This window comes from Pantoea sp. K16, from assembly GCF_048452805.1.
Classification (GTDB): domain Bacteria; phylum Pseudomonadota; class Gammaproteobacteria; order Enterobacterales; family Enterobacteriaceae; genus Pantoea; species Pantoea agglomerans.
This window is the reverse complement of the sequence record NZ_JBLWNV010000005.1, coordinates 172,590-287,932: the sequence shown is the minus strand read 5'-3', so window position 1 is coordinate 287,932 and position 115,343 is coordinate 172,590. Positions and strand designations below refer to the sequence as shown.

At 56.1% G+C, this 115,343-nt stretch carries 103 protein-coding genes, 1 tRNA gene, 1 other RNA gene and 2 pseudogenes (2 of these 107 cut by a window edge); 33 read left to right on the top strand and 74 right to left on the bottom strand.

Translation table 11 applies throughout. The features are described 5' to 3' along the window. Positions 1-614, bottom strand: the 5' portion of a protein-coding gene (dsbC, locus tag ACK13D_RS09020) for a bifunctional protein-disulfide isomerase/oxidoreductase DsbC (protein WP_010671049.1). 100 nt of this gene lie to the left of the window's left edge; only the first 614 of its 714 coding nucleotides appear in the window; its start codon is at positions 612-614; its stop codon lies off the left edge, out of view. Between the two features lie 21 nt (positions 615-635). After that, entirely contained in the window at positions 636-1,529 is an 894-nt protein-coding gene (xerD, locus tag ACK13D_RS09015; RefSeq protein ID WP_010248689.1) for a site-specific tyrosine recombinase XerD, read from the bottom strand. A gap of 102 nt (positions 1,530-1,631) precedes the next feature. Here xerD and fldB point away from each other — a divergent pair, with 102 nt between their 5' ends. Beyond that, positions 1,632-2,150 carry a flavodoxin FldB gene (fldB, locus tag ACK13D_RS09010; protein WP_010248777.1) on the top strand — a complete coding sequence of 173 codons (519 nt, stop codon included), beginning with the start codon at positions 1,632-1,634 and terminating at the stop codon, positions 2,148-2,150. A gap of 128 nt (positions 2,151-2,278) precedes the next feature. Here fldB and ACK13D_RS09005 read toward each other — a convergent pair whose 3' ends face one another. Both ACK13D_RS09005 and sdhE read right to left on the bottom strand, forming a co-directional pair. Continuing rightward, on the bottom strand, positions 2,279-2,689 hold the full coding sequence (locus tag ACK13D_RS09005; RefSeq protein ID WP_418796199.1) for a protein YgfX: 411 nt from the start codon (positions 2,687-2,689) through the stop codon (positions 2,279-2,281). Then, entirely contained in the window at positions 2,664-2,930 is a 267-nt protein-coding gene (gene sdhE, locus ACK13D_RS09000) for an FAD assembly factor SdhE (RefSeq protein ID WP_010248781.1), read from the bottom strand. The genes ACK13D_RS09005 and sdhE overlap by 26 nt, the downstream gene beginning before the upstream one ends. 226 nt (positions 2,931-3,156) lie before the next feature. On the opposite strand from sdhE, the gene ygfZ reads away from it, so the two are divergent. Continuing rightward, entirely contained in the window at positions 3,157-4,143 is a 987-nt protein-coding gene (gene ygfZ, locus ACK13D_RS08995; RefSeq protein ID WP_010248786.1) for a tRNA-modifying protein YgfZ, read from the top strand. A gap of 61 nt (positions 4,144-4,204) precedes the next feature. Here the strand turns inward: ygfZ and trhA are convergent, their stop codons facing one another. Beyond that, a complete protein-coding gene (trhA, locus tag ACK13D_RS08990; protein ID WP_033785639.1) occupies positions 4,205-4,870 on the bottom strand; it encodes a PAQR family membrane homeostasis protein TrhA in 666 nt (221 codons plus the stop codon). A gap of 169 nt (positions 4,871-5,039) precedes the next feature. Here trhA and ACK13D_RS08985 point away from each other — a divergent pair, with 169 nt between their 5' ends. Further along, a complete protein-coding gene (locus ACK13D_RS08985; RefSeq protein WP_010248792.1) occupies positions 5,040-5,759 on the top strand; it encodes a MurR/RpiR family transcriptional regulator in 720 nt (239 codons plus the stop codon). A 115-nt stretch (positions 5,760-5,874) separates the two neighbouring features. Then, on the top strand, positions 5,875-7,314 hold the full coding sequence (locus tag ACK13D_RS08980) for a 6-phospho-beta-glucosidase (protein ID WP_346449891.1): 1,440 nt from the start codon (positions 5,875-5,877) through the stop codon (positions 7,312-7,314). Between the two features lie 30 nt (positions 7,315-7,344). On the opposite strand, the gene ACK13D_RS08975 is transcribed toward ACK13D_RS08980, so the two are convergent. The 8 genes from ACK13D_RS08975 to ACK13D_RS08940 all read right to left on the bottom strand — a co-directional run bounded on the left by ACK13D_RS08975 (position 7,345) and on the right by ACK13D_RS08940 (position 17,387). Beyond that, positions 7,345-8,088 carry an SDR family oxidoreductase gene (locus tag ACK13D_RS08975; RefSeq protein WP_010248798.1) on the bottom strand — a complete coding sequence of 248 codons (744 nt, stop codon included), beginning with the start codon at positions 8,086-8,088 and terminating at the stop codon, positions 7,345-7,347. A 66-nt stretch (positions 8,089-8,154) separates the two neighbouring features. Further along, a complete protein-coding gene (gene gcvP, locus ACK13D_RS08970; protein ID WP_022623832.1) occupies positions 8,155-11,028 on the bottom strand; it encodes an aminomethyl-transferring glycine dehydrogenase in 2,874 nt (957 codons plus the stop codon). 80 nt (positions 11,029-11,108) lie between these two features. Further along, positions 11,109-11,495, bottom strand: coding sequence for a glycine cleavage system protein GcvH (gcvH, locus tag ACK13D_RS08965; RefSeq protein WP_010248802.1), 387 nt, complete (start codon positions 11,493-11,495; stop codon positions 11,109-11,111). Positions 11,496-11,518: 23 nt separating this feature from the next. Beyond that, positions 11,519-12,616, bottom strand: coding sequence for a glycine cleavage system aminomethyltransferase GcvT (gene gcvT, locus ACK13D_RS08960; protein WP_052271514.1), 1,098 nt, complete (start codon positions 12,614-12,616; stop codon positions 11,519-11,521). Positions 12,617-13,048: 432 nt separating this feature from the next. Continuing rightward, positions 13,049-14,251 carry an FAD-dependent 2-octaprenylphenol hydroxylase gene (gene ubiI, locus ACK13D_RS08955; protein WP_346449890.1) on the bottom strand — a complete coding sequence of 401 codons (1,203 nt, stop codon included), beginning with the start codon at positions 14,249-14,251 and terminating at the stop codon, positions 13,049-13,051. Between the two features lie 13 nt (positions 14,252-14,264). After that, complete coding sequence (gene ubiH / locus ACK13D_RS08950; RefSeq protein WP_124890312.1) at positions 14,265-15,443, bottom strand: 2-octaprenyl-6-methoxyphenyl hydroxylase; 1,179 nt, start codon at positions 15,441-15,443, stop codon at positions 14,265-14,267. After that, the gene (pepP, locus tag ACK13D_RS08945; RefSeq protein WP_080694246.1) at positions 15,440-16,762 is read right to left on the bottom strand and encodes a Xaa-Pro aminopeptidase; all 1,323 of its coding nucleotides are present in this window, start codon (positions 16,760-16,762) and stop codon (positions 15,440-15,442) included. Before pepP ends, ubiH begins: the two co-directional genes overlap by 4 nt. 46 nt (positions 16,763-16,808) lie before the next feature. After that, the gene (locus tag ACK13D_RS08940; protein WP_022623836.1) at positions 16,809-17,387 is read right to left on the bottom strand and encodes a YecA/YgfB family protein; all 579 of its coding nucleotides are present in this window, start codon (positions 17,385-17,387) and stop codon (positions 16,809-16,811) included. Between the two features lie 170 nt (positions 17,388-17,557). Between ACK13D_RS08940 and zapA the strand changes: the two genes are divergently transcribed. The 3 genes from zapA to ACK13D_RS08925 all read left to right on the top strand — a co-directional run bounded on the left by zapA (position 17,558) and on the right by ACK13D_RS08925 (position 18,794). Beyond that, entirely contained in the window at positions 17,558-17,887 is a 330-nt protein-coding gene (gene zapA / locus ACK13D_RS08935) for a cell division protein ZapA (RefSeq protein WP_008925677.1), read from the top strand. A gap of 39 nt (positions 17,888-17,926) precedes the next feature. Continuing rightward, positions 17,927-18,109, top strand: a non-coding RNA gene (gene ssrS, locus ACK13D_RS08930) — 6S RNA. 91 nt (positions 18,110-18,200) lie between these two features. Then, positions 18,201-18,794, top strand: a complete 594-nt coding sequence (locus ACK13D_RS08925; protein WP_010671060.1) for a 5-formyltetrahydrofolate cyclo-ligase — start codon at positions 18,201-18,203, stop codon at positions 18,792-18,794. Between the two features lie 344 nt (positions 18,795-19,138). On the opposite strand, the gene serA is transcribed toward ACK13D_RS08925, so the two are convergent. Continuing rightward, the gene (gene serA, locus ACK13D_RS08920) at positions 19,139-20,377 is read right to left on the bottom strand and encodes a phosphoglycerate dehydrogenase (protein ID WP_010248817.1); all 1,239 of its coding nucleotides are present in this window, start codon (positions 20,375-20,377) and stop codon (positions 19,139-19,141) included. A gap of 279 nt (positions 20,378-20,656) precedes the next feature. Next, complete coding sequence (gene rpiA / locus ACK13D_RS08915) at positions 20,657-21,316, bottom strand: ribose-5-phosphate isomerase RpiA (RefSeq protein ID WP_010248819.1); 660 nt, start codon at positions 21,314-21,316, stop codon at positions 20,657-20,659. 182 nt (positions 21,317-21,498) lie between these two features. Between rpiA and ACK13D_RS08910 the strand changes: the two genes are divergently transcribed. Continuing rightward, positions 21,499-22,404 carry a LysR family transcriptional regulator ArgP gene (locus ACK13D_RS08910; protein WP_010248822.1) on the top strand — a complete coding sequence of 302 codons (906 nt, stop codon included), beginning with the start codon at positions 21,499-21,501 and terminating at the stop codon, positions 22,402-22,404. 256 nt (positions 22,405-22,660) lie between these two features. Here the strand turns inward: ACK13D_RS08910 and ACK13D_RS08905 are convergent, their stop codons facing one another. The 7 genes from ACK13D_RS08905 to tkt form a co-directional block, all read right to left on the bottom strand. Continuing rightward, positions 22,661-23,383 carry an oxidative stress defense protein gene (locus tag ACK13D_RS08905; protein ID WP_064690347.1) on the bottom strand — a complete coding sequence of 241 codons (723 nt, stop codon included), beginning with the start codon at positions 23,381-23,383 and terminating at the stop codon, positions 22,661-22,663. Positions 23,384-23,526: 143 nt separating this feature from the next. Then, on the bottom strand, positions 23,527-24,150 hold the full coding sequence (gene argO / locus ACK13D_RS08900; protein WP_010671062.1) for an arginine exporter ArgO: 624 nt from the start codon (positions 24,148-24,150) through the stop codon (positions 23,527-23,529). A gap of 124 nt (positions 24,151-24,274) precedes the next feature. Further along, entirely contained in the window at positions 24,275-25,156 is an 882-nt protein-coding gene (gene mscS / locus ACK13D_RS08895; RefSeq protein WP_010248833.1) for a small-conductance mechanosensitive channel MscS, read from the bottom strand. A gap of 190 nt (positions 25,157-25,346) precedes the next feature. Continuing rightward, the gene (fbaA, locus tag ACK13D_RS08890) at positions 25,347-26,426 is read right to left on the bottom strand and encodes a class II fructose-bisphosphate aldolase (protein ID WP_010248835.1); all 1,080 of its coding nucleotides are present in this window, start codon (positions 26,424-26,426) and stop codon (positions 25,347-25,349) included. A 105-nt stretch (positions 26,427-26,531) separates the two neighbouring features. Then, entirely contained in the window at positions 26,532-27,695 is a 1,164-nt protein-coding gene (gene pgk / locus ACK13D_RS08885; RefSeq protein WP_010248837.1) for a phosphoglycerate kinase, read from the bottom strand. A gap of 51 nt (positions 27,696-27,746) precedes the next feature. Then, positions 27,747-28,766, bottom strand: a complete 1,020-nt coding sequence (gene epd / locus ACK13D_RS08880; RefSeq protein WP_010248839.1) for an erythrose-4-phosphate dehydrogenase — start codon at positions 28,764-28,766, stop codon at positions 27,747-27,749. A 314-nt stretch (positions 28,767-29,080) separates the two neighbouring features. Further along, positions 29,081-31,075: a transketolase gene (tkt, locus tag ACK13D_RS08875; protein WP_182500789.1), complete on the bottom strand. Its 1,995-nt coding sequence runs from the start codon at positions 31,073-31,075 to the stop codon at positions 29,081-29,083. A gap of 271 nt (positions 31,076-31,346) precedes the next feature. Here tkt and ACK13D_RS08870 point away from each other — a divergent pair, with 271 nt between their 5' ends. Then, positions 31,347-32,102: a M48 family metallopeptidase gene (locus ACK13D_RS08870; RefSeq protein WP_311974872.1), complete on the top strand. Its 756-nt coding sequence runs from the start codon at positions 31,347-31,349 to the stop codon at positions 32,100-32,102. A 55-nt stretch (positions 32,103-32,157) separates the two neighbouring features. Here the strand turns inward: ACK13D_RS08870 and ACK13D_RS08865 are convergent, their stop codons facing one another. The 3 genes from ACK13D_RS08865 to speA all read right to left on the bottom strand — a co-directional run bounded on the left by ACK13D_RS08865 (position 32,158) and on the right by speA (position 35,831). Continuing rightward, positions 32,158-32,568, bottom strand: a complete 411-nt coding sequence (locus tag ACK13D_RS08865) for a YidB family protein (protein ID WP_010248845.1) — start codon at positions 32,566-32,568, stop codon at positions 32,158-32,160. A gap of 196 nt (positions 32,569-32,764) precedes the next feature. Further along, complete coding sequence (gene speB / locus ACK13D_RS08860) at positions 32,765-33,685, bottom strand: agmatinase (RefSeq protein WP_010248847.1); 921 nt, start codon at positions 33,683-33,685, stop codon at positions 32,765-32,767. A gap of 169 nt (positions 33,686-33,854) precedes the next feature. Then, a complete protein-coding gene (speA, locus tag ACK13D_RS08855; RefSeq protein ID WP_010248849.1) occupies positions 33,855-35,831 on the bottom strand; it encodes a biosynthetic arginine decarboxylase in 1,977 nt (658 codons plus the stop codon). 843 nt (positions 35,832-36,674) lie between these two features. Between speA and metK the strand changes: the two genes are divergently transcribed. After that, entirely contained in the window at positions 36,675-37,826 is a 1,152-nt protein-coding gene (gene metK, locus ACK13D_RS08850) for a methionine adenosyltransferase (protein WP_010248851.1), read from the top strand. Positions 37,827-38,360: 534 nt separating this feature from the next. Beyond that, entirely contained in the window at positions 38,361-39,758 is a 1,398-nt protein-coding gene (locus ACK13D_RS08845; RefSeq protein ID WP_010248855.1) for a sugar porter family MFS transporter, read from the top strand. Between the two features lie 81 nt (positions 39,759-39,839). Here the strand turns inward: ACK13D_RS08845 and ACK13D_RS08840 are convergent, their stop codons facing one another. Both ACK13D_RS08840 and ACK13D_RS08835 read right to left on the bottom strand, forming a co-directional pair. Further along, positions 39,840-41,072, bottom strand: coding sequence for an O-antigen ligase family protein (locus ACK13D_RS08840; RefSeq protein WP_223564516.1), 1,233 nt, complete (start codon positions 41,070-41,072; stop codon positions 39,840-39,842). 25 nt (positions 41,073-41,097) lie between these two features. Next, entirely contained in the window at positions 41,098-42,246 is a 1,149-nt protein-coding gene (locus ACK13D_RS08835; protein WP_060681024.1) for a glycosyltransferase, read from the bottom strand. A 141-nt stretch (positions 42,247-42,387) separates the two neighbouring features. On the opposite strand from ACK13D_RS08835, the gene ACK13D_RS08830 reads away from it, so the two are divergent. The 6 genes from ACK13D_RS08830 to ruvX all read left to right on the top strand — a co-directional run bounded on the left by ACK13D_RS08830 (position 42,388) and on the right by ruvX (position 46,604). After that, positions 42,388-42,900 carry a SprT family zinc-dependent metalloprotease gene (locus ACK13D_RS08830; RefSeq protein WP_010671067.1) on the top strand — a complete coding sequence of 171 codons (513 nt, stop codon included), beginning with the start codon at positions 42,388-42,390 and terminating at the stop codon, positions 42,898-42,900. Positions 42,901-42,976: 76 nt separating this feature from the next. Beyond that, a complete protein-coding gene (gene endA / locus ACK13D_RS08825; RefSeq protein WP_418796190.1) occupies positions 42,977-43,681 on the top strand; it encodes a deoxyribonuclease I in 705 nt (234 codons plus the stop codon). A gap of 70 nt (positions 43,682-43,751) precedes the next feature. Next, the gene (gene rsmE, locus ACK13D_RS08820) at positions 43,752-44,483 is read left to right on the top strand and encodes a 16S rRNA (uracil(1498)-N(3))-methyltransferase (RefSeq protein WP_010248866.1); all 732 of its coding nucleotides are present in this window, start codon (positions 43,752-43,754) and stop codon (positions 44,481-44,483) included. A gap of 106 nt (positions 44,484-44,589) precedes the next feature. Then, the gene (gene gshB, locus ACK13D_RS08815; RefSeq protein ID WP_010248868.1) at positions 44,590-45,534 is read left to right on the top strand and encodes a glutathione synthase; all 945 of its coding nucleotides are present in this window, start codon (positions 44,590-44,592) and stop codon (positions 45,532-45,534) included. Positions 45,535-45,621: 87 nt separating this feature from the next. Then, the gene (locus ACK13D_RS08810) at positions 45,622-46,185 is read left to right on the top strand and encodes a YqgE/AlgH family protein (protein WP_010248870.1); all 564 of its coding nucleotides are present in this window, start codon (positions 45,622-45,624) and stop codon (positions 46,183-46,185) included. Continuing rightward, complete coding sequence (ruvX, locus tag ACK13D_RS08805) at positions 46,185-46,604, top strand: Holliday junction resolvase RuvX (protein ID WP_003853387.1); 420 nt, start codon at positions 46,185-46,187, stop codon at positions 46,602-46,604. The genes ACK13D_RS08810 and ruvX overlap by 1 nt, the downstream gene beginning before the upstream one ends. 5 nt (positions 46,605-46,609) lie before the next feature. Here ruvX and ACK13D_RS08800 read toward each other — a convergent pair whose 3' ends face one another. Further along, positions 46,610-47,605, bottom strand: a complete 996-nt coding sequence (locus tag ACK13D_RS08800; protein ID WP_418796188.1) for a type IV pilus twitching motility protein PilT — start codon at positions 47,603-47,605, stop codon at positions 46,610-46,612. Between the two features lie 14 nt (positions 47,606-47,619). Between ACK13D_RS08800 and ACK13D_RS08795 the strand changes: the two genes are divergently transcribed. The 4 genes from ACK13D_RS08795 to hemW are packed head-to-tail and all read left to right on the top strand — an operon-like array spanning position 47,620 to position 50,641. After that, entirely contained in the window at positions 47,620-48,327 is a 708-nt protein-coding gene (locus ACK13D_RS08795; RefSeq protein WP_010671071.1) for a YggS family pyridoxal phosphate-dependent enzyme, read from the top strand. Positions 48,328-48,339: 12 nt separating this feature from the next. Continuing rightward, positions 48,340-48,894: a YggT family protein gene (locus ACK13D_RS08790; protein ID WP_010248879.1), complete on the top strand. Its 555-nt coding sequence runs from the start codon at positions 48,340-48,342 to the stop codon at positions 48,892-48,894. A 21-nt stretch (positions 48,895-48,915) separates the two neighbouring features. Next, the gene (locus ACK13D_RS08785) at positions 48,916-49,509 is read left to right on the top strand and encodes an XTP/dITP diphosphatase (RefSeq protein WP_010671072.1); all 594 of its coding nucleotides are present in this window, start codon (positions 48,916-48,918) and stop codon (positions 49,507-49,509) included. Further along, positions 49,502-50,641, top strand: a complete 1,140-nt coding sequence (gene hemW, locus ACK13D_RS08780; RefSeq protein WP_191918859.1) for a radical SAM family heme chaperone HemW — start codon at positions 49,502-49,504, stop codon at positions 50,639-50,641. The genes ACK13D_RS08785 and hemW overlap by 8 nt, the downstream gene beginning before the upstream one ends. Before the next feature lie 36 nt (positions 50,642-50,677). Here the strand turns inward: hemW and ACK13D_RS08775 are convergent, their stop codons facing one another. The 3 genes from ACK13D_RS08775 to trmB all read right to left on the bottom strand — a co-directional run bounded on the left by ACK13D_RS08775 (position 50,678) and on the right by trmB (position 52,505). Next, positions 50,678-51,394 (bottom strand): YggN family protein, encoded by a 717-nt coding sequence (locus ACK13D_RS08775; RefSeq protein ID WP_418796185.1) that lies wholly within the window; start codon positions 51,392-51,394, stop codon positions 50,678-50,680. Between the two features lie 65 nt (positions 51,395-51,459). Further along, positions 51,460-51,786, bottom strand: a complete 327-nt coding sequence (locus tag ACK13D_RS08770; RefSeq protein WP_003853403.1) for a YggL family protein — start codon at positions 51,784-51,786, stop codon at positions 51,460-51,462. Then, the gene (trmB, locus tag ACK13D_RS08765; protein WP_010248887.1) at positions 51,786-52,505 is read right to left on the bottom strand and encodes a tRNA (guanosine(46)-N7)-methyltransferase TrmB; all 720 of its coding nucleotides are present in this window, start codon (positions 52,503-52,505) and stop codon (positions 51,786-51,788) included. Before trmB ends, ACK13D_RS08770 begins: the two co-directional genes overlap by 1 nt. Positions 52,506-52,659: 154 nt before the next feature. On the opposite strand from trmB, the gene mutY reads away from it, so the two are divergent. The 3 genes from mutY to mltC are packed head-to-tail and all read left to right on the top strand — an operon-like array spanning position 52,660 to position 55,151. Continuing rightward, on the top strand, positions 52,660-53,745 hold the full coding sequence (mutY, locus tag ACK13D_RS08760; RefSeq protein WP_418796183.1) for an A/G-specific adenine glycosylase: 1,086 nt from the start codon (positions 52,660-52,662) through the stop codon (positions 53,743-53,745). Next, positions 53,745-54,017 (top strand): oxidative damage protection protein, encoded by a 273-nt coding sequence (locus ACK13D_RS08755; protein WP_003853409.1) that lies wholly within the window; start codon positions 53,745-53,747, stop codon positions 54,015-54,017. Before mutY ends, ACK13D_RS08755 begins: the two co-directional genes overlap by 1 nt. 54 nt (positions 54,018-54,071) lie before the next feature. Continuing rightward, positions 54,072-55,151 carry a membrane-bound lytic murein transglycosylase MltC gene (gene mltC, locus ACK13D_RS08750; RefSeq protein WP_010248892.1) on the top strand — a complete coding sequence of 360 codons (1,080 nt, stop codon included), beginning with the start codon at positions 54,072-54,074 and terminating at the stop codon, positions 55,149-55,151. 1,464 nt (positions 55,152-56,615) lie between these two features. On the opposite strand, the gene ACK13D_RS08745 is transcribed toward mltC, so the two are convergent. After that, on the bottom strand, positions 56,616-58,769 hold the full coding sequence (locus tag ACK13D_RS08745) for an ornithine decarboxylase (RefSeq protein WP_022623848.1): 2,154 nt from the start codon (positions 58,767-58,769) through the stop codon (positions 56,616-56,618). 565 nt (positions 58,770-59,334) lie between these two features. On the opposite strand from ACK13D_RS08745, the gene acuI reads away from it, so the two are divergent. Continuing rightward, positions 59,335-60,318 carry an acrylyl-CoA reductase (NADPH) gene (gene acuI, locus ACK13D_RS08740; RefSeq protein WP_064689971.1) on the top strand — a complete coding sequence of 328 codons (984 nt, stop codon included), beginning with the start codon at positions 59,335-59,337 and terminating at the stop codon, positions 60,316-60,318. Between the two features lie 27 nt (positions 60,319-60,345). On the opposite strand, the gene ACK13D_RS08735 is transcribed toward acuI, so the two are convergent. The 6 genes from ACK13D_RS08735 to ACK13D_RS08710 all read right to left on the bottom strand — a co-directional run bounded on the left by ACK13D_RS08735 (position 60,346) and on the right by ACK13D_RS08710 (position 66,973). Beyond that, the gene (locus tag ACK13D_RS08735; protein ID WP_010671076.1) at positions 60,346-60,843 is read right to left on the bottom strand and encodes a CinA family protein; all 498 of its coding nucleotides are present in this window, start codon (positions 60,841-60,843) and stop codon (positions 60,346-60,348) included. A gap of 91 nt (positions 60,844-60,934) precedes the next feature. After that, positions 60,935-61,711 carry a heme ABC transporter ATP-binding protein gene (locus ACK13D_RS08730; RefSeq protein WP_418796180.1) on the bottom strand — a complete coding sequence of 259 codons (777 nt, stop codon included), beginning with the start codon at positions 61,709-61,711 and terminating at the stop codon, positions 60,935-60,937. Next, a complete protein-coding gene (locus ACK13D_RS08725; protein WP_418796178.1) occupies positions 61,711-62,709 on the bottom strand; it encodes a FecCD family ABC transporter permease in 999 nt (332 codons plus the stop codon). Before ACK13D_RS08725 ends, ACK13D_RS08730 begins: the two co-directional genes overlap by 1 nt. Next, positions 62,702-63,523, bottom strand: coding sequence for a heme/hemin ABC transporter substrate-binding protein (locus tag ACK13D_RS08720; RefSeq protein WP_418796177.1), 822 nt, complete (start codon positions 63,521-63,523; stop codon positions 62,702-62,704). The genes ACK13D_RS08725 and ACK13D_RS08720 overlap by 8 nt, the downstream gene beginning before the upstream one ends. Further along, complete coding sequence (locus ACK13D_RS08715) at positions 63,520-64,551, bottom strand: hemin-degrading factor (protein WP_418796175.1); 1,032 nt, start codon at positions 64,549-64,551, stop codon at positions 63,520-63,522. The genes ACK13D_RS08720 and ACK13D_RS08715 overlap by 4 nt, the downstream gene beginning before the upstream one ends. Before the next feature lie 49 nt (positions 64,552-64,600). Further along, positions 64,601-66,973 carry a TonB-dependent receptor domain-containing protein gene (locus ACK13D_RS08710; protein ID WP_418796173.1) on the bottom strand — a complete coding sequence of 791 codons (2,373 nt, stop codon included), beginning with the start codon at positions 66,971-66,973 and terminating at the stop codon, positions 64,601-64,603. Positions 66,974-67,212: 239 nt separating this feature from the next. Between ACK13D_RS08710 and ACK13D_RS08705 the strand changes: the two genes are divergently transcribed. After that, complete coding sequence (locus ACK13D_RS08705; RefSeq protein WP_010248912.1) at positions 67,213-67,509, top strand: SelT/SelW/SelH family protein; 297 nt, start codon at positions 67,213-67,215, stop codon at positions 67,507-67,509. A gap of 8 nt (positions 67,510-67,517) precedes the next feature. Here the strand turns inward: ACK13D_RS08705 and ACK13D_RS08700 are convergent, their stop codons facing one another. From ACK13D_RS08700 to ACK13D_RS08665, 8 genes are all read right to left on the bottom strand, one after another. Further along, positions 67,518-68,057, bottom strand: coding sequence for a PadR family transcriptional regulator (locus ACK13D_RS08700; protein ID WP_191917522.1), 540 nt, complete (start codon positions 68,055-68,057; stop codon positions 67,518-67,520). Positions 68,058-68,129: 72 nt separating this feature from the next. Next, positions 68,130-68,912 (bottom strand): siderophore-interacting protein, encoded by a 783-nt coding sequence (locus ACK13D_RS08695; RefSeq protein ID WP_045139633.1) that lies wholly within the window; start codon positions 68,910-68,912, stop codon positions 68,130-68,132. Between the two features lie 331 nt (positions 68,913-69,243). Then, the gene (locus ACK13D_RS08690) at positions 69,244-69,438 is read right to left on the bottom strand and encodes a hypothetical protein (protein ID WP_010671084.1); all 195 of its coding nucleotides are present in this window, start codon (positions 69,436-69,438) and stop codon (positions 69,244-69,246) included. Between the two features lie 218 nt (positions 69,439-69,656). Beyond that, positions 69,657-70,526: a helix-turn-helix domain-containing protein gene (locus ACK13D_RS08685; RefSeq protein WP_418796170.1), complete on the bottom strand. Its 870-nt coding sequence runs from the start codon at positions 70,524-70,526 to the stop codon at positions 69,657-69,659. Positions 70,527-70,744: 218 nt separating this feature from the next. Further along, the gene (locus ACK13D_RS08680; RefSeq protein WP_064689978.1) at positions 70,745-70,918 is read right to left on the bottom strand and encodes a DUF2474 domain-containing protein; all 174 of its coding nucleotides are present in this window, start codon (positions 70,916-70,918) and stop codon (positions 70,745-70,747) included. Between the two features lies 1 nt (position 70,919). Then, the gene (cydB, locus tag ACK13D_RS08675) at positions 70,920-71,924 is read right to left on the bottom strand and encodes a cytochrome d ubiquinol oxidase subunit II (RefSeq protein WP_010248926.1); all 1,005 of its coding nucleotides are present in this window, start codon (positions 71,922-71,924) and stop codon (positions 70,920-70,922) included. Position 71,925: 1 nt separating this feature from the next. Then, complete coding sequence (locus ACK13D_RS08670; RefSeq protein WP_010671087.1) at positions 71,926-73,338, bottom strand: cytochrome ubiquinol oxidase subunit I; 1,413 nt, start codon at positions 73,336-73,338, stop codon at positions 71,926-71,928. A gap of 781 nt (positions 73,339-74,119) precedes the next feature. Beyond that, positions 74,120-74,500: a winged helix-turn-helix transcriptional regulator gene (locus ACK13D_RS08665; protein WP_010248931.1), complete on the bottom strand. Its 381-nt coding sequence runs from the start codon at positions 74,498-74,500 to the stop codon at positions 74,120-74,122. 98 nt (positions 74,501-74,598) lie between these two features. Here ACK13D_RS08665 and ACK13D_RS08660 point away from each other — a divergent pair, with 98 nt between their 5' ends. After that, positions 74,599-75,456 carry an SDR family oxidoreductase gene (locus ACK13D_RS08660; protein WP_010671088.1) on the top strand — a complete coding sequence of 286 codons (858 nt, stop codon included), beginning with the start codon at positions 74,599-74,601 and terminating at the stop codon, positions 75,454-75,456. Between the two features lie 351 nt (positions 75,457-75,807). Beyond that, positions 75,808-77,466, top strand: coding sequence for an alpha,alpha-trehalase TreF (gene treF, locus ACK13D_RS08655; protein WP_045139632.1), 1,659 nt, complete (start codon positions 75,808-75,810; stop codon positions 77,464-77,466). An 80-nt stretch (positions 77,467-77,546) separates the two neighbouring features. Here treF and ACK13D_RS08650 read toward each other — a convergent pair whose 3' ends face one another. From ACK13D_RS08650 to ACK13D_RS08630, 5 genes are all read right to left on the bottom strand, one after another. Further along, positions 77,547-78,053, bottom strand: a complete 507-nt coding sequence (locus ACK13D_RS08650; protein WP_418796167.1) for a ferritin-like domain-containing protein — start codon at positions 78,051-78,053, stop codon at positions 77,547-77,549. Positions 78,054-78,063: 10 nt separating this feature from the next. Continuing rightward, positions 78,064-78,546 carry a YciE/YciF ferroxidase family protein gene (locus ACK13D_RS08645; protein ID WP_010248940.1) on the bottom strand — a complete coding sequence of 161 codons (483 nt, stop codon included), beginning with the start codon at positions 78,544-78,546 and terminating at the stop codon, positions 78,064-78,066. Positions 78,547-79,048: 502 nt separating this feature from the next. Further along, positions 79,049-79,213 (bottom strand): con-10 family general stress protein, encoded by a 165-nt coding sequence (locus ACK13D_RS08640; protein WP_004571242.1) that lies wholly within the window; start codon positions 79,211-79,213, stop codon positions 79,049-79,051. Positions 79,214-79,955: 742 nt separating this feature from the next. Then, positions 79,956-80,921, bottom strand: a complete 966-nt coding sequence (locus ACK13D_RS08635) for a sensor domain-containing diguanylate cyclase (protein ID WP_010671090.1) — start codon at positions 80,919-80,921, stop codon at positions 79,956-79,958. Between the two features lie 322 nt (positions 80,922-81,243). Next, positions 81,244-81,319 (bottom strand) — tRNA-Phe (locus ACK13D_RS08630). Between the two features lie 223 nt (positions 81,320-81,542). On the opposite strand from ACK13D_RS08630, the gene ACK13D_RS08625 reads away from it, so the two are divergent. Then, positions 81,543-82,862, top strand: a complete 1,320-nt coding sequence (locus ACK13D_RS08625) for a methyl-accepting chemotaxis protein (protein ID WP_010248946.1) — start codon at positions 81,543-81,545, stop codon at positions 82,860-82,862. Between the two features lie 26 nt (positions 82,863-82,888). Here ACK13D_RS08625 and mrdA read toward each other — a convergent pair whose 3' ends face one another. From mrdA to ACK13D_RS08560, 13 genes are all read right to left on the bottom strand, one after another. After that, a complete protein-coding gene (mrdA, locus tag ACK13D_RS08620; protein ID WP_010248949.1) occupies positions 82,889-84,760 on the bottom strand; it encodes a penicillin-binding protein 2 in 1,872 nt (623 codons plus the stop codon). Between the two features lie 219 nt (positions 84,761-84,979). Continuing rightward, positions 84,980-85,693 (bottom strand): purine-nucleoside phosphorylase, encoded by a 714-nt coding sequence (gene deoD / locus ACK13D_RS08615; RefSeq protein ID WP_010248951.1) that lies wholly within the window; start codon positions 85,691-85,693, stop codon positions 84,980-84,982. 26 nt (positions 85,694-85,719) lie between these two features. Then, positions 85,720-86,943: a phosphopentomutase gene (gene deoB / locus ACK13D_RS08610; RefSeq protein ID WP_010671093.1), complete on the bottom strand. Its 1,224-nt coding sequence runs from the start codon at positions 86,941-86,943 to the stop codon at positions 85,720-85,722. A gap of 95 nt (positions 86,944-87,038) precedes the next feature. Further along, positions 87,039-88,367 (bottom strand): thymidine phosphorylase, encoded by a 1,329-nt coding sequence (deoA, locus tag ACK13D_RS08605; RefSeq protein ID WP_060681058.1) that lies wholly within the window; start codon positions 88,365-88,367, stop codon positions 87,039-87,041. A 62-nt stretch (positions 88,368-88,429) separates the two neighbouring features. After that, the gene (deoC, locus tag ACK13D_RS08600) at positions 88,430-89,209 is read right to left on the bottom strand and encodes a deoxyribose-phosphate aldolase (protein ID WP_010248957.1); all 780 of its coding nucleotides are present in this window, start codon (positions 89,207-89,209) and stop codon (positions 88,430-88,432) included. A gap of 248 nt (positions 89,210-89,457) precedes the next feature. Continuing rightward, a complete protein-coding gene (locus ACK13D_RS08595; RefSeq protein WP_052271484.1) occupies positions 89,458-90,255 on the bottom strand; it encodes a TatD family hydrolase in 798 nt (265 codons plus the stop codon). Further along, complete coding sequence (locus ACK13D_RS08590; protein ID WP_010248962.1) at positions 90,252-91,304, bottom strand: patatin-like phospholipase family protein; 1,053 nt, start codon at positions 91,302-91,304, stop codon at positions 90,252-90,254. The genes ACK13D_RS08595 and ACK13D_RS08590 overlap by 4 nt, the downstream gene beginning before the upstream one ends. 220 nt (positions 91,305-91,524) lie before the next feature. Then, positions 91,525-91,686, bottom strand: coding sequence for a DUF1328 domain-containing protein (locus ACK13D_RS08585; RefSeq protein ID WP_003848537.1), 162 nt, complete (start codon positions 91,684-91,686; stop codon positions 91,525-91,527). A 112-nt stretch (positions 91,687-91,798) separates the two neighbouring features. Then, positions 91,799-92,413 (bottom strand): molecular chaperone OsmY, encoded by a 615-nt coding sequence (gene osmY / locus ACK13D_RS08580; RefSeq protein ID WP_010671097.1) that lies wholly within the window; start codon positions 92,411-92,413, stop codon positions 91,799-91,801. Between the two features lie 258 nt (positions 92,414-92,671). Beyond that, on the bottom strand, positions 92,672-94,258 hold the full coding sequence (prfC, locus tag ACK13D_RS08575; protein WP_010671098.1) for a peptide chain release factor 3: 1,587 nt from the start codon (positions 94,256-94,258) through the stop codon (positions 92,672-92,674). A gap of 293 nt (positions 94,259-94,551) precedes the next feature. Beyond that, entirely contained in the window at positions 94,552-95,655 is a 1,104-nt protein-coding gene (locus ACK13D_RS08570) for a M20 peptidase aminoacylase family protein (protein ID WP_124890328.1), read from the bottom strand. 4 nt (positions 95,656-95,659) lie between these two features. Beyond that, positions 95,660-96,133 carry a YjiG family protein gene (locus ACK13D_RS08565; protein WP_010248980.1) on the bottom strand — a complete coding sequence of 158 codons (474 nt, stop codon included), beginning with the start codon at positions 96,131-96,133 and terminating at the stop codon, positions 95,660-95,662. Further along, entirely contained in the window at positions 96,123-96,791 is a 669-nt protein-coding gene (locus ACK13D_RS08560; protein WP_010671100.1) for a nucleoside recognition domain-containing protein, read from the bottom strand. Before ACK13D_RS08560 ends, ACK13D_RS08565 begins: the two co-directional genes overlap by 11 nt. Before the next feature lie 489 nt (positions 96,792-97,280). On the opposite strand from ACK13D_RS08560, the gene ftnA reads away from it, so the two are divergent. After that, complete coding sequence (gene ftnA / locus ACK13D_RS08555; protein WP_010248984.1) at positions 97,281-97,787, top strand: non-heme ferritin; 507 nt, start codon at positions 97,281-97,283, stop codon at positions 97,785-97,787. 60 nt (positions 97,788-97,847) lie between these two features. Here ftnA and ACK13D_RS08550 read toward each other — a convergent pair whose 3' ends face one another. Continuing rightward, positions 97,848-100,211 carry a glycoside hydrolase family 31 protein gene (locus ACK13D_RS08550; protein WP_010671101.1) on the bottom strand — a complete coding sequence of 788 codons (2,364 nt, stop codon included), beginning with the start codon at positions 100,209-100,211 and terminating at the stop codon, positions 97,848-97,850. Positions 100,212-100,221: 10 nt separating this feature from the next. Continuing rightward, positions 100,222-101,532 carry an MFS transporter gene (locus ACK13D_RS08545; RefSeq protein ID WP_010248988.1) on the bottom strand — a complete coding sequence of 437 codons (1,311 nt, stop codon included), beginning with the start codon at positions 101,530-101,532 and terminating at the stop codon, positions 100,222-100,224. Here ACK13D_RS08545 and ACK13D_RS08540 point away from each other — a divergent pair. Further along, positions 101,504-101,758, top strand: a complete 255-nt coding sequence (locus ACK13D_RS08540) for a hypothetical protein (protein WP_010671102.1) — start codon at positions 101,504-101,506, stop codon at positions 101,756-101,758. The two genes, ACK13D_RS08545 and ACK13D_RS08540, sit on opposite strands and share 29 nt — an antisense overlap. Further along, positions 101,755-102,819 (top strand): LacI family DNA-binding transcriptional regulator, encoded by a 1,065-nt coding sequence (locus tag ACK13D_RS08535; protein WP_033769866.1) that lies wholly within the window; start codon positions 101,755-101,757, stop codon positions 102,817-102,819. Before ACK13D_RS08540 ends, ACK13D_RS08535 begins: the two co-directional genes overlap by 4 nt. A 26-nt stretch (positions 102,820-102,845) precedes the next feature. Here ACK13D_RS08535 and ACK13D_RS08530 read toward each other — a convergent pair whose 3' ends face one another. From ACK13D_RS08530 to ACK13D_RS08510, 5 genes and pseudogenes are all read right to left on the bottom strand, one after another. Continuing rightward, positions 102,846-105,695, bottom strand: a complete 2,850-nt coding sequence (locus ACK13D_RS08530) for a sensor domain-containing protein (protein WP_010671103.1) — start codon at positions 105,693-105,695, stop codon at positions 102,846-102,848. Between the two features lie 178 nt (positions 105,696-105,873). Next, complete coding sequence (locus ACK13D_RS08525) at positions 105,874-106,962, bottom strand: MBL fold metallo-hydrolase (protein ID WP_418796160.1); 1,089 nt, start codon at positions 106,960-106,962, stop codon at positions 105,874-105,876. Further along, positions 106,950-107,447, bottom strand: a pseudogene (locus ACK13D_RS08520) (ABC transporter permease); the annotation flags it as partial. The pseudogene ACK13D_RS08520 and the gene ACK13D_RS08525, both read right to left, overlap by 13 nt. Continuing rightward, positions 107,429-107,896, bottom strand: a pseudogene (locus tag ACK13D_RS08515) (ABC transporter ATP-binding protein); the annotation flags it as partial. The pseudogenes ACK13D_RS08520 and ACK13D_RS08515, both read right to left, overlap by 19 nt. 133 nt (positions 107,897-108,029) lie before the next feature. After that, complete coding sequence (locus tag ACK13D_RS08510) at positions 108,030-108,629, bottom strand: cupin domain-containing protein (protein WP_010671108.1); 600 nt, start codon at positions 108,627-108,629, stop codon at positions 108,030-108,032. Positions 108,630-108,959: 330 nt separating this feature from the next. On the opposite strand from ACK13D_RS08510, the gene ACK13D_RS08505 reads away from it, so the two are divergent. Next, positions 108,960-109,442, top strand: coding sequence for a YlaC family protein (locus ACK13D_RS08505; protein ID WP_010249002.1), 483 nt, complete (start codon positions 108,960-108,962; stop codon positions 109,440-109,442). Here ACK13D_RS08505 and ACK13D_RS08500 read toward each other — a convergent pair. The 3 genes from ACK13D_RS08500 to ACK13D_RS08490 all read right to left on the bottom strand — a co-directional run. Continuing rightward, positions 109,439-110,842 (bottom strand): aminotransferase-like domain-containing protein, encoded by a 1,404-nt coding sequence (locus ACK13D_RS08500; protein WP_010249003.1) that lies wholly within the window; start codon positions 110,840-110,842, stop codon positions 109,439-109,441. The two genes, ACK13D_RS08505 and ACK13D_RS08500, sit on opposite strands and share 4 nt — an antisense overlap. 125 nt (positions 110,843-110,967) lie before the next feature. After that, complete coding sequence (locus ACK13D_RS08495) at positions 110,968-113,130, bottom strand: bifunctional diguanylate cyclase/phosphodiesterase (RefSeq protein WP_418796157.1); 2,163 nt, start codon at positions 113,128-113,130, stop codon at positions 110,968-110,970. A 153-nt stretch (positions 113,131-113,283) separates the two neighbouring features. Further along, positions 113,284-115,343, bottom strand: the 3' portion of a protein-coding gene (locus ACK13D_RS08490) for a putative bifunctional diguanylate cyclase/phosphodiesterase (RefSeq protein ID WP_418796155.1). 22 nt of this gene lie beyond the right edge of the window; 2,060 of the gene's 2,082 nt are visible here — the last part of the coding sequence; the start codon falls outside the window, past its right edge; the stop codon is at positions 113,284-113,286.

Here is a 115,343-nt window from a genome sequence, read left to right as displayed (position 1 = left end):
CCCTGAATGCCGAACAGCACGCCAAGTTTATAGTGCTGGGCGATATCGATTTTGCAGCTGTCTGGTGCGGCCATCTTCGGCGCATTGCCTTTCATCGCCTCATCAAACGCTTTATTGCGGTCAGCGCTGCACCAAATCGCTTTCATCGCCGGTTCAATCTGACCATTCAGCCCTTCACGCGGAAACGCCAGATAGCGCACGGTGATGCCCAGCGCATTGTAGTCCGCCATCTGCTCGTGCAGCTTGTGACAGTAGCCACAGGTGATGTCGGTGAAGACCGTGATCACGTGCTGCTCTTTAGGCGCTTTGTAGACGATCATCTCCGGCACCAGCGCTTCGACTTTTTTGTCCAGTAGCTGGTTGGTGACGTTGACCGGCTGTTTGCCGCTGACGTCATAGAGCGGACCCTGGATCATGTGTTTGCCGTCGTCGGTCACGTAGAGCACGCCGCTTTCTGACAGCACGGTTTTAAAACCCGGCAGCGGTGACGGGCTGATCTCCGTCTGGTTCAGACCGAGCTTTTTAAGTGATTGCTGAATGGCGCTGTCATCGGCCTGTGCGAGACCGGAAAAGGCGCTGGCTAAAAGAGCCAGCATGGCAAAATGCTTGTTCATTTTTGTCCTTATCGCCGCGGTTCAGGCCCGCGGATGGTGTTGTTGATGCAACTGACGCAGGCGCTCAGTGGCGACGTGCGTATAAATTTGGGTGGTGGAGAGATCGCTGTGTCCCAGCAGCATCTGTACGACACGCAGATCGGCACCGTGGTTCAGCAGATGGGTCGCAAAGGCATGGCGCATGACATGCGGTGATAACTTTTCGCTGTCGATCCCCGCCAGCGTGGCGTAATGCTTGATGCGATGCCAGAAGGTCTGGCGCGTCATCTGCTGCGCCCGATTACTGGGAAACATCACGTCCAGCGTCTGACCGTTGAGCAGCCACGGACGACCATGTTCCATATATTGCTCCAGCCAGTAAACCGCTTCTTCACCTAAAGGCACCAGCCGCTCTTTATCCCCTTTACCGATAACCCGGACAACGCCCTGGCGCAGGCTGATGTCGCTGAGCGTCAGGCCAATCAGTTCGGAGACGCGCAGGCCCGTGGCGTAGAGCAGCTCCAGCATCGCTTTGTCGCGCAGCTCCAGCGGGATATCGATATTCGGCGCCTGCAACAGCCGCTCGACCTGCGCCTCACTGAGATCTTTCGGTAAACGCTGCGGCAGTTTTGGTGCTGACAACAGCGCGCTGGGATCGTCCGGGCGCAGCTTTTCGCGGTAAAGATACTGGAACAGGCGACGCATGGCGCTGAGCAGCCGCGCTGAGCTGGTCGCCTTGTAGCCTCCCTCCAGCCGTTCAGCCAGAAACTGCTGCAGATCCAGCGGCGCCACGCTAAGCAGCGTCAACTGATGATGCGCCAGCCATCCGGTCAGCGTCTGGAGGTCCTGGCGATAAGAGGAGAGAGTGTTCTGCGCCAGATTGCGTTCAATCCAGAGCGCATCAAGAAACTGTTCTGTCAGATCGCTGTCCTGCACGTTATCTCCGCCGTCTGGTGTAAAATCATGCTCATTATGCCTGATTCAGCAGCGCTTCTGGTACAATTGCGCCAAAGTCAGTATTTACAGAGTGTTATCTGCATGAAAATCGGTCTTTTTTACGGTTCCAGTACCTGTTACACCGAAATCGTAGCGGAGAAAATTCGCGATTTTATTGGCGAAGAGTTAGTGACGCTGCATAACGTGAAAGATGACGACCCACGCCTGATGGAGCAGTACGACTTGCTGATCATGGGCATCCCGACCTGGGATTTCGGTGAGTTGCAAGAGGACTGGGAGGCGATCTGGCCGCAGTTGCCCGCGCTGAATCTGCAAAACAAGATTGTCGCACTGTATGGCATGGGCGATCAGATTGGCTATGGCGAGTGGTTTTTAGATGCGCTCGGCATGCTGCACGATTTGTTGCAGCCGATGGGAGTACGTTTTGTTGGCTACTGGCCGCTTGAAGGCTATGAGTTCACCAGCCCGAAACCGCTGAGTGCCGATGGCTCACAGTTTGTGGGTCTGGCGCTTGATGATGTGAATCAGTTTGAGGTCACCGATGAGCGCGTTGAGCAGTGGTGCGAGCAGGTGTTAACCGAAACCGCCGGACTGCTCTGACGGCCCTTCTGCCGGTGTCGAACCCTGGCATGAACAGGTGAGCGGCTTTAATCGCTCTTGCCTGTCATTATCGAACCGCAGTGCAGGCAGATGAACGGCTTCAGACGCTCTTGCCTGCACTGCTGCCATTAATGCCGCGCCGGGCTGAAGCAGCAGGCGCGTAACGCCCGCCATTCGCCAGGCTGCATATTGTCCTGCATCAGCCACCAGCGCAGCGTGGCACCCTGTTCGCTCTTCGCCACCAGCAGCACGCCAACGGGTAACCAGCGTAATGGCTGAGTTGGCCGCCAGCGTTTTCCCTGCCAGATCCAGCAATGGACGCTTTCCCGCTGTAACGTACCGTGCCGTTGAATCAATCGCCAAACGCTGCGCCAGCCCTCGGCCTGCAACAGCAGAATAATCGGCGCTTTAACCAGCCAGCCGCCTGCAGGCAGCGTCATCAGCACCACGCCAGTCACGGCTGCTATCAGCCAGGCGCAGACTAACCCGCACGCCAGACGAGAGGGCCGCAGCTTACATTGCCACCGGGCCGCGAGCATGGTTACGCTGCTGGATCAGGTTCACCATCCGCTTAAGCTCCGGATCCTTTGGCTCACCGTGATTCATCAGCCAGTTAAACAGATCGGGATCGTCACTCTTTAGCAAATCCACAAAGACCTGCTTATCGGTGTCGCTCAGCGTCTCATACTCAAATTTGAAGAACGGCATAATAGCCACATCCAGTTCCAGCATGCCGCGACGGCAGGCCCACTGAATGCGTGATTTATCATTAATATCCATGCATCAATTTCCACAATTCACAACGTGGCGCCTAGTGTAACCTGGTTTAATGCGGCTCGCAGGCGCAGCGTCGCATGCTGTGCAACCTGCCACATTTCAGGCTGGATCTTTTCAGGGTTATCACGCCTTTTGTGCGCCGTTTTCCGTAAACAGGTTGCATTGCCAGTCGGCTCTTTTAACATTGAAGATATTATTCCGGATGAACCTTCTTATACAGGATATCTCCATGCCCACATTTACTTTACCGCCGCGCCAGCCTGCCGCGTCGTCTCGTCTGCCGTTAACCCTGATGTCACTGGATAGCTGGGCGCTGGTTTCCATTACTGGTGCCGACAGCACCTCTTACCTGCAGGGTCAGTTAACGCTGGATGTCGCCGCGCTGGATGCCGACCACCATTCGCTCGCCGCACACTGCGATGCTAAAGGCAAAATGTGGAGCAATATGCGCCTGTTCCATCGCGGTGAAGGCTATGCTTATCTGATCCGTCGTGAGCTGCGCGACACCCAGTTGCCCGAGTTAAAGAAATACGCCGTGTTTTCGAAAGTGTCGATGGTGGCTGATGATGAGTCAGTATTGCTGGGCGTGGCCGGTTTTCAGGCGCGCGCCGCGCTGGCAAATCTGTTTGATAGCCTGCCCGACAGCGAAAAACCGGTGGTGCAGCAGGGAGAAACCACGCTGCTGTGGTTTGCCCATCCGGCCGAACGTTTTCTGATTGTCACTTCGCTGGCCCAGGCAGAAGCGCTGAAGCAGAAGCTCAATGACGATGCACAGTTTAATGACAGTCAGCAGTGGCTGGCGCTGGATATTGAAGCGGGCATTCCGGTGATTGATCCCGCCACCAGCGTGCAGTTTATTCCGCAGGCCACCAACCTGCAGGCGCTGGATGCTATCAGTTTTAAAAAAGGGTGTTATGCCGGTCAGGAGATGGTGGCACGGGCGAAATATCGCGGCGCCAATAAACGCGCGCTCTACTGGCTGGCGGGTCAGGCAAGTCATCTGCCCGAAGCCAATGCCCCGCTGGAGTTGCAGATGGGTGAACGCTGGCGTCGAACCGGCAGCGTGCTGGCTGCGGTGCAGTTAGATGACGGGATTAGCTGGATTCAGGTCGTGATGAATAACGATCTGGAGCCGGACAGCGTGCTGCGGGTGGAAGGCGATGAAGGCGGACATCTGACCATTCAGCCACTGCCCTACTCGCTGGATGAAAGCTGATTGAGCGTATGGCCCTTGCGCTAAGGGAAGGGCCAGTGCCACAATTCAGAGCAGGCTCAATTCAGCGCACATAAAAGTAGATAGCGCAGAAGTGACAGAGACTGCCGCCCAGCACGAACAAATGCCAGATGGCGTGATTAAACGGAATGCGGCGCGCCACATAGAAAATCACCCCCAGCGAATAGATAATCCCGCCTGCGGCAAGCAGCCAGATGCAGCCCGGCGGCAGGATCATCGCCAGCTGATAAACCACAATCAGCGACAGCCACCCCATACAGAGATAGGTCACCAGCGACAGCGCTTTAAAGCGATGCGCAATCGTGAGCTTGAACAGGATACCGGCCAGCGCCAGCCCCCAGATCACCGCCATTAATCCATACGCCAGCGGCGTCCTCAGCGCGACCAGCAGAAACGGCGTATAGGTGCCGGCAATCAGCAGATAGATGGCGCAGTGATCAAACTTTTTCAGCCAGGGTCTGGCCGGGCCAGCCGGAATAGCGTGATAGAGCGTCGAGGCCAGAAACAGCAGGATCATGCTGCCACCATAGAGGCTGTAACTGATAAAAGTGAGGGTGTCGGCCTGCCTCTCCGTTGCCTGATTGAGCATCAGCACCAGTCCGACGATACCGAACAGGCAGCCAAGACCGTGACTGATACTGTTGGCAATTTCCTCGGCGAACGAATAGCCCGCAGCGTGTTGATGTTTGTGAGAGAGTGTGGGGGTCATAACAGGTTCCTGATCAGCTCCATAGCAGTGATATCGTTATCCAGCGTAGCCAACACTTTTTTCAGTGTACACTTGTACGCTAAAATTATCCTGGTGAAATTCACTATCCCTTAAACCGGGTGATGAATCTGGTAAACTGGCCGCCAGTCAACTGTTCAATGAGTCATTCATGTTTTCGCATAGCGATCTCGCCCGCCTTAACGATCTGGAAATGCAGGTCTATCAGTTCATCATTAAGCACCGCGAAGGCGTCAGCTACATGACGATCCGCGAGCTGGCTGAGCAGGCTGGTGTCTCCACCACCACCGTGCTGCGTTTCTGTCGCAAGATGGGCTGTGAAGGCTGGTCGGAATTCCGCATCCGCCTGCGTTTAAACGAACAGCAGAGTGCGCCAATGCTCAACACGGCGGGCGTCAGTGAAATGCTGAGCTTTTTTAAGAGCATCAATAATCCGGAGTTTGAACAGCTCATCGCTGAGGCCGCGCAGAAGATTAATCAGGCTGAGCGGGTCTTCTTTATTGGCGTCGGCACCTCCGGCAGCCTGGCAAAATATGGCGCACGCTTTTTCTCTAACCTCGGTAAATTCAGCCACGCGATTGACGATCCCTATTATCCGGTTAGTCCCGATCTCTATGAAAACGCCATTGCCATTATTTTATCGGTCTCCGGTGAAACGGAAGAGATCCTGCGCATTGCCAGCCAGTTCAGCCTGAATAAGTGTAAAATCATTGCGATAACCAACACGGAGAGCTGCTCACTGGCGAAGATCGGTGATTTCAACCTCTGCTACCATGTGCCCATCATCCGTATGGCGGACAATTCCGACATTACGACTCAGGTGCCAGTGACCTATATTATTGAAGCAATCGGCCGCCAGCTGGGGAAATAAAACAGCCTGTTTTTTGGATGTAACAAACGCAATTATTGCCGCGCTGTTATATCGTGACTTTCATTATTGCCTTGCTACACTCAGCTCAATTTCAATATCCGTAATGGGGTGAAGCATGAGTGCAGAATTGCAGTTACCAAAAGGCTTTCTTTGGGGCGGAGCGGTGGCAGCGCATCAGGTTGAAGGCGGCTGGGATCAGGGCGGCAAAGGCGTCAGCATTGCTGACGTGATGACCGGCGGTTCACACGGCGTTGACCGGGTGATCACCGACGGCGTGCAGCCGGGTCATTTCTACCCGAACCACAAGGGTGTGGAGTTTTACTCCCACTACAAACAGGATGTCGCGCTGTTTGCCGAGATGGGCTTCAAATGTTTCCGCACCTCGATTGCCTGGACCCGTATCTTCCCTAACGGTGACGAGCAACAGCCCAACGAATCAGGCCTGCAATTCTATGACGACCTGTTTGATGAACTGCTGAAGTATGGCATTGAACCGGTCATCACCCTTTCGCACTTCGAAATGCCTTATCACCTGGTCAAAGAGTATGGCGGCTGGCACAACCGCAAAGTGGTCGACTTCTTTGTGCGCTTCAGCGAAGTGGTGCTGAACCGTTATAAAAGCAAAGTGAAATACTGGATGACCTTCAATGAGATCAACAACCAGCGTAACTGGCAGTATCCGCTGTTTGGTTACTGCTGTTCAGGCGTGATCTTTACCGAACATGAGAAACCTGAACAGGCGATGTATCAGGTGATGCACCACCAGTTTGTTGCCAGTGCAAAAGTGGTGAAACTCGGCCACGACATCAATCCTGAATTTCAGATTGGCTGCATGATCGCCATGGTGCCGGTCTATCCCTTCTCCTGCCACCCGGACGATGTGGTGCTGGCGCAGGAATCGATGCATCAGCGCTATGTGTTCAGTGACGTGCAGATGCGCGGCTACTATCCGGCCTACACCCTGAAAGAGTGGGCGCGCAAGGGTTACGACATTCGGATGGAAGCGGATGATGCCGAGACGCTGCGCCAGGGCTGTGCAGACTATGTCGGTTTCAGCTACTACATGAGCAACGCGGTGAAAACCGATGCCAGCGGCGTTGACGATCCGATCACCGGCTTTGAAGGTGTGGTGAAAAACCCGCATGTGAAAGCGTCCGACTGGGGCTGGCAGATCGATCCGGTTGGCCTGCGCTATGCGATGAACGAGCTGTATGAGCGTTACCAGAAGCCGCTGTTTATTGTTGAAAACGGCTTTGGTGCTATCGATAAGCCAAACGCCAATGGCGTGATTGAAGATGATTACCGCATCGACTATCTGCGTGCGCATATCGAAGAGATGAAGAAAGCCGTGGCGTACGATGGTGTTGAATTAATGGGCTATACGCCGTGGGGCTGCCTCGATTGCGTCTCGTTTACCACCGGCCAGTACGACAAACGTTACGGCTTTATTCATGTGAATAAAAATGATGATGGCAGCGGCGATTTTTCTCGTGGGAAGAAAAAGAGTTTCAGCTGGTATCAGCAGGTTATCGCCAGTAACGGCGAAAACCTGTAAGTCATCACGCCGCATCAGCGGCGAAGTGAGTTAACGCCCACCGGCAGCGTCAATGATGCTGCCGGTGACGTAAGAGGCCGCGTCGCTGGCCAGCCAGACGATCGCTTCCGCCACCTCTTCTGCTTCACCGCCGCGTCCCATCGGGATCACACTGGCAAGCCTGTCTACTCTGCCTGGCTCTCCGCCATCGGCATGCATCTCTGTATAGATAAATCCCGGACGTACGCCGTTGACCCGAATCCCCTGCTGCGCCACTTCCAGCGACAATCCTCTGGTCAGCGTGTCCATCGCCCCTTTTGAAGCGGCGTAATCGACATATTCGCCAGGCGCACCGGTACGCGACGCTGCTGATGAGACGTTGACGATGGAGCCGCCCTGACCGCCGTGATGTGTGCCCATCCGCTTAACCGCCTCACGACAGCAGAGAAAAGACCCAATCACGTTGGTGGCAAAGACCTTATGCAGGCGTGCCGCATCCAGCTGCTCGGTGCGACACTGCTGAAACAAAATCCCGGCGTTGTTCACCAGCAACGCCAGCGGTTCGGACTGCTGGTCGAGCTGCGCAAACATCGCCATCACCTGGGCTTCATCACTGATATCTGCCTGAACAGCAAAGGCTTCACCGCCCTGCTGCCGGATCTGCGCCACCACCTGTTGAGCTTCCGCTTCGCGCTGACGGTAGTTCACCGCAACCCGATAACCCCGGACGGCCAGTAACAGCGCCGTGGCCCGCCCGATACCGCGGCTGCCCCCCGTAACCAGTGCCAGTTTCATGCTGATTCTCCAGTACAAAGGGCCGACGAATCGACCCTTTGTGGTTAACGTTTGCCTGCGGGGAAATTACTGATAGTCGCTCATCGGCACGCAGGAGCAGAAGAGATTACGGTCGCCAAACACATCATCCAGACGTTTTACCGTCGGCCAGTATTTGTTGTGGCTGCCCGCCGGGAAGACTGCCAGTTCACGGCTGTAAGGATGTGACCACTCACTGACGATTTCCAGCTGAGTATGCGGCGCATTAACCAGTGGGTTGTCATCCAGCGGCCATTCACCTGACGTCACCCGATCAATCTCCATGCGGATCGCCAGCATCGCGTCGATAAAGCGATCCAGTTCGATTTTGCTCTCCGATTCAGTCGGCTCCACCATCAGGGTGCCCGCCACCGGGAAGGACATCGTTGGTGCGTGGAATCCATAATCGATCAGGCGCTTAGCAATATCCAGCTCACTGATGCCGGTCTGCTCTTTCAGCGGACGGATGTCGAGAATACATTCGTGCGCCACCCGACCGTCACGGCCGGTGTAGAGCACCGGATAGGCCGACTGCAGGCGGCGGGCAATGTAGTTGGCATTCAGAATCGCAACCGAGCTGGCCTGTTTCAGCCCTTCCGCGCCCATCATGCGAATGTACATCCAGCTGATTGGCAGAATGGATGCACTGCCAAACGGCGCTGCGGATACGGCGCCCTGCTGCGTCAGCACACCGTCAATCTGCACCACGCTGTGTCCTGGCACAAACGGGGCCAGGTGCGCTTTGACGCCAATCGGTCCCATACCCGGACCACCGCCGCCGTGCGGAATGCAGAAGGTTTTATGCAGATTCAGGTGCGAGACATCCGCGCCGATATAGCCAGGCGTGGTGATGCCGACCTGCGCATTCATGTTCGCGCCATCCAGATAAACCTGACCGCCATACTGATGCACGATCTGGCACACTTCGCGAATGGTCTCTTCATAAACGCCGTGGGTTGACGGGTAAGTCACCATGATGCAGGAGAGTTTGTCGCCCGCCTGAGCCGCTTTTTCACGCAGGTCGCCAAGGTCGATGTTGCCCTGTTTATCGCAGGCCACCACCACCACGTCCATGCCCGCCATCTGGGCTGAGGCCGGGTTAGTCCCGTGCGCCGAGCTTGGGATCAGGCAGAGATGACGATCGCCCTCTCCACGGCTTTCGTGATAACGACGGATCGCCAGCAGTCCGGCATATTCACCCTGCGCGCCGGAGTTTGGCTGCATACAGAGCGCATCATAGCCGGTGAGCTGCACCAGCCACTGCGAAAGCTGGCCGATCATCTGCAGATAGCCGGTAGCCTGTTCAGCCGGGCAGAATGGATGCAGCTCCGCAAATTCCGGCCAGGTGATCGGGATCATCTCTGCCGCGGCATTGAGCTTCATGGTGCAGGAGCCCAGCGGGATCATCGCCTGATTCAGCGCCAGATCCTTTTTCTCCAGGCTGTGCATGTAGCGCATCATCTCGGTTTCGCTGTGATGACGGTTGAACACCGGATGGGTCAGGATCTCGCTGTGGCGTTGCAGGCCAGCAGGAATCGCGTGGCTCTCGCTGGCCACTTCGCTGTCGAGCTTTTCCAGGTCCTGACCGTGTTCATCACCCAGCAGAATGGCAAACAGCGCCAGAATATCTTCGCGGCAGGTGGTTTCATCCAGCGTGATGCCCACGGCGTTATGGATGTCGCTACGCAGGTTAACGCCAAAGCTCAGGGCGCGATTCAGCACAGCGGCTTTATCCGCCACTTCCACCGTCAGCGTATCGAACCAGTGCTGATGGCGCAGCTTCAGGCCGCCCTGTTGCAGCCCAGCCGCCAGAATGTTGGTGAAGCGATGAATGCGTGAGGCAATGCGTTTCAGGCCCGCCGGGCCGTGGAACACCGCATAGAGACCGGCGATGTTTGCCAGCAGCACCTGCGACGTACAGATGTTGGAGTTGGCCTTTTCACGGCGGATATGTTGTTCACGGGTCTGCATCGCCATACGCAGCGCCGTGTTGCCCGCCGCATCACGTGAAACACCAATGATACGGCCTGGCATAGAGCGCTTATGCTCGTCGCGGCTGGCGAAAAAGGCCGCGTGAGGGCCGCCGTAGCCCATTGGCACGCCGAAGCGCTGAGCTGAACCAAAGACAATGTCTGCACCCTGCTTGCCTGGCGCTTCCAGTAACACCAGCGACATAAAGTCCGCCGCCACGCTGACCACCACTTTGCGGGCTTTCAGTCCGGCAATCAGTGCGCTGTAATCGTGCGCTTCGCCGGTAGTGCCCACCTGTTGCAGCAGCACACCAAACAGGTCGTCATGATCGGGCGCTTTGTCCGCGCTATCAATAATCAGTTCGAAGCCGAACGTCTCCGCACGGGTGCGGACCACATCCAGCGTCTGCGGATGGATATCATCGGCAATGAAGAATTTATTGGCATTTTTGAGCTTACTGACGCGTTTTGCCATCGCCATCGCTTCAGCGGCAGCGGTTGCTTCGTCCAGCAGTGAGGCGGACGCGATATCCATGCCGGTGAGATCCAGCGTCAGCTGCTGGAAGTTCAGCAGCGCTTCCAGACGGCCCTGGGAGACCTCAGGCTGATACGGGGTATAGGCGGTGTACCAGCCCGGATTCTCCAGCATATTACGCAGGATAACCGGCGGGGTGATCACCGCGCTGTATCCCATACCGATCCAGGATTTGTAACGCAGATTCTGGCTGGCAATCGCTTTCAGTTCGGCCAGAGCCTGCTGTTCAGTAGCGGCTTCGCCAACCGCTGGCGGGCCAGGCAGCTGAATATCTGCCGGCACAATCGTGCTGATTAACGCTTCCAGCGAACGGGCACCAATAGCGTCAAGCATCTGCGCCTGCTGCTCAGGTGAAGGACCGATATGGCGCTCAATGAATGCACCGTTGTGTTCAAGCTGGCTGAGAGTCTGAGTCATTAGCAGTAAATCCTGAATCGGGCTGGGGGAACCGGAGAGCAAACATAAATCTGCGGCCTCAGTGTGAGGCCGCCTGACGACTACTCGTCGATGGAGGCTTTGTAAGCATCCGCATCCAGCAGCGTGTCGATTTCAGACGCGTCGCTGGCTTTGATTTTGAATAACCAGCCGCCTTCATAAGGCTCGCTGTTGACCTGCTCCGGTGAGTCAGTCAGTGCTTCGTTGACCGCCACAATCTCACCGCTGATCGGCGCATAGATATCTGAAGCCGCTTTAACGGATTCCGCGACCGCGCACTCTTCACCAGCGGCAAACGTCGCGCCCACTTCCGGCAGATCGACAAACACCATGTCGCCCAGTAGCTCCTGCGCGTGTTCAGTGATACCCACGGTGTAGCTGCCATCTTCTTCTTTGCGCACCCACTCGTGGCTGTCGCGGTACTTCAACGTATTCGGCACATTGCTCATTGGCCATTTCTCCTGAATAAAATTTACTGAGCGACCGGTTTACCGGCGCGGACAAAAACGGGACGGGTAACCTGGACCGGCATCTGGCGGTTACGGATCTCAACGATGGCGGTGCTGCCGACTGAGGCCGGTACGCGCGCGAGGGCGATGCTGCAACCCAGCGTCGGAGAGAAAGAGCCACTGGTGATGATCCCCTCCTGCGGCTGCCCCTGGTCATCGGTGAAACGCACCGGCAAGCCGTTACGCAGCACCCCTTTTTCTGTGAGGATGAGTCCTACCAGCTTTTCGGTACCGCGTTCACGCTGCAGTTCCAGCGCTTCCCGGCCGATGAAATCGCGGTCAGCAGGTTCCCAGCAGACCGTCCAGCCCATGTTGGCAGCCAGCGGTGAAACGCCTTCATCCATCTCCTGACCATACAGATTCATACCCGCTTCCAGACGCAGCGTGTCACGTGCGCCCAGTCCGGCAGGTTTAACGCCAGCAGCCAGCAGACGCTGCCAGAAATCGGCTGCCTCCTCTGCAGGCATAGCAATCTCATATCCCGCTTCGCCGGTATAGCCGGTGGTGGCGATAAACAGGTCACCTGACTGCACGCCGAAAAATGGCTTCATGCCAGCAACAGCCTGACGCTGCTCCTCGCTGAACAGCGTCTGTGCCTTCTGCTGCGCCTGCGGACCCTGCACGGCAATCAGCGCCAGGTCGTCGCGTTCCGTCAGCGTAATGCCATAGCCCTGCGCGTGTTGCGTGATCCAGGCGAGATCGTTTTCACGGGTGGCAGAGTTCACTACCAGCCGGAAGAACTCTTCGTTCATAAAGTAAACAATCAAATCGTCAATGACGCCACCCGAGGCATTCAGCATCCCGGTGTAGAGCGCTTTGCCTGGCTGGGTCAGTTTTGCCACATCATTTGCCAGCAGGTAGCGCAGGAATTCACGGGTACGCGGGCCTGTCAGGTCGACGATGGTCATGTGAGAGACATCAAACATACCGGCGTCAGTGCGCACCACATGATGTTCATCCATCTGGGAGCCATAGTGCAGCGGCATCATCCAGCCATGAAAATCCACCATGCGGGCACCGCAGGCCTGATGCTGTTCAAACAGAGGTGTTTGCTGAGTCATAACCATCCTGTGCAGAAGCGAGTGAGTGCAAAAGTGCGCCGGCATTCAGTGCCGACGCAAACGTTCTCTTAGGGCTGACGTTACCACCGAATCTGACGATTAACCATAAGCAAACCGGGGTCGAAAGCAGAGGCACAGCCTAACCAGGAACGGCTGCCAACAGGATATAAAACTGCAATTTTGTGATTAATCGCGCAATAAATGCAGGGAATTTAAATATACGCAGCAAATTTATGCGGGATGGCATTCAGGATGTTAAAAAAATCCCGCGCCCAGCGGACAGAAGAATGAGAAAAAGTAATGCGAATTCGCCCGCAAAATTAGAATAAATCAAACGAAGACCTCTGCTGGTGCAGCGTTGCCTTTTTGTGGTGCAGAGCGGTGTCAGGCATAAAAAAAGCCAGCAGAAGCTGGCTTATCAGAAGGGCGAATTTAGCGTAGCCAGGCGGGCAGATCATTCAGCCCCATCGCCTGCTTAAGCATCATGGGTTTGACACCCGGCAGGCGGTCAGCCAGTTTCAGACCCACGTCGCGCAGCAATTTTTTCGCCGGATTATTGCCTGCGAACATTTCACGGAAGCCCTGCATTCCCGCCAGCATCATTGCGGCGCTGTGCTTACGGCTGCGCTCATAGCGTCGCAGATAGAGGTGCTGACCAATATCTTTGCCCTGCTGATGCAGACGGCGAATCTCACCGATCAGCTCGGCGGCATCCATAAACCCAAGGTTAACGCCCTGACCCGCCAGCGGATGAATGGTGTGAGCCGCATCGCCCACCAGCGCCAGACGGTGTGCCGCGAAGTTGCGGGCATAGCGCGCCACCAGCGGAAACGATTTGCGCTCGCTTTCCAGCTGGCACAGGCCGAGCCGCATATCAAACGCCACCGAGAGCTGCTGATTGAACAGCGCTTCCGGCATGGTTTCCAGACGGCTCGCTTCCTGCGGCGAGAGCGACCAGACGATGGAACTGAGATGCGGATCCTGCATCGGCAGGAAAGCCAGAATGCCGTCGCCATGGAACACCTGGCGCGCTACTGCGTCGTGCGGCTTCTCAGTGCGGACATTAGCCACTAACGCATGGTGATCGTAATCCCAGAAGGTCAGCGGAATATCGGCTTTGTTGCGTAGCCAGGAGTTAGCGCCGTCAGCGGCAATCATTAATCGCGCACTTAACATGCTGCCATCCTGCAGGGTAACAAAGGCTTCGTTGTCACCAAACGCGACCTGCTGTAACTGCGAGGGTGCCATTATCGTCACGTCGCTGCAGCCGCTGGCACGTTGCCAGAGCGCATTGTGGATCACCGGGTTTTCAATAATATGGCCCAGATGCGACAGGCCCTGATGCTCATCATCAAAGGCGATGGAGCCGAAACTGTCCTTATCCCACACTTCCATGCCGTGATAAGCGCTGGCGCGCAGCGAGAGAATGGTCGACCAGACATCCAGCTTCTGCAGCAGCCGTTCGCTGGCGGCATTGATTGCCGACACGCGAACTGACGGTGACGCACTCAGCGCCAGCGGTGGCTCCGGTGATTTTTCCAGTACGGCGATGCGCAGTCCGCTACCCTGCAAGCCGCAGGCCACCGCCAGTCCCACCATACCGCCACCGGCAATCACCACATCAAAAGTTTGCATCTGAGCCTCTTTATTAACGCTTAACCCAGCCAAGCGTGCGCTCAGCCAGTTGATTTCTTAACCACGGCAGATGATCCATCGCCAGCAGGCCCAGGTTACGTCCTGCCACCAGCGGGCCATAGCGATTCGCAAAGACGCGAACCAGTCCGTCGGTGATACCGATGGTGGCGGCGCGGTCGGGCTGACGACGCTGCTGGTAATGATGCAGCACCGCATAGCTGCCGGGGTCCTGCTGTTGTCGATGGGCGGCTGCCAGCGTTTCAGCCAGCGACATCACATCGCGCAGGCCCAGGTTGAAGCCCTGCCCGGCAATCGGATGCAGCGTCTGCGCCGCATTGCCCACCACCGCCACGCGATGCGTCACCGGCGACATCGCCCGGTGCAGCGCCAGCGGGTAATACTCACGCTGACCGGTATGGGTGAATTTCCCCAGCCGCCAGCCAAAGGCACGCTGCAGCTGGCTGAGGAATTCAGCCTCGCTCCACTGCTCAATGCGTTCACGCTGTGAAACCGGATGACACCAGACCAGCGACAGGCGATTGCCGGACATCGGCAACAGCGCCAGCGGGCCATGTTCGGTAAAACGTTCAAATGCCCGGCCCTGATGGGGCAGCGCGGTGGAAACATTGGCAATCACGGCAAGCTGTTCATAGTCGTCTCTTTGCCACTGAATGCCGCACGAAGCCGCCAGCGCAGAGCGCGTGCCATCCGCCGCCACCAGCAGTTTGCCGCTGAGTTGTTCGCCACTGTCCAGCGTCACCTCAACCTGCTGCTCACGGCGGTTAGCCTGGGTAACACGAGCCGGACAGCGCAGCGTTACGCCGGGTGCTTTTTTCAGCTCAGCAAACAGACGCTGACCGACGTCAAACAGCTCGACAACCTGTCCCAGCGCCGGAATAGCGTAGTCAGCCGCCGCCAGCGACACAAAACCGGCGTGACCGCGATCGGAGACATGAATGTCGGTAATCGGCGTGGCACAACGGGCGATGTGCTGCCACAGATTGATGTCCGCAAGCTGCTGGCAGGTACCGGCAGAAAGCGCAATAGCGCGGCCGTCGAAACCGGGATGCGCCCGGCTGCCGGGCTCGCTGCTCTCTATCAGCGTTACCGGCAGTGTGCCCTGGGTCAGATGGGAGATCGCCAGCGCCAGCGTCGCCCCGGTCATGCCGCCACCGGCAATCAGAATCGTCATGCCTGTTTTGCCGCCGCCATCAATGCTTCAATCTCATCCGCCTCTTTCACGACGCTGTCGGTGAGATTTTCAATGCCATCTTCAGTGATCACAATGTCATCTTCGATTCGGATACCAATGCCGCGATACTGCGCGGGCACGTCGGCATCCGGTGCGATATAAAGACCCGGCTCGACGGTTAACACCATGCCAGGCTCCAGTACGCGGTCGCGGCTCGGGGTGCCGTAGTGGCCGACATCATGCACATCCAGCCCCAGCCAGTGGCCCAGGCCATGCATATAGAACTGACGATGGACTTCCTCGGCGATCAATGTATCGACGTCGCCCTCCAGGATGCCCAGCTCCACCAGCCCGGTGACCATGATGCGCACCACTTCATCATTCACTTCACGAATGCTGATGCCTGGCCGGAACAGTTCAAGCGAGCGGTTGAGGCAAGCCAGCACGATGTCATAAATCGCGCGCTGCGCCGGGCTGAATTTGCCGTTAACCGGGAAGGTGCGGGTGATATCGCCTGCATAGCCGTGGAACTCACAGCCTGCATCGATCAGCACCAGATCGCCGTCGCGCATTTCGCTTTCGTTTTCGGTGTAGTGCAGAATGCAGCCGTTAACTCCGGCACCCACAATGGTGTTATAGGAGGGAAAACGCGCACCGTGACGGTTAAATTCGTGCTGAATTTCCCCTTCGAGCTGATACTCGAACAGGCCTGGCCGACAGGCTTGCATGGCGCGGGTATGCGCCAGTGCACTGATTTTCCCGGCGCGACGTAACAGTTCAATCTCATCCGCATCTTTAAACAGGCGCATCTCATGCACCCAGGGACGCCAGTCAGTGAGGGTATCGGGCGCACTGAGATGCTGGCGGAAGCCGCGACGCAGCTTATCCAGCGCGCTGAACACCAGTGTGTCCGCGTGGGCATATTCGCCCTGCGCATGGTAAACCACATCCAGGCCATTCAGCAGCAGGTGCAGCTGGTCACCAATATCATTCCAGGGTAAAGCGCGATCGACGCCCAGTTTGTCGGGTGCGGCCTCCTGACCCAGACGACGGCCAGACCAGGTTTCCGCCGCAGGATCGCGCACGCGATTAAACAACACGCTGTGGTTATGATTCTCATCGCTTTTGATCAGTACCAGCAACGCCTGCGGCTCGTTAAAACCGGTGAAATACCAGAAGTCGCTGCTCTGGCGGAACGGATATTCGGTGTCATTACTGCGCATCACTTCTGGCGCAGCAAAGATTAACGCTGCGCTGCCAGGCACCATCTTCGCCAGCAGCGCCTGACGACGCTGCAGGAATCGTTCCAGTGAAATCATCTCTGCACTCCCTGTAAACTGACCGGTTAAACTCGTTGACCTGAAATTAGTGTAGCGTCGGTTTTTGCACTTCTGGCGCGGTTGGCTGCGGGCGGGTGAACGTATCGTGGCACAGCAGCGCGGCGACACGAACGTACTCAATCACCTCCTCCAGCGACTGCTCCAGCTCCTCCTGGTCTTCATCTTCTTCGTAACCGAGCTGTGCGATAGTGCGCAGATCATCGATTGCTTCGCCGGTTTCGCCGGTGACTTTATCCAGTTTAGGCTGTGTTACGCCCAGGCCGAGCAGAAAATGGTTAACCCAGCCCGCCAGCGCGTCGGCACGGTCAAAGACGGTGATGTCGTCGTCAGCAGGCAGCAGCAGCTGAAACAGGAAGCCTTCATCTTCCAGCGTAGTCGCCGTATGCTCGTGTAGTTCCGCCAGTGGCACGGCAAGAGTGTGTGAAAACGCCATGCCTTCGTTAGCCAGATCGTGTACCAGCGTCTTCCAGCTGGTGTCCTGGTTCCCACCGCAGAGGATGCCGCTCAGCAGGCCATGCATTTCCGCAGGCGTCATTCCAACACCCTGCTGTGAGAGCACCGCCGCGAGCGCGTTGTAATCGGGAGTTGCGTTCTGTAAGGACATAAGTTTTCATCGTCGTTGGCAGAATAAGTTCGTGTTATGCTACCACTAGCTGCCTCAAGGTTTCCAGAAAAGGGGTTGTATCTTATTTCGTGGGTCTATATAGTTGCCCGCCTCCCAAGCCATTGACTGCTAAGGGAGTTGCGAGCGAAGTAATCAGTCAGGAAGGTGGCATGTCTGCACAACCGGTAGATTTACAAATTTTTGGTCGTTCGTTGAGAGTAAATTGTCCGCCAGAGCAGCAAGATGCGCTCAATAGCGCGGCTGAAGATCTCAATCAACGGTTGCAAGATCTAAAAGTTCGCACTAGAGTCACCAATACAGAACAACTGGTGTTCATCGCCGCGTTAAACGTCTGCCACGAGCTGGCGCAAGAGAAAGTGAAAACGCGCGATTATGCTGCTAATATGGAACAGCGTATCCGTATGTTGCAGCAGACGATTGAACAGGCATTAGTTGAGCAGGGTCGCATCTCTGAGCGTGAGGGTGCGAAGTTCGAATAAAACTTCATGGTTGCTATACTTAAGTAACGGTGAGGTAAATTTTCTCTGAGATGTTTGCATGTGGGCCAGTCCCCTGAGCCGATATTTCGAAAAAACAGAATGTGACGCTCGTAACCTGTGTGCATGCTCGGTTCGTCCGAGAAGCCTGATGGTTATGACGGCATGTTCACCTTGAACCAAGGGTTCAAGGGTTACAGCCTACGGCGGCATCTCGGAGATCTCTCTTCCTGTAGTCCTGCTTTTTCCCCTGACTGACATGTTATAGTCGCTCAACAGCGACTTATCCGGCGGGGAAATCATGTCTGAACCTTCCATGTCTGAACCTTCAATGACCCAGCGTCAGGCGATTCGCCAGCATGTGCGACATCTGCGACGGGCACTTACCGATGAGCAGCAAACGCAGGCCGCTGAGCAGCTCGCTGAACATGCGCTCAACTACGCCCCGGTGACTGAAGCGCGCAATATCGCCCTGTTTCTGTCGGTGGATGGCGAACTGAATACCCGTCCGCTGATTGCGCGCCTCTGGCATCTGAAGAAAACGGTCTGTCTGCCGGTTTTACACCCCTTCTCCCCCGGTAATTTGTTGTTTCTGCGCTATTCGCCCGATACCCCATTGCTCAAAAATAAGCTGCGCATTCCTGAACCGCCGCTGGATATCCGGCAGGTGATCACCCTTGATCAACTGGATCTGATGATGGTGCCGCTGGTGGCGTTTGATCAGCATGGACAGCGTCTGGGGATGGGCGGCGGCTTTTATGATCGCACCCTGCAGAACTGGCGGCAGCACGGTTTTTTGCCGGTGGGCCTGGCACACGATTGTCAGCAGGTCGATAGCCTGCCGGTGGCAGAATGGGATGTGCCTTTGCCGGCGGTAATGACGCCATCAAAACTCTGGCAGTGGGAGTAGAAGAGTCGCTTTTGCAGACAAGTGAAAACCCATACCTGGGCGCATCTGGCAGCAATAAAATAGCTTAACGCGCAGGGAACATGGTCAGAAGAGGAAAGCGTCCCGCCGCCCGGATAAAAACGCCGGGAGCGTTTTTAAACAACGCAACGCGTTGGCCCGGTTACGGGCGCACCTCAGGGATGAGGTGCGTAATCGCGCGGGCCGGGCATGCCATGGATGGCGGCTTTTGCATCTTTCCGATCTGACCGTGTTCTCTTCGCAGTCTCGGTCTTACAGCAAATCGGGACAGCCTGTATTAACTACCTGAAGAGACGCGACTAAGCGCCTGTTCAGGTTGGTAGCGCTTAGTAAAGCAGACGGGCGCGAATGGTACCCGGAATCGCCTTCATCAGTTGCAGCGCGTTCTCGGCCACTTCCGGCTCTGCATCAATGTCGATCACCACATAGCCCATAAACGGCGAGGTTTGCAGATACTGGGCGGCGATGTTGATGCCCTGCTCGGCAAAAATCTGGTTGATGGCCGTCAGCACGCCAGGGCGGTTCTCATGGATATGCAGCAGACGACTGGCGCTGATACCGTGAATCGGCAGTGACACTTCAGGGAAGTTAACAGCCGAGAGAGTCGAGCCGTTATCGGAGTATTTCGCCAGCTTGCCCGCCACTTCAATGCCGATGTTCTCCTGCGCTTCTTCCGTCGAGCCGCCAATGTGCGGCGTCAGGATCACGTTGTCGAACTCACTCAGTGGAGAGATAAACGGCTCGCTGTTGGTAGCTGGCTCGCTCGGGAAGACGTCGATGGCTGCGCCACCCACATGCTTGCTGGCCAGCGCATCGCACAGCGCCGGGATATCCACCACCGTGCCGCGTGAGGCGTTAATCAGCAGCGCGCCAGGCTTCATCTGCGCCAGCTGCTCTGCACCAATCATATCCTGTGTAGAGACGGTTTCCGGCACGTGCAGGCTGACAACGTCGCTCATGTTGAGGAGATCGGCCAGATGGCGTACCTGCGTGGCATTACCCAGCGGCAGCTTGTTTTCAATGTCGTAGAAGAAAACATGCATACCCAGGCTTTCTGCCAGCACGCCCAGCTGCATTCCGATATGGCCGTAACCGATAATACCCAGTTTTTTGCCACGCGCTTCAAATGAGCCTTTGGCAATCTTATTCCAGATGCCACGGTGTGCTTTCGCATTCGCTTCCGGGATGCCACGCAGCATCAGCAGCATCTCACCAATCACCAGCTCCGCAACCGAGCGGGTATTTGAGAACGGCGCATTGAACACGGGAATACCCCGGCTGGCAGCCGCCTGCAGATCAACCTGGTTGGTACCGATACAGAAACAGCCAACGGCGACCAGCTTTTCAGCCGCCGCAAAAATCTCTTCAGTGAGCTGGGAGCGGGAACGGATACCAATAAAGTGTGCATCACGGATCGATGCTTTTAACGCGTCGGAATCCAGTGCGCCCTTATGGAATTCGATGTTGGTATAGCCTGCAGCCCGCAGGTTCTCCAGCGCGCTCTGATGGACACCTTCCACCAGCAGGAACTTAATCTTATCTTTTTCCAGTGATACCTTTGCCATTTCCCGATCCTATTCAGCATTCAATGAGGACTACCATAAGCCAGCCTTCTGTCAAAATATCAAAAAAATCGCGTCGGGCAATACAAACGATTGCCCGGCCGCCAGCACGGCAGCGGCTGACGGCAGCACATTGCCGGACAAAATAAGGAGGTCGGACTGGAAGAGAGAACGAACCCGCTGCCGATGACGGTTATGTGACATAAGTCACCAAATTTCACCGCAGCGAGAAAAGATGATTTGCAGGCAGAAATAACCGACGCCGCATCGACGCCGGACAGATCATTTTTTGATGGTTTTCACGCCATCAGGCCCGCCAATCAGTGCAATATCGGCACCACGCGCGGCAAAAAGGCCCACGGTAACGACGCCAGGCAAGGCGTTGATGGTTTTTTCCAGCTCAATGGGATCGAGAATGCGCAGATTATGCACATCGAGAATAATGTTGCCGTTATCGGTGACCACGTTCTGACGATACTCAGGCAAGCCGCCCATTTTCACCAGCTGACGCGCCACATAACTGCGCGCCATCGGGATCACCTCGACCGGCAGCGGGAAACGGCCCAGCACATCGACCTCTTTTGAAGCGTCAGCGATACAGATAAAGGTTTCAGCCACGGCGGCCACGATCTTTTCGCGCGTCAGCGCCGCGCCGCCGCCTTTGATCATCTGCATCTGTGGGTTGATCTCATCCGCGCCATCTACGTACACCGACAGCAGGTCAATCTCGTTCAGGTCGAACACCTGAATACCCAGGCTCTTCAGCTTCTGGGTTGAGGCATCCGAGCTGGAGACGGCACCTTCAATCTGATGCCTGACCGTGGCAAGCGCATCGATAAAGTGGGCAGCGGTGGATCCGGTGCCCACACCAACAACGGTGCCCGGCTGCACGTACTCAAGTGCAGCCCAGCCAACGGCTTTTTTCAGTTCATCCTGGGTCATGGTATGTTTAAAACCTGTGCGACAACGAAGTGCGCGTAGTATAAAACAAGGCTTGCTGAAAATGCTCGGCTGACCGACGCGGATTTATCGCTTTGGAAGCCAGCCCACAAAAAACAAGAGAGCCATCACAGGTGACACTTTTGTGGCATATTGACATCCATCCTGAAGGAGAGAGAAGAATAATGAAACGCCCGGATTATCGAACGCTTCAGGCGCTGGATTCAGTGATCCGCGAACGCGGATTTGAGCGTGCCGCTCAAAAATTATGTATCACCCAGTCAGCGGTTTCACAGCGTATCAAGCAGCTGGAGAATCTGTTTGGTCAGCCGCTGCTGGTGCGCACGGTGCCACCACGTCCGACCGAACAGGGTCAGAAACTGCTGGCGTTGCTGCACCAGGTGGAACTGCTGGAAGAGGAGTGGCTGGGCGATGAGAACAGTGGCACCACGCCACTGCTGCTGTCGCTGGCGGTCAATGCCGACAGTCTGGCGACCTGGCTGCTGCCTGCACTGAAGGATGTGCTGGCAGATTCACCCGTACGCCTGAATCTGCAGGTCGAAGATGAAACCCGCACCCAGGAGCGTCTGCGTCGTGGTGAAGTGGTGGGTGCGGTGAGTATTCAGCCGCAGCCGCTGCCCAGTTGCCTGGTGGATCAGCTCGGTGCGCTCGACTACCTGTTTGTAGCGTCGCGCGACTTTGCCGATCGCTTCTTCCCCAACGGCGTCACCCGCTCTGCCCTGCTGAAAGCGCCTGCGGTGGCGTTTGACCATCTTGATGATATGCATCAGGCCTTCCTGCAACAGAACTTTGATCTCTCACCGGGCAGTGTGCCCTGCCACATCGTGAACTCCTCTGAAGCCTTTGTGCAGATGGCGCGACAGGGTTCGACCTGCTGTATGATCCCGCATTTGCAGATTGAGCGTGAGCTGGCGAGCGGTGAGTTAATAGATCTGACGCCAGGCTTGTGTCAGCGCCGGATGCTCTACTGGCATCGTTTTGCGCCGGAAAGCAGGTTAATGCGTCGGGTGACCGATGCGCTGATTGCGCATGGACATCGGGTGCTTCGTCAGGATGACGTCGCAGCCTGAAAACAAAAACGGGGCGAAAGCCCCGTTTTTACTGCTGACAAATTATGCCCCGAACGGCTGTAAGGATGGATTGGCTCAGGGAACAAGGTCAGATCGGAAAGGCGCTTAAGCCAATCCCTGGCCGCTCGGCCCGCGCCGTCCATGGCGCGGGACGCTTTCCTCCTCTGACCATGTTCCCTTCGCTTTGAATTTATTCATTGCGGTCAGATCCTGAGATTCATCGGCAGTCTTAACGGGGCATCAGCCCCATTTTGCACTATGGCGTATTGGGCTTGATCTCAAACACCACATCAACCTGATCGTCAAAGTTGATGCTCTGCTGATCGTAGGTCTCCTGCGCCGAGGTATCTGCCGCTGCAGCCGCTTTATACATACGGTTCATCGGCATCGGCTGATAGTTAGCGACCTGATAACGAATGCTGTAGATCGATCCCAGCTTCGCGTTAAAGCCTTCAGCCAGCTGTGATGCCTGCTGAGTCGCATTTTTAATCGCTGCTTTACGCGCCTGCTCTTTGTAACTCTCCGGATTTGCCACGCCTAACTCGACGCTACGCACCTCATTCAGACCGGACTTCAGCGCCCCGTCCAGCAGATCATTCAGCTTGTCCAGCTGACGCAGGGTTACCTGCACCTGACGCACCGCACGGTAGCCTTTCAGGACGGATTTACCCTCTTTGGTGTAATCGTACTCAGGCTGGGTGCTCAGGTTTGCCGCATCAATATCTTTCTTCTCAATGCCGTTTTTCTGCAGAAAATCGAAATATTGTGCAACCCGGCTATCCGCCTGCTTTTTCGCATCTGCGGCATCTTTTGACGACACGTTCACCACGATAGAGAGCGTGGCGATATCGGGACGGGCATCGACCGTTGCCTTGCCTGAGGTCACCACGTGTGGCCCGTTCGGTAACTCATCAGCGTATACGCCAGGCAATGCCCCGGCGCTCATGATTGCGGCCAGAGCCAATGCTTTCAGTTTCATGAAAGTCCTCCTTGAAAAGGTACTATGACGGCTTCCAACCGGCGAAGCCCAACAGCGCATCGGTATGCGCCATGCTTTGAGTGGTCATTATGGCAAAAGTTCGGCCTCCGCGCGGCAATAACCGCACCGGATCGACGTTGGGATCAAAATCCGGCAATGCCCTGGCGCGCCAGTTGCAGGGCGATAAACCACATCACCGCGCCTACCAGCAGGTTAATGATGCGCTGGGCTTTGGCGGTGCGCAGGCGTGGTGACAGCCAGGCGGCCAGCAGCGCCAGACCAAAGAACCACAGGATCGACGCACTGATGGTGCCCAGCGCAAACCACTGACGCGCAGTGGTGGTCGGCAACTGACCGCCAAGACTGCCCAGTACCACAAAGGTATCAAGATAGACGTGCGGATTGAGCCAGGTCACTGCCAGCAGCGTCGCTATAATGCGTCCCCTGCTCTGCTTTAATGGCTCACCGTCCGCCAGATCGGCGTCGCCGCGAAAAGCGCTACGCAGTGCGCCCCAGCCATACCACAACAGAAAGGCTACGCCCGCCCAGGTGATCACCATCAGCAGCAGTGGAGACTGGCTCAGCAAGGCGCTGCCGCCAAAGATCCCACCGCAAATCAGCAGAATATCGCTCAGCGAGCAGAGGGCCGCCGTCATCAGATGATATTGACGCTTCACGCCCTGATTCATCACAAAAGCGTTCTGCGGGCCCAGCGGCAGAATCAGCGCGGCGCCCAGGGCAAGCCCCTGAAAATAGAGAGATAACACAGGATTATTTCCTCACATCGTTAGAGGAGGAGAAGTATAAAGAGAGAGGATGATTAGCGGAAATTGAAAGAATTAATCTGCGATTAGCAAAATGAATGGGCGACAGACGCCGCCCACTGAAAAATTACTGTGGCTGAACCTGGGTTGCTTCTGCTTCAGGCGCCGGCTTCTGATGCAGATGCACATCCATCTGCGGATAAGGAATACCAATCCCTTTTCCATCCAGCGCACGCTTAAAGTTCTTCAGCAGATCCCAGTAAACGTCCTGCAGGTCGCCGCTGTTGCTCCAGCAACGCACCACAAAGTTCATAGAGGAGGCTGCCAGTTCGTTAAGACCGATCTGGATACCTTTATCTTTCAGCACGCGGCTATCCGCTTCTACAACCTGTTGCAGTAAGGCGATCACTTCATCCACATCCGCCTCGTAAGCCACGCCAATGATAAATTCATTACGGCGAACCGGTTCACGCGAGAAGTTGACGATGTTCCCGCTGATGATCTTGCCGTTTGGCACCACCACGATTTTGCCGTCTGCCGTTCTCAGCGTGGTGGAGAAAATCTGCACATGCAGCACGGTTCCCATAACGCCGCCCAGATCGACGAACTCGCCGGTGCGAAACGGACGGAAGGTGACCAGCAGAACGCCTGCAGCAAGGTTAGAGAGTGATCCCTGCAGCGCCAGACCCACGGCCAGACCCGCAGCACCCAGCACGGCAATCACCGAGGCGGTCTGCACACCGATGCGTCCCAGCGCTGCGATAACGGTGAAGGCGATAACCCCATAGCGCACCAATGCGGAGAGGAAGTCCGCCACGGTAGCGTCTATGTGACGGGCGCGCAGCAGGCGATTTACGGCATTAGAAATGATACGGGCGATAATCATCCCGATAATAATGATGGCAATAGCTGCAACGATATTTACGGCATAGCTGATGATCAGCGCCTGATTGCGAACCAGCCAGTTACCTGCGTTGTTTAAGCCGTCGACGACGTGTAACTCTTCCATTAATAAGCCCTGTTGTTAGATTCCCACCGGGAATGAAAAAACTGCCAGATGACATCCGACACCCTGCCATAAAGGGTAATCAATTATCTCCTTAAGCGCCAAACCGACCGGCGTTTAACCCTGTTTTTCCAGAAATTGTGCATAAAAAAAGGCCCTTTCGGGCCTTTTTTGTACGGTAACGACTCTTCAGTTACAGCACGTCGACAGCGTTAAGCTCTTTGAAAGCCTGCTCCAGACGCACCACCATAGAGGCCTGGGCTGAACGCAGCCAGACGCGTGGGTCGTAGTATTTTTTGTTTGGCTTGTCAGCGCCTTCCGGGTTACCCAGCTGCGACTGCAGATAGCCTTCGTTCTTTTTGTAGTACTGCAGGATGCCGTCCCAGGTTGCCCATTGGGTATCGGTATCGATGTTCATCTTGATCACGCCGTAGCTGATAGACTCTTCGATTTCTGCAGCAGAAGAACCTGAACCGCCGTGGAAAACGAAGTCCAGCGCGTTGTGCGGCAGGCCATGTTTTTCACACACATATTTCTGCGAATCGCGCAGAATGGTTGGGGTCAGTTTCACGTTGCCTGGCTTGTAAACGCCGTGTACGTTACCGAATGAAGCCGCAATGGTGAAGCGCGGGCTGATAGCATTCAGTTTTTCGTACGCGTAGTTCACATCTTCTGGCTGGGTGTAGAGTGCAGATGCGTCCATGTGGCTGTTATCAACGCCATCTTCTTCACCACCGGTGCAGCCCAGTTCGATTTCCAGCGTCATGTCGAGTTTCGCCATGCGCGCCAGATATTTGCTGCTGATCTCGATGTTCTCTTCCAGTGACTCTTCTGACAGGTCGATCATGTGAGAAGAGAAGAGTGGCTTACCGTTTTTCTGGAAGTACTCTTCACCTGCGTCCAGCAGACCGTCGATCCATGGCAGCAGTTTCTTGGCACAGTGGTCAGTGTGCAGGATAACCGGCACGCCATACTGCTCAGCCATCAGGTGAACATGGTGCGCACCCGCGATAGCGCCGAAAATTGCCGCGCCCTGTGGTTTGTCAGTCTTGAAGCCTTTACCCGCGATAAATGCAGCACCGCCGTTAGAGAACTGGATGATGATTGGCGCTTTAACTTTCGCCGCTGCTTCCAGTGCCGCATTGATGGAGTCAGTGCCGACGCAGTTTACGGCTGGCAGTGCGAATTTGTTCTCTTTCGCAACTTTGAAGATCTTCTGTACGTCATCACCAGTGACAACGCCGGGTTTTACGAAATCAAAAATTTTAGACATGATTGTGTCCTGTTTCGTGACCGTTGTTCCCCTTGAGGAACGTCGATTTAAACGCCCAGACGGGCAAGACTTCAGGCGATGCCGCCAGGCATCGCCCCCAAAGGATTACTGCTTCGCACGCTCTTCCAGCATGGCAACTGCAGGCAGTTTTTTGCCTTCCACGAACTCAAGGAACGCGCCGCCGCCGGTAGAGATGTAGGAAATTTTGTCTTCGATGCCGAACAGGTCGATAGCCGCTAAGGTATCGCCGCCGCCTGCAACAGAGAAGGCATCGCTGTCTGCAATGGCGTTAGCTACGATCTCGGTGCCTTTACGGAAATTAGGGAACTCAAACACGCCTACCGGGCCATTCCACAGGATGGTTTTGGCATCCTTCAGGATGGCAGCCATCGCCTGTGCGGTTTCATCACCAAAGTCCATAATCTCTTCGTTATCCGCAACTTCCGAAACCTTTTTCACGGTAGCGGTCGCAGTTTCAGAGAATTCTGTGCCAACGCGTGAATCAGTTGGAACCGGAATACCGTGCTGATCGCGCAGGCCTTTAGCCGCTTCAACGAAGTCTGGCTCATATAGGGATTTGCCGACGTTGTTGTCGATAGCGACGAAGGTGTTGGCAATGCCGCCGCCCACAATCACGGTGTCCGCGATTTTGACCAGAGATTGCAGCACATCAAATTTGGTAGAGACTTTAGAACCCCCTACCACAGCCACCAGCGGACGCTCCGGGTTGCTCATGACTTTACCCAGCGCTTCCAGTTCTGCAGAGAGCAGCGGGCCAGCACAGGCGATAGGGGCAAATTTACCGACGCCGTGGGTAGAAGCCTGTGCGCGGTGCGCGGTACCAAAGGCGTCCATCACAAAGACGTCGCACAGAGCAGCATATTTTTTAGACAGTGCTTCGTCATCTTTCTTTTCGCCTTTGTTAAAGCGAACGTTTTCCAGCACAACCAGTTCGCCAGCGCCGACTTCAACGCCATCGAGGTAATCTTTTGCCAGGGTCACGGTGGTGCCGCTAAGCTTGTCTTTCAGGTAGTTAACTACCGGCAGCAGCGAGAACTCTTCATTGTATTCACCTTCGGTCGGACGACCCAGGTGAGAGGTAACCATTACTTTCGCGCCCTGTTTCAACGCCGCTTCAATGGTTGGCAGAGAAGCACGGATACGTGCATCAGACGTCACTTTACCTTCTTTAACCGGTACGTTCAGATCGGCACGGATCAGAACGCGTTTACCAGCCAGATCCAGATCGGTCATCTTAATTACAGACATGGTGAATCCTCTCGTTGATTCTCATAAGTTTTGCCAGACGCATACCGCGTCTTACCTGAAACCGCTTGCGGCCATCGCTAACGTCGTGTCGAGCATTCGGTTAGCAAAGCCCCATTCGTTGTCACACCAGACCAGGGTCTTGATAAGGTGTTGACCGCTGACCCGCGTTTGTGTTCCGTCCACAATGGCACTGTGCGGATCATGGTTAAAATCTACTGAGACTAACGGTAATTCCGTATAGTCAACTATACCACGAAATGTCCCTTCTGCCGCGCTTCGCAACAGGGTGTTAACTTCACACGCCGTCACCGCCTGATGCACAGAAACGCTGAGATCAATGGCCGTCACGTTAATCGTCGGAACGCGAACGGCTATCGCCTCGAAGCGATCGTTGAATTTCGGAAAAATACGGGTAATGCCTGCCGCCAGGCGAGTGTCCACCGGGATGATCGACTGACTGGCTGCACGCGTACGGCGCAGATCGCTGTGATAGGCGTCGATCACCTGCTGATCGTGCATCGCCGAGTGGATCGTGGTGACGGTGCCGGATTCGATACCAAACGCATCATCCAGCAGTTTAATCACCGGGATAATGCAGTTAGTGGTACAGGAAGCGTTGGAGACGATGCGGTCACTGGCGGTGAGTAACTGCTGGTTAACGCCATACACCACTGTGGCGTCGAGATCGTTTCCGCCGGGATGAGAGAACAGCACTTTTTTGGCGCCAGCCTGAAGATGCGCTTCGCCATCAGCGCGTGAGCCATAGACGCCGGTGCAGTCCAGCACCACATCCACGTCGAGTTCACGCCACGGCAGATCGGCAATTGCTGCACGGTGCAAAATGCGCAGGGTATCGCCACCCACCCACATTACATCGCGCTCCTGGCGGACATCGAAAGCAAAACGGCCATGGCTGGTATCGTATTTCAGCAGATGCGCCATACCGGTGGCTTCTGCCAGCTCGTTAATCGCGACCACGGTGATCTCTGCACGTCGGCCCGTTTCATACAGCGCGCGCAGGACGTTGCGTCCAATCCGGCCAAAACCATTTATCGCTACCCGTACCGTCATTTCTCTCCTGCCACGTCAGACTGAAAAAAACGTGCCGTTAGCCTGAGCGTTTCACTGCATTTTGTACAGGAGATTCTTACCCGGCATTGTCCGAAACCAGGGCGATTTGCCTGGCGACTGAAACGGTTCAGCTACAATAATAGAAGGAAGGAATAACAGGAATGATTGTGATCAATCTGGCTGCTTAAATTTGGATCTTCGTCACAAATTAAGGCAAAAGGCGGTTATTACTGCAGGAATAAAAAAATAAAAGGGACGAAAATCTCGTCCCTCTTTTTTTACAGCCGGGCGGGAACAGGCCAGCCTGACCGGTTTTACGCCAGCAGCGCTTTCGCTTTCGCGACGACGTTGTCGATGGTAAAGCCAAACAGTTCGAACAGCTGATCGGCAGGTGCAGATTCGCCGAAGCTGGTCATGCCCACGATAGCGCCGTTCAGGCCGGTGTATTTGAACCAGTAATCAGCGATGCCCGCTTCGATTGCGACGCGTGCGCTGACCGCTTTTGGCAGTACGGATTCACGGTACTCATCACTCTGCTTGTCGAAGGCATCCGTTGATGGCATAGAGACCACGCGCACTTTGCGGCCTTCGCTGGTGAGTTTGTCCCAGGCACCGACAGCCAGTTCAACTTCGGAACCGGTGGCGATCAGGATCAGCTCAGGCGTGCCATCGCAATCTTTCAGCACGTAACCGCCGCGCGCTACGTTAGCCAGCTGAGCAGTGTCACGCTCCTGCTGCGCCAGGTTCTGACGGGAGAAGATCAGCGCAGTCGGGCCATCTTTACGCTCAATGGCATATTTCCACGCCACCGCGGATTCAACCTGGTCACATGGACGCCACAGGCTCATGTTTGGCGTGGTGCGCAGGCTCGCCATCTGTTCAACCGGCTGGTGCGTCGGGCCATCTTCGCCCAGACCGATAGAGTCGTGGGTGTAGACCATGATCTGACGGATCTTCATCAGTGCCGCCATACGCGCTGCGTTACGCGCATATTCAACAAACATCAGGAAGGTCGCGGTGTAAGGCAGGAAGCCGCCGTGCAGCGCCAGGCCATTGGCGATTGCGGTCATACCGAACTCACGCACGCCGTAGTGGATGTAGTTACCCGCAGCATCTTCGTTGATCGGCTTAGAGCCAGACCAGATTGTCAGGTTGCTGGGTGCCAGATCGGCTGAGCCGCCCAGGTATTCCGGCAGAATTTTACCGAAAGCTTCAATAGCATTCTGTGAGGCTTTACGGCTGGCGATCTTCGCCGGGTTCGCCTGCAGCTGCTCAACGAACTTCTGCGACTCTTCCTGCCAGTTAGCTGGCAGTTCGTTGCTGACGCGGCGTTTAAACTCGGCAGCCAGTTCAGGATGAGCCTGTGCGTAAGCGGCGAATTTCTCATTCCATGCAGACTCTTTCGCCTGGCCCGCTTCTTTCGCGTCCCACTCAGCGTAGATATCAGAAGGAATAACGAACGGCGCGTGGTTCCAGCCCAGCTGTTTGCGGGTCAGTGCCACTTCATCATCACCCAGCGGTGCGCCGTGTGAATCATGGGTACCGGCTTTGTTCGGTGAACCAAAACCGATAACGGTTTTGCACATCAGCAGGGAAGGCTTGTCGCTGACGCTTTTCGCTTCTTCGATCGCTTTCGCAATCGCATCCGCATCGTGACCATCGACGCCGCGCACCACGTGCCAGCCATAAGCTTCAAAGCGCTTAGCGGTGTCGTCGGTGAACCAGCCATCAATGTGACCGTCGATAGAGATACCGTTGTCATCATAAAACGCCACCAGTTTGCCCAGCTTCAGGGTACCGGCCAGTGAGCAGACTTCGTGCGAGATACCTTCCATCATGCAGCCATCACCCATGAAGACATAGGTGTTGTGGTCTACGATATCATGACCCGGACGGTTGAACTGTGCTGCCAGCGTGCGCTCAGCAATGGCAAAACCTACTGCGTTAGCGATGCCCTGCCCCAGCGGACCGGTGGTGGTTTCAACGCCCACGGTGTAGCCATATTCCGGGTGACCTGGAGTTTTTGAGTGCAGCTGACGGAAGTTTTCCAGTTCGCTCAGGGGCAGATCGTAACCGGTCAGGTGCAACAGGCTATAGATCAGCATTGAGCCGTGACCGTTAGAGAGCACGAAACGGTCGCGGTCAGCCCACAGCGGGTTGGTTGGGTTGTGGTTCAGGTAGCCGCGCCAGAGTACTTCAGCGATGTCCGCCATGCCCATTGGGGCACCCGGATGTCCCGATTTCGCTTTCTGTACTGCATCCATACTTAACGCACGAATGGCGTTGGCAAGCTCTTTACGAGAGGGCATTTTCTACTCCAGGTCGGATTAATGCTTCGCACCTTAACTTATTGTTATTAATGAGTTACCGGGCAAAACAAGGAAAAAGTTGCCCATCAATGTACATGAGAAACGGGGCAAAAGTACATGCTGTAAAACGCTAAATGCAGCCGCTTCGTATGGCTTTTCCAGCCATATCTGCTAGCAAAGTGCAGACTGGCACGCTATAACCAAATCGTTTATTCACCTGTCTGAGTTTCAGGTGTTTGTTTTTCTTACCTTGTTATGAATGGGATACAGCATGAAAATCAAAAAAATGGTGTTAGCGCTTGGACTGACGACGCTGCTGAGTGGCTGTCAGGGTTTAGACAACAATGCGCTGATGCAGTCGGGCGCGCAGGCGTATCAGGCTTATACCCTCAGCGACGATCAGGTAAAGCAGCTGAGCGATAAATCCTGTGAGCAGATGGACAAAGATAATCAGATTGCGCCTGCTAACAGTGATTATCAGCAGCGTCTGAACAAGATCGCGGCGGCGCTGGGCGATAACATCAACGGCGTACCGGCTAACTACAAGGTTTATCAGACCAAAGATGTCAACGCCTGGGCGATGGCAAACGGCTGTATTCGTGTTTACAGCGGTCTGATGGATATGATGACTGACAATGAAGTGGAAGGCGTGCTGGGTCATGAGATGGGCCACGTCGCGTTAGGTCATACGCGCAAGGCGATGCAGCTGGCGTATGCCACAACCGCGGCCCGCACTGCAGCCTCCTCGGTTGGCGGCGTGATTGGTTCACTGTCGCAGTCGCAGCTGGGTGAAATGGGTGAAAAACTGGTGAATGCGCAGTTCTCCCAGACGCAGGAATCACAGGCGGATGACTACTCCTACGACCTGATGAAGAAGCGCAATATCGATCCAATGGGCCTGGCCACCAGCTTTGAAAAGCTGGCGAAGATGGAACAGGGACGTCAGAGTTCGATGTTTGACTCGCATCCCGCCTCTGAAGCGCGCGCCGCGCATATTCGTGAGCGAATTGCTGCCGACGGCAAGTAATTCCGCCGCTGAGCGCGCATGCATCCGGCGTGCGCGCTTAGCCGTGCGAAGTCCGCTAGCGCTTAAATATCTGATCCACCATCGAGCCCAGATCCAGCTTATTGTCATGCAGCGCCTGTTCATCCATGTGTCCCTGCGGCGACATTTTATCAATCAGCTGCGGCAATAGCGCAGCCAGCGTACCCGATGCCCCTTTCACATCGGTGCCGAGTTTGTCGGCCAGTGACTGCAGTTCATCCTGACCAAAAGCAGACTGAATCTCACTGTGGCCAACCGGATGGTTATCGCCGGTGCCGATCCAGGAACCAAACACCTCACCCAGCCCGCCCTGCTGGAATTTTTGCAGCAGCACTTCAATACCGCCCTGCTCCTGCACCCAATGCCAGACAGCCTGTAACTGTCCCGGCGGATGCCCTTCACTCTGGTTGCCATCCAGTGCGCCAGCCAGTTCATCAAGAAAGCCCATGATTATCTCCACTACGCCATTTTTACGCTGTAAGTTTAGTTGCAGATAGGGGTTCGCGCCTGACGGTTACCCGTCGGGGTCAGAAGGGAATCGATCGGATCCGGCAAAGAGAGGAAGATCACAGCAGCGGCGTCTGCCCGATGGACAGGACGCCGCGTTCAGCGCCTGCCGGACTGAAGCCGACAGGCAGCAGGCATCAGCCTTTGTTTACAGCCTGAACATGCAGCATATCCAGCGCCAGCGTAGCCGCTGCCAGTGCCGTCAGATCAGCATGATCGTAACCCGGTGCGACTTCCACCAGATCCATGCCGACAATGTTCATGCCCTGCAGGCCACGGATCAGCTTGGTCGCTTTATCGGTGGTCAGCCCGCCAATCACCGGCGTGCCGGTGCCAGGTGCATGCGCCGGATCCAGACAGTCGATATCGAAGGTCAGATAGACCGGCAGATCGCCGACGGTGCGTTTCACTTCGGCGAGGATATCGTCAACGCTGCGGTCATTGACCTGCGCCGCATCCAGCACGTTGAAGCCCAGGCTCTTGTCGAATTCGGTACGGATACCAATCTGCACTGAGTGCTGCGGATCGATCAGCCCCTCTTTCGGCGCGGTAAAGAACATGGTGCCGTGGTCGAAGGTCGGGCCGTTAGAGTAGGTGTCGGTATGCGCATCAAAGTGCACCAGCGCCATTTTGCCGAAGTGTTTTGCATGGGCACGCAGCAGTGGCAGTGTGACGTAGTGGTCGCCGCCAAAGGTCATCATGCGCTTGCCATTGGCCAGCAGTTTTTCAGCATGGGCCTGCAATTTGTCGGAGAGATCCTGCGAATCACCGAAGGCGTAAACCAGATCGCCGCAATCGACGACGTTCAGACGCTGACGCAGATCGAAATCCCACGGCCAGCGGCAGCCTTCCCAGGCCAGATTGGTGGAGATCTGGCGAATCGCACCCGGACCCAGGCGGCTGCCCGGACGACCCGAGGTCGCGGCATCAAACGGCACGCCGGTGATAACCCACTCGGCGTCGCTGTCGTAAGGCTGAAAATTCAGCGGAAAACGCATGAAACCAAAGGCGTTAGAAACCAGGGAGTTGTCGTACTGATTGCCAAGCGTGTTATACATAATTGCTCTCTCTATGTGCGTAAGTCGGGCCAGCCCGCAAACCATTAAGGTTGAGATGAAAAAAATCCCCTCCGCGTCGTTAGGCCCGACGAGGAAGGGATTGAGTGAGTCAGATTATCGACATAGTTAACGGCAACTGCAATATGCGATTACCGGTCGCCATAATCGATTATTCATCTTCTAAATAGGTATAGCCGTAGAGGCCGCTCTCGAACTCTTCCAGGAACTGCGCGCGCAGCTCTTCGTCGAGATCGGATGCCTGAACCTGATTGCGGAACAGCGCCATCAGCTCATTGGGATCAAGCTGCACGTAACGCAGCATGTCCGCCACGGTGTCGCCTTCATCGGAGAGCTGCACTTCCACATCGCCATTTTCGCGTGCGTAGACATCCACCGCTTCGGTGTCACCAAACAGGTTATGCATGTTGCCCAGAATTTCCTGATAAGCACCCACCATAAAGAAGCCCAGCATGGGTGGGTTATCAAGGTCATATTCCGGCATCGGCATGGTCGTCGCGATACCGTCGCCATCCACGTAGTGATCGATGGTGCCATCGGAGTCACAGGTGATGTCGAGCAGCACGGCACGGCGCTCCGGCTTCTTGTTCAGCCCTTCCAGCGGCAGTACCGGGAACAGCTGATCGATACCCCACGCATCCGGCATTGACTGGAACAGCGAGAAGTTAACGTAAATCTTATCCGCCATCCGCTCCTGCAGTTCGTCGATGATTGGACGGTGTGCACGGTTGCTCGGATCGAGATGCTGCTGAATATAGTGGCAGATGCTCAGATAGAGCTGCTCAGCCCATGAACGCTGCTTGAGATCGTAGGTGCCTGACGAGTAGCCGGTATGGATATCAAACAGATCCATCTGGCTGTCATGCAGCCATTCACGCAGCGAACGGCGGGTACTTGGCTCGTGCATCTCCTGCCAGGTTTCCCACATGCTGAGGATCGGGCGCGGCGCATCCGCATCCGGCGTTTCAGGTTCGCTGAACTCGTTGCGCTCCACCCCAATGATGTTGGAGACCAGCACCGTGTGGTGCGCGGTTACGGCACGGCCCGACTCGGTGATCACCGTCGGATGCTCCAGACCGTGCTCATCACAGGCAGCACCAATCGCCCAGATTACGTTGTTGGCGTACTCATTCAGGCCATAGTTGACCGAGCAGTCAGACTGCGAGCGCGTTCCTTCGTAATCGACGCCCAGACCGCCGCCGACGTCGAAACATTTGATGTTGACGCCCAGCTTGGCCAGTTCGACATAGAAGCGCGCCGACTCACGCACGCCGGTAGCGATGTCGCGGATGTTGGACATCTGCGAGCCCAGATGGAAATGCAGCAGTTGCAGGCTGTCGATGCGACCCGCTTCACGCATGATCTCAACCAGTTTCAGCACCTGGGTGGCTGACAGGCCAAACTTCGACTTTTCGCCGCCGCTCGACTGCCATTTACCGGAGCCCTGCGAAGCCAGACGCGCACGGATACCAAGACGTGGCACCACGTTCAGACGCTCTGCTTCTTCCAGCACCAGCCGCACTTCGGTCATCTTCTCCAGCACCAGATAGACCTTGTGGCCCATCTTCTCGCCGATCAGCGCCAGACGAATATATTCGCGATCTTTATAGCCGTTACAGACGATCACCGAACGGGTCTGACCGGCGTGCGCCAGCACCGCCATCAGCTCGGCTTTTGAGCCCGCTTCCAGTCCCAGCGGTTCGCCGGAGTGGATCAGTGACTCAATCACGCGTTTGTGCTGGTTAACTTTAATCGGGTAAACCAGGAAGTAGTCGCCTTTGTAACCGTAGGATTCACGCGCACGTTTAAAGGCGGCGTTAATGGAACGCAGACGGTGTTGCAGGATCTGCGGGAAGCAGAATAAAGCAGGCAGACGCTGGCCCTGCGCTTCGCGCTCTTTGACCAGACGAGCTAAATCGACGCGCACATCAGGACGATCCGGATCGGGACAGACACTGATGTGGCCCAGTTCGTTAACGTCGTAATAGTTGTTGCCCCACCAGGCGATGTTGTACGTACGCAACATTTTGCTCGCATCCTGATCGTTCATTGCAACCTCCTGCATGGAGCGGAGTGTACCCTGTTCGCCAGCTGACGAACCTTTGATATTCTTCATGTCGTCAGACATCGCGAACCTCAATTTTCCGTTGAAAGATGAAACTGTTAACCGGCTTTATGGCCGCTAATCTGAAAACCTGTTGCCACATTAAACGCAATGTCCTGTTCACCTGACGTTGCCGTCAGCGCGATTCACGCATGAGAGTTAAGTGTAAAACACCCGGGCCATCTCCGTTTAAACAGAGAACATTTAACTGATCTGTATTGACCATGGATAACCTGCGTCGTTCCGCTGCGCGTGCGCAGAGAAGAGACAAAACCGATCGAGCAGAGATAAAGATTAGCCTGCGCCTGTGTCGGTAAAATTACCGCATCGGACATCGCGTCGGCAGGAATGAGAAACAGATGGGAGGCAGGAGAGAGCCAGCGCCGCGCCGCAGCGCAGAGAACCGGAAGAAGAAAAAGCGTGGTTCATTACTTGTATCACCTCCGCATATGCCAGGGGCACATGGAAAACAACCTGGGTGAAAGCCAGACCAGAGTCTGACAGGCGCGACGCAAACAGTGGCGTCATCCTTGCTGCTGCTATCAAAGCAGCGGCGTTTTATACAGTTTACAGCCGTAAAATGCAAAAATATTATCGGGGAATTGCGTGTAGCGTCAGCAAATTATGCCGATAACAGAGACAGGTTAAATGCTGAAACAGAAAAAGGGCTGGTAATTGGTTTACCCTCTATCCTAAAATAGCCGTCCAGATGGTTTTCCATCTAAACAGGTTACTATCCAGGCGGTGTTGGCCTGCTGTGCTGACACAACCTCACTGCTCGCGGCTTTGCCTGAAGGGGCGTCAGGTCAGACCACCTCACTGGCGCTATGCAGTCGTACTCAAACCATATTTAAGGTAAAGAACAGAATGGCTAAACACCTTTTTACGTCCGAGTCTGTATCAGAAGGACATCCCGATAAAATCGCCGACCAGATCTCCGATGCTGTGCTGGATGCGATCCTTGAACAGGATCCTAAAGCGCGCGTGGCCTGCGAAACCTACGTTAAAACCGGTATGGTGCTGGTTGGCGGTGAAATCACCACCAGCGCCTGGGTTGATATCGAAGAGATCACCCGTAAAACCGTACGTGAAATCGGCTATGTCCATTCCGATATGGGCTTTGACGCCAACTCCTGCGCGGTATTAAGCGCGATTGGTAAACAGTCTCAGGATATCAATCAGGGCGTTGACCGTACCGATCCGCTGGAACAGGGCGCGGGCGACCAGGGCCTGATGTTCGGCTATGCCACTAACGAAACAGACGTGCTGATGCCTGCGCCGGTGACCTATGCGCACCGTCTGGTACAGCGTCAGGCTGAAGTGCGTAAAAATGGCACCCTGCCGTGGCTGCGTCCGGATGCCAAGAGCCAGGTCACTTTCCAGTATGACGATGGCAAAATCGTGGGCATCGATGCAGTTGTGCTCTCTACCCAGCACGCTGAATCCATCAGCCAGAAAGATCTGCAGGAAGCGGTGATGGAAGAGATCATCAAGCCGGTTCTGCCCGCAGAGTGGTTGAGCGCCTCGACCAAATATCACATCAACCCAACCGGTCGCTTTGTGATCGGCGGCCCGATGGGCGATTGCGGTCTGACCGGTCGTAAAATCATCGTAGACACCTACGGCGGCATGGCGCGTCATGGTGGCGGTGCGTTCTCGGGTAAAGATCCATCTAAAGTTGACCGCTCTGCAGCCTATGCGGCACGTTACGTGGCGAAAAACATCGTAGCGGCCGGCCTGGCTGACCGTTGTGAAATCCAGGTCTCCTACGCTATCGGCGTGGCTGAACCCACTTCTATCATGGTGGAAACCTTCGGTACCGAGAAAATCTCTACCGAACAGCTGACGCTGCTGGTGCGCGAGTTCTTCGACCTGCGTCCATATGGTCTGATCCAGATGCTGGATCTGCTGCACCCAATCTATAAAGAGACCGCAGCTTACGGTCACTTTGGTCGTGAACATTTCCCATGGGAAAAAACAGACAAAGCTGCCCTGCTGCGTGAAGCGGCTGGCCTGTAAGGTTACCAGCTGCTGATAAAAACCCTGCCACTGCGGCAGGGTTTTTTATTGCCTTTTCAGCCCCATTGCTAACCGGAGCAATTTTGCTCCCGCTACCCTTCTGAACGAACAGGCCAGCGCAATTTCTGGTGAGCGCGTGACGACAAAAAAACGCATCTGCCCGACATCTTCTTCTCTCTGCAGCAAATTTTCAGTTCTCAGCTACACTTCTTTTCGCTTTTTCTGACGAATAAATGTTAACGATTACAAATTGAAATGCTTTGTTTATCCGATATTTAGGAATTAACGCACGTAGTTATTCTGCTGAAAATGCGTTATTTTCAGCGTCGTCTGATAGCCAGTAAATAGAGCATTGTCAGAAACTTAATGAGTGCTATACCTCACTGGTTAATTAATCTTTCCGGGAAAAATATGCTGAATTTCAGGGTTTCAGCGTGTGTAAGCGATTACACTGATGTGATCAGGCTCACTTTTTTCCCGCAAAAGGTTTTTTAACATTGATAAAAACAATGATGGATAAACCTGGAGGCTAAAATGCCTGGCAATACACACAAAAGCAGAACTTCAAATAAGGCGATGACCTTATTTGTCTGCTTTCTGGCGGCCCTTGCGGGTCTGCTGTTCGGTCTGGATATCGGCGTTATCGCCGGTGCTCTGCCGTTTATAGCAAAGGACTTTAACGTCACCCCTCATCAGCAGGAGTGGATCGTCAGTTCCATGATGTTTGGTGCGGCGGTCGGTGCTATCGGCAGCGGCTGGATGTCATCCCGCCTGGGCCGTAAAAAAAGCCTGATGGCCGGTGCGATTCTGTTCGTTATCGGTTCACTCTGGTCGGCGATGTCGCCAAACCCGGAAATGCTGATCAGCGCCCGCGTTCTGCTGGGTCTGGCAGTCGGTATCGCCTCTTATACTGCCCCGCTTTATCTTTCTGAGATCGCTCCGGAAAAAATTCGCGGCAGTATGATTTCGCTTTATCAGCTGATGATCACCATCGGTATTCTTGGTGCTTACCTGTCCGATACGGCGTTCAGCTTTACCGGCAACTGGCGCTGGATGCTGGGCATCATCACTATTCCGGCACTGTTGCTGCTGGTCGGCGTTTTCTTCCTGCCAAACAGCCCACGCTGGCTGGCGGCGCGAGGCAACTTCCGCGATGCACAACGCGTACTGGATCGTCTGCGTGACACCAGCGAGCAGGCAAAACGTGAGCTGGAAGAGATCCGTGAAAGTCTGAAGATCAAACAGTCTGGCTGGGGTCTGTTCACCAGCAGCAGCCACTTCCGTCGTGCGGTCTATCTCGGCATCCTGCTGCAGGTGATGCAGCAGTTTACCGGCATGAACGTCATCATGTACTACGCGCCAAAAATCTTTGAAATCGCGGGCTTCACCAACACCACCCAGCAGATGTGGGGCACGGTGATTGTGGGTCTGGTTAACGTACTGGCGACCTTTATTGCCATTGGCCTGGTGGATCGCTGGGGTCGTAAACCTACCCTGATTCTGGGCTTTATGGTGATGGCAGCCGGTATGGGCGTTCTGGGTACGATGCTGCACTTCGGCATTCACTCGCCGGGCGCACAGTACTTTGCGGTAGGTATGCTGCTGATGTTCATCATCGGTTTTGCGATGTCAGCCGGTCCGTTGATCTGGGTACTCTGTTCCGAAATTCAGCCGCTGAAAGGCCGCGATTTCGGTATCACTGTCTCCACCACCACCAACTGGATCGCGAACATGATCGTAGGTGCGACCTTCCTGACGATGCTGAATACGCTGGGCAATGCGAACACCTTCTGGGTCTACGCACTGCTTAACCTGTTCTTCATTCTGCTGACGGTGATGCTGATCCCTGAGACCAAAAACGTCTCGCTGGAACACATCGAACGTAACCTGATGGCAGGTAAAAAACTGCGCGACATCGGTTCACGCGATTAATTTTACCCGGTAAAAAACGCGGTAAAAAAAACGGCGGGGTTTCTCTGGAAACCCAGCCGTTTTTATTTGTTCAACGCCCCACTACGCTGTGGTTACCCGCGTTACCGGCAGGGGCCGCCGTATGCAGCAGAGCGCCAGCGCCATAATGAAAATGGTCGCGGTCTGATTATAGGGCAGCACCGAATCGGTCAGTCCGGTGGTAAATAGCGCCACCATCGGCAGCGCCACGCCGCGCAGATCACACTTCTTCAGCCAGCCCGCCAGCACAGTCAGATAGAGCAGCGCCAGCGACGCCGTACCCAGCCAGCCCTGCAATGACGTCACCTCGAGGAACTCGTTGTGCATGTTGTATTTAACGTTGGTGAAGCCTTCAACATTGAGAGGATAGTGCGCAGTGATGAACTGACGCGCCTCAGTGGTGCGCGCATCCGGCGTCGCAAAACCGCCATGGTGCTCAATAAAGTTGACCGCCCCGCCCCAGATGGCGACACGTGCGCCCAGCGAGGTCGAACTGTTTGAACCAAAGTTCTCAATATCCTGCACTCCCTCTACCCAGCGGTTGCTGGTCATCAGAATCAGCACCGCCATTACGCCCACCATCAGAGCGCTAATCCGCCAGTTAGTCAGCAGCGACAGCCGGTAGGTCTGCACCAGGAACAGCAGCCCCACGGCAATCAGCGCAATCAGAGTCACACGGGTGCCGCACAGGTAGAGCAAGGCAAAGGTCACTGCCAGCACAGCGATATCGGCCACCTTCCAGTAAGCGTGCGTCTCATAGCGGCTTAGCCACAGCCAGGCACAATAGATAAACAGAATCATGTAGGAGGACATGGAGGCGGCTTCGGTGGTGAGCTTGATGCGGATATTCTCAGTGTAGAGATGCTCGTGGATACCAAAGCCTAGCGTAATCAGCAGGCCAAGAAGGATGAGCCCTTTTCCGACGCGTAGCGTAGTCAGGGAGACACGATCCCCATAAACAGCCAGACTGAGCAGCACAAAGGCACCCATCAACAGCCGCTTCGCGCCCAGCAGATAGTTGCCCATATTAGTGATGGCATCGCTTGAGGGCGCGGTTTCGATCCCCTTCACGTGAATCGCCCAGAACAGTCGAATCAGGGCAAAGATAATCAGCACAGCAAACAGGGCGATATAAAAACCGTTCTCTTTAAAGTCCACCCGCCTGCGCACCAGGCCATACAGCACGGACGCGACAGAGAGATAAGAGACCAGATAAAATATTTTTTGCGGCAGGCCGGTAACAAACATATTCAGTGACAGCGCCAGGCAGAGCGCAATAACTGAAAAATTAACCATTAACGTTAATCCATTGCGACTGATTTTATTCGTCATGCTTAACCTCAGTAAGGCGGTTAAACACACTCATCAGGTGCTTCATATAATTTTCCTCATAAAAACCGGTGATGCTCGCTTTAATAGCCTGATGATCGGGGAAGTGGAAATCCCCGCTCATAGCGTTGAGAATCGCGGCCAGCGCCATGCTGTCATGGGTGGGATAGAGCTGACCATTAATACCGTTCTGAATAATTTCCGCCGGGCCGCTGATGCAGTCGGATGAAACACAGTAGACGCCGCGCGACATCGCCTCCAGCAGGATCAGCGGGAAGCCTTCGAAGTTAGAGGTCATGACCAGGCAGGTGACCTGTCTGATATGGCGGATGACATACTCCCAGGCATTCTCCTGCCAGCCATGCCAGGTGATGCGATCCTGAATGCCGAGTTGCGTCACGTAGTGCTGACACTGCGTCAGATCTTCCCCGTCACCCACTATCTCCAGCGTCCAGGGCGCATCCAGCTGCTGCAGGGCATCAAACAGATCTTTAAGCTGTTTCTGCCGCTGATAATGGACGCGACCAATATAGAGAAACTTCAGCGCCTGGGGTCTGCCGATTACCGTCTCATTACGTTTGATCGGGTTATAGATCACGTCAACGTCAGTGGCGCGTGCGCCCAGTTCCACCAGCTGCTCTTTAATCTGATTACTGATCGCAAAATGGTGATCGGCCCGCAGCAGATAATGGGGACGATAACGTTCACGCGGAGGCAGGTGCATCCAGCTCGACAACACGATTTTACGTCCTGAAAGCGTGATTGCCCGGCGCGTCATCAGGCAGGGAATGGTGTTGAGGGTCAGGATATGATCGGGCTGATAACGACGAAAGAAGGCGGCCATTCTCAGCGTATGAATAAGATTTTTTATTTTCTTATTCCGCAGCGTGCAGACGCTCTCAGCCAGAACAGCATTGGCGGTCCAGGCGCGGGAGTGGCTCTCCTCTCCGCTGTTGATAATAAACAGCCCTGCTTCGGTACCGGGTTCCGCATTCAGGGCCTTAATCAACTGACCGGTCACATTTTCCATACCACCACGACCGGCCATCAGATCCGTCACCAGCACAATCCGTTGTTTCCTGACGTTATCATTATTTTTCATTGGTTTATCCATGCCCTGTGCCGTTCGCTTTTCATCCATCCACTCTGCGGTGAATCTCATTAATAGAATATTCTAAAAAAGCCCATAACAATATTTAAACCAGAAATTTTCCCCCAGCCAGAACCACACTTGTCGCTGGCGACGTTGAGTTCCTGCGCGGCGGCGATTATTCTGAGCGCCATGAAAACGCCTCGTCTCCCCATTGCCCTGCAGCAGGCCGTAATGCGCTCGCTGCGCCAGTCGCTTGAACGTGCGAATCAGGCGCTGAAAACCCGTTATCCGGAACCGAAGCTGCTCTACCAGCAGCGTGGTACGGCGGCGGGCACCGCCTGGCTGGCGTCCTGGGAAATTCGCATCAATCCTGTGCTGCTGCTGGAAAACCAGCAGGCATTTATCGATGAAGTGGTGCCGCATGAGCTGGCGCATCTGCTGGTCTGGAAGCAATTTGGTCGCGTTGCGCCGCACGGCAAAGAGTGGAAGTGGATGATGGAGCAGGTGCTGGGCGTTCCGGCACGGCGTACTCACCAGTTTGAGATCGCATCCGTACGCAGCAACACCTTTGCCTACCGCTGTCAGTGTCAGCAGCATCAGCTGACCGTGCGCCGCCACAATCGTATACTGCGCAAAGAGAGTGAATATCGCTGCGTGCACTGTGGCAGCCTGCTGATCGCGGGTGAATTTGTCGCGTCCTGAGAAGAATCCCCATTCCGCCCTATTCCACATTCTGTTACCCTGCCGCCCTTTTTCGTACTGAGTAGAAATCTGGAATATGTCTCGCATACTAAGTCTGGCGGTTGCGCTGATGTTTGCGCCCGCCGCTGACGCCCTCAACCTGAATAACTATCATCAAAATAACTTTCAGCAGGCCAAAACCTTTGCGGCGGCGATCAACACCGATGCACCGGGTTCTTTTTACTGTGGCTGTAAGATTCAGTGGCAGGGAAAAAAGGGGATTCCCGATCTCAACAGCTGTGGCTATCAGGTGCGCAAAAACGCCAATCGCGCCGCACGCATTGAGTGGGAACATGTGATGCCCGCCTGGGAGTTTGGCCATCAGCGTCAGTGCTGGCAGGATGGCGGTCGTAAAAACTGCAGCAAAGATCCCGACTACCGCCGCATCGAAACCGACCTGCACAACCTGCAGCCTGCGGTGGGTGAAGTGAATGGCGACCGTGGCAACTTCGCCTACAGTCAATGGAACGGCAGCGAGCAGCAGTACGGCCAGTGTGAGATGAAGATCGACTTTAAACTCAAACAGGCGGAGCCACCTGCGCGGGCGCGTGGTGCCATTGCCCGCACCTATTTCTATATGCGCGACCAGTATCATCTGCGTATTTCGCGCCAGCAGACGCAGCTGTTTACCGCCTGGAACAAGCTCTATCCCGTAACAATTTGGGAGTGCGAACGCGACCAGCGCATTGCAAAGGTTCAGGGCAATCACAATCCTTATGTGCAGCAGGCTTGCCAGCGCTAAAATCCCTGCCCTACACTAGCTCTTTTTCCAATGACGCCGCTGCAGCGCGGCGTCCGGTCTCAGGAACCTTATGCGTATACCTCGCATCTATCACGCCGGGCCATTAAGCATCGGCAGTGAAATTACCCTGGATGAAGATGCATCCAATCATGTGGGCCGGGTGCTCCGGATGACGGCAGGTCAGCGTCTGGAACTCTTTGATGGCACTAATCTGACTTTTGCAGCAGAGATCACGCATGTAGATAAAAAGCGTGTAAAAGTATCGGTCACAGAGAGCCAGCCGGACGATCGCGAGTCACCGTTACATCTGCATTTAGGTCAGGTGATGTCGCGAGGTGAAAAAATGGAATTCACTATCCAGAAATCGATCGAACTGGGCGTGAATGTCATTACACCCTTGTTTTCCGAGCGCTGTGGCGTAAAGCTTGATGCTGAGCGTCTGGCGAAGAAGATCCAGCAGTGGCAGAAAATTGCTATTGCCGCCTGCGAGCAGTGCGGCCGTAATCGCGTGCCGGAGATTCGTGAAGCGATGACGCTGGAAGCCTGGTGCGCAGAAGCAGATAGCGGACTGAAGCTTAACCTGCATCCGCGCGCCAGCCACAGCATCAACACGCTGCCCCAGCCTGTTGAGCGGGTAAGGTTGCTGATTGGCCCTGAAGGCGGTTTGTCTGCGGACGAGATTGCGATGACGGCGCAGCACGATTTTACTGACATTCTGCTTGGCCCACGGGTATTGCGTACCGAAACTACCGCGCTGACGGCCATTACGGCACTTCAGGTGAGGTTTGGCGACCTGGGTTAAGCGATACTTTCAGCGGAAAGAGAGCAGGCATGATGTCCTGACCGATCGGCCCACTGCAGACCGAACCAGACGAGGCGGTAAATACCGCCTCACCGAGGAGATAATAATGATTAAACTTGGCATCGTGATGGACCCTATTTCGTCCATCAATATTAAAAAAGACTCCAGCTTCGCTATGCTGCTGGAAGCACAGCGCCGTGGTTATGAAATTCACTACATGGAGATGCACGATCTCTCCCTGCGCGGTGGCGTGGCCTCGGCCCGCACCCGCCTGCTGACCGTCGAGCAGAACCCTGAGAACTGGTATCAGTTCGGCAGCGAGCAGGTGATCCCGCTGGCTGACCTGAATGTGGTGCTGATGCGCAAAGATCCGCCATTCGATACCGAGTTCATCTATGCGACCTATATTCTGGAGCGCGCTGAAGAGCTGGGTACGCTGATCGTGAACAAACCGCAGAGCCTGCGTGACTGTAACGAAAAGCTCTACACCGCCTGGTTTGCCGAGTTTACGCCTGATACCCTGGTGACCCGCAGCAAAGCGCAGCTGCGCGCTTTCTGGCAGGAGCATGGCGACATCATCATGAAGCCGCTGGATGGCATGGGTGGTGCGTCGATTTTCCGCGTGAAGAAAGATGATCCTAACTTTGGCGTGATTACCGAAACCCTGACCGAGCATGAGAGCCGTTTCTGCATGGCGCAGAATTATATTGCGGCGATCACCGAGGGTGACAAACGCGTGCTGGTCGTCGATGGCGAGCCGGTGCCTTACTGCCTGGCGCGTATCCCGCAGGGCGGTGAAACGCGTGGCAACCTCGCCGCCGGTGGTCGCGGTGAAGCGCGTCCGCTGAGCGAAAGCGACTGGGAAATCGCGCGCCGTGTTGGCCCGACGCTGAAAGCAAAAGGGCTGATTTTTGTCGGTCTGGACATCATCGGTGATAAACTGACTGAAGTTAACGTGACCAGCCCAACCTGCATTCGTGAAATTGAGGCTGCGTTCCCGATCTCCATCACCGGCATGTTGATGGATGCCATTGAGAAGCGCCTGGGCTGAGCATGACGCCGGGGCGAAGCTCCGTGATCAACCCAATACCGGTGCGGCCGTCGCGTGCCGGTTATTTTTTTGGTACATCGTGTGAGAATGAATTTACAACATCACTTTTTGATTGCCATGCCTTCATTGCAGGATCCTTTCTTCAAACGTTCCGTGGTCTATCTCTGCGAACATAATGAAGAGGGTGCAATGGGACTGATCATCAATAAACCCATGGAAAACCTGACGGTTGAAGGCATTCTGAAGAAGCTCAAAATCTCTGCTGACGATCGCGATCCGGCGATCAAGCTGGATAAACCGGTGTTTACCGGCGGCCCGCTGGCGGAAGATCGTGGCTTTATCCTGCACTCCGCGCAACGCACCTTTACCTCCAGTATTCGTGTTTCCGATAACACGATCATCACCACGTCCCGTGACGTGCTGGAGTCGATCGGTACGGCGTCTCAGCCCACTAACGTGCTGGTCGCGCTGGGTTACTGCGCCTGGGAAAAAGATCAGCTGGAGAATGAGCTGATGGAAAATGCCTGGCTGACCACGCCTGCTAACAGCAACATCCTGTTCCAGACGCCGATTTCAGAGCGCTGGCGCGAAGCGGCGCGCAGTATTGGCGTCGATATTCATAACATGGCCAGCGACGCCGGACACGCCTGATGTCAACTCAAACTCTGTTAGGATTCGACTTCGGCACCAAAAGTATTGGTGTCGCCGTAGGTCAGCAACTCACTGGCAGCGCCCGTCCGCTGACCGCCCTGAAAGCGCAAGATGGCATCCCGGACTGGCTGGTAATTGAAAAACTGCTGAAAGAGTGGCAGCCCGATTTCGTGGTGGTGGGATTACCGCTGAATATGGATGGCACCGAGCAGCCGCTGACCGATCGCGCACGTAAATTTGCCAACCGCCTGCACGGGCGTTTTGGCATCCGCGTGGAGCTGCAGGATGAACGACTCAGTACGGTAGAAGCGCGTGCTGGCCTGTTTGAACGCGGCGGCTATCGTGCGCTCAATAAAGGATCGGTCGACTCACAGTCTGCTGCCATCATTTTGCAGGACTGGTTCGAAAACCATTACTGACATCCTCACTCAATCAGTCCGGCAGCCTGACGCGCCAGCCTGCTCTGCTCAAACGTCTGCATACCGGCCTGTGCGCCGGTTTGTAACAGCGCAGGGATCTGGTGCATCTTGCCTTCTCTGATCAGATTGGTGATGCCCGGTGTGGCGATCAGTACCTCAAACAGTCCGATGCGCGAACCGGCAACTGACGGCACCAGCCGTTGTGCAATTACCGCTTTCAGGCTGCCCGCCAGCTGAGTACGCACCAGCTGTTTCTCCTCTGCCGGAAAGACATCAACCAGCCGATCCACCGCCTGCGCTGCGCCACGCGTGTGCAGCGTCGCCAGCACCAGATGGCCGGTCTCCGCAGCAGTCAGCGCCTGACGAATAGTCTCGCTGTCGCGCAATTCGCCCAGCAGTATAACGTCGGGATCTTCACGCAGTGCTGCCTTTACCCCCAGCGAGAACGAACCGCAGTGCAGGCCGATTTCACGCTGCTGTATCAGCGACTGCTGGCTGTGATGGATAAATTCAATCGGATCTTCCAGCGTGATGATATGCCGCGCCTGCTGGCGGTTCAGCGCATCGACCAGCGCCGCCAGCGTGGTTGATTTACCGCTGCCGGTCGCTCCCGTCACCAGAATCAGCCCATCCTGCTGCTCCAGCAGCGTCGGGACAATGGCGGGCAGTTGCAGGCTTTCCAGCGTCGGGCATGCCGTGGCGATGATGCGCAGTGCCAGTGACAGGCCGTTGCGCTGCATAAAGAGATTGGCGCGCAGACGCTGACCATCGGCCAGGCTCAGGGCGAAATCGAGCTGCCCTGCGCGCTCCAGCTCCTGACGCTGCGGGTCACTGAGCCAGCGGGCCATAAACTGCGCCATCCATGCACCAGAAAGCGGGCACTGCTGCGGCATCACCTCCAGCCTTCCCTGCTGCCGCCAGTAGGGCAAATGTCCGCTGCAAAGGTGCAGATCGGCGGCATTATGCTTTACACTAAGCCCCACCATTTCATCCAGATTCATAATTTCTCCTGACTATGACTTCAATCCAGCAGAACCTACAGCAAGTGCGGCAGCGAATCGCTGCTGCTGCCGCGAGTTGCGGCCGCGCACCAGAAGAAATTACCCTGCTTGCAGTCAGTAAAACCAAACCTGCGAGCGCGGTCGAAGAAGCCTTTGCCGCTGGCCAGATTGCCTTTGGTGAAAATTACGTTCAGGAAGGGGTTGAAAAGGTCCAGGCACTGGCCGCACATCCTGAGCTGGAGTGGCACTTCATCGGCCCGCTGCAGTCCAATAAAAGCCGTCTGGTGGCGGAACATTTCGCCTGGTGTCACACCATTGACCGCCAGCGCATCGCGCAGCGGCTCAACGATCAGCGGCCTGCTTCGCTGCCACCGCTGAATGTGTTAATTCAGGTAAATATCAGTGACGAGAACAGCAAATCTGGCATCATGCTGGAGGCCGTTTCCGGGCTGGCGGAGCAGATCGCTGCCCTGCCGCAACTGCGGCTGCGCGGATTAATGGCGATTCCGGCAGCAGAGAGTGATTACGCGCGGCAGCTGGCGGTGTGTCAGCAGATGGCGGAAGCCTTCCGGCAGCTGCAACAGCACTATCCGCATGCAGACACGCTTTCGCTGGGAATGAGCGATGACATGGAGGCGGCAATCGCCGCAGGCAGTACGATGGTGCGTATCGGCACCGCCATTTTTGGCGCACGAGATTATGCGCACAACTCACAACAATAACAGAGGAACTTCATGTTAACACTGACGTTTTTAGTAAAAACGCTGATCGATCTCTACGTCATGGTGCTGCTGTTACGCATCTGGATGCAGTGGTCCCGCTGCGATTTTTACAATCCAGTGGCGCAGTTTGTCGTAAAAGTGACACAGCCGATTGTTAAGCCGCTGCGCCGTATACTGCCGGCACTGGGCCCGATAGATACCGCCTCGCTGCTGCTGGCATTTGTGCTGACTACGCTGAAATACCCGATTTTATTGCTGATTCAGGTGGGCGTCTTCTCAGTCGACCCAACCAATCTGCTGGTCGGCCTGCTGTCGCTGGTTAAATCCGCCGGCTATCTGGTCTTCTGGGTGATTATTATTCGCTCCCTGATGAGCTGGATCAGCCAGGGCCGGGGTCCTGTCGACTATCTGCTGGTGCAGTTAACCGAGCCGATGATGGCACCTGTTCGCCGTATTCTGCCTGCGATGGGCGGCATCGATTTCTCAGCAATGATCGTCATCCTGGTGCTGTATGCCCTGAACTTTCTCGGCATGGACCTGTTCCCGGGTCTCTGGTATCTGCTGTAAATGAATCAAACTGGAACTGTTATGCAAAAAGTTGTCCTCGCAACCGGCAATCCCGGCAAAGTGCGTGAACTGGCGGAGTTACTCTCCGCCTTTGGTCTGGATATCGTCGCACAGACCGACCTTGGGGTTGAATCGGCGGAAGAGACCGGCCTGACCTTTATTGAGAACGCGATTCTCAAGGCGCGTCACGCGGCACAGATCACCGGATTACCGGCCATTGCCGATGATTCCGGCCTGGCCGTAGATGCGCTGGGCGGCGCGCCCGGCATCTACTCGGCGCGCTACGCCGGTGAAGAGGCCAGCGATCAACAGAACCTGGAGAAGCTGCTGCAGGCGCTGGAAAACGTGCCGGACGGTCAGCGCCAGGCACAATTTCACTGCGTGCTGGTCTATCTGCGTCATGCGGAAGATCCGACCCCGCTGGTGTTCCACGGCAGCTGGCAGGGTGAGATCACCCGCGCCGCCGCTGGTGCCGGTGGTTTTGGTTACGACCCGATTTTCTTTGTCCCGGCGCTGGGTAAAACCGCGGCCGAACTGAGTAAAGCGGAAAAAGGTGCAGTTTCTCACCGGGGTAAAGCATTGACGCTGTTGCTGGAAGCGATGCGTAATGCCTAATCTGCCGCCGTTAAGTCTCTATATCCACATTCCGTGGTGCGTACAGAAATGTCCCTACTGTGATTTTAACTCCCACGCGCTGAAAGATGAGGTGCCGCACGTTGAATACGTGCAGCACCTGCTGCGCGATCTGGAGATCGATTTACCGCTGATCAATGGCCGGGAAGTGCGCACGATCTTCATCGGTGGCGGCACGCCCAGCCTGCTGAGCAGCAGCGCGATGCAGATGCTGATGGATGGTGTGCGGGAGCGTCTGACGCTCTCGCCCGATGCGGAAGTGACCATGGAAGCCAATCCGGGCACCGTGGAAGCGGACCGGTTCAGCGCCTATCAGCGCGCCGGTATCAACCGTATTTCGATTGGCGTACAGAGTTTCAGTCCGCAAAAGCTGCAGCGCCTTGGCCGCATTCACGGCCCGGAAGAGGCGGTCCGCGCCGCTGAACTGGCCGAGTCGCTGTCGCTGCGCAGTTTTAACCTTGACCTGATGCATGGCCTGCCCGATCAGTCGCTGGAAGAGGCGCTCGATGATTTACGTCAGGCGATTGCGCTTAATCCACCGCATCTCTCCTGGTATCAGCTCACGATTGAACCCAACACCCTGTTTGGCTCACGCCCGCCGGTGCTGCCGGATGATGATGCGCTATGGGATATTTTCGAACAGGGCGATCAGCTGTTGCAGGCTGCCGGTTATCAGCAGTATGAGACCTCTGCCTACGCGAAGCCGGGTTATCGCTGTGAGCACAACCTCAACTACTGGCGCTTTGGCGACTATCTGGGGATTGGGTGTGGCGCACACGGCAAGCTGACGCAACCGGATGGCCGCATAGTCCGCACGGTGAAAACCCGTCATCCGCGTGGATTTATGCAGGGGAACTACCGCGAAAAGCAGTATGACGTTGCCGATAGCGACAAGCCGTTTGAATATTTCATGAACCGCTTTCGCCTGCTGGAAGCCGCGCCGCGTGACGAGTTCAGCCGCTATACCGGTTTATCAGAGCAGGTGATCCGTCCGCAGATGGATACCGCGATTGCCGCGGGTTACGTGACTGAAACCGCGGAGCAGTGGCAGATTACGGAGAAAGGGAAGCTGTTCCTGAATTCGCTGCTGGAGCTGTTCTTAGCGGAAGAGTAACAAAAGCGCCTCAGCCCGACAGGCTGAGGCGTTGACCTATTTTTTTAGTGCGCCGGTAAGCTGTTTACGCTGATCTTCCAGCGAAATAACGCGATTACACACCTCGTGACCGAAGTTCTGGAAATCCTGCTCCTGCTTGCTCCACTCAGCCTGAATCGACTGCTGCAAACCGCCCAGATTACCCATAATCGCCTGAAGCGGATTACTGCCGCCGCTGCCCTGCTTACTGCCCATCTCGTTCAGGCTATCCTGCATCACGCCGCCCAGTGTCGACTGCACCAGCCTTTCACCTTCGGCGCGAACCTGATCAATCGCCTGATGGTGGAACGTCAGCCCATCTTCACGGTGTTCAATGATGCGGTTCATCTGCTGCTTCAGCTGACCATTCAGCGTGGTCAGGCGATTACGCACGTTGCTGTCGGTGCCCAGTTTTTCAACGATGACCTGATCCAGTGCCGCACGCCCTTTCTCCAGACGTGATATCGCCCCGCTGTCGATCCACGGCAGATCGCGACGCAGCGCGTTCTGATAGTCGATCGCTTTCTGGCGTCCGGCCGTATCGAGCGTGACCTTCTGTCCATTGAACTGCACGTCGCCCTGCGGCGAGATTTCCATATTGCCGTTGGCACCGACCACCTGCACGCTCTGCGGCTTAATCACCACATCGTCCTGCGGCTTAACGCTGCATTCATAGGCTGCCTGAGCCTGGGTTGCTGCCACCAGCAGCACAGCAAGAAGCGCTTTACGCATCATATCTACTCCCTAAGATCGGGTCTGAAACCCTTTGATCGGGCCTCAGCCCGACACTGTGTGACGACTTAGTCCCACCAGACGTCAAAGAGTTCAGTCATCTGAACGTCCTGCAGCTTGCGATCTTCCAGCCATTTGCGGACCAGAGCACGATGCTCATCGGTGCATTTGCCGGTTTTCTGCAGGCAAACCAGACCTTCCCACACCAGGTAACCGCTGCCATCGAAGGCCAGGCCGTTAGGGTCGATCGCTTCATTGATGAACTGGTTCAGCGTCTCATCAATTTCGCTTTCGCTGGTGCCTTCCGGGAAGCGCCAGGCAACCGAGAAGCCCAGTTCCTGAAACTCATCAATGTGCAGTTTTTTACGTAAACGGCGGCTGCGTTGTGTGGCCATTATTTCACCCTCTCAAACATTAAATCCCATACGCCGTGGCCTAAACGCTGCCCGCGCTGCTCAAACTTGGTCAGTGGACGCGTCTCAGGACGCGGCACATAATTCTGTTGTTCTGACTGGTTGCGGTAACCATCGATGCTGTTCATCACTTCCAGCATATGCTCCGCGTAGGCTTCCCAGTCGGTCGCCATGTGGAAAACGCCGCCCAGCTTCAGTTTACGCATCACCAGCTCGGCAAAAGGCACCTGGACAATACGGCGTTTATTGTGACGCGCTTTATGCCACGGATCGGGGAAGAAGAGCTGAACCATGCGCAGCGAGTTATCCGGAATCATCTTCTCCAGCACTTCCACCGCGTCATGGCACATCACCCGAAGGTTCTGCACATCGGCTTCTTTAGCGGCGGCCAGACAGGCACCCACGCCCGGCGCATGCACTTCAATACCCAGGAAGTTCTGATGCGGCGTGTTCTGCGCCATCGTTACCAGGGAAGCGCCCATGCCAAAGCCAATTTCCAGCGTCACCGGGGCTTCGCGGCCAAACAGCGCGGGCAGATCGACAGGCTCCGGCTGATATTCCACCCCCATGACCGGCCACAGGGTGTCCAGCGCCTGCTGCTGGCCTTTGGTTAAGCGGCCCTGGCGGCGCACAAAGCTGCGGATCCGGCGTAATGGCCGCCCGTTCTCATCAAATTCTGGGGTGATGACGTCATTAATCATGTAAAAGCCTGCTGGTTAGCCTGTTCCGGGAAACGGGCATTATGCAAAGTTCATAAGCAGAAGCAAGCCTTTGCAATCTTCCGGTTTACACCCAGGTGCGCATGTGCTGGAATTCCTGCCTGAGTGTAGAGTAAACACGGAAAATTTCCTTCTTATGATGCAAGCGCCGCAGTTCGCGCAACAGGTGCTGGACTGGTATCAGCGCTTTGGTCGCAAAACCCTGCCGTGGCAGCTGGAGAAAACGCCTTACAAGGTGTGGCTCTCCGAAGTGATGCTACAGCAAACCCAGGTTGTCACGGTTATTCCCTATTTTGAACGCTTTATGGCGCGCTTCCCCACGGTCACCGATCTGGCTGCGGCTCCGCTGGATGAGGTGTTACATCTCTGGACCGGCCTCGGCTACTACGCCCGTGCGCGTAATCTGCATAAAGCCGCAAAGCAGATTGTCGAGGTTCATCAGGGCGAGTTCCCGCGTAATTTCGATGATGTCTCTGCCCTGCCCGGCGTAGGCCGCTCCACGGCGGGCGCGATCCTGTCGCTGTCACTGGGGCAGCATTTCCCAATTCTGGATGGCAACGTCAAGCGCGTGCTGGCCCGTTGCTATGCTGTCAGCGGCTGGCCGGGTAAGAAAGAGGTCGAAAAGCGGCTCTGGCAGATCAGCGAAGAGGTCACACCCGCCGAGGGCGTCAGCCAGTTTAATCAGGCGATGATGGATCTGGGTGCTATCGTCTGTACCCGATCGAAGCCGAAGTGCGAAATCTGCCCGCTGAACAGCGGTTGTGAGGCGTATGCCAGCAGCAGCTGGGCGAGCTATCCCGGTAAGAAGCCTAAGCAGGTGCTGCCAGAGCGCAGCGGCTGGTTCCTGATGATGCAGGATGGTGATGATGTCTGGCTGGAGCAGCGCCCGCCTGTGGGCTTGTGGGGCGGCCTGTTCTGCTTCCCGCAGTTCACAACGGAAGCGGCGATGACAGACTGGCTGGCGGCCCGCGGCATCCATGCAAAACCGCAGCAGCTTACTGCGTTCCGTCACACCTTCAGCCATTTCCATCTCGATATCGTGCCAATGTGGCTGACGTGGCCTTCTGTCGGGGCGGCGATGGATGAAGCAGGCGGTCTCTGGTATAACTTAGCGCTGCCACCATCTGTGGGATTAGCCGCACCCGTTGAGCGCCTGTTACACGAGCTGCGCTATCCCCGACAACTGGCTTTGAACAGTTGTGAGATTAATGAGGAAGAATAATGAGCCGCACTATTTTTTGTACTTTTTTACAGCGCGACGCGGAAGGACAGGATTTTCAGCTCTACCCGGGCGATCTGGGTAAGCGCATTTACAACGACATTTCCAAAGAAGCCTGGCAGAAGTGGATGGCGAAACAGACCATGTTGATCAACGAGAAGAAGCTCAACATGATGAATCCCGAAGATCGTAAAGTGCTGGAGAAGGAGATGATCAATTTCCTGTTCGAAGGTAAAGACGTTCATATCGAAGGCTATACACCGCCAGAAGCGTAAACATTCCGGGCCTCATCGCTGAGGCCGGTTATCCAGGTCAGGCTTGCATTCCCAATGAATAAAAAATTAATCGCCCTGCTGGTGATAGCACCACTTTTGGTTTCCTGTTCCGGGTCAAAGAAACAGCAGTCCCACGAGGAGTGGGTAAAAGATACCAACGCCTTTGATATTCTGATGGGGCAGTTTGCTCATAATATTGAGAATATCTGGGGTATCAATGAGGTCCTGATCGCCGGACCCAAAGATTACGTCAAATATAGCGACAACTATTACACCCGCAGCCACATTAACTTTGAAAGCGGTAAGCTGACCATCGAGACGATTTCTGGCACCGATCCTATGGCCAGCCTGCGTCAGGCAATCGTGACCACCCTGTTGATTGGCGAAGATCCGGGTAATGTCGATCTCTACTCTGACGCCAACGATATTGAAATCAGTAAAGAGCCGCTGCTGTATGGGCAGGTGCTGGATAATACCGGTCAGCCGATTCGCTGGCAGGGTCGCGCGGAAGCCTTTGCTGACTATCTGATTCAGAATAAATTGCAGCGCCGCACCTCGGGTCTGCATGTGATTTACACCATTTCGATTCCGATGGTGCCGAACCACCTGGATAAGCGTGCGCACAAATACCTGCCGATGGTGCGTAAAGCCGCCGATCAGTATGGTGTCGATGCCTCGTTGATTCTGGCGATTATGCAGACCGAGTCGAGCTTTAACCCCTACGCCGTGAGCCATTCTGATGCGCTGGGTCTGATGCAGGTGGTGCAGCATACTGCCGGTGTTGACGTGTTCCGCATGAAGGGTAAATGGGGCAAGCCGAGCCGCAGCTATCTGCTGGATCCGGAGAACAATATTGATGCGGGTACCGCTTATCTGTCGCTGTTGCAGCGTAGCTATCTGGGCGGCATTCAGGATCCGGTGTCACGTCGTTATGCGGTGATCACCGCCTATAACGGCGGCGCAGGCAGCGTGCTGCGCGTCTTCTCCAGCGATAAAGATCGGGCGTTTTCGATGATTAACGGCATGTCACCGAGCAAGGTTTATTCGACCCTGGCGAACCAGCATCCGTCGGCGGAATCGCGTCGTTATCTTTATAAGGTGAGTACCGCGCAGAAGAGTTATCGGGGATTCTGATGGGGGCTGCGCTAAAGCGGGGGAGTGTTCGCTGCGCGAACGGGCTTGGGTGCAGCGCCTGAAGCTGGGATTGTTCGCTGCGCGAACAGGCTATGAGAAGGTTTCGTTCGCTTAGCCGCGGGTATGCACCGAGCGGGTTCCGCCCGCCAGGCGATCAGGAGTGAAGCGCCTGAAGCTGGGATTGTTCGCTGCGCGAACAGGCTATGAGAAGGTTTCGTTCGCTTAGCCGCGGGTATGCACCGAGCGGGTTCCGCCCGCCAGGCGATCAGGAGTGAAGCGCCTGAAGCTGGGAGTGTTCGCTGCGCGAACGGGCTATGAGAAGGTTTCGTTCGCCTGATTAGCCGGGCAGTTTCAGATTCGCCTCTGCAGGCGACCGACAAGGGGGCGCCAGTCGCCGCGCCCCCTTGACCCCGGGCTCCGGCCTGCTTCACCGCCGCTTCGCGGTTCCTTCGCCTCTTCAGGATTTCTCACGGACCAGCGGGACGCGCCATCCCTGGCGCGAACCCGCCTCTTCGCGACATCCCTGTCGCTCGTCCTGAAATCCCTCATCCGCTCAGCGGCTCTGACGGCCTCCCCACCCCCTCGCTGTTATCTTTTCTTCTTATATTGGGTTCACTGTCGCTGTGAGTTTGGGATTGCCTCTGACTTTCGGCTCAGCAAACAGAATGGCATTCAACTCGCCCGCTGTTATTTCTGCTTTTATGTTGAGTGCTTTTTCGCTGTAGTTTTTTTGGGATTGCCTCTGACTTTTGGCTCAGCAGACCGAATGTTATTCAACCCACCCGCTGTTATCTCATCTTGTTATGTCGGGTACTTTATCGCTGTATTTTTTTGGGATTGCCTCTGACTTTCGGCTCAGCACACAGAATGGCATTCAACCCTACCCGCTGTTATCTCGTTTTCAGGTAACTAAGATTGTTGCGGTGAACTTCAGGAATTGAGACTGGCTTTCAGACCACCAGGCAACTGTGCACCAAAGAAAACATAAAGAAATCACAGGCGGGGGTTTCCCAGAGGCGTCCGAAGCGCTGAGGAACAACCGCAGGCCAGGATGAGCCGACAGGACGTCGGCGAAAGGACGGCACGAGCCAGGGATGGCGAGTCCGGACGGTCCGTCGGCCGCAGGGCGTGACGAAGGCACCCCGCACAGCGGGGCGCGGAGGCAGCCGGACGCCGGGATTGTTAAGGGGCGGGCGTCCGCCCCTTAACGCGTCCGCCTGCTCAGGCAACCTGAAACTCCCCATCGCCTGGCGGGCGGAACCCGCTCAGTGTTAGCACGCTGCTAAGCGAACGAAAATCTCTCATAGCCCGTTCGCGCAGCGAACAGGGCCTGCCGGGCGAAAACCCATTAAGTGCCAGCTCGCTGCAAAGCGTACACCGCCGCCAGGCGAAACCTTCTCAGCCCCGTTCGCGCAGCGAACAAAAAGGCAGGCGGGCCGCTACCCGCCTCTGCCTACGCTCAGATCAGCGCCCCACTATCATATTGGCCACCAGATACTTCCGTCCCTGGTCATCCTCTTCGGTGTAAACGCCCTGCAGCTCTGGTGAGAAGCCAGGCAGCAGATTAAGCCCCTCTTCCAGCGCCAGGAAGTAACGCTGCACCGCGCCGCCCCAGACTTCCCCCGGGACGACGCACAGCACACCCGGTGGATAAGGCAGTGCACCTTCTGCGGCAACCCGGCCTTGCGCTTCGGCTATCGGCACCAGCTCCACTTCGCCGCGAATATAAGCCTGATGCGCATCCTGCGGATTCACCCTGACCGGCGGGAACTCCGCTGCGCGGAACATCAGGCGCTGCAGATCCTTGACGTTGTGACTGACGTAAAGGTCGTGCATCTCCTGACAGAGGCGACGCAGGGTATACCCGGCATAGCGTTCGGCATTTTTGCGATAAATGGTCGGCAGCACTTCGGCCAGCGGCGCATCCTCTTTGACGTGCTGCTCGAACTGCGCCAGCATCGCCACCAGATTCGCCATCTTCTCCGGACTCTCTGCCGGGGTCAGCAGGAACAGGATTGAGTTGAGATCGCACTTCTCCGGCACAATGCCGTTTTCGCGCAGATAGTTCGCCAGAATGGTCGCCGGAATCCCGAAATCACTATACTCACCGCTGGCCGCATCAATCCCCGGCGTGGTCAGCAACAGCTTGCAGGGATCCACCCGATACTGATCGCGCGCATAACCCGCGAAACCGTGCCACTTCGCCTGCGGTTCAAAGCTGAAGTAGCGCAGATCGCGGGCGATCGTCTCAGTGGGCGCATCCTGCCAGCGCTGACCATCCACCGTCTCCGGTACAAACGGCAGGATCATCTCACAGCGATCCAGGATCGCTTTACGCGCCTCAATACCCAGCGTGACGCACTCATCCCACATGCGACGCCCCGCTTCGCCCTGATGCATTCTGGCGTTGATATCCAGTGCGGCAAACAGCGGATAAAACGGACTGGTTGATGCGTGCAGCATAAAGGCGTTATTCAGTCGCTTATGCGGGCAGAAGCGGCGCTGTCCGCGAATATGATTATCTTTTTTATGGATCTGCGAAGTCTGCGAAAAACCTGCCAGCTGCTTATGCACTGACTGCGTGACAAAAATGCCGGGATCGTTCTCATTCAGTTGCAGGGTCAGCGGCGAACAGCCTTCCATCAGTGGAATGAACTGCTCATAGCCGAGCCACGCGGAATCAAACAGGATGTAATCACACAGATGGCCGATGCGATCCACTACCTGGCGCGCGTTGTAGACCGTGCCGTCATAGGTGCCCAGCTGGATGATCGCCAGACGGAAAGGCCGCTCTTCAGCCGCGCGCTGCGGAGCCACGGCCGCGATCTGCTCGCGCAGATAAGCCTCATCAAAGCAGTGCGCGTCAATGCCGCCAATAAAGCCGAAGGGATTGCGCGTCGCTTCAAGATAAACCGGGGTCGCGCCCGCCTGAATCAGCGCGCCATGATGGTTCGACTTGTGATTGTTGCGGTCGAACAGCACCAGATCGCCACGGGTCAGCAGCGCATTGGTCACCACTTTATTGGCACTTGAGGTGCCGTTAAGCACAAAGTAGGTTTTATCGGCGTTAAACACCTTTGCGGCATACTTCTGCGCATCTTTAGCCGAGCCTTCGTGGATCAGCAGATCGCCCAGTTTGACGTCGGCATTGCACATATCAGAGCGGAAAACATTCTCGCCGTAGAAGTCATAAAACTGTTTGCCCGCCGGATGCTTTTTGAAAAACGCACCGCCCTGATGTCCGGGACAGGCAAAGGTGCTGTTCTGCATATCGACATAGCGGGTCAGCGTCTCGAAGAAAGGGGGTAGCAGCGCCGCTTCATACGCCTGCGCAGCCGCTTCCAGCGCGATCCACTCCTGCGGATCGCCATTCAGCTCACCGCTGACGCCGGGCAGGTGCATCACCTCTTCTTCAAACGCGTTAGCAACAAATACCGGCAGATTAAAGCCGGTATGACGCAGCAGCGCCAGCACGCCGCTACGGGTATCCGCCAGCGAGACGACAACCGCCGCCACATCGGTGAAGTCGGTGTTATCCAGCGTCACCACGTCTCGCGCAGTGTTCAGGGTCAGACTGGGCGCCACAGCGGCGCTGGCAGCAATTTTCAGTGGAGTCATAACAGAATCCCTAACGTCAGGGAGGAAGTGCCAGAGGCACAATTATGGGGACAGTGCCCCGGCGAATACTTAACAGTCAGAAGGCGTTACGCAGCCCGTGGAGAGCAGATCCATAGCCGCTGCCTGGCTGGCCTCACCGCATGGTGAATAACGGAGATATCGGAAAAGAGGATAACCCGGTGAGCGCCGGAAAAAGCGAACGGTAATCCGGGCGGATGCGCGGTGAACCGGACATGGCGACGTCCTCTGTGGCAAAGAAGCAGGGTCAAAAAGTGGCGGTCATAATGTCATCTTTTTCAGGCATGGACAACCCGAACCAGGTAATTATTCAGTCACCCTCTTCGCATGTAACAACATGATTTTTATAGTCTATTTATCATAAAAAATTCACAATACGACTAATTATCTGAATTATATGCAGATTTATGCACTTAACTCACTGCCGCTGTCAGTCTGTTTTTCCGCTCGTGTCGTCTTCATTGCCGGGAGACGGGGCCATTGCCCTACCGCATTGCATCTGCCAGGCGTAAACTGATCTTCTCTTTCCCACTCTGCCGGAGGCTGCATGTTCAAGGCACTGGTCATTGAAAATGACGAACAAGGTTACCGTTCCCTGCTGAAAGATCTCCCCGAATCTCAACTGCCTGACCACGATGTCACGCTCGACGTCAGCTACTCATCCCTGAACTACAAAGATGCCCTGGCTATCTGTAACAAAGGCCCGATTGTGCGCCAGTTCCCGATGGTGCCAGGTATCGATTTTGTTGGCCGGGTGACGGCCAGCCGCCATCCCGACTGGAAAGAGGATGATGTGGCGCTGCTGACGGGCTGGGGCGTGGGCGAAAAACAGTGGGGCGGCCTGGCACAGAAAGCCAGCGTCAGCGGCGACTGGCTGGTGCGCCCGCCCGCCACGCTGAGTCCGCTGCAAACCATGGCAATCGGTACGGCGGGACTGACCGCAATGCTCTGCGTGATGGCGCTGGAAAAACAGGGCATCACACCTGAACAGGGGCCGGTACTGGTAACCGGTGCCAGTGGCGGCGTCGGCAGCTATAGCGTCAGCCTGCTGGCGCGTCTGGGTTATCAGGTGATCGCTTCCAGCGGGCGCACCAGCGACCATGCCTATCTGATTGATACGCTGGGCGCGGCATCGGTCATTGACCGTGAAGAACTCTCCCAACCCGGCAAGCCACTGGCAAAAGAGCGCTGGGCCGCCGCGATAGACAGCGTAGGCAGTCACACCCTGGCGAATGTGCTGGCCGCCACCCAGCGCGACGGCGCGGTTGCCGCCTGTGGTATGGCGCAGGGACTCGACCTGCCAGCCAGCGTCGCACCCTTTATTTTGCGTGGCGTTACGCTGGCCGGTGTCGATAGCGTGATGTGTCCGAAGCCGCTTCGTCAGCAGGCGTGGCAACGACTCGGTGAGCTGATGGATAGCGAACGGCTCAGTAAGCTGAGCCGGGTGATCCCGCTAAGTGAAGCCAGAGAAGGTGCGCAGGCATTGCTGGATGGTAAAGTGCAGGGTCGTCTGATTGTCGACTGTCGCTAATCCTGTTTAAAGGCGCGTTTCGCGCCTTTAACGATCGGCTCGCTGCAGCCGTTTTATGAGTCCTTCCAGCGCGAACTGTGTCCCCTGCTCCATCACCGATTTCGGATCGCCGCTGAACTGATGGCACTCCGCTTCGTCTCTGCCGTCGGGCAATACCCAGCCAAACCAGATGGTGCCCGCCGGTGTACCATCTTCGCCGCCATCCGGTCCGGCATAGCCGGTAATGGATAATCCGACCGGTTCGCCGGAGCGGGCGCAGGCGCCCTGCACCATCTCCCGCGCCGTCTGTTCGCTCACCGCCGTATGCTGTTTCAGCGTGTCAGGGCGCACCCCCAGCAGACGGATTTTGGCATTTTCGCTGTAGGTCACAAAGCCGCTGGTATAAAAGTCTCCGCTGTTTTCCACCGCGGCCAGCGTCATGCTGATCAGCCCGGCGGTACAGGATTCGGCAGTCGCCAGATGAAGTCCGGAAGAGAGTAAAATATTCCCCAGTTGCTCAGCGGTCTGATCTAATGATTTTGCCATTATGGTCTCCTTGAATCTGTCCGGAACTCCAGGTATAGCGCAAAATCAGCGAATAAAACCGCGCAAGGCGATGTTTTTAAAGCGAAACGGTCTAGATACGCAGCTGGATATGCGGCTGTCCACTCCCGGCATGCGCCACTACCTGCAGATCGGCCTGGTACCAGCGCGTCAGCGTCGATTCCGTCATCACCGTCTGCGGTGAGCCTTGTGCCACCAGTCGGCCTGCGTGCAGCAGCAGTATGCGATCGGCCCATAAGGAGGCCTGATTAAGGTCATGTAATACAGTGCAGACGGTGAGATCTCCGGCGCGCGTCAGCTGGCGTAGTAAACGCAGGGTTTGCTGCTGCCAGAAGAGATCCAGCGCCGAAGTCGGCTCATCCAGAAACAGCCAGCCGCGTGGTCTTCCCTCCTGCCAGAGCTGTGTCAGCACCCGTGCCAGCTGAACCCGTTGTTGTTCACCGCCAGAGAGCTGGCGGTAATCGCGCTGCGCCAGCCCTTCACAACCGGTCAGCCGCATGACCTCAGCCACAATCTGCGACGTCTGCGCCTCCGGCCAGGGCGCACGGCCCATCGCCACGACCGACTGCGCAGACTGTACAAACGTCAGGTTGTTCTGCTGGCGCATCACTGCCCGGCGTCGTGCCAGCTGCTCACGCGGCCATGCCGTCAGCCGTCGATCGCCCAGCCAGCACTCGCCCCGATCGGGCGACAGAAATCCCGTCAGCATCCGCAGTAGCGTCGACTTACCCGCGCCGTTGGGGCCAATCAGCGCCACCAGCTCGCCACCTGACAGCGTGACGTCGAGATTATCGATAACGGTTTTGCCGCCGCGCGCGAGACACAATCCCCTGGCCTGTAAAATTTCCATCACTCCAGCCCTCGCTGTTGACGCAGAATCAGCCAGAGAAACCACGGACCGCCAATCAGGCTGGTCAGCAGCCCCACCGGCATCTCTGCCGGAACCACCAGAATGCGCGCCAGCGTATCGGCCAGCAGCAGCAGAATCGCCCCCGCCAGCGCTGAGCCGGGCAGCAGCCAGCGGTGATCGCCGCCAAGGCAAAAACGCATCACGTGTGGCACCACCAGTCCGACGAAGCCAATCACGCCGCTGACCGAGACCGCCGTACCGACCAGCAACGCACTGAGGATCAGCAGCTGATGCTGAGTACGCTTCACATCAACGCCCATGTAGTGCGCATCCTCTTCGCCCGCCTGCAGCAGGTTAAGGTGGCGAGCACGGGTCTGTAACAGCAGTAAGGCTGGCAGAATCAGCAGCAGGCAGATCAGCAGTGCAGGCCACTGTGCCTGGCTGAGACTTCCCATGCCCCACAGCGACAGCTGGCGTAGCTGCTGGTCGTTGCTCAGCCATGACAGCACGCCTACCGCTGCCCCGCACAACGCATTAATCGCAATGCCGACCAGCAACAGCCGCGAAAGATTGCCGCGCGCCAGCCGACTGAAACTGAAGATCAGCAGTGTAACCAGCAGGCTGCCGATAAACGCGGCGATCATCGGTAGCCACAATGCCAGCGGTGCTGGCAACGTCAGCGGAATAATGATTGCCAGCGCCACCGCCAGTCCCGCCCCGCTGCTGATCCCCAGCAAACCGGGATCGGCCAGTGGGTTACGAAAAACACCCTGCATCACTGCGCCAGAGACTGCCAGCGCCATGCCCATCACCACCGCCAGCAGCACGCGCGGCAGGCGAATATCCAGCCAGATCTGCCAGATAAGATCGCTGAGCGGTGCCTGCCACAGCGCCCGCACTGAAAGCGACATCGCCCCCAGATTTGCCGCCAGCATCATCGCCACCAGCAGGAAGATCAGCATCAGCATCAGGCCACGCAGCGCATTATCCTTAATCATGGTTCAGCGATTCCGCCGCCTGGCGCAATTTCACGATTGCCCGTGGCGTATCAAGGCCAAACCCCAGCAGTGCCATGGTGTCGATCACCAGCAGACGATGCTGCTGCCCGGCAGGCGTCAGCGCCAGACCCGGTAACTGCCACAGTTGCGCTTCGCCGCCCAGGGTTTTCAGGCCATCCTCGCCTATTACCACCAGATCCGGCGCGGCGGCGATCACCCCTTCCTGCGACAGTGCCTGATAGTGCGGCACCGGGCCCATAGCATTCTCCAGCCCGGCGCTGCGAATGGCGCCATCGGCCGCAGTCTGATTTCCAGCCGCCATCGACTTCATGCCGCTGTTGGCCATGATGTAGAGCACTTTTACCGGCAGCGGTTGCTGCGGCAACTGGCGAATCTGCTGCGTCATTTGCTGCGCCAGTGCCTGAGCTTCGCTTTCACGCTGCAGCGCCTGGCCCACAGTGATAATTTTCTGCGGAATCGCCTGCAGGCTGCTGTCGCCGCTGACCGTGACCACCCTGACGCCCGCGCGGGCAATCTGTTGCAGCACCAGCGACGGTTGCGCCTGCGCGCTGGCGATCACCAGCGTCGGTTTCAGTGCCAGAATGCCTTCGGCGTTGAGCTGGCGCATATAACCCACGTCCGGCAGTCGGGCGGCCTGCGCCGGACGCAGACTGGTGCTGTCGCGCGCCACCAGCTGTAACTGGGCATCCAGCGCATAGATAATCTGAGTGACGTCACCACCAATCGACACCACCCGCTCCGCCGCCAGTGATGGCAGCGTCATCAGCAGCCATAACAGTATCGCTCTTTTCATGCCGCCGCTCCCGGCGTGCGGAGTGCGCCAATCTGCTCGCGCCAGCGTGACTGCTCTGGCGTACCTTCCGTGCGCTGACCGTAGAGCTGGGCTATCTGCGTGCCGTCGGCGGCGAACAGTTCCAGGCTGGTAACAAAGCCATCGCCCGTTGGCTTGCGTGTTACCCAGCTTTCGCTGATCTGATCAGCCATCAGATGCAGCGTGAACTGCGGATTGAAGATGTTGAGCCAGTTTTCCACTGGCTGCAGCTTCTCTACCCTGCCGGTGAAAATCTGAGTACAGCCACGGTTGCCGACAAAAATCATAATTTCATTGCCCGCCTGCTGTGCCATCTGTAGCAGGCGCTCAAGTGCGTCGTTGCCGGTCTGCCAGGCGAGATCCTCACCCACCGCGCGAAACGCCTGCGGCCGTGACACCTGGTGGCGCTTCAGCAACGCGAAAAACTGATGAACATCGGTCATGGCGCGCCATTCACGGTCGATGGCGGTGGCATCAATCGCCTCCGTCAGGGGAGCAGCGGCAACCGGCTCAACCACGAGCGGCGTCGCCGCGGCGTCGGTAAAGTCGGCGATCAGCGTCTGCCACGCTGCCATGCTGGTCTGCTCCGTGGCGTAAACTTTCAGTACCGCATCGCCATGACGATCAAAAATCTGAATGCTGTGACGAACGCCCTGCCCGGTCGGCTCCTGCAGAGCAAAGGCGCTGCACCGCTGACCGACGAACAGGCGCAGATCGAGCGCACGGGGATTAAGCACCAGGCCACCATGCGCGCCAATCTGTACATTGTGGTATTCACCCAGGTGTTCATGTACCGCATAAGCGTTACGGGTAATGTTTTTGGTTTCGCCGACTGCGCCCAGTGCCTTCAGCAACGCCGGAAAATCGCGTTTCAGCGCCACGGCATCAACGCCGATGCGCGCTTCACACAATTCCGCTTCGCTGATGCCGATCAGCGCGGCCAGGTCGCGGGCATATTTCTTCGGTTGTTCACCTTTAAGGACAAGATAGTGCTGATAAATCGGGTTCATGACTCAGGCTCTCTTAGTAATGCCCTGCATCAGCGCAGGGCGACGGCTATCAAAAATCGACGTTAACACCTAACTGGAAAGTACGGCCCGGCATCACGGCCAGTGCCTGATCGTTGCGCTCCTGCTGAGTGGCGCTGGTCAGTTCACGGCTGCTGAGGTAATCCCGGTATTTGCGATCGGTTATGTTGTAAAGCCCGCCACTCAGCCTGACGTTGTGCGCGACGCGCCAGTAAGCGGTCATATCTACCATGCCATAACCCGGCACCCGCATGTAATCGGTGCTGGAGTCGGCCAGGCTGCTGCCGTTGTTAGCGAAGCTTTCGCGGTTAGTCGCGCTGGCTTGCTTACCTTTGACAAAGGTAGCGGTAACGGCGGCACCGTAGCCGCGCGCCTCATCATTCCAGGCAAGTCCGACGATCGCTTTCATCGGGGCAACACTCTCAAGGTCGATGTAGCGGTCACCAAGGTAGCTCGACTTTGCCGCGCCCTGCGTATAACCAAACGCCAGATTGGCGCTCAGACCTTCGACCTCGCTGAACCAACTGCCGAAGTTCACTTTACTGCTGATTTCAGCCCCGTAGATGTAGGCTTTATCGCGGTTCTCCGCCTGATAGGTGGTGTAAATGTTGGCAGGCACATTGACGAACTGGCCCGGATTAGCCGCCCGGCTGTAGCGGGTAAAGGCAATAAAGTTTTTATAGTCGTTATAAAAAGCGGCAGCGTTAAGCGTGACGCCTTTTGCCACTTCTCCTTTTACACCCCACTCGTAGTTGTTGCTGGTTTCGGTTTTCAGATCTGCATTACCAATCAGCGCATACTGCGCGGTGCCGGCATAGCTGGAGCCAAGGTTCCATGAACCATAAAGCTGGGTATCGTTGGGGAACTGCGCGCCACGGGTATATTGCAGATAAGTCATCAGCTTCGGTGTCAGATCGTACTGGAAGGCGATCGACGGCAATACCTGCGTGTCGCTGTTTGGCGATCCATAGAGCGCTGAAACTTCGCTGGCGTCGAGCACGCTACTGTTCGTGGTCAGCGTCGCCACATCACGCGGTCGGGTGTTCTGATAGGCCACGCGCGCGCCTGGCACGATGGCCGCCCGATGTCCGTCAGCATCGAAGCTGATGGTATCCTGCAGATAACCACCCACGCTGTAGCTGCGACTGTTAGCCTGCGGCTGCATGATCGCAGTAAAAGCACTGGCTGGCGGTGACTGACGGAAAGGTCGCTCAGTATCCACCAGGCGCGCATTCAGCCCGGCACTCAGTTCATGTCGCCCGACGCTTTTAAGCGCGCGGGTGTCAAAACCGTAGCTGTCGCTGTTGTAGTCGGAATAGACGGTTTGCCTGGCGGTGGCACTCGACGGCATGCGGGTGTTGTCATGCGCCTGGGTCTGCTGCCAGTAAACGCGGGTCGTCAGGCTGTCGATCAGGTCATTGTAAGGGGTGTACTCATCCGCCAGGCTGATGCCCCAGCGGCGGGTATCACTCTGCTGCTGTGCCGTCCCCCAGACTGTATTGCCTGAAGTGCTCCAGCTGTCGTAATGGCTGTGGTGGGTTTTGTGATAGTAATCGACCGTCGCGCTGAGCTTGTGAGCATCATTGGGCTGCCAGATGCCGGAGGTCATAAAGGCGTCGGAGTGCCAGTTAGCGGGATACGCATCCAGCGTGCCGCTGTTATTACGGGTCTGCTGACCGTCGCGGCGGCTGTAAACAAAGATGCCACGCAGTTCATCGTCACCGGCAGCGGCGGTGATGCCGTTATGCCAGCTGCGACTGGATGAGTCATAGTCGCTCTGATAACTGAACGCGGTCGCTTTTCCGGGATGCAGGTAATCGTCGGGAGACTTATTACGGAACGAGACGTTGCCGCCAATCGAGGTGTTCGGCTGTTCCACTGCTGTGGCGCCCTTCTCAATCTCAATACGGCCAAACATATAAGGATCGATGTAATCGCGGCCAATGCCAAAGCTGTCGAGACCTGCGCGTCCTACATAGCTGCGGCCAGTGGCCTGCGGCAACGGAATGCCGTCCACATCCAGACCGACGCGGTTGCTTTCGAGGCCACGAATGTTGTAGCCGGTATAACCGGCCCGATCAAAACCGCTCTTACCGGCTGATGAACCACCACGGGTACCGGTAGCACTGATCAGCGGTTCATAGCGCATGATCGATCCGAAGTCAGTGGCACCACGCTGTTGCAGATCGCTGGCAGAGAGAGAGGTTTTACTGCCTGCCGTTTTTTTGATTTCCGGTGCCGTCACCGTCATTACCGGTTCGGCACTGCTGCCATAGCGGTCAGAAAGGGCTAGGGTGGCAGATTCACTGACCGCAGCATAAGTGCAGGTGGTATTGATGAAGGTGGCGAGCAACGCCAGTTGAGTCAGACGCGGTTGCGTCAATCTCCGAAAACGTGGTGACATAGGCGCGAATTACCTGATTAATTGTTAGTATTCGCTCACTTGCTTGCTGGCAACAGTAAAACGGCTCCGCATAAAAGCCGTGAAAAGTCAGAACATCATGCTGGTGTAGTAATTATCGCCCGGAATTTAATGCAACTGATAATCATTATCAATCTTATTTACATTTAGATATAAACCACAGCGCACAAATTGTTAACCCGAATGCATTGGCATTTATCAACACGTAAAGGAATAGAGTTATGGCGCAAAAACCTGTGGTTGTTATTCACTACTGTATGCAATGCAACTGGCTGATGCGGTCAGCGTGGATGGCACAGGAACTTCTGCATACGTTCGCTGAGGATCTGGCGGAGGTGACGCTGAAACCGGGCACCGGCGGTATCTTTGAGATTACGCTGGATGAGCATCTGCTGTGGGAACGTAAGCGGGATGGTGGCTTCCCGGATGCGACCACGCTGAAACAGCGTGTGCGGGACATCTGCTTCCCGGATCGTACGCTGGGCCACATCGACAAACACAAAACTGAAGTCAGCTAACTCCGCGATTAGCTGAGGGTGATTTTTTCTGCCGCGTCGTGCAGCGCCTTAATCAGCGTCTGCAGCGCGGCTTCTGAGATATCTTCCTGCGCAAGCCGCCGGTTCAGCGCGACCTTCAGCCCATGAATCGCCTGCTCAACAGCAGGAATGCTGCGGTTATTGACCAGAATTGCCAGCGTAGAGAGCCGTGTAATCAGGCTGGTGACCGTTTCACGATTCTCTGCCAGCTGCGCTTCTCCCGATGCCGTCAGGCGGTAGGCTTTACGCGTTGCCTGCGCATCCACCACCTGAATCGCCTCCATCTCTTCCAGCAGCGTCAGGTTGGGATAAATGATCCCCGGACTGGGCGAATACTCTCCCTTTGACAGCTCCTCGACAGACTTGATCAGCTCATAGCCGTGAGCGGCATTCTGCGCCAGGAAATGGAGCATCAGCAGGCGAATCTCACTTGCTTCCAGCATCTTTTCACGTCGCTTGCGCCGTCCGCTGCAACTGCCTGCGCGCGCAGTCTGATCGTCAGATGAAGTGGAAGTCGGATGCTGTTTCATGGCCTGCCCTGCTGCGAAAAAGTGGGATTGATGGTAGTGCGCCGCCTGGCAAAACTCAATTGCCTTAGCGACTTACTTCTGGTGCCAGTAGGCCACCGCCCGTACGAAGTCACTGTTGAGGCCGCGCTGCACCGTGAAGTAGTCACACAGCGCTTTAACAAACTCACCTTCGCCGGTCAGCCAGACAAAGTAATCTTCCGTCGGGATAGTGATCTGATCCAGCCGGGCAATCAGCTGGCTGAGCTGCGCTTTCTGCATCTGGCCGCTGCCGAGCCAGTTTGTCGTCACATCAGCCGTATCAGATAAATAGTCGCGGCCCGTCGCTTCATCGGTAAAGGCATAGAGATGCAGCGCCTGCGCCCGGGCGTCACGCTGACGGCGCGCAAAAGCCGGCAGCCCGGTTTCATCACAGACATAGAGCTGGAATGCGTAATCGGTCGGCACCACCAGCGAGCCGCGTGGCCCGCCGACAATCAACCGATCGCCAGGCTGCGCCTGAGTTGCCCAGTCACTGGCTACGCCCTGCTCATGAATATAGAAATCGAGGGTCAGTGAAGATTCACCATCGAATTCCAGCGGTGTGTAATCACGCGCCTGCGGACGCACCCCTTCCGGCCAGACAATCCCCGCATCGGTGATTTGTGGCAGAGCCAGTGTGGCTCCTTCAGCGGAAGGGAAGAAAACCTTAATGTGGTCATCAAAGCCTGGCGACGTAAAGCCCGCCAGATCGCTGCCGCTGAACCGGATACGCCAGAATTTACCGGCAATGTTAGTTTTACTCGCGACCTGAATATGACGGAAACGCAATTCATTACGGACGCGCTGTGGTACACGCTGATCGGCTGATACAGGCAAAATTTCTCTCCTGAAACGGGATGGATGCCCGTGACTCAAGGGCATGCTGACAATCATGGAATAACAATCATTCTCATCTGAAGTGCCAAGATTAGCTATGATATATCTTCACTGCAAGAACGAAAAATGCGATCCAGCGGCTTAAGATATATTTTATGCCTGTACGGGTGTGCGTAGTGCAGACGAAGAGCGGCCCTGATAAGAGCGTTCAGAGAGAGGTAAGAAGCAGGTGCGGCGTGTTTACGGGGGCAGGCAGAGAAGGCGGAAACTGTCCGGCTCCTGACGAGCCGGGCATGATGTTGCGCCGCACATTCTGGCAGCGCGTGACCACTTACAGTGTGTCGTTGAATCCTGAGAGTGAAGGATTGCTGCTGGTGTGTTCCGGCAGCTCACCATCACCCAGAATTTCATGCTGGGTGGCCTGAGAGTGCGGATGCAGTCCGGCAGGAGGTGAAAAAGGTTCAGCCTGTTGTGCCATCGCCATGACAGGCAATGCCAGGATCAGTGAAATCATTAAGCGTCGCATAGTTGTCTTCGTTTGTTTTTTTGACCAGAAAAGGCCTGAAATGCAGGTAAATATTCCAGCCCTGACACAGATGCACGATGATTCAGGCATGGCAGGGTTTCGGGAGAGGATTTTACGCCAGAACGGCGAGTTATTTTATAAAATCGTGCGGTTTGTCACGGTTTACCGCACGAATTATGCATTAACAGGGTCGGGAGCCACACACCCTGCCCTGCTGGCTACGCCTGCATCACCGGAATAGAAAAAACGCCGCTCAGCCAGTCGGGCTTACAGTGCGCAAAATCGAGACGCAACAGATCTTTACCGGGACGACGTGACACACCCAGTGCTGGCAGATGCTGATAGTAGATATCCTCGATAAAGCGTGTCAGCTGCTCCGGGCTGCCGCTCCAGCGGATCGACGCATAGAGTCCACGAACCTCGCTCCAGCTGGCGGTGTTGTCACCCAGCAGCCCGGCATGTTGCGGCTCCAGCGCCTGAAACAGGCTGATATTTTGCTGATCAGCAGAGCTATGGCCGGGGCCATACTGAAAGCCTAACCAGCCATGCGACACGCGGCCGCCCGCCAGCGCCACCAGTTGCCGCGCCTGTTCAGCCACCCGGTGATCGCGATCGGCAATGTAATCGCCAAACTTACACTCCCACTCCAGCGTTTCTCCGCACAGATGCAGCTCTTCCTCACGCTCCACCAGCGTTGCACGCTCTGCCAGCGATCGCACCAGAATGCGGCCATGGAAGTTTTTAACCGGCAAATGGGGAATACGGCGAAACGCGCCAGGCGTCAGCGAAAAGTGACCTTTGAATACCCGGGTAAAATTTTGCTGGTTATCAAAACCAAAACGTACGGCGATATCGATCAGCGTCATGCGGGTCAGACGCAGCGCCATAGCGGCCATCGTCAGACGCCGTTTACGGGTGTAAGCCGCCAGGGTCTGTCCGGTCATCTCCTTAAACATGCGCTGCATGTGCCATTTGGAATAACCTGACTTGAGGGTAATCTGATCGATATTAAGATCGTCGGTGAGATTGGCTTCAATCCACTCGACCAGATCGTTGATGTGCTGTTTTTTAATGGCCTGACTGAGCATGATGGCGATTTACGACGCGGGTTAGGACTGGGATTTCAGTTACAAAAGGATAACAAAAATCGCAAATCGGTGTAAGGAAAGGGTAAGCATTGCGCGCCCGTTCAGGGCGTTTCCGCATTAATTGCTTAGGTTACTAACTAAAAAAGGCTGACTTACGTCAGCCTTCTGATTATTGATAAAAACTGCGCCGGATAGCTGTAAGACGGAGCCTGCGACAACTAATGACTGCGCATTCCGGCCGCTGTCATCATCATGCGGAACAGCGAGGCGACAACGCCCAGCGCCAGTACGCTGGCGGCATAGATAAACACCAGCCACATCACACGCTTCCACCATGGCGCTTTCGTTTCTTGATTGTGATTGTGGTCTTTCATGCTGCTGAGGCTTTTCATATCAATGATATCCTGCGTCTGCTTTGATTTTTCCACGGAACACGTAGTAGCTCCAGAAGGTGTAGCCCAGGATCATCGGGATAATCAGCAGGCTACCCACCAGCATAAAGGCCTGGCTCTGCGGCGGTGAGGCGGCAGCCCAGATGGTCACTGATGGCGGAATAATGTTTGGCCAGATACTGATGCCCAGCCCGGAGAAGCCCAGGAAGATCAGCGCCAGCGTCAGCAGGAACGGTGAATAGTGCGCCTCGCGTTTAATGGCGCGCACAATACCCCACGAACAGAGCAGCACCAATACCGGAACCGGCAGGAACAGGAACAGGTTGGGTTTGCTGAACCAGCGATGCGCGATATCCGCATGCGCAAACGGTGTCCACAGGCTGATGATGCCGATAATCACTAACAGCGCAATCACCAGCGGCGTAGCCAGCGCAGACATTTTACGGTGCAGCTCATTCTCGGTCTTCATGATAAGCCAGGTGCAGCCCAGCAACGCGTAGGCAACAACCAGACCCACGCCGCAGAACAGCGGGAACGGTGCCAGCCAGTCCATTGCGGAACCGGCAAAACGGCGTCCCTCAACCGGAATACCATCCAGCAACGCACCCACGGCCACACCCTGACTGAAGGTGGCGATGACTGAACCGGCAATAAACGACTTATCCCAGAACGCCCGATGGCCTTCTACCGCCTTGAAACGGAACTCAAAGGCGACACCACGGAAAATCAGGCCAATCAGCATAGCGGTCAGCGGAATCGACAGCGCATCGGCAATCACCGCATAGGCCAGCGGGAACGCGCCGAACAGGCCAGCGCCACCCAGAACCAGCCAGGTTTCATTTCCGTCCCAGACCGGCGCGACGGTGTTAACCATCATGTCGCGCTCGCCAGCATCTTTATTGAACGGGAACAGCAGACCAATACCCAGGTCGAAGCCATCCATCACGATATACATCAGGGTTGCGAAAACGATAATCGCAAACCAGATAACGGAATAATCGATCATCTTAGTGGTCTCCATCCTTAAAGGTGGCAGCGGAAAGCGGACGCGCCGGGGTTTTCTTCTGACCAGGACCACCCTCTTCGGTGATATGGCCTTCGCCAGTAACCGGTCCCTGCTTAATCAGACGCATCATGTAGTGATACCCCACGCCGAACACCGAGCTGTAGACCAGAATAAAGGCCAGCAGGCTGATGCTCATGTGCATATCCCCATGTGCCGAGACCGCATCAATCGTGCGCTGCACGCCATAGACCACCCACGGCTGACGACCGATTTCAGTGGTAAACCAGCCTGCCAGAATCGCAATCAGACCCGACGGCCCCATCAACAGCGCAAACCACAGGAAAGGACGCGACTCATAGAGACGCCCTTTGAAACGCAGCCACAGGCTGACCACGCCCAGCGTAATCATCAGCAGGCCCAGCGCCACCATCACGCGGAAGGACCAGAAGATGACCGTTGAATTAGGCCGGTCCTCTTTCGGGAAGGACTTCAGCGCCGGGACCTGCTTGTCCAGGCTATGCGTCAGAATCAGGCTGCCAAGATAAGGCACCTCCAGCGCATACTTGGTACGTTCCTGCTCCATGTCGGGGATCCCGAACAGGATCAGCGGTGTGGCTTCACCCGGTGGGTTTTCCCAGTGCCCTTCAATCGCCGCGATTTTGGCAGGCTGGTGTTCCAGCGTATTCAGACCATGAGCATCACCAATCATCGCCTGAATCGGCGCGACAATCAGTGCCATCCACAACGCCATTGAGAACATCTTGCGGATTGCGGGATTGTTATTTCCCTTCAGCAGATGCCAGGCCGCCGACGATCCCACAAAGAAAGCACTCGCCAGGAACGCCGCTACAGACATATGGAACAGGCGATAAGGGAATGAGGGGTTAAAGACGATTTTGAACCAGTCCTGCGGAACCACGATGCCATTCTGAATGATGTAGCCCTGAGGCGTATGCATCCAGCTGTTAGAGGCCAGGATCCAGAAGGTGGAAATCAGCGTACCGAGGGCGACCATGCAGGTGGCAAAGAAGTGCAGCCCGGGACCCACGCGATTCCAGCCAAACAGCATCACGCCCAGGAAGCCCGCTTCCAGGAAGAACGCCGTCAGTACTTCATAGGTCAGCAGCGGACCGGTAATACTGCCAGCAAACTCCGAGAAGCCGCTCCAGTTCGTCCCGAACTGATAAGCCATGACCAGTCCTGATACCACACCCATGCCGAAGTTAACGGCAAAGATTTTCGACCAGAAATGGTAGAGATCGCGATAGGTGTGATCGCGGGTTTTGAGCCACATACCTTCGAGCACGGCCAGAAAACTGGCGAGACCGATGGTGATGGCGGGAAAGATAATATGGAAGGAAACAGTAAATGCGAACTGAATCCTGGCCAGATGAAAGGCATCTAATCCGAACATTGCTTACCTCTTTGCCACATAGAACACCATGTATTTACTTATAATTAACAACTTAAGCCTGATGCGCCTGGTTCTCTGCGCTTATTGAAATTCCCGCCGCAAATTTAAAACTATTCGCGGCGAGGAAATAGAAACAGTGGGGTTAATGAAAACTATAACAGTCTTTATTGATTCTGATCATTGTTTTTGACGGGAATTATTTATTTAAAAATAAGGCCTAAAGGTTAATCAGAGCGTGTTTATGTGTCGTTAATGTTACGGTAATTTGTACTTTAAAAATCGATAGCGCTAAAGCGAACCCTGCCTGTAAATTGCCTTCAACAGGCTGTTTTCAGGCACTATTTTGTTATAAACCCTGATTGAGTAAAGGTCAAATTTTAGAGCCTCCAAATTAAATACCCTTATTTTTTAACAGGTTAAAAGAGTAAACAGTTACCTCTGCCGCTTTGTTTGCTTTTTTGCTTTTGCCTGGCTAATGCAGCTATAACTTCTGACAGAAAAAACGCAGAACGGCGCTTTTAAGCGCCATCAGAGATGTTAATAAAATGAGTCAAAAAGAAGGTATGAATTAACAGCGCGCTGCGGGCAGTCGATTATTCCGGGCCAGAGATTCATAAAACGATTTAATAACCAGCAACCGTGCGAAAAGAGCGCCGGGATTATTTGCGCTGCCGTTACGTTATCGCGCTTTCAGGAAGTGAGATGACAGACAAATGGGCTCAGAAATTTTGCAGCGAGTATACCCATGCCGTCACGTTATGACGGCTGATACAGGGTGATTTTACTCTGCCGCAGATTTTTCGCGCTGTGCCAGAATCCGGCTCAGGTTCAGCTCCAGCCAGTCAGCCAGCCCCACAACCTGTTCACCGACTTCGCGTCCAAGCGGGGTTAAGCGATATTCCACGTGCGGTGGCACCACATCGTAGGCGATACGCTGCACGAAGCCATCTTCTTCCAGGTAGCGCAGATTCTGCGCCAGCATCCGCTCGCTGACGCCACCGACCGTCCGGCGCAACGCGCTGAAGCGCAGCGTCTGGTCCTGCAGGGCCAGCAGAATTAATACGCTCCAGCGGCTGGTTACGCGTTTCAGCACGTCACGTGACGGGCAGTTAACGTTGAGCAATTCGCCGCGGATAAATTTTTCACTCATTTTTTCAGACATTTAACTTATCCACCTCAAACTAACAATTCTGTAAGTACTTACTAAAAATTAGTTTATACACTAGTCTGAATTTCACCAACAGCCACAGGAGTATTAACATGATTGCAGTTACAGGTGCCACCGGCCAGCTGGGCCGTTTCGTGATTGATGCATTACTGAAAAAAGTCCCGGCGGGAGAAATTGTTGCCGCCGTCCGTACGCCTGCCAAAGCGGCCGATCTCGCAGCGCTGGGCGTCATTGTCCGTCAGGCCGATTATGGTCAGCCAGAGACGCTGGAGGCCGCTTTTGCAGGCGTGGATAAGCTGCTACTGATCTCCGGTAGTGAAGTGGGCCAGCGTGAAGCGCAGCATAAAGCCGTCATTGAGGCTGCTCGGGCGGCGGGCGTGGGCTTTATCGCTTACACCAGCCTGCTGCATGCGGATACCTCGCCGCTGGGCCTGGGCGTTGAACACCGCGCAACAGAAGCGCTGCTGAAAGCCTCTGGCATCCCGTTCGCCCTGCTGCGTAACGGCTGGTACAGCGAGAACTACGCAGCGAGCATCCCACCGGCGCTGGCGCATCATGCGTTTATTGGCGCAGCAGGCGAAGGTCGTATCGCCTCGGCAGCGCGTCAGGATTACGCCGAAGCGGCGGCAGAAGTAATGACCCGTGAGGATCAGGCGGGCAAAGTGTATGAACTGGCAGGTGATGACAGCTACACGCTGGCGCAGTTTGCTGCGGAGATTGCCGCGCAGAGCGGTGAAAAGGTTGATTACGTCAATCTCTCTCAAAGTGAGTTTGCGGCGGCGCTGAAAAACGCAGGCCTGCCAGAAGGTCTGGCGGAAATGCTGGCGGATTCTGATGCCGGTGCAGAGAAAGGCGGTTTGTTCGATGACTCCCGTCAGCTAAGCCAGCTCATCGGTCGCCCCACCACCACCTGGCAGGCAGTCATTCGCGCGGCACTGGCAAATCGTTAATTCTGTCGTTCATGAGCGGACAATCGGGTCCGCTCACCTCACTATCCTGTCCGAATTCCCGTTGGGTATGCCACTTTCTGCACTCTTTGCGGCTGCGGTTTCTTTTACAAAATGTGAATAAACGCCAGTTTTCTTCAGGTTAAATTTTTTTATTCAGGTCGCTAAGAGATTCATCTGAAATGCGTTTTTTGTGAACAGCGTTATATTTGGTTGAATTGTCTGGAATTTATCCAAAAACCTCGATTAATCGACAATATTTATTACGTTCATAGATATTCTGCATTGTTGTTCCGGGGGAGGAGAGGTCTATAATTTGTCCTTTGTGCAACCACGACCGCTCAGGAGGCCGTTATTAATACCCATCGCCAGCAACAAAATGCACTTGAAGAGGTTCGTGCCGGGGCGGAAGTTGAGTATCAATACGATCCCCATGAACTGAAGCTGGATCGCATGCAGGATTCTGAACCGGAGCCGGAGCTGATTGAAGGCTTGCCGGCGCCGGATGCGCTGACCCCTGCCGATCGTTATCTGGAACTGTTTGAACATGTTCAGATGTCGCGGATTTTCGAGGACAGCAAAACCTTCCCCGACTGTTCGCCCAAGTACGATCCGCTGGATGTGCTGATGCGCTATCGTCGACAGAAACGCAGCAGTGATTTTGACCTGTCGCGTTTTGTCGCCGATCACTTTTATCTGCCTGGCGTAAACGAAAGCTTTTATGTCTCCAACCCGGATAAAACGCTCAATGAGCATATCGACGACCTGTGGCCGGTTCTGACCAAAATGCCGCAGCAGCATATGCCGCACTCATCGCTGCTGCCATTACCCAAACCCTATGTGGTGCCGGGCGGACGTTTTGGCGAAACCTACTACTGGGATTCTTACTTCACCATGCTCGGCCTGGCAGAATCGGGCCGCGACGATCTGCTGCGTCACATGGCGGATAACTTTGCCTGGTTGATCGATAACTACGGTCATGTGCCAAACGGCAACCGTACCTATTATCTCAGCCGCTCGCAGCCACCGGTGTTTGCCCTGATGGTTGAGCTGTTCGAAGAAGATGGCGTGCGCGGTGCTAAGCGCTATCAGGAACAGCTGATGAAGGAGTATCAGTTCTGGATGGACGGTGCTGGTTCACTGATGCCGAACCAGGCTTATCGTCACGTAGTGCGGATGCCAAACGGCTCACTGCTGAACCGCTACTGGGATGACCGCGATACGCCGCGTGATGAGTCGTGGATTGAAGATGTGGAAACCGCCCGCGAATCGAAACGTCCGGCCAGCGAAGTGTATCGTGACCTGCGTGCCGGAGCGGAATCGGGCTGGGATTACTCCTCGCGCTGGCTGCGTAACCCGAAACGGCTGTCGAGCATCCGTACCACGCAGTTTATTCCTATCGATCTGAACTCGTTCCTGTACAAACTGGAGCTGATGATCGCCACCCTGTCGCACGCAAAAGGCGAAGAGCTGACCGCGCTGGCCTGGCAGAAAAAAGCGGAAGCGCGCAAGCGTGCGATTACCCGTTATCTCTGGGACAGCACCGCCGGTGTGTTCCGTGACTACGACTGGCGTCGGGAGCGTTTCGGTGCCTTTACCGTCGCTTCCGTGGTGCCGCTGTTTGTCGGTCTTGCGACGCCGCACCAGGCGCACCTGCAATCGATCTCGCTGCGCCATCTGCTATTGAGCAACGGCGGCCTGCTGACCTCAATGGTGGAAAGCGGTGAGCAGTGGGATCGACCCAACGGCTGGGCACCGATGCAGTGGATGGCGGTTGTTGGCCTGAATAATTACGGTGAAGAGACGCTGGCGACTGAAGTGGCAGTGAACTGGCTCAACACGGTCAACAACTTCTATCAGTTGCACCATAAGCTGGTAGAGAAGTATGACATCAGCGGCGAGCGCGCCCGTCCTGGTGGCGGTGGTGAGTATCCGTTACAGGATGGATTCGGCTGGACTAACGGCGTCACACGTAAGCTGATGACGATGTATGGGCATTTAATGGCTGACTGAGTAGCGCAGCCGGTAAACCTTTAAAACGCAAAAAGCCGGGTTATCCCGGCTTTTTCATGTTTCATGCAGGCTATTCAGCGCTACTTCTTCGCTTCAGTGCCTGGTTGTGACGCACGTTGCAGGAACTGCTGTGTCACTTCAGGCAGGTGCTGCAGCAGCCACTCCGCCATCGCCACTTCCTGATCGCGGATCTCATTCAGTATGCGTACGCCCTGCGCCTCACCAACCTGCTCAGCCGCAGCGATCAGGCTGGTGTAGCTGGCGATCTCGGCATTCTCGAATACATAGCCACTGATGGCGCCCTTCACCACTTCATCTGAGTTAAACATGCCGCCCACGGCCTGACCGGTGGCTGCCATTTTGCCTATCGCATCTTTCATTACAGAGTGATCGATACCATGGCTGTCGAGCAGCTGTTCCAGCAGAGTCAGCTGATGTTTGGTCTCTTCAAGATGTTGCGCCAGACGCTGTTCCAGCGCCGGATAGTGTTCAAGACGACCTGACATCTTGCTCAGCATGCTTTCTGCTTGTTTTTCCATCGCATGCGCATCGCGCAGCCAGTCGTGATAATGTTCAATCGCAGTCATGTGTTGCTCCTTAAGAGACGGTAATAGAGTCGGCTACCGAGGTGAGCTTCTCATCCGTTTGCTTCTCTTCATTCAGGGTTTCTTCCAGCAGCTGTGCGGCTTTGGTGTAACCCAGCTTCAGCGCCAGCGCATGCAGGGTACCGTAGGTGGCAATCTCATAATGCTCAACTTTCTGCGCCGCACCGATCAGTCCATGATCGCGAATCTCGCCCTTCTCGACCGAGTCGATAATTTCCTGCGCTTCTTCAACCAGACCTTCCAGCGCATGACATTTCATTCGTTTGATTTTGACTTCAGGTGTCACTTCCACCAGTTCGTCGAGTCGTTCAATCTGAGCACGGGTCTCTTCCAGATGCTGATTAAACGCAGCGATAAGATTTTCGTCACTGGCTGCACGCGCCATTTTAGGCAATGCACGGGTTATCTGCTTCTCAGCGCTGTATACATCGGATAAGTCATGGATGAACAGGTCGTTTAACGTTTTCACTGTCATAAGATAGCCTCATTGATTAAAAAGCTGCGTCTGTAATAACGCAGCGCCAGTCATATCGTTGACACCTGAAAAGTCTAGTGGAGATTCTTAATATCGCACGCTGCATCAGTATGAATTTAAGACAAAAGTGGCATGTAAAATGCACTTTCCTTTTTACAGCAACGCGTTAGCTAAAAATTGTTTTTAAGATTGCGGCTTCGCTAGCAGTGCTGGATTTTGTACAAAGTGATAAATCGTTGTATACATTTTTTAAGATTAACTGCATAAAAAAGTACCACTCGAAACTTATCTGTACAAAGTTGTATTTAACGGTACAGCTTTAATCGATAGGAAATAAAAAACCGGAAGGGAAAACCCTTCCGGTTCAATTCACAGCTCCAGCCATTGCCAATGATGGAGCAATGACATAATTCAGGGTGTAATTATCTTCACGAGGAACTAAAAAGATTCAAAATGCCCGGCTAACAGAGTAACCCTGCCGTTACAGCAGTGTTAAAGACGTTCAGCTCCGGCGGCTAACCTTACCTCCCTTGCGCCCCGCTTCAATGGCACGTTCAGGATCGTTTTTGAAGTTACCGCCGCTTTTCTGGCCTCCTTTGCGCCCTGCTTCAGCAGCACGCTCTTTGTCGGCCGCAAAATTCCCGGCCCCACCGCGATATTGAGTCATATGCGTCCTCTTTGAATTTTAAAAATTGGAATTTGCACAGTTAACGCTTCATCAGGCCGATTCAGCAACATAAATGTAGACAGAAAACCGGACCGATCAAGTGAGATAAATAAAAAACCCGTCACAGTTCTGGTTTATTGGCCGTCCTACCCTCAACCGGATTGATAACGGATTTCAACCATCGCTCTTTTCTATTCATAAAAGAGCCGCAGCATGAAAAATATTTATAACGAAAATCGCCGCGCCCTATTAATCGATCATTTTCAAAAAAAGTCCAATTGAAAAAATATAAGCGAAGCGGCAAAGAGATAATTTCATCAATATCAGGTAGTGAAGATGATCAACAAACCATCAAATTCCCCAAGCGAAGCGCTAATTAGAAATCTGAAACGCTGCTTTTACGTTAAAAATAAGCGAAGCGTGACGCATTGATAGCACCAGTTAAAAATAGCCTGAATCGATCAATAAACGATCAATTATGCTGGTTAGATGAAAATTTTTATTAAAAAGAGAGGTCAGATTTAGCACTGATATCTGAATATAACCGAAGCGGCAAGATTCAGGTATTTGGTGGCAAAAAGCGGGTTTTCGGAATAGTACTAAAAAGCCCTTTCTGCGGGGATACGCATAAATTTTGCATGCCTGCCAAAAGGGGAACTCAACATTATGAGTAAGATCGAGCAAAGCCATGAGGGAGATTGTGCGTTAATGGCAGGCAAAACATATGCCCTGTTCAGCAGAGTCAGAGGGAGTCGGGAAAAGTGGAATCAAAAGCGACACCGCGCTTGCCATTTTTCTTGATACGGTACATCGCTTCATCAGCACGCTGCAGTGCAGTATCAAAGTCATCTTTGTCCTGCGCCTGAGACACACCGACAGACGCCCCAATGAGGGCATGCCCGTTTGCCATATCAAAAGGTGCCATTACCGCGTCAAGACAGGCGTGCGCCAGTTTCTTTACCCGCGGATGGTTCAGCGCCCAGGGTATTAACAACACAAACTCGTCGCCGCCCAGTCGGCCAATGATCACTTCTGCCGGAGAGAGTTCCGTAAACCGCTGACTTAACTGGATGAGGACTTCATCTCCGCTGCGGTGCCCCAGGGTGTCGTTGACGTGTTTGAAGTTATCCAGGTCAATAAAGACCACGCAGAGCGGTCCCTGAGCTTTCATTTCACCGAAATAATTCTGCAGAGCATGGCGATTGTTGAGCAGCGTAAGGGGATCGTGCAGCGCCAGCAGGGCAAGCTGCTCTTCATATTGCTTCTCTTTGGTCATATCGATGTGAGTGCCGATCACTTTAACCGGCTCTCCGTGCGCATTCCATTCGCTGACCCGGCCCCGATCCAGCACCCACGTAATGCTGCCATTTTTGGCGATCATGCGGTGCAGAGCCTCGTAATAAGGCGCTTTCCCGGCGATGTGGTCGTTGAATGCCTGTAGAACGTCGGCGGCATCATCGGGATGCAGGCTCTCTTTCCAGGATTCAAAGTTGGCGTCGGTCTCTTTCGGCTGGAAGCCCAGCATCGCCCCCCAGCGCCGGTTGAAGATCACCAGTTTGCCGCTGGGAATATCCAGCTGCCACAGGAACAACCCGGTACCATCCAGCGCCGCATTGAGTTTTGTGCGGGCGTCATGCGCTATACGCTTCAGACGCGCATTGTGCTTTTTGAGGTTCTGTATCTGCAGACGCAGCGCTTCTTCTGACATAACCGTGTGAGAGGAGGAAAAAGGGGTATTGTGCCTGTCAGGCTGATTCTGTAAAGGGTGGCTTATAAAACACGATTAGCCGCGGTCAATTGCAGGCTGGACAGGATATCAGGCGGTGCCAGTCTGGCAATGCAGCACAGAGGCAAACCTGGCAATTGGTTTCGCCATGAAATCTGTTTGTGTTGCTACAGGGTTGAGAAGTGGAATGGGCGCGGGAGAGGCGAAATTCGGAATGTTCGGGAATGGCGGGAGTCTGTCGAACCTTCGATAACGGGTTCGCCCCATAAACGCAAAAACCCGCCAGAGTCGGGTTCTTTAAAGATGGTGCCCGAACCCGGAATCGAACCAGGGACACGGGGATTTTCAATCCCCTGCTCTACCGACTGAGCTATTCGGGCAACGGGGCGCATTAAACCAAAGCGGCCCGGCAGCGTCAAACGCTTTTCACCAAAATCAAATCGACTGACCGCTTTTCCATCAACCCAAAGAGTGGGTCTGACCTGCCGCCATAAACCTCTCTGTTGGCCGGATATATTTTAGTCAGAAAGCAGGCAGAGTCTGCATTGTGACGCGAAATTGCCGATATAGCATGCGAGACCAACACTAATAATAAGGATCGCCATGTTTTCCACCATTACATCAGGTATCGCTTCCCGTCACAGCTGGCAGAAGCGTTCACACTCAGCGGCAACGCTGAGCTCTCTCAACGGCTCCATCGCCATGATTGAATTCTCCCCCGATGGCACCATTCTCAGCGCGAATGCGCTGTTTCTGGCGCGCATGGGCTACACGCTGGCGGAGATCGAAGACCAGCACCACAGCCTGTTTTGTACCGCCGAGCAGCTTGAGTCGCGGGACTATCAGGATTTCTGGCTGCGACTGAACCGGGGCGAAAGCTTCAGCGATAAGTTCCTGCGCGTGGCGAAAAACGGCCGACCGGTATGGCTCGAAGCCAACTATGTGCCGGTGCAGAACCGCCATGGCCGGGTGATTAAAATCGTCAAACTGGCAACCGACATCACCGATCATATCAACGATGCGCAGGAGCAGCGCGCCATAACCACCGCCATAGAACGGTCGATGGCGGTAATCGCTTTTAACCTCAAAGGTGAAGTGCTGAAAGCCAATGACAACTTCCTGAAAACCATGGGTTATCGTCGTGAGGAGGTAGAAGGTGTTCACCACCGCCGCTTCTGCTCACAGGCGCTGCGCGACAGCCGCGAATATAGCGAGTTCTGGCAGCAGCTGAACCGCGGCGAATTTGTCTCAGGTCAGTTTCCCCGGGTCAATAAACGGGGTGAGACTATCTGGCTGCGCGCCACCTACAATCCGGTGTTTGACGAACAGGGCAGGCTCTACAAAATCGTGAAATTCGCCACCGATGTGACCGCGCAGGTGGAAAAGAATCAGCAGGAACATGATGCGGCACAGCGGGCTTATCACACCGCGCTGCAAACGGATGAAAGCACAAAGCTGGGTGCCGATGTTATCGCCAGCAGCGTGCAGACCATGAACGCCCTGGCGGGTGAACTGCAGGGGATCTCCGGTGATATTACCGGACTGAGTGAATCCTCAGAGCGTATCGGCGCGATTGTGGAAGGTATCCGCCGGATAGCCGATCAGACTAACCTGCTGGCGTTGAATGCCGCTATTGAAGCGGCGCGGGCCGGAACCCATGGCCGCAGCTTTGCGGTAGTGGCTAATGAAGTCCGCACGCTGGCAGCAAACATCAATCGCGCCACCACCGACATCGAAAATCGGATACAGCAAAACCATCAGCTGGCGAGCCGGGCACTGAAAGGGATTGAATCCAACCTGAAGCGCGCCGATCAGGGCGTACAGCTGGCCCAGGAGGCGGGCGGCGTGATTGCGGAAATCCGTGAAGGCGCAACGGATGTAGTACGCGCCATCGGCCAGGTGACCAAAACGCTTAAAGTCTGACGCTCTGCGGGGGCAATCGCCCCCTTTTAAGGTGTTGCCTGAACCGGCGCTTCTGGCACCGGCGGGATAAAGATATGATCCAGAATCGCCCGCATTACGGGTGCCGCAGTAATACCTTCGTTGCCACCATTCTCCAGAATTAACGCTACCGCCACTTTGGGGTCATTAAACGGCGCAAAGGCGGTGTAGAAGATATGGTCACGCAGCCGTACCGGTATCATTTTCGCGTTATAGGTCTGGTTCTGGCGCAGGCTGAACACCTGCGACGTCCCGCTTTTCGCAGCGATGCCATAGGGTGCCGTGTGGAAATATTTATAACCGGTGCCGTTGGGTGCGTTAGCCATGCCAAACATCGCGTGGCGTACCAGCGACCAGTAAGGTGAATGAGGATCGCCAATCTGCGCTTCATGCTGCTGCGGATGATAGTTCTCCACCAGCGTGCCGCGCTGGGTTTTCTCCAGCAGATGGGGGGCAATGACCCGACCGTTATTAATCAGCGCCACCATCGCTTTCACCATCTGAATGGGTGTTGCAATCCAGTAACCCTGTCCGATACCGACTGAAACCGTATCGCCCTGATACCAGGCCTTTTTATGCACCTTCTGCTTCCACTCCCGGCTCGGCAGTAAGCCGCTGTACTCCTCATTCAGGTCAATGCCGGTCGATTTACCATAGCCAAACTGGCTGAGCATGGTGTGAATGCGATCGATGCCCATCATAAACGCCACCTGGTAGAAAAAGGTATCGGCGGACTCTTCGATTGCCCGCGTCACATCCAGCATGCCGTGCCCGGTTTTTTTCCAGTCGCGATAGCGCCGGTCCGTGCCTGGCAGCGTCCAGGTAGGTGCGCCAAAGAATTGCGACTGCGGCGTAATCACATGAGTCAGCAGCGCCGACATCGCCATGTAAGGCTTCACCGTGGAGGCAGGCGGATAGAGTCCCTGCGTGACGCGGTTAATCAGCGGCAGGTCTTTATCCTGTAGCAGTTTTTTATAGGCCTGATAGCTGATGCCTTTCACAAACGGATTGGGATCGTAGCTGGGGCTGGAGACCATCGCCAGCACGGAGCCGTCGTGCGGATCTTCAATCAGCAGCGCCGCACGCTGCCCCGCCAGCAGGCTTTCCACATACTGTTGCAGGTGCAGATCCAGCGTCAGCGTCAGGTTTTTACCCGCGACCGGCGGCACCTCTTTCAGCACCCGCACAATGCGGCCATGATTATCCACTTCCACTTCCTGATAACCCGGCTTGCCGTGCAGCAGCGCTTCGTAATAGCCCTCAATCCCCTGCTTACCAATGTTATGGTCAGCCGCATAGTTTTCGGCGATGCCTTCCGCATTCAGCCGTTTATAGTCGTTATCGTTGATTTTCGACACATAGCCGATCACATGCGCCAGATCCGCGCCATAAGGATATTCACGATCCTGGTAGGTCTCAATGCTGGCGCCGGTGAAGTGAAACTGATTGACCGCAAAGCGGGCGACCTGCTCTTCGGTCAGCTCCTCTTTCAGCACCACCGGCTTGTAACGGCTGGTCTGCTTCAGCGCATGGCGGAAGGTGTCGATTTCGTCCGGCGTCAGATTAACGATCGGCGTGAGTGCCCGCAGCGTGGCGTCCATGTCGCTGATTTTGTAAGGCGTCAGCGTAATGGCGTACCAGCTGACGTTTCGCACCAGCGGAATGCCATTGCGGTCATAAATCAGCCCACGCGTCGGCGCAATGGGGATCATTTTGATGTCGTTCTGGTTGGAGCGCGTCTGGTAATAGCCATGGTCGCGCACCTGTAAGCGAAAAAGGTTTACGCCAAGAATGGTGAAACAGAGACAGACCAGAGCAAAGGCTATTGCAGCGCGGCGGGCAAACAGCTTCTCTTCAGCTTGGAAGTTACGAAAGTTCATCAGGGGGCATTATCAGGCGATTAATTATTATCTGTTATTGCGCACCATGATAAAGCGCGATCGCGGGCGTGCCAGCGCGAAGATGCACAAGCCTGACCAAAAGTGTGTCATTTGATGTGAATGTTACCGGGACGGCGAGGCGGGAAAATGCAGATCCCCCGGTTAAGGGGGATCTGCGCAAGGGGATCGGGCAGCAGGCGTCAATGCCTGCCACGCTGATTAATCACCCAGCAGAACAGACTCCAGCGCAATCTTGATCATGTCGTTGAAGGTGGTCTGACGCTCAGCAGCGGTGGTCTGCTCGTGCGTACGGATGTGGTCTGATACGGTGCAGATGGTCAGCGCTTTAGCACCGAACTCTGCGGCCACACCGTAGATACCTGCAGCTTCCATCTCAACGCCGAGGATGCCATATTTTTCCATCACGTCGAACATCTGCGGATCCGGCGTGTAGAAGAGATCGGCAGAGAAGATGTTACCCACGCGCGCTTCAACACCCAGGTTTTTCGCCGCATCAACCGCGTTACGCACCATGTCGAAGTCAGCAATCGCAGCAAAATCGTGATCTTTGAAACGCATACGGTTCACTTTGGAATCGGTGCAGGCACCCATACCAATCACGATGTCACGCAGTTTTACATCGGCACGCACGGCACCACAGGAGCCCACACGGATGATCTTTTTCACGCCGAAGTCGGTGATCAGCTCTTTGGTGTAGATGGAGCAGGAAGGAATACCCATTCCATGGCCCATTACAGAGACTTTGCGGCCCTTATAGGTGCCGGTGTAGCCCAGCATCCCGCGCACGTTGTTCACTTCTACCGGATTTTCCAGGAAGGTTTCAGCAATGTGCTTTGCACGCAGCGGATCGCCAGGCATCAGCACGACGTCTGCGAAATCGCCCATTTCAGCATTAATATGAGGGGTTGCCATTGTTTAATCCTTATTAAATTGCTGATTTACAGCATGTTCTTGCCATAGTCCATCTCGGACAGGCCAAAATAGTGTGCAATTGTCTGACCAATATCGGCGAAAGTTTCGCGGTAACCGAGTGAACCCGGCTCGACTTTCGGTCCGTAGATAAGAATCGGAATGTGCTCACGCGTGTGTTCAGTACCTTCCCACGTCGGGTCACAGCCGTGGTCAGCGGTCAGGATCAGAATGTCATCTTCTCCGACTAACTCCATCAGCTCAGGCAGACGACGGTCAAACAGCTCCAGCCCGCCCGCATAACCGGCAACATCACGACGATGTCCCCAGGTTGAGTCGAAATCAACGAAGTTAGTGAAAACAATCGCCTGATCCGGCGCGGTTTTCATCTCCTGAATCGTCGCGTCAAACAGCGCATCCAGACCGGTCGCTTTGACCTTTTTGGTAATGCCCTGCTCAGCATAGATATCGGCGATTTTACCCACGGAGATCACGTGACCGCCCTTCTCATCCACCAGCTTTTTCAGCATGGTGGCGGATGGTGGCTCGACTGCCAGGTCGTGACGATTGCCGGTGCGCTCAAACTGACCCGCTTTGTCGCCCACAAACGGACGGGCGATAACCCGGCCGATGTTGTAGCCACCCTCGGTCAGCTCTTCACGGGCGATTTCGCACAGCGCATAGAGTCGATCCAGACCAAAGGTCTCTTCGTGACAGGCGATCTGGAACACCGAGTCCGCAGAGGTATAGAAAATCGGCTTGCCGGTTTTCATGTGCTCTTCGCCCAGTTGGTCGAGGATCACCGTACCTGAAGAGTGGCAGTTCCCGAGATAGCCCGGCAGATCTGCGCGCTCGACCAGTTTGTCCAGCAGTTCCTGAGGGAAGCTGTTCTCTTTGTCGCTGAAGTAGCCCCAGTCAAACAGCACCGGCACACCGGCGATCTCCCAGTGGCCTGACGGCGTATCTTTACCTGACGAAAGCTCGCTGGCGTAAGCATACGCGCCGGTGATTTTCGCCTCAGGATCAAGACCTGCCGGGAAGCGGCCGGTCGACAGCTCTGCGGCTTTGCCCAGACCCAGCGCGGTAAGATTAGGCAGATGCAATGGGCCTTTACGTCCCTTGTCTGCTTCACCCCTGAAACAGGCTTCGGCGATGTGACCTAACGTATCCGAACCTGCGTCGCCGAATTTATCGGCATCTTTACTGGAGCCAATTCCAAAGGAATCGAGAACCATAATAAAAGCACGTTTCATGCAAGTCTCCTGCGCATTGGCGCGTGACAAGTCAAAAAAAAGCGATCAGATCAGTATACCCGAATGCATCGCGGCTGGCACCGGTTACCGGTCAGTTAGCTGATATCGCTCACACGGCGATAGACAACCGGCGTCTCAGCCGGGGCGGAATCACCGAGCACCAGCGCGGCTTTGACCGCCGCGGCGGCCTGCTGCCATTTGTCTTCGCTGCTGGCGTGAATGATCGCCAGTGGACGCTGCGCATCGGCACGTTCGCCCAGGGTGATCATGTCGCTTAAGCCGACGCTGTAATCAATACTGTCGCTGGCACGCTGACGTCCGCCGCCCATTGCCACCACCGCCAGACCCAGCGCACGGGTATCCATGCTGCTGACGATGCCTGGCTGGTCGGCATACACCGGCTTGCTCAGCATGGCTTGCGGCAGATAAGCGTCGTAGCGTTCCACGAAATCGGCAGGTCCCTGCTGGGCAGCGACCATACGACCAAATACCTCGGCTGCTTTGCCGTTATCCAGCACCGTCATCAGCTTCTGACGCGCTTCGGTGTCGCTGGCGGCCAGTTTGCCGGAGACCAGCATTTCGCTGCAGAGCGCCAGCGTCACTTCCAGCAGACGCGGATTCCGCTCTTCGCCGGTCAGGAAGCGAACCGCTTCACGCACTTCCAGCGCGTTACCAGCTGAGGAGGCGAGAACCTGGTTCATATCCGTCAGCAGTGCGGTGGTCTGGCAACCTGCGCCATTGGCGACGCCAACAATCGACTGCGCCAGACTTTCTGACGCCTCATAGGTTGGCATAAACGCGCCGGAACCTACTTTGACATCCATCACCAGTGCATCCAGCCCTTCTGCCAGCTTCTTCGCCAGAATCGAGGCGGTAATCAGCGGGATCGAATCGACGGTGGCGGTGATGTCACGCGTGGCGTAGAAACGCTTATCCGCCGGTGCCAGCGAGCTGGTCTGGCCGATAATCGCCACACCCACCTGCTTGATGATCTCGCGGAAGCGGTCATCGCTCGGGAAGATATCGAAGCCCGGGATCGCTTCCAGTTTATCCAGCGTGCCACCGGTATGGCCAAGGCCACGACCCGAGATCATCGGGACATAACCGCCGCAGGCCGCGACCATCGGCCCTAACATCAGCGACGTCACATCGCCGACGCCGCCGGTCGAGTGCTTATCCACCACCGGGCCATTGAGGTTAAGTGATTTCCAGTTAAGTACCGTACCGGAATCACGCATCGCCATGGTCAGCGCGACCCGCTCAGGCAGCGTCATGTCGTGGAAATAGATGGTCATCGCCAGCGCGGCAATCTGACCTTCCGAAACGGTGTTATCACGCACGCCATTGATGAAGAAGCGAATCTCCTCTTCAGTCAGCGCATGGCCGTCACGTTTTTTGCGAATTATTTCTTGTGGCAGGAACAAGGTAACCCCCTGGTTCAGGGAAATCAGGATGGGGAACAGGCGGTCAGCGACCGCCTGAAGGATCAGTAACCCGCTTTGCTGGTGTCGCTGTCATGGCCCAGGGTGTTGAGCAGGCTCGCCAGCAGGCTTGAAGCACCAAAGCGGAAATGACGCGCATCGGCCCAGTCGGCACCCAGCGTCTCTTCCGCCATTTTCAGATAGATAGCGGCATCTTCAGCGGTGCGCACGCCACCAGCGGGCTTAAAGCCAACCTGCTGGCTGACGCCTTTATCACGGATCACGTTCATCATGATCTGCGCCACTTCAGGCGTGGCGTTAACCGGCACTTTACCGGTAGAGGTTTTGATGAAATCGGCACCGGCATCAATGGCAATCTCAGAGGCCTGACGGATCAGCGCTTCCTGCTTCAGTTCACCGGTTTCGATGATCACTTTCAGCAGCACATCTGCTTCGGCACAGGCGGTTTTACAGGCTTTCACCAGATCGAAACCGACCTGACTGTTACCGGCGATCAGCGCACGATACGGGAACACCACATCCACTTCATCGGCACCGTAGGCGATAGCGGCGCGGGTTTCTGCCAGCGCAATATCAATGTCGTCATTGCCGTGCGGGAAGTTAGTCACCGTGGCGATGCGGATCTCCGGGGTGCCCTGCTCGCGCAGCGTTTTACGGGCAATCGGAATAAAACGCGGATAGATACAGATTGCGGCGGTGTTGCCTGCCGGGGATTTGGCCTGATGACACAGGGCGATCACTTTTGCGTCGGTGTCGTCGTCATTCAGGGTGGTTAAATCCATCAGTTTCAGGGCGCGCAGGGCAAGGTCTTTGATATCGGTCATGAGGCTCTCCAAAGGATCGGGGTGCAACCCACCGGCTCGCCGGCGGAATGTTATAATAATAACACTCTGGTGCGGCCTGATATGTGCCAGGAGTCACATAGGAATAAGAAATTAGTGCAACATTGCCACGTTTACTGTGACTAACACTACAGATAACAGGGCTTGGTGGTTATTATACGCCAGCGGGTGCAATGTTACTATTATCACATTTAAGCGCGAAGGCTGCAGGTCGGGTGAGACGCGGGCGATCAGTTGCGCAGCGCCGGGAAAGCGGGATCGAGCTGAAATAGCTGCTGACTGTTGTGCCACAGCGCATCGGCAATCTCCTCAGGTGACTCTTCACGCAGGCTGCAGAGCACCTCCCACACCTGACGCGCCCGCTCCGGACGATTAGGCTGGCCCTGAAAGCCCTGCAGCGGCATATCGGGTGCATCGGTTTCCAGCAGCAGCGAAGAGAGCGGCAGCTGCGCCACGGTCTGACGGGTTTTGCTGGCGCGTTCATAGGTAATGGTCCCGCCGATGCCAATCGCATAACCCAGCTTAATAAAGGCCTGCGCCTGCTGCAGGCTGCCCGCAAAACCATGCACCACGCCACGGCGCGGCAGATCGTAACGACGCAGAATCTGCGCCAGCTTGTCATGAGTGCGGCGCGAATGCAGGATCACCGGCAGCTGATACGCTTTCGCCAGCTTAAGCTGCGCCTCAAGAAAGCGTTGCTGCTTATCAAACTGCGGATCGTCGCGATAGAGATCCAGCCCGATCTCGCCGATCGCCACCAGCTTACGCGGCCGCTGTTGCAGTAAGGTTTCCAGCTGGTCGAGATGGGCCTCCTGATGATTTTCGATGACGATTGGATGCAGGCCCAGCGCGGCATAGAGCGCCTGTTGCGCCGCGGCTAACGCGCAGACCCGCTCAAAGCGGCTGGCATCGATCGCCGGAACGATAATCTTTTCCACGCCAGCTTCTGCAGCACGTGCCAGGCTGCCAGAGATATCCCCTTCAAACGGCGGGAAATCGAAGTGGCAGTGCGTATCGATAAACTTCATGCCAGCGATCCTTTGTCGTAATCAGCATCATTATCCGCCAGCGGCGGTGTGATGATGAGGCGGGTATCGGGTGCATTGGCTACCGGAGCAGGCGGCGTAACGATACGCGCCGTGGTCATCGGTTCCGCATCGCTCAGCCACTGGCCCAGCGTGGCGAGGAAATAGCGACCACAACGCCGTCCCAGATGATAATCCTGATTCAGTGAAGCGATGCGGCTCCCCAGCGCACTGCTGGCCAGCGCATGCGGCGGAAAGATTTCGATAATGCGCAAATCATCGGGCGGATTCTCAATGAACTGCTGAATTTCCCGATAGCTCTGTTCATGCTTATTCAGCACGTTGATCATCGGCTGCAGTGCGCCGGTGCTGAGCCAGCGTTCCATCCGCTTAAACCATTTCGGGGTATAGAACATCTGCGACGGCACGGTGCGGATCACCACAATGGTATCAGCGCCACGGCGGGCGGCTTCACGCACCGGAATCGCATCGCTGATGCCGCCATCGAGATAGCTGATTCCTTCCAGACTGACCCCCAGCCGGTAAAAACCGGGAATGGCACTGGAGGCTTTGATCAGATCCAGCCAGTTATCGGCGGTCGGGTTGAAGTAGCCGGGCGTGTAGTCGTCACTGCGGCAGGCGCACATATAAAACTCGCGGCCGCTGGAGAACAGCTGCTCCGCGCTGCTCATCGCCAGCGGAAATTCACTGCGGGTGATATCTATCAGCCAGTCAAGGTCGATCAGATTGCCACCACGCACAAAGCGCAGCGGATCAAAAAAGAGTTTACTGGTGGTATAGCGGGTAATCACACGCCGGGCATAGCCGGGCTGACCACAGACAAAGGCAGAAAGATTTTGTGCACCGGCAGAGGTGCCGAGCATCAGCTGAAAGGGGTTGAATCGGGCACGCTGAAATTCATCTAACACGCCTGCGGTGAAAATGCCGCGTTGACCGCCGCCTTCACAAACCAGGGCAATTTTCTGAGATTTAAACGGAGTCAGGGCCAGAGGTTCAATGGCGCCGAGCGTGACAGGAATGCGTATACCCACTGTACGAACCTCAAAAAGGGGTTCCGGGTCTGCTGGAGGATCGATCCGTTAAAGACGGCAGCATTCCGGAGAACCAGTCATATGTTCCTTTAACCGGCAGGCCAGCAGGGCTGGCTTACCTTGCAGCGATGTGAAGGTGTCCCTCTCTTCACGTCAGTCGCTACAGATGACTGGTCTCCGCTCTATGCTTTGCGTTGCATTACACTGCAGGACTCATCGGCTAAAGCTTTTTACGGCCGGTAAACAGGCTGATGAGGAACAGGATAATACCAACGACGAAGACAACTTTAGCTGCCCATGCTGCTGTGCCCGCTAAACCGCCAAAACCTAACGCTGCAGCGATCAGTGCGATCACCAGAAAAATAATGCCCCAACGAAACATAAGCCTCTCCTTACCCTATTTAAAAATCGAATATTTAAAAATCGATCTGCTTATTTCATCCCCGGATGGGTATCTTTTATTCGTGCGGCCATAGAAGTGACCGCACGCAAGCTTAAGATTTAACCGTCAGGTCATTCTTAACGCTTTTCACGCCTTCAATGGCTTTAGCAATGCTTTCTGCACGATCTGACTGTGCCTGATTAGCAACCTGCCCTGAAAGCTGAACAACGCCGTCGGTGGTCTCAACTTTTACGTTGCGCGACGGAACAATGTCATCCGCTAATAGCTTAGCTTTAATTTCGCTGGTCGTGGCGGTATCGCCCGCATAACCTTTCATTGATGATGCTTTGCTGTCTCTGACGTGTAGTTTGTCGCTGACGGATTTAACACCTTCGATTTTCTGCACCACAGCCACAGCCTTCTCAGCCTGATCCTGTGAGGTGACGAAACCGCTTAAGGTCACGACGCCGCTATGCGTTTTTACCGAGATATCCGTGCTTTTAATTGCGTCATCATCTACCAGTGCCGCTTTGGCTTTGGCGGTGATGCCGCTGTCATCCATATAACCATCGACTTTTTTCATAGAACTATCGATTTTTGAACCCGCGCTGTCGGCTGTCTGTGACGCTTTCTGCGACATTGATTCGTCAGCCAGTGCGCTGCCGCTGATCAGTGCTGAGCCAATCATGGCGGCCATCAGGGTTTTAGCAATCTTAGTCTTGTTCATCGATATCTTCCTTCTATCAGTTAACTCACCCAAAAACTGTGGGCGCAACAGAGGCACAGGTGCCGCTGCGTTACAGGACGTAAGGACAAGAGAAGTCTCTTCCGCCGTCCGATAGAGTAATCATAGACGGCATTTTGCAATTTGCCTGGCTAACTGGTTGATCACACGTCAAAACAGAAGAAAAACGGGGTTTTTAGGAGGAGTCTGGAAGGAGGAAAACAGGGCCACTCCCAGCTGGAATGGCCCGGAAACAGGCGATTAGTGCTCGCGCGTTTTGCGGAAACGGACGTCGGGGTAACGTTCCTGCGTAATATTAAGATTAACCATGGTTGGCGCGATATAAGTCAAATTATTGCCGCCATCGAGCGCCAGGTTAACTTCGTTTTTACGCTGGAAGTCCTCAAACTTTTTCGCGTCGCTGCATTCAACCCAGCGCGCCGTAGAGACGTTGATCGCTTCGTAGATCGCTTCGACGTTATATTCGCTTTTCAGACGGGCAACCACCACATCGAACTGCAGCACCCCGACCGCGCCCACGATCAGATCGTTGTTATGCACCGGACGGAACACCTGTACCGCACCTTCTTCAGACAGCTGAACCAGCCCTTTAAGCAGCTGTTTCTGCTTCAGCGGATCGCGCAGACGAATACGGCGGAACAGCTCTGGCGCGAAGTTCGGAATACCGGTGAACTTCATGTTTTCACCCTGAGTAAAGGTGTCGCCAATCTGAATGGTGCCGTGGTTATGCAGGCCGATGATATCGCCAGGATACGCTTCTTCAACGTGCGAACGGTCGCCCGCCATAAAGGTCAGGGCGTCGGAGATCACCACATCTTTGCCGGTGCGCACCTGACGCAGCTTCATCCCTTTTTCATATTTACCGGACACCACACGCATAAAGGCCACGCGGTCGCGGTGTTTCGGGTCCATGTTGGCCTGGATCTTAAACACGAAGCCGGTGAACTTCTCTTCTTTCGCTTCTACCGTGCGGGTGTCGGTGTCACGCGGCATCGGACGCGGTGCCCATGCCACCAGCCCATCCAGCATATGGTCAACGCCAAAGTTACCCAGCGCGGTGCCGAAGAAGACCGGCGACAGTTTGCCGCTCAGGAAGGCTTCCTGCTCAAACTCGTGCGATGCGCCCTGTACCAGCTCCAGCTCTTCACGCAGCTGTGCCGCCAGATCGTCACCGACTGCGGTGTCGAGGTCCGGGTTGTTCAGCCCCTTCACGATGCGCACATCCTGAATGGTGTGGCCTTTACCGGTCTGGTAGAGATAGGTCTCATCTTTGTAGAGGTGATAAACCCCTTTGAACAGTTTGCCGCAGCCGATAGGCCAGGTGATCGGTGCGCAGGCAATTTTCAGCTCGCTTTCCACCTCATCCAGCACTTCCATCGGGTCGCGGATGTCACGGTCAAGTTTGTTCATAAAGGTCAGGATCGGCGTATCGCGCAGACGGGTAACTTCCATCAGCTTACGGGTACGATCCTCGACGCCTTTAGCGGCATCAATCACCATCAGACAGCAGTCAACCGCGGTCAGCGTACGGTAGGTATCTTCCGAGAAATCTTCGTGGCCCGGGGTATCCAGCAGGTTCACCAGGCTATCGCGATAGGGGAACTGCATCACCGAGGTGGTAATGGAGATACCACGCTGTTTCTCCATCTCCATCCAGTCCGACTTAGCGTGCTGGTTAGAGCCACGGCCTTTTACCGTACCGGCGGTCTGGATAGCCTGTCCGAACAGCAACACTTTTTCGGTAATGGTGGTTTTACCGGCATCCGGGTGCGAAATGATCGCGAAGGTGCGGCGGCGTGCCACCTCTTCTAAAAAGGGATTAGACATGGAATTCTTCTCAATAGGCAGCGCAACTTACTGGCGCTGCTGATAAATCACGGTGGCCGGCAGAACCTTACCGGCGGGTAAACGGTGCCAAAAACGATCTTTCATCGTTGGCGGGTCAGCGCGAAGTTACATTGGCGTGAATTCCGGTTACCTGGTCAGCTTTAAGGCGGCATAGCATACAATATTTTGCGCGCGCGGCCTACAGGGAGAGGGGCAGGATTTCAGGGGCGGGGAATCGGGGAACGGTGGATGCCGCAACAAAGCGGGACGGGTCTGCACCCGCCCCGCCTCCGTTATCCCAGCACCTTTCTGACGCAGGCTTTAAAGATCTGCACACCAACCTCCAGCGAGTCGAGATCAAAATGCATGTCGGGATGATGCAATCCGGGCGTCAGGTTGGTGCCCAGCCCCCAGAAGCCCGCTTTTACACCCGGACACTTCACCGGATAGTAGAAAAAGTCCTCGCTGCCTGGCGTCGTTCGGGTTGGCAGCGCGCCCTCTTCGCCCAGCACCTCGACGATCGCGGCGCGGATCACCGCCGTCGCCTCATCATCAATCTCGGCGGCGGGCATCTCTTTTAATACGCGGACCTCGGCGCTGGCACCCAGTGCCGCCACGCTGTGAGTAATGGCGCGCGTGACCTGCTCTTTCAGCAGCGTCATCGGCCCGTTCTCCTGCGAACGCAGATCCCACACTACGCGGGCTTCATCCGGCACCGAATTGGTGACACCGGCATCGCACAGGAAGCGGGTCGCTTTAACGCTCCAGGTCAGGCCGGGCGAGAGGTGGATGGCGTTGACCGCCTGAACCGCCTGTACGGCAGCATCCAGCGCATTCACCCCAAGGTGCGGACGCGCCGCATGGGCGGGCTGGCCTTTGATGGTCGCTTCCAGCGTGCTGCAGGCTGAGTAGAGCACCGCAGGCACCGCCTGTCCGACCACGCACTCCTCCAGCGGACGCAGATGGAACCCCAGAATCATCTCCACATCATCCAGTGCGCCACCTTCGATCATTGAGAGCGCACCGGCGCCCAGCTCCTCGGCGGGCTGGAACAGGATCTTCAGCCGGCCACGTTTCACCGCGCCCTCCTGCAGCAGAGCCGTCGCCGCCGTCAGCACGACCGAAGAGTGACCGTCGTGACCGCAGGTGTGGCGCGCACACGGCACGCCATCAATGATGTGCCCGAGCGCATCCATATCCGCGCGCAGCGCCAGCACCGGACCCGGCACACCGCTGTCGATCTCGGCCACAATGCCCGTGGTGTTATTGATATTGCGCGTCACCTTCAGGCCCGCTTTCTCCAGCTGATCGGCGATGTAGGCCGAGGTTTTCACCTCCTGAAAACCCAGCTCCGGAATTTCGTGCAAATAGTGGTAATGCTCTAATACCTTAGACACAGCGTTACTCCTGAATAAACAGACGCATAACAGACATTGCGATCAGCGCGTTGATGATGCTCACCAGCATCAGCAGCGGCCAGTATTTTTTTGGCACATCGGCCACGCCCAGCAGCCGTCCCATATATTGCAGCTGCGATCCCATCAGGAAAATCGCCGGGGCCAGAATCGTGATATCCGCGCCGGTCAGCAGCCCTTTGGTCAGCAGACTCACCGCTACGCCGGTGCCCGCCGACGATGAGAGCCAGGCGGTGAGCAGCACCGTAATTGCCTCACCCGGCAGGCCGAACAGCCCCATCACTGGCGCAAAAACGTGCCCGAGAAACTGCATGATGCCGAGCAGATTGAGCACTTCTGCCAGCACATAGGCCATCACCACATTTGGCATCAGGTTGTGAATGGCGATGTGAAAGCCTTTACGCGCGCCGGTCACAAACACATCAAAGGGATTACTGCTGGTCGTGATTTTATTTTCCATCGGCGAAATCCTTTTTATAAACACTGTTTAACACAGCGCGCGTTATCGCCGCACCGACAAATTTCAGCACGAACATTAATAACAGCGGAATAATAATCGGCAGCGTCATTGAGGCGAATAGCGCGGAGCCGATGGCGAAATAATTATTGATTAAGCCGGCACCGGAATATTGCCAGGCACTCATCACCACCACCTCTTTTTTACCGATCTGATTCTGGTCGGCCATCTCTTTGGTTAATGCCGCGCCCGCGTCGGTACTTTGCAGGTCGGTGATTAACGCCAGACCGCAATGGCCCGGCAGCCCCATCAGCGGCTTAAGCAGCGGCGTCAGCAACCGATGCGCCGCGCGAATCGCGCCGTAGTGGGTGAAGATTTCCAGCACGCCCAGCGCCAGCATCACTGTGGGCGTCAGCGACAGCGCAAACAGGAACCCCGCTTTGGCACTGAGTCCGCCTGCGCCAAGAAAGGTGTTGCTGGCGGGATCTTTCATGGTGCCAAAGCTGCCGCCCAGCGTGGTGAAGTCAAAGGCGCCCAGCCATGAAAGACCCTCGACGTTATAAAACAGCCCTGAGAAAAACAGGATGGCAAAAATTAACGCGACATAACTGCCTTTGGTCGCCGTCATTTTTACCGGACTAACCACACTTTCATCTGACATTATTTTCTCCTGATAACCTGGCTTGCCGCTTATTCCCTGCCATGGCAAGTTTCAATATATGGAACTGAGTTCTAAGCATGATTTATGCCAGAGCCGATCGGCGCGCGATGATTAATGGCCCTGCTGCCACCACCGGGCGTTTAATCCACGACATGACTGTTATGGCTCTGCGAAATATCTTTTTCTGACGGCAACGTGATATTTCCGGCGCGTTATCAGATGACCGCTATTTCTCCAGCTTCAGCGGCGATTGCACCAGCAGGATAGCGACCGGGCGCACTATCATGGTGCTGAAACCCTGATTTTGTTGCCCGATAAGGAGTGATGCAGAATGAGAATCTCTCGCATTCAATTTGCGAAATAATTCTATTTAAATCAATCAGATAAATTGGCTGTTTTTGCGGAAAAGCCTTCGCTTTACTAACATATTTGATGCATAATTCACCGACTATACCTGTTTATTTAACATCTTCTTAAAAGGACTCGGCCATGCTGACTGCTGAAATGACTGGGCGTTTAAACGACCAGCTGAACCTGGAATTTTTCTCTGCCAATCTTTATCTGCAAATGAGCGCCTGGTGCAGCGACAAAGGCTTTGAGGGTGCCGCTTCCTTCCTGAAGATGCATTCACGCGAAGAGATGCAGCATATGCAGCGTCTTTTTGATTACCTGAGCGATACCGGCGGTATGCCGGTGCTGGGTACCATCGCTGCGCCGCCAGTCTCTTTCACCTCGCTGAATGAAATTCTGCAGCAGGCGCTGGAGCATGAGCAGCTGATCACCAGCAAAATCAATGAACTGGCCCATGCTGCCATGACCTCACAGGATTACTCTACCTTCAACTTCCTGCAGTGGTATGTTGCCGAGCAGCATGAAGAAGAGAAACTGTTCAAAACCGTGCTGGATAAACTGGCGCTGGTCAGCAACAGCGGCAACGGTCTGTTCCTGGTCGATAAAGATCTGGGCCGCATGAGCACCGAGAACCACGCAGAATAATGTTTATCGGCCCCTTTTCGGGGCCGATCTTATTGCCGTCTTGCTGACACCACTGCACCGCTATTCCAGCCGGTAACTCGCGGCTTTCCCGCCATTCACCCACAGTTCACGGCTTTCACCCGCAGGCAGTAACAGCGCGATCTCCCGCCAGGCTGGCTGGTAATCTCCACGTTTTTCCACCGTCAGCTCGATACGCGTGGCGCTGCTGCAGAGCGTCCAGCGAAGCCATAGCGCATTACCCTGCTGCCAGCCGTGGCTCTCGCCATCGTCATCAAACATTTCGCCTTGTGTCTGCACGCCTTCGGGGGCAGGCCATAGCTGCCATTGCCGCACCGTATCACGCCGCGCATCGGTGGTGCTTTCGCACTCGCCCAGCGGGATCACCGCACCGGCCCTTACCAGCAGCGGCAACCGATCCAGCGGCGCATCCAGCATGATGGTCTCACCGCCCGCAAACGCCTTGCCGCTGTGCCAGTCATACCAGCCGCCGCGGTTACGGGGCAGATAGACTTCACGACTGCGCGCGCCCTGCTCCACTACGCTGGCGACCAGCAGATCGCGCCCCAGCATAAAGTCATCACACTCCTGATAGGTCAGCGGATCCTGCTCGTGATCGAGGAAGGTCGGGCGCAGCATCGGCTCATCTTCCACACTGGCCTGCCACGCCAGGTTATAGAGGTAGGGCATCAGGCGATAGCGCAGCCGGATCGCCTCGCGGATCATCGGCGTGACCTCCGGGTACATCCAGGGCTCGTTTACCGTGTGATCGTCATTCCAGGAGTGGATAGTAAATCGCGGGTGCATAACGCCATTCTGAACCCAGCGCACAAACAGCTCGGCATCCGGCTTATCGCCCGAGAAGCCGCCGACATCGTGCCCGACGTTAAACAGCCCTGAAAGGCTCATCCCCAGTCCCATGCGGATGTTGTAGCGCAGGGTTTGCCAGCTGGTGCGGTTATCGCCGCTCCAGGTCTGTACATAGCGCTGCATCCCGGCGCAGCCGGAACGGGAGATCAGATAAGGGCGTTTGTCCGGTGCAAACTGCTGCTGGGCTTCCATTGAGGCGCGCATCATCAGCAACGGCATTACCGGCCGGATATGCTTGATGGCGATCGGCTGACCAAAACCGTGACAGCGCGCTTCGCCATCCCACACCTCATATTCGTTGTTGTCATTCCAGGTGGAATCGATGCCCTTTTCCAGCAGCTGCCGGGTGACATTCTCCTGCCACCAGCGCACCGCCTGCGGATGAGTGAAGTCGAGGTGCGATCCCTCATCGTCCCAGAACACCGACCGCTCAGGACGATCCTGCTCGGAGTCACGAATAAATAGCCCCTGCGCGGCCACTTCCTGATAGCGCGGATGATCCTGCAGCAGGCAGGGTTTGATGTTGGCCGCCAGCTTCATTCCGGCAGTATGAAACGCGTCGCTCAGCGCATTGGGATTCGGGACTTTGTCGTAGTTCCAGTTGAAAACGTAGCGCTTGTTGTTAATCGAGGTGTAACCCGAAGAGAGCTGGAACGAGTCGCAGGGAATTTCATGCTCGCGACACAGACGGATAAAGGATTGCAGCTGTTGTTGTGCGTCGGGCGCGTCGGTGTAATGCATGGTGGACCCGCTGTAGCCCAGGCTCCACTTCGGCTGAAACAGGGTGCGACCGGTCAGACGCACAAAGGCTTTGGTGACGTCGAGCAGCGTCGGGCCCAGCATCATGTAGTAATCGAGATCGCCCGCTTCGGCGCGGTAACGGCGATAAGGGAGATGGTAGTTATCCAGCTCATTCCCCAGATCGAGCCAGCTGCTGCTCAGGTTGTCATAAAACAGGCCAAAACTGACGCCATCGCGCTGCGTCAGGGTAAACGGAATATGTTTATAGAGCGGATCGGTGCTGGCGGCGTTGTAGCCCATGGCATCCAGATTACGCATCTCAAAACGGCGGTTAACGCGGTTCAGGTCGCCGCTCTTCTCGCCCAGGCCATAAACCCGATCCTGCGGCTGGCGACGCTGATAGTGCTCGACCCCGTCGCCGTGCGCATTGAGCAGATAGGCACCGGTGTGACGGTCGGCGGCCAGCGGCTGCCAGATCTCACCATCAAACTGCTCCCAGCTCAGGCAGAGCGGCTGATGCACCGTGACACGCAGCCGTTGCGTGCTGATGCGCAACTGCTGCGCATCGTGTTCAACCTTAAATGCTGGCAGCGTAAAGCCATCCAGCGCCTCACGATCCCGCCCCTGCCAGGGCACGTCGCTGACAGGGGCAATGCTCCAGGTGCGGTTCAGCGCCAGCTCACCGTCGCGCTTCAGCAGCACGCGCATCAGCTTATCCTCCAGCACGTAAAGCCGCAGGAAATGACGATCTTCGACCTTGAGTTCAACAAAGTGATCGGCCTGCTGATGCAGCGTCCAGTTCTTCAGGGTTTTCATCGCGATATCCTTATGGGTTAGCAGGGCGCTGGCGGCGTTCGGCGACCAGCATCACCAGGAAAACGGCACCAATCAGGTCAAAGAAGCCCATCGCCACAAACAGCGGATTGAAGCCGATGGTATCGGCGGTGACACCGATAATCAGCGAGAAGATAAAGCTGGCGATCCAGGCGCAGGAGCCGCGCATGCCGTTGACCGTGGCCATCTGGCGGCGATCAAAACGCTCCACCACCAGCGCGCTCAGCATGCAGGAGATCACCTGATGGCCGAAGCCACCGACGGAGATCAGGGCGATCGCCAGCCAGGGATCTTTTACCAGCGTCATCAGCGCCAGGGAGACCATTAGCAGTGCGCCGGTCACCGAACTGGCGACAATCGAATTGACGCGGGTGAGACCAAACCAGCGCACATAGATTTTGGTCAGATAGCCGCTGGCGACGCTGCCGAGGTCGGCGGCCAGAAACGGCAGCCAGGCAAACATCACGATCTGCTTGAGATCCATGCCGCGCTCATTGGCCAGATAGAGCGGCACCCAGAAGCTCAGGACCGCCCAGGCCGGTTCGGCCAGAAAAGCCGGGATGGCGATGCCGTAGAATTTCTTCTCTTTACCAATCACTTTCAGCGCGGTGAAGAACGGCAGTTTTTCCCCGATCGCTTCGTTGTCCTGATTAATAAAGGCCCGCTCTTCATCAGAGAGACGAGGATGACTCTCAGGCGAGTGATAGCCCCACCACCAGAGTGCAACCCACAGCAGGCCCAGCCCGCCGGTGAGCAGAAAGGCGCCCTGCCAGCCAAACGTTATGTGCGCGACATAAATAATCGGTGGTGCCAGCATGGCACCAATCGAAAAGCCGACGCCCGCCCAGCCCGCCGCGACCGGACGCTCCTTTTTCGGAAACCAGTCACCGATCGCTTTGGCGTTCGCGGGCGTTGCCGCCGCCTCAGAGGCGCCCATGACAAAGCGCAGCAATGCCAGATGCAGCCAGCTTCCCGCGCCGGCGTGCAGCAGACAGGTCACCGACCAGATCAGCGCACAGATCAGGAAGCCCATCTTCAGTCCGATCACATCGATCAGCCAGCCGCAGATTGGCTGAAACAGGGTATAGGCCAGCTGAAACGCCGCCACCACCCAGGAGTACTGTTCGGTCGTCATGTGCAGACTGTTTTTAAGTTCCGGTGCCAGAATGCCGAGCGAGTTGCGGGTGATGTAGTTGACGGTTACACCCAGCAGGAACATTCCCAGCATCCACCAGCGTAAATTTTTAATCACGCGCACCGTGCGGGATGCACTGATGGGTTTGGTTGTTGATTCGAGGCTCATTGTGCCACTCCTGATTGCCATTGATGACGCACACCGCCTGCTGGCGTACCGCGTGTCCTGTAACGAACTTAGAAAAGTGCGAAACGTGGGTACAGACACTTTTTTGCAACGCTTTTCATGGCAGGCTGAATCCCGGCAGAAAATGGCACTGAAACGCTTATCTGACGCGATTCAGCAGGTTATGAAAAATTTTTCATCAGCAGATTTGAAGGCGATCACAGAATGAAACAAAGGCTGAAAGTAAGCGAAATTGCGGCACTCAGCGGCGTCTCCATCAGTACGGTGTCGCGGGTGCTGGCGGGTAAAGCCAATACCCGGCCCGCCACCCGTGACAAAGTGCTGGCCGTGGCGCAGCAACAGGGCGTGCTAAACAACCTTCACAGTGGTCGCCTGCTGCTGAATAACCTGATGGTTTTTGCCCCGCCGCGCGCCTTTGATGTACGCAGTGACATCTTCTACTACAAAGTGATTCAGGGGATCAGCCAGGCGGTGGAGCCGCATGAGGTGCGGCTGCGCTACTGCCCGCTGGAGGAGGTGGAAAGTGATGCGGCGCTGTTTATCGATAAGATGCAGCAGACCGAAGCGGCACTGCTGATCGGCATTGATGATGAGCATATTCATCAGCTGGCGGCGGAGATGAACAAACCCTGCGTGCTGATTAACGCCCGCGATCGCCGAATGCGCCTGCCTTCGGTCTCGCCCCATCATCAGCTGATTGGTGAATTCTCAGCGCGCTACCTGTTTGAGCAGGGACACCGGCAGATCCTGTCGCTGCATTGCTTACGCCGCTACACCATGGAGCAGCGATTGCAGGGGGTGCGCGACGCCTGGCATGCCATGAACCTGCGGTTTGACAGCCGCCAGCATCTGCTGACCCTGAACAGCTTCAGCAGCAATGAAGCGGCGGAGCGGCTGAGTGAATATCTGCGCCACTGTCCTGATGCGCTGCGCCCGACCGCGATTCTCGCCAGCGGTGATTACATTGCGGCGGGCGCCGTCACTGCGCTGGAGCAGGCCGGTCTGCGGGTGCCGCAGGATATTTCGGTGATGAGTATGGATGGCTTTAACCTGGCCGCTATCCACGATATTCCGCTGACCTCGGTGCAGGTGCCGCGTGATGAGCTGGGCGCAGCGGCAGTGAGAACGTTGCAGGAGATGCGACTGAATCCCGGCACGCCCACCGGCAGCCTGCTGCTGAATGGCAGGCTGGTGGTGCGCGAGTCGGTGCGGCGCATTCGCGATAATCTCAGCCATGCACCGGTCCAGCAGCATGGCCTCTATGATTAACACGCTATGGATTAACCCGGCGCGGATTAACCCAGCGTTTTCAGCCGCAGTTCCGACGGCTGAGGCCGTCCGAACAGGAAGCCCTGGAACAGGGTACAGCCCTCATCGCGCAGCTTAGCGAACTGCTCATCGCTCTCCACCCCTTCGGCAGTAATCTGGATATCCAGACTGCGACTCATGCCGGTGATGGCGCGGATAATCGCCAGCGCCTCGCGGCTGTCACCCATATCATTGATAAAGGATTTGTCGATTTTGATTTTGTCGAACGGGAAAGATCGCAGATAGCTCAGCGACGAATAGCCGGTGCCGAAATCATCCAGCGCAATCTGCACGCCCAGCGCCTTGAGGTTTTGCAGGGTACGGATATTACCCAGCGAATCATCCAGCAGCACCGATTCGGTGATCTCAACCTCCAGCCGTGCCGGATCGAGACCCGACTCTTTCAGCGCGCCTTCCACCACCGGCACCAGCGAGCTGTTTTTAAACTGCAGCGGTGAGAGGTTAACCGAGACCGACTGCTCCCCTTCCCAGCTCGCCGCTTCGCGACAGGCTTCATAGAGTGCAAACGCCCCCAGCATATGGATCAGGCCGGTCTCTTCAGCGATCGGGATGAAGTCGTTGGGCATGATCAGCCCACGAATCGGATGATGCCAGCGCATCAGCGCCTCATAGCCAATGATGGTACGGTTATCACCGTTGGTGATGGGCTGATAGTAGAGCCGCAGATGCCCGCCGCTAATCGCATCGCGCAGATCGTTTTCTATCAGGCGTCGACTGCGCGCCACATCGTCCATCTCCAGCGTGAAATGCTCATAACGGTTGCGACCGTTGCGTTTGGCTTCATACAACGCCATGTCCGCACAGCGCAGCAGCTGCTCCGGCGTATTGGTAATGGTGGTGCTGAGCGCAATCCCCACGCTGAGCCCGACCGACAGATTATGGCCTTCAACGTTGACCGGCGGGCGAATCGCCTCAATCAGGCGCTGCGCCACAATGCTCGCCTCTTCATTACTGGCCACCGAAGGCAGCACGATGGCGAACTCATCGCCTCCGATACGCGCCAGAGTATCCTGGTCACGCAGCGCGTTACGCAGACGCTTAGCCACACTGCGCAGCAACTCGTCGCCAATCTGGTGGCCCAGCGCATCGTTCACATTTTTAAAGTTATCGAGATCAAGGCAGAGCGCGGCGGTCTGGCGCTGTATCTGACCGGCAGTGCGCAGGGCTTCACTCAGACGCTGGCGGAACAGAATGCGGTTCGGCAGGCTGGTGAGGTTGTCATGGTGCGCCATATGGTGAATACGGGCATCAGCGGCGCGCTGGTCAGTGACATCTTCCACCAGCAGCATCAGGTAGTTACGTCGCGCATCCTGACCGTTAATCGCGGTGGCGCGGGTATGCAGAATGCGTTCGCCGCTGGCGGTCATCAGCAACTGCTCACGCTCATGCATGCCCTCACTGCGCAGCGCAACATCCGCCAGATTATTAAAGTAATCGCTGAGTTCGGGCGACATACATTCATGCGGGCGCTTGTTGACGATCAGCGATTTCGACAGGCCAAACAGCTGCTGAGTGCGGTCGTTAACCAGCAGGATCTCGCGGGTGATCGCATCTTCCACAATCACGCAGGAGGGAATGTTGGCGATGATATTATCCAGGAATTTAGAGAGCGCGGTTTTCTGGGTGCTCTGGGCTTCAGCCAGATCCCGGGCGCGCAGCACCTGCTGCTCCTGCTCACGGCGTTCCGTGCGGTCGCGGGTGATCTTAGCGAAGCCGACCAGCTTACCGTCATCATCGTGGATTGCGTCGATGACCACATGCGCCCAGAAGGCGCTGCCATCTTTGCGGTAGCGCCAGCCCTCATCTTCAAAACGGCCGGTCTTAAGCGCGATACCGAGATTCGCTTCCGGGATGCGGTTCAGCCGCTCCTGGGAACTGTAAAACAGCGAGAAGTGCTGACCCACCACTTCATCCGCTTTGTACCCTTTGGCACGCTGCGCACCGGCATTCCAGTTCACCACCACGCCATCGACATCGAGCATATAGATGGCGTAATCGGTGACCCCTTCTACCAGCAGACGGAAACGCTGCTCCTGCTCCCGTTGCTGGCTGCGGACGCGCTGCTGTTCGGTGCAGTCGCGGGTGATTTTAGCGTAGCCCAGCAGCTTGCCCTGATCGTCGCGGATCGTGTCGATCACCACATGCGCCCAGAAGGCGCTGCCATCTTTGCGGTAGCGCCAGCCCTCATCTTCAAAGCGGCCGGTGCGATAAGCAGTTTGCAGGTTCTGCTCCGGGACACGGTTCAGGCGATCCTGGGCGCTGTAGAAGCGGGAAAAATGCTGGCCGACAATCTCTTCCGCCACATAGCCTTTGGCGCGCTGTGCCCCGGCATTCCAGTTCACCACGTTGCCGTCATGATCGAGCATATAGATAGCGTAATCGGTAACGCCCTCCACCAGCAGGCGGAAGCGCATCTCCTGCTCCCGCTCTTTGCGCTGCTGCTCCTGCTGCTGAGTGCAGTCGCGGGTAATACAGGCGTATCCCACCAGCAGACCGGCGTCATTGCGTATCGGGTCGATCGTCTCGTGTGCCCAGAAAGCACTGCCATCTTTGCGATAGCGCCAGCCTTCGCTTTCATGGTGTCCGGCAGTCGCAGCCATATCCAGCCCACGCTGCGGCAGGCCCCGGCGGCGATCTTCTTCGCTATACAACAGAGCGAAGCTGCAGCCAATCATCTCGTCTGGCGTATAGCCTATCGTGCGCTGAGCACCCTGATTCCAGCTGCCGATGATACCGTCAGGTTTTAGCATAGTGATGGCGTAATCATTCACGCTTTGTACCAGCATGCGATAGATGACCTCAGAGTTATTATCCATTGTGATTAGCCTGCTGCTCTGTAGCCGGATGACGGCTTAGGAATGTTCTTAATAGCGTGCGCAGACTACAGCCGAAAAGAGCTGAGATGACAAGCGCATTAAGAAGATTAATCAGTGTTTATAAGGGGTTTATCGGCAGCGGCGAGTAAATGTTCAATGACTCCATGGCGGCGGCGCGTCAGGCGACCCGCTCCCAGCGCGAGGAGAGCGAATAACGGTGCTGCCAGCAGAGCATTGCCGGACTTTGGCTCATCAGCTGCTGGCACTCTTGCTGCGCGACAAACGCCGGGATCACTTTCTGGGCCGCCGTCTGTCTGATCAGCGCCAGCTGATCGTCGAGGGGCGGATGCACATTCCACGGCAGCCAGCGTGCCATGCCGGATTGCAGCATCTCAAAGGCACGGGTGCCGCTGGAAACGTGACTGCTGAAGATCAGACGAAAGTCGGGCTGATGGCTGAGCTGCGCCGCCAGCCCGCTGTCAGCCACCGCATCCGCCGCGACAATTACCGTATCCGGTCGCCAGTGGTCGGGTGTTGAGACGCGCAATAACCGGGCCAGCGCCAGCATCGCCGCGGCGGGCAGGCTGTTGAGCGCCAGCAACTGCGCCACCTCTTCGCGCACCTGGGGACACATCACCACCGGCAGCCCGCGAGCGCTGAGCTGCAGCGCCATCTCAGGACCGCGCCCGTGCAGCGGCGCGGTGACCACGGCGCCCCCTTGTGCCGCCAGGGCCAGCGCGTCGATCTGCTGCGCCAGTCGCTGATTGCGGTCGCCATAGGAACCATCGGTAATCAACAGCCGTGCGCGTGGCGGGCAATCAAACGGCAACAGCAGCGATTCGCGACTCCAGTCGCCCATATAGGTGATGCCACCCGCAATCGGCAGATGAAACCAGATCGATCCTGGCGAATGCCCGCTGCGACCGGTAAAGAGATTCAGCGGCCCCAGCGCGCACTGGCCGCGCAATGGCAGGATGCGTCGCGCCTGAGCCGGCACGCCAGCCTCGCCCAGCTGCTGCCAGGTGATCTCACTGGCATAGACCGGCGGTGAACCGATGTCGGCCCAGCTATCCAGCGCCGCCGCGTGATCCACATGGGAATGGGTCAGGCAGAGCGCATCGACCTGGCCGATGGCGTCCATTGCGGGCCGGACACCCGGCTCCGGCCCGGCACCTAAATCCCATAACAGACGGTATCCCTCTATCTCCAGCAGGAAAGCGGCAGGCAGTTTTCCGCCGACGCCGCTGATCACCGTCAGGCTTGCCATGGCAGGACTCCCTGCGGCAGACGCCGCGTCACCCGTGAGGCCAGCAGCATTAAGCCCAGCACGATCCCAATCATCAGGCATCCGACCGCCGCCGCCAGCGGCGCCGATCCGCCTTCATCCAGGAAAATAATGGTCGGGCCAAGCGTCTGGGTTTGCGCGGTAACCAGCAGCACTGAAACCTGTATTTCATTCAGCGCGGTGAGGAACACCAGCAGCGCACCGGCCAGCACAGAAGGCGCCGCCAGCGGCAGCAGGATGTCAGTCATCCGCCGCATCAGACCCGCGCCGCATAAGCGCGCCGCCTCATCCAGTGACGGTTCGATTTGCGCTAACCCGGCCAGCGTCGGCCTTAACACCAGCGCCAGGAAATTGGCCAGATAGGCCGCGAGAATAATCCACACCGTTCCGTAAAGAGAAAATCCCAGCAGCGGCAGCGGTCGCAGGAAAAACAGCATCGCCGCCACGCCGGTGACAATGCCGGGCAGCGTGCCAGCGCCACGCGCTGGCGCTGACCGCCGGAGAGATCGGCGGGTCGGCGGTCGGCGAAGCGATCCAGCCCGACCAGCGTCAGGGCCTGGGTGGTGCGCAGTTCGCGTTCTGCGCGCGCCACACCGTTCACCTTCAGGCTGTAGCCGACGTTCTCCGCGACCGTCATATGCGGCCACAAGGCGTAGTTCTGGAACACCACGCCGAGCTCGCGGGCTTCCGGCGGCAGGTGCAGCCCGTCTGCGGCAACCTGACGTTCACCGATGTGGATTTCACCGCTGTCGAGCGTTTCAAAGCCGGCCAGCAGGCGCAGCAGGGTGGTTTTGCCGCAGCCAGAAGGCCCAAGAACGGCGACAAACTCGCCCTGGTTAATCTGTAACGAAACCGCGTCCAGTACCGGCTGCGCGCCGAACGCTTTGCTCAGTCCGGTTAAGGATATTGCCGCCATCTTACTCTGCCTTTGCCGTTGACATGCTGGGCAAAACGCTACGACAGTTTGATGACAGCCCGGTGACAGCCAGGCTTACGGGACGCGAAAGCCGGGCTGGCGGAGCGGCATCGGGGCGTGCTCGCCCCGTGGCTTACTGCTGGGCGGTGAGCGCCGCAATCGGCTGCCAGATCTCGGTTAATGCGCCCTCTTTGCCGGTAAAGGGATCCTGCGTCGGCAACGGCACTTTTTTTACCTGCTCCTGGGCCATTTTTAGCTTCGCGGGCTCATCGCGCAGCGTCTCCGGCGACATCCCGTGCGGATAGGCGCCAATCACCATAAAATCTTCGCTGGCGCTGACCTGCCGATGGCCGACACCCGCCGGAATCAGGACTGCATCGCCTGCGCGCAGGGTCACCATGCGGCCACTGTCGCCGCCAAACAGCACTTCCGCCCAGCCTTCAGCGACGCCCAGTAGTTCATGGGTATTAGGATGATAATGGGTATACGGGAAGATCGGATAGCGCCAGGCGGGTGGCCAGCCGTTCTCCTCAAAGGTTTTCTCAAACCACGTGGCGATCTCCTCCTCTTCCGGCACCACGCGCGGCCAGATAATCAGAGGTAACGGGTTATTGGGTACACCGCCCGACGGGCTGGCAAGCATCAGATGCTGAGGATTGTCAGAGGCCCCGGCCGAGAAGGTGCCAGCGGCAAAGGACATCATTAATAGCAGACTGGAGGATGAGGCACGCATACAGGTTCTCCGATGTTTTTCTAAGTGTGGCAAACCCGCGGCACAATGCAATGTGCGCCAGACGACACAATTGAGATAATTGACTGATATTGCTGACTAAAGCCAAATGTGTCGTTAACTATAGGGTCGGAGTGTGCCTGCGCGACAGAGGGTAGCGGTTCTTACTGCGGCAAAGTGTTGCAAAATGTCAGGCGGGAAGTCTAAAGGCGCAGCAGCCCGACGCCCCGGTCACTGTCGTATAAACTGTTATATAAAAAAAGCACAGATCTGTTTCTGATATGCTTGACTGTTATCTGTTGTAATAGCTAACAGATGACAGTGAGGTAACAAATGGACGCTATTAAACAAATCCTGATTGACGAGATCGCCCTGCTTAACCGCGAAGAACGTCGCGACAATTTGCCGCGTTTCAGCCTCTCGTTTCTGAAGAACCACCCTGGTCTCTGGGCAGTAATGTACCTCTGCTACGGCCTGTGCGTGGCGCTGATTTTCACCACCGAGATGCTCGGCTGGCCCGCCTTCTGGTTTGCCACCGTGTTTGTGCTGGTGATGAGTGTGCTGATGCTGCTGGATATCAACCCGAAATATCGCTTTGAAGATATCGATGCCCTCGACCTGCGCGTTTGCTACAACGGCGAGTGGTATTACATTCAGCCGGTGCGCGAACAGGCAATCTCACGCATTCTGTCGCTGCCTGAGACACCAGAACGCGTGAAGAGCGGTATCCAGCGTCTGCTGACGCAAAAAGGGGAAGTGGACTTCTATGATGTCTACTACCTGACCTGGGGCCATCAGGAAGCGGCGCGGGTTTAATCCGCCTGCCCTTCCGCCATCAGCTGACCCAGCTTCACGATTGCCGCCTCGGCCCGACTATCCCACGGCCAGGCGGTATTTAACCTGAAGCAGTGCCTGAACTGCTCACCTGCTGAAAATAGCTGCCCCGGTGCAATACTGATCCCCTGAGCCAGCGCCCGCTGATAGAGCCGGGTCGTATTGATGCTTTCTGGCAGCGTCACCCAGAGAAAATAGCCGCCGCGCGCTTCGCTGACCGTGGCCTGCGGCGGCAGCACCTTCATTAACGCCTGGCGCACCATCTGCTGTCGCTTCGCCAGAATCTGTCGCAGCCGCTTCAGATGGGTGTCGTAACGCCGCGTGGCAAGAAAATCGGCCAGCGCCAGCTGCATCGGCGCACTGGTAGAGAGCGTGCTCATCAGTTGCAGCCGCTGAATACGCTGCGCATGCTGCCCCGCCGCGACCCAGCCGACGCGGAACCCTGCCACCAGCGACTTTGAAAATGAGCCGCAGTGCAGCACGTTCCCCTGGCGATCCCAGGCTTTCGCCGGCAGCGGCGGCGCATCACCCGCCCAGAGTTCGGCATAGACATCATCTTCAATCATCGGTACCTGATAACGCGCCAGCAGTGCGACCAGCTGCTGTTTGCGTTCCGGCGTTAAGGTTACGCTCAGCGGATTCTGCAGGGTGGTCATCAGCCAGCAGGCTTTCACCGGCCAGCGCTGCAGTGCCTCCTCCAGCTGGACGAGGTCGATGCCATTTCTGGCATCGACCGGGATCGCCAGCGCCTTGAGCTTAAGCCGCTCTATCGCCTGCAGCGCGCCATAAAAACTCGGCTGTTCAATCACCACATAATCGCCCGGCTCGGTCAGGGATTGCAGACTGAGGTTCAGCGCCTCCAGCGCCCCGCTGGTGATGACAATTTCATCCGGCGACAGGGTGATACCCTGACGCGCATAGCGCTGCGCCAGCAGCTGTCGCAGTGTAGCGTTGCCGGGCGGCAGATTGTGCAGCGCATCGGTTGGGGTCAGATGATGAGAGACGTTAGCCAGCGAGCGCATCAGCTGGCGCTGCGGAAAGAGTGCGGGATCGGGAAAGGCGGAGCCAAACGGCACGATGGCCGGATCGCGCGTGGCCTGCAGCACATCAAACACAAAGTCGTTGATATCGACCTGTTCACTGATCGCCACGCTCAGCGGTGCGGGTGCTAAGGCACGCGGTGCAACGTAGTAACCCGACTGTGGACGAGAGACGATCCAGCCCTGACTCTCCAGCAACTCATAGGCATGCAGCACCGTCATCAGGCTGACACCCTGCTGCGCGACCTGCTGACGCAATGACGGCAGACGGGTGCCCGGCAGCCAGATGCCGGCCTCTATCTGCTGCTGAATCTCATCCATCAATCGCTGGTATTTCGCCACGGGTGACCTCTCCTTGTTTTACCGTGAATAGTCTGACCGCGAGACTTTACCACGCACGGCGACCAATGACAGGCGGCGCGAATCGCTTTATCCGATTGCGCTGATTCTTCACGGCTTCAGGCAGGTCAGATCACAGCGACCTGCGGCGTCAGCGGCTGCCCGGCTTCGGCTTCGGCTTCGGCTTCGGCATTAAGACTCACTTCCGCAATTGCCTCTTCAATTTCTGCCACCACATAATCAGCCAGCTCCGGCACCCGCTCCGGGGGAACCGGCTTGCCCAGCAGATAGCCCTGCAGCGTATTACAGCCCAGGCTGGTCAGGAAGGCCTGCTGCTCAGCGGTTTCAACGCCTTCGGCCACCACTTTCAATTGCAGCGACTGCGCCAGCGCCACTATCGCCGACACGATGGTGGCATCTTCTGTGTGATGCTGCAGCTCGTTCACAAAGGCCCGGTCAATCTTGAGTTCACTGGCCGGTAGCCGTTTCAGATAGAGCAGGCTGGAGTAGCCAGTGCCAAAGTCATCAATTGAAGCTTTCACCCCGAGCTGGGTCAGCTCAGTCAGAATACGCACGCTCTCATCGGGATCGCGCATCGCGGTGGTTTCCGTCACCTCCAGCGTCAGCAGTTCGGCCGGAATCTGATGTTTTTCCAGCGCATCCACCACCGTCTTCACCAGATTCGATTGCTCAAACTGCAACGCCGACAGGTTCACCGCCACCGACCAGTGCGGATGGCCCTGCAGATGCCACTGGCGCAGCTGGCGACAGGCTTCATGAATTACCCAGTTGCCGATATTGACAATCATTCCGGTCTTTTCTGCCATTGGCAGAAATTTATCGGGCGACAGCAGGCCGCGCTGCGGATGCTGCCAGCGCAGCAGCGCCTCAAAACCGAGAATCGGACCGCTCGGCGCGCAATATTTTGGCTGATAGAACAGGCGCAGTTCATCATGATCCAGCGCCTGCCAGAGATCGTTATTCAGCTGAAGCTGGCTCTGGGCCTGAATGTTCATAGAAGGCTGAAAGAAGGTGTAGCCGTTGCGGCCATTATTTTTGGTGTGGTACATCGCCGCATCGGCGTTGAACATCAGTTCGCGCTCATCCACGCCATCGCCGGGATAGACCGCGATGCCAAGACTCAGCGATACCACCAGCTCATAGCGTGAGATATCAAACGGACGATCCACCGCTTTGACCAGCTTATCGGCGATGGCCGCCGCATCATTGGGATCGTCGATCTCCACCAGCAGCACAAACTCATCACCGCCAAGCCGCGCCAGCGTGAAGTAGCCGGTCATCTGCTCGCTCATGCGCTCGGTCACGCCGACCAGCAGACTGTCGCCAATGTGGTGTCCGAACGCGTCGTTGACCGCCTTAAACCCATCGAGGTCCATAAACATCAGGGCAAACTGCCTCTGCTCACGGTTCGCTTTGTTGATCGCCTGCTCCAGCCGATCCTCCAGCAGGATGCGGTTGGGCAGTCGCGTCAGGTTGTCGTGCAGCGCCAGCTGTGCCAGCTCGCGATTGGCTTCAGCCAGCGAACTGGCGAGAATCGAGGTACGCGCCTGCATCCGCGCATCCAGCATCGACACCAGCAAGGTAATGCCCAGAATCGAAATAGTGACCACCGTGACCAGAATCGCCAGCCAGTTGCTGTTGACGCCCTGCCCGACCGGATGACTGTGGACGGGAAACTCTGCCGCCATCATGCCGGTGTAGTGCATGCCGGCAATCGCACAGCCCATCACCACCGATGCGCCAATGCGCAGCAGGGTGACCCGACTGGTCTGTCCTTCCCGCAGGTTAAACGCCAGCCACAGCGCGGTGCCAGAGGCGGCCAGGGCGATCGCCACCGACAGCGCTACCCAGCCCCATTTCCAGACGATACCGGGGGAGAACATCAGCGCCGCCATGCCGGTGTAGTGCATCGCGACTACGCCGCTGCCGAGGATCAGCGCGCCGCCCGCCAGGCGCGGCAAAGGCAGATCGCCATTGCAGACCAGCCACAGCGCAAATATCGACGCACACACCGCGATGGCCGCAGAGAAGGCGGTGAGCCCGGCGTTGTAGCTCATGACCATCTCCATGTTCATCGACAGCATGCCGATAAAGTGCATCGCCCAGATGCCGATGCCCATGGAAAAACCGCCGCCGAACAGCCAGACCAGCGCAACTTTGCCGGTTGAATGCATCACCCGTCCCGCCATATCTAAGGCGGTGAACGAAGCCAGCATCGCGACAAGAACGGAGACGATGACGATAAAAGAGTCGTATGAGGTCGCTAACATAGTGCATTCCCGCGAAAGCAGAGCTTGTGGTTGGGCAGAGGGTTTTAAAATTATTCTCTTAGTTATCGGCACAGCCCGGCGGTTAATGAGCCGCGAACCCTGCATCCTTCCACTCATTCTGAGTGATGAAATCTATCGTTGCTGTCAGCGCTATCAGCCGGACAGTGACGCCACCGGCTGTCGCAGTGAGGGAAAACTCAGCGCCTCAACCCGGTCCGCTGGCGTCGGCTTGCCCAGCAGATAGCCCTGCAACGCATCAAAGCCTAAGCTGGTGAGCAAATGCTGCTGCTCTTCAGTCTCCACCCCTTCCGCCACCATGCGCAGATTGAGGCTCTGCGCCAGGGTCAGCATGGCGCTGACTACGGTTGCATCTTCACTGCCGGGCCGCAGGCAGTTGATAAAGCTGCGATCAATTTTGAGTTCACTGGCATCCAGATCTTTGAGATGCAGCAGGTTGGCATAGCCGATGCCGAAGTTATCAATCGCGACGCTGACACCCGCCTGCTGCAATTCACGAATACGCTGCTGGCTGAAAGCGGGATCGCGCATGGCAATCGCTTCAGTGATCTCCAGCATCAGCGCGCTGCCTGGCAGTTGGTAACGCGCCAGGGTCTGCGTCAGGATAGTTAGCAAATCACGCTGGTGAAACTGCAACGCGGAGAGATTCACCGATACTGTCCAGTCACTGTGGCCCTGGCTGTGCCATATCCTGAGCTGACGGCAGGCCTCCCCGATCACCCAGTTACCCAGTGCAATAATCTGACCGGTTTTTTCGGCGCGCGGCAGAAACAGCTCAGGCGTCAGTAAACCGCGCTGCGGATGCTGCCAGCGCAACAACGCTTCGAATCCCATTAACCTGGTGCCGCCGGAACAGAATTTCGGCTGATAGAATAGCCGCATCTGCTCGCGCTCTATCGCCTCCCACAGATCGTTCGCCAGCTCCAGCTGATGCTGCGTCGCGGCGCTCATGGCCGGTTCAAACAGGCACCAGCCGTTTCGTCCGCTGTGTTTGGTGTGGTACATCGCCGCATCAGCATTAAACAATAGCTCCTGCCGGTTGCGACCGTGCAGCGGAAAGATCGCAATGCCCGCGCTGAGTGAAACGTGCAGCACATAGCGGTCAAGTTCAAACGGCGAACTGATGACTTTAACCAGTTTTTGCGCCAGCTGGCGGGCTGCGCTGATATCGCACTCAGCCATCAGCACAAATTCATCGCCCCCCAGACGCACCAGCAGCATCGTGTTGCTGAGCTGGCTGCACAGCCGTTCCGCCACCGCCACCAGCAACCGGTCACCGACGTGATGTCCCCATGTGTCATTGACCGCTTTGAAGCCATCGAGATCCATATAGATCACGGCAAAGCGATGCTCATTAAGCATCGCCTGTTTAATGGCGAGATCGAGCTGCTGCTCCAGCATTACACGATTGGGCAGCGTGGTCAGGTTGTCATGCATCGCCAGCTGACGCAATTCCTGGTTAGCGCGATTGAGGCGGGTCGCCAGACGCGCGGCACGCAGCTGCGCATCCAGCATCGAACTCAGCAGAGTGACACCCAGAATAGTCAGGGTAATCAGCGTCACCCACACCGCCAGGCCCGCATTACTGACGCCGTGCGGCTGCATCATACTGCTGTGGCTGAACTCTGCTGCCGCCATACCCACATAGTGCATACCGGCGATGGCGATGCCCATGACCAGAGAGGCCAGCCCGCGCATCAGCATCAGATGATGATCGCCCTGGCGCAGATGAAAGGCCAGCCACAGCGCCAGGCCAGAGGCCGCAAACGCAATCAGCACAGAGAGCGCCACCAGCAGCGCATTCCACTCCGGTTGCGGTTCAATCAGCAGGGCATACATACCAAGATAGTGCATGACCACCACACCCGCGCCCAGGATCAGCGTGCCGCGCAGCAGCCGCTGGCGGGTGAGATGCAGGCCACCCACCGTCTGGCCAAAAGCCAGCACAGACGCCAGGATCGCCACCAGCAGCGAGAGGATCGTCAGTCGCGTGTCATAGCGCATCATCATCGGCATCATCATCGCCAGCATCCCGATAAAGTGCATTGCCCAGACGCCAATCCCCATTACGATGCCGCCCACCAACAGCCATAACCGGGCGCTCCAGCCACGGGATACCGCCACTCGTCCGGCGGTATCCAGGGCTGTAAAAGAGGCAATGAACACCACGATCAGCGAAACGCAGATCAGGACGC

What these genes read in the sequence shown, in the direction of transcription:
- cydB (WP_010248926.1), bottom strand. Translation starts at nt 71,924, where the DNA reads ATGATCGATTATTCCGTTATCTGGTTTGCGATTATCGTTTTCGCAACC.
- epd (WP_010248839.1), bottom strand. Translation starts at nt 28,766, where the DNA reads ATGACGGTACGGGTAGCGATAAATGGTTTTGGCCGGATTGGACGCAAC.
- ACK13D_RS08730 (WP_418796180.1), bottom strand. Translation starts at nt 61,711, where the DNA reads ATGGAAATTTTACAGGCCAGGGGATTGTGTCTCGCGCGCGGCGGCAAA.
- ACK13D_RS08870 (WP_311974872.1), top strand. Translation starts at nt 31,347, where the DNA reads ATGAAAATCAAAAAAATGGTGTTAGCGCTTGGACTGACGACGCTGCTG.
- osmY (WP_010671097.1), bottom strand. Translation starts at nt 92,413, where the DNA reads ATGAACAAGACTAAGATTGCTAAAACCCTGATGGCCGCCATGATTGGC.
- ACK13D_RS08795 (WP_010671071.1), top strand. Translation starts at nt 47,620, where the DNA reads ATGACTTCAATCCAGCAGAACCTACAGCAAGTGCGGCAGCGAATCGCT.
- ACK13D_RS08785 (WP_010671072.1), top strand. Translation starts at nt 48,916, where the DNA reads ATGCAAAAAGTTGTCCTCGCAACCGGCAATCCCGGCAAAGTGCGTGAA.
- ACK13D_RS08835 (WP_060681024.1), bottom strand. Translation starts at nt 42,246, where the DNA reads ATGGATGAAAAGCGAACGGCACAGGGCATGGATAAACCAATGAAAAAT.
- ACK13D_RS08980 (WP_346449891.1), top strand. Translation starts at nt 5,875, where the DNA reads ATGAGTGCAGAATTGCAGTTACCAAAAGGCTTTCTTTGGGGCGGAGCG.
- ACK13D_RS08710 (WP_418796173.1), bottom strand. Translation starts at nt 66,973, where the DNA reads ATGTCACCACGTTTTCGGAGATTGACGCAACCGCGTCTGACTCAACTG.
- ACK13D_RS08645 (WP_010248940.1), bottom strand. Translation starts at nt 78,546, where the DNA reads ATGACAGTGAAAACGTTAAACGACCTGTTCATCCATGACTTATCCGAT.
- ACK13D_RS08715 (WP_418796175.1), bottom strand. Translation starts at nt 64,551, where the DNA reads ATGAACCCGATTTATCAGCACTATCTTGTCCTTAAAGGTGAACAACCG.
- ACK13D_RS08790 (WP_010248879.1), top strand. Translation starts at nt 48,340, where the DNA reads ATGTTAACACTGACGTTTTTAGTAAAAACGCTGATCGATCTCTACGTC.
- ACK13D_RS08770 (WP_003853403.1), bottom strand. Translation starts at nt 51,786, where the DNA reads ATGGCCACACAACGCAGCCGCCGTTTACGTAAAAAACTGCACATTGAT.
- ACK13D_RS08660 (WP_010671088.1), top strand. Translation starts at nt 74,599, where the DNA reads ATGATTGCAGTTACAGGTGCCACCGGCCAGCTGGGCCGTTTCGTGATT.
- ACK13D_RS08755 (WP_003853409.1), top strand. Translation starts at nt 53,745, where the DNA reads ATGAGCCGCACTATTTTTTGTACTTTTTTACAGCGCGACGCGGAAGGA.
- ACK13D_RS08700 (WP_191917522.1), bottom strand. Translation starts at nt 68,057, where the DNA reads ATGAAACAGCATCCGACTTCCACTTCATCTGACGATCAGACTGCGCGC.
- ACK13D_RS08550 (WP_010671101.1), bottom strand. Translation starts at nt 100,211, where the DNA reads ATGAAAACCCTGAAGAACTGGACGCTGCATCAGCAGGCCGATCACTTT.
- ACK13D_RS08540 (WP_010671102.1), top strand. Translation starts at nt 101,504, where the DNA reads ATGGGTTTGGTTGTTGATTCGAGGCTCATTGTGCCACTCCTGATTGCC.
- prfC (WP_010671098.1), bottom strand. Translation starts at nt 94,258, where the DNA reads ATGTCTAATCCCTTTTTAGAAGAGGTGGCACGCCGCCGCACCTTCGCG.
- speB (WP_010248847.1), bottom strand. Translation starts at nt 33,685, where the DNA reads ATGTATAACACGCTTGGCAATCAGTACGACAACTCCCTGGTTTCTAAC.
- ACK13D_RS08680 (WP_064689978.1), bottom strand. Translation starts at nt 70,918, where the DNA reads ATGAAAAGCCTCAGCAGCATGAAAGACCACAATCACAATCAAGAAACG.
- rpiA (WP_010248819.1), bottom strand. Translation starts at nt 21,316, where the DNA reads ATGACCCAGGATGAACTGAAAAAAGCCGTTGGCTGGGCTGCACTTGAG.
- deoB (WP_010671093.1), bottom strand. Translation starts at nt 86,943, where the DNA reads ATGAAACGTGCTTTTATTATGGTTCTCGATTCCTTTGGAATTGGCTCC.
- ACK13D_RS08510 (WP_010671108.1), bottom strand. Translation starts at nt 108,629, where the DNA reads ATGCGTGCCTCATCCTCCAGTCTGCTATTAATGATGTCCTTTGCCGCT.
- mltC (WP_010248892.1), top strand. Translation starts at nt 54,072, where the DNA reads ATGAATAAAAAATTAATCGCCCTGCTGGTGATAGCACCACTTTTGGTT.
- ACK13D_RS08905 (WP_064690347.1), bottom strand. Translation starts at nt 23,383, where the DNA reads ATGAAACTGAAAGCATTGGCTCTGGCCGCAATCATGAGCGCCGGGGCA.
- ACK13D_RS08725 (WP_418796178.1), bottom strand. Translation starts at nt 62,709, where the DNA reads ATGATTAAGGATAATGCGCTGCGTGGCCTGATGCTGATGCTGATCTTC.
- ACK13D_RS08565 (WP_010248980.1), bottom strand. Translation starts at nt 96,133, where the DNA reads ATGGAAAATAAAATCACGACCAGCAGTAATCCCTTTGATGTGTTTGTG.
- gcvH (WP_010248802.1), bottom strand. Translation starts at nt 11,495, where the DNA reads ATGAGCAATGTGCCGAATACGTTGAAGTACCGCGACAGCCACGAGTGG.
- trmB (WP_010248887.1), bottom strand. Translation starts at nt 52,505, where the DNA reads ATGATTAATGACGTCATCACCCCAGAATTTGATGAGAACGGGCGGCCA.
- ACK13D_RS08525 (WP_418796160.1), bottom strand. Translation starts at nt 106,962, where the DNA reads ATGGCAAGCCTGACGGTGATCAGCGGCGTCGGCGGAAAACTGCCTGCC.
- ruvX (WP_003853387.1), top strand. Translation starts at nt 46,185, where the DNA reads ATGTCAACTCAAACTCTGTTAGGATTCGACTTCGGCACCAAAAGTATT.
- pgk (WP_010248837.1), bottom strand. Translation starts at nt 27,695, where the DNA reads ATGTCTGTAATTAAGATGACCGATCTGGATCTGGCTGGTAAACGCGTT.
- hemW (WP_191918859.1), top strand. Translation starts at nt 49,502, where the DNA reads ATGCCTAATCTGCCGCCGTTAAGTCTCTATATCCACATTCCGTGGTGC.
- ACK13D_RS08925 (WP_010671060.1), top strand. Translation starts at nt 18,201, where the DNA reads ATGTCTGAACCTTCAATGACCCAGCGTCAGGCGATTCGCCAGCATGTG.
- ACK13D_RS08595 (WP_052271484.1), bottom strand. Translation starts at nt 90,255, where the DNA reads ATGAAGTTTATCGATACGCACTGCCACTTCGATTTCCCGCCGTTTGAA.
- ACK13D_RS08800 (WP_418796188.1), bottom strand. Translation starts at nt 47,605, where the DNA reads ATGAATCTGGATGAAATGGTGGGGCTTAGTGTAAAGCATAATGCCGCC.
- tkt (WP_182500789.1), bottom strand. Translation starts at nt 31,075, where the DNA reads ATGCCCTCTCGTAAAGAGCTTGCCAACGCCATTCGTGCGTTAAGTATG.
- ACK13D_RS08830 (WP_010671067.1), top strand. Translation starts at nt 42,388, where the DNA reads ATGAAAACGCCTCGTCTCCCCATTGCCCTGCAGCAGGCCGTAATGCGC.
- fbaA (WP_010248835.1), bottom strand. Translation starts at nt 26,426, where the DNA reads ATGTCTAAAATTTTTGATTTCGTAAAACCCGGCGTTGTCACTGGTGAT.
- ubiH (WP_124890312.1), bottom strand. Translation starts at nt 15,443, where the DNA reads ATGACGATTCTGATTGCCGGTGGCGGCATGACCGGGGCGACGCTGGCG.
- ACK13D_RS08640 (WP_004571242.1), bottom strand. Translation starts at nt 79,213, where the DNA reads ATGACTCAATATCGCGGTGGGGCCGGGAATTTTGCGGCCGACAAAGAG.
- ACK13D_RS08910 (WP_010248822.1), top strand. Translation starts at nt 21,499, where the DNA reads ATGAAACGCCCGGATTATCGAACGCTTCAGGCGCTGGATTCAGTGATC.
- sdhE (WP_010248781.1), bottom strand. Translation starts at nt 2,930, where the DNA reads ATGGATATTAATGATAAATCACGCATTCAGTGGGCCTGCCGTCGCGGC.
- ACK13D_RS08690 (WP_010671084.1), bottom strand. Translation starts at nt 69,438, where the DNA reads ATGCGACGCTTAATGATTTCACTGATCCTGGCATTGCCTGTCATGGCG.
- ACK13D_RS08535 (WP_033769866.1), top strand. Translation starts at nt 101,755, where the DNA reads ATGAAACAAAGGCTGAAAGTAAGCGAAATTGCGGCACTCAGCGGCGTC.
- speA (WP_010248849.1), bottom strand. Translation starts at nt 35,831, where the DNA reads ATGTCTGACGACATGAAGAATATCAAAGGTTCGTCAGCTGGCGAACAG.
- ACK13D_RS08810 (WP_010248870.1), top strand. Translation starts at nt 45,622, where the DNA reads ATGAATTTACAACATCACTTTTTGATTGCCATGCCTTCATTGCAGGAT.
- metK (WP_010248851.1), top strand. Translation starts at nt 36,675, where the DNA reads ATGGCTAAACACCTTTTTACGTCCGAGTCTGTATCAGAAGGACATCCC.
- acuI (WP_064689971.1), top strand. Translation starts at nt 59,335, where the DNA reads ATGTTCAAGGCACTGGTCATTGAAAATGACGAACAAGGTTACCGTTCC.
- rsmE (WP_010248866.1), top strand. Translation starts at nt 43,752, where the DNA reads ATGCGTATACCTCGCATCTATCACGCCGGGCCATTAAGCATCGGCAGT.
- fldB (WP_010248777.1), top strand. Translation starts at nt 1,632, where the DNA reads ATGAAAATCGGTCTTTTTTACGGTTCCAGTACCTGTTACACCGAAATC.
- ACK13D_RS08560 (WP_010671100.1), bottom strand. Translation starts at nt 96,791, where the DNA reads ATGTCAGATGAAAGTGTGGTTAGTCCGGTAAAAATGACGGCGACCAAA.
- ACK13D_RS08705 (WP_010248912.1), top strand. Translation starts at nt 67,213, where the DNA reads ATGGCGCAAAAACCTGTGGTTGTTATTCACTACTGTATGCAATGCAAC.
- ACK13D_RS08845 (WP_010248855.1), top strand. Translation starts at nt 38,361, where the DNA reads ATGCCTGGCAATACACACAAAAGCAGAACTTCAAATAAGGCGATGACC.
- ACK13D_RS08940 (WP_022623836.1), bottom strand. Translation starts at nt 17,387, where the DNA reads ATGTCCTTACAGAACGCAACTCCCGATTACAACGCGCTCGCGGCGGTG.
- ygfZ (WP_010248786.1), top strand. Translation starts at nt 3,157, where the DNA reads ATGCCCACATTTACTTTACCGCCGCGCCAGCCTGCCGCGTCGTCTCGT.
- ACK13D_RS08720 (WP_418796177.1), bottom strand. Translation starts at nt 63,523, where the DNA reads ATGAAAAGAGCGATACTGTTATGGCTGCTGATGACGCTGCCATCACTG.
- ACK13D_RS08650 (WP_418796167.1), bottom strand. Translation starts at nt 78,053, where the DNA reads ATGACTGCGATTGAACATTATCACGACTGGCTGCGCGATGCGCATGCG.
- ACK13D_RS08505 (WP_010249002.1), top strand. Translation starts at nt 108,960, where the DNA reads ATGGACGCTATTAAACAAATCCTGATTGACGAGATCGCCCTGCTTAAC.
- ACK13D_RS08865 (WP_010248845.1), bottom strand. Translation starts at nt 32,568, where the DNA reads ATGGGCTTTCTTGATGAACTGGCTGGCGCACTGGATGGCAACCAGAGT.
- gcvT (WP_052271514.1), bottom strand. Translation starts at nt 12,616, where the DNA reads ATGACTCAGCAAACACCTCTGTTTGAACAGCATCAGGCCTGCGGTGCC.
- ACK13D_RS08545 (WP_010248988.1), bottom strand. Translation starts at nt 101,532, where the DNA reads ATGAGCCTCGAATCAACAACCAAACCCATCAGTGCATCCCGCACGGTG.
- ACK13D_RS08840 (WP_223564516.1), bottom strand. Translation starts at nt 41,072, where the DNA reads ATGGTTAATTTTTCAGTTATTGCGCTCTGCCTGGCGCTGTCACTGAAT.
- serA (WP_010248817.1), bottom strand. Translation starts at nt 20,377, where the DNA reads ATGGCAAAGGTATCACTGGAAAAAGATAAGATTAAGTTCCTGCTGGTG.
- ACK13D_RS08775 (WP_418796185.1), bottom strand. Translation starts at nt 51,394, where the DNA reads ATGATGCGTAAAGCGCTTCTTGCTGTGCTGCTGGTGGCAGCAACCCAG.
- ACK13D_RS08670 (WP_010671087.1), bottom strand. Translation starts at nt 73,338, where the DNA reads ATGTTCGGATTAGATGCCTTTCATCTGGCCAGGATTCAGTTCGCATTT.
- gshB (WP_010248868.1), top strand. Translation starts at nt 44,590, where the DNA reads ATGATTAAACTTGGCATCGTGATGGACCCTATTTCGTCCATCAATATT.
- ACK13D_RS08635 (WP_010671090.1), bottom strand. Translation starts at nt 80,921, where the DNA reads ATGTCAGAAGAAGCGCTGCGTCTGCAGATACAGAACCTCAAAAAGCAC.
- ftnA (WP_010248984.1), top strand. Translation starts at nt 97,281, where the DNA reads ATGCTGACTGCTGAAATGACTGGGCGTTTAAACGACCAGCTGAACCTG.
- ACK13D_RS08495 (WP_418796157.1), bottom strand. Translation starts at nt 113,130, where the DNA reads ATGTTAGCGACCTCATACGACTCTTTTATCGTCATCGTCTCCGTTCTT.
- ACK13D_RS08975 (WP_010248798.1), bottom strand. Translation starts at nt 8,088, where the DNA reads ATGAAACTGGCACTGGTTACGGGGGGCAGCCGCGGTATCGGGCGGGCC.
- pepP (WP_080694246.1), bottom strand. Translation starts at nt 16,762, where the DNA reads ATGATTTCACTGGAACGATTCCTGCAGCGTCGTCAGGCGCTGCTGGCG.
- mutY (WP_418796183.1), top strand. Translation starts at nt 52,660, where the DNA reads ATGATGCAAGCGCCGCAGTTCGCGCAACAGGTGCTGGACTGGTATCAG.
- ACK13D_RS08625 (WP_010248946.1), top strand. Translation starts at nt 81,543, where the DNA reads ATGTTTTCCACCATTACATCAGGTATCGCTTCCCGTCACAGCTGGCAG.
- deoD (WP_010248951.1), bottom strand. Translation starts at nt 85,693, where the DNA reads ATGGCAACCCCTCATATTAATGCTGAAATGGGCGATTTCGCAGACGTC.
- ACK13D_RS08685 (WP_418796170.1), bottom strand. Translation starts at nt 70,526, where the DNA reads ATGCTCAGTCAGGCCATTAAAAAACAGCACATCAACGATCTGGTCGAG.
- endA (WP_418796190.1), top strand. Translation starts at nt 42,977, where the DNA reads ATGTCTCGCATACTAAGTCTGGCGGTTGCGCTGATGTTTGCGCCCGCC.
- mrdA (WP_010248949.1), bottom strand. Translation starts at nt 84,760, where the DNA reads ATGAACTTTCGTAACTTCCAAGCTGAAGAGAAGCTGTTTGCCCGCCGC.
- ACK13D_RS08735 (WP_010671076.1), bottom strand. Translation starts at nt 60,843, where the DNA reads ATGGCAAAATCATTAGATCAGACCGCTGAGCAACTGGGGAATATTTTA.
- ACK13D_RS09005 (WP_418796199.1), bottom strand. Translation starts at nt 2,689, where the DNA reads ATGCTCGCGGCCCGGTGGCAATGTAAGCTGCGGCCCTCTCGTCTGGCG.
- mscS (WP_010248833.1), bottom strand. Translation starts at nt 25,156, where the DNA reads ATGGAAGAGTTACACGTCGTCGACGGCTTAAACAACGCAGGTAACTGG.
- gcvP (WP_022623832.1), bottom strand. Translation starts at nt 11,028, where the DNA reads ATGACTCAGACTCTCAGCCAGCTTGAACACAACGGTGCATTCATTGAG.
- zapA (WP_008925677.1), top strand. Translation starts at nt 17,558, where the DNA reads ATGTCTGCACAACCGGTAGATTTACAAATTTTTGGTCGTTCGTTGAGA.
- ACK13D_RS08745 (WP_022623848.1), bottom strand. Translation starts at nt 58,769, where the DNA reads ATGACTCCACTGAAAATTGCTGCCAGCGCCGCTGTGGCGCCCAGTCTG.
- ACK13D_RS08985 (WP_010248792.1), top strand. Translation starts at nt 5,040, where the DNA reads ATGTTTTCGCATAGCGATCTCGCCCGCCTTAACGATCTGGAAATGCAG.
- ACK13D_RS08665 (WP_010248931.1), bottom strand. Translation starts at nt 74,500, where the DNA reads ATGTCTGAAAAAATGAGTGAAAAATTTATCCGCGGCGAATTGCTCAAC.
- deoC (WP_010248957.1), bottom strand. Translation starts at nt 89,209, where the DNA reads ATGACCGATATCAAAGACCTTGCCCTGCGCGCCCTGAAACTGATGGAT.
- trhA (WP_033785639.1), bottom strand. Translation starts at nt 4,870, where the DNA reads ATGACCCCCACACTCTCTCACAAACATCAACACGCTGCGGGCTATTCG.
- ubiI (WP_346449890.1), bottom strand. Translation starts at nt 14,251, where the DNA reads ATGCAAACTTTTGATGTGGTGATTGCCGGTGGCGGTATGGTGGGACTG.
- ACK13D_RS08585 (WP_003848537.1), bottom strand. Translation starts at nt 91,686, where the DNA reads ATGTTTCGTTGGGGCATTATTTTTCTGGTGATCGCACTGATCGCTGCA.
- ACK13D_RS08530 (WP_010671103.1), bottom strand. Translation starts at nt 105,695, where the DNA reads ATGGATAATAACTCTGAGGTCATCTATCGCATGCTGGTACAAAGCGTG.